Annotated in this window: 106 protein-coding genes and 2 tRNA genes (1 of these 108 running past the window's edge); 43 read left to right on the top strand and 65 right to left on the bottom strand. The window is 51.4% G+C overall.

Translation table 11 applies throughout. The features are described 5' to 3' along the window. From FQ015_RS08265 to FQ015_RS08245, 5 genes are all read left to right on the top strand, one after another. Positions 1-246: the end of an AAA family ATPase gene (locus FQ015_RS08265; protein WP_039020368.1), read on the top strand. The gene continues 759 nt to the left of window position 1, outside the view; 246 of the gene's 1005 nt are visible here — the last part of the coding sequence; its start codon lies off the left edge, out of view; its stop codon occupies positions 244-246. Between the two features lie 81 nt (positions 247-327). Beyond that, the gene (tyrB, locus tag FQ015_RS08260; RefSeq protein ID WP_160523943.1) at positions 328-1521 is read left to right on the top strand and encodes an aromatic amino acid transaminase; all 1194 of its coding nucleotides are present in this window, start codon (positions 328-330) and stop codon (positions 1519-1521) included. 336 nt (positions 1522-1857) lie between these two features. Further along, positions 1858-2571 carry an acid phosphatase AphA gene (gene aphA / locus FQ015_RS08255; RefSeq protein ID WP_039020370.1) on the top strand — a complete coding sequence of 238 codons (714 nt, stop codon included), beginning with the start codon at positions 1858-1860 and terminating at the stop codon, positions 2569-2571. Positions 2572-2681: 110 nt separating this feature from the next. Next, positions 2682-3098, top strand: a complete 417-nt coding sequence (locus tag FQ015_RS08250; protein ID WP_000270375.1) for a secondary thiamine-phosphate synthase enzyme YjbQ — start codon at positions 2682-2684, stop codon at positions 3096-3098. 3 nt (positions 3099-3101) lie between these two features. Further along, entirely contained in the window at positions 3102-3458 is a 357-nt protein-coding gene (locus FQ015_RS08245) for an MmcQ/YjbR family DNA-binding protein (protein WP_160523942.1), read from the top strand. A 34-nt stretch (positions 3459-3492) separates the two neighbouring features. Here the strand turns inward: FQ015_RS08245 and uvrA are convergent, their stop codons facing one another. Continuing rightward, the gene (gene uvrA / locus FQ015_RS08240; protein WP_000357740.1) at positions 3493-6315 is read right to left on the bottom strand and encodes an excinuclease ABC subunit UvrA; all 2823 of its coding nucleotides are present in this window, start codon (positions 6313-6315) and stop codon (positions 3493-3495) included. A 254-nt stretch (positions 6316-6569) separates the two neighbouring features. Here uvrA and ssb1 point away from each other — a divergent pair, with 254 nt between their 5' ends. Further along, positions 6570-7106 carry a single-stranded DNA-binding protein SSB1 gene (gene ssb1, locus FQ015_RS08235; protein ID WP_000168305.1) on the top strand — a complete coding sequence of 179 codons (537 nt, stop codon included), beginning with the start codon at positions 6570-6572 and terminating at the stop codon, positions 7104-7106. Positions 7107-7205: 99 nt separating this feature from the next. Here the strand turns inward: ssb1 and FQ015_RS08230 are convergent, their stop codons facing one another. After that, positions 7206-7487 (bottom strand): YjcB family protein, encoded by a 282-nt coding sequence (locus FQ015_RS08230; RefSeq protein WP_001295689.1) that lies wholly within the window; start codon positions 7485-7487, stop codon positions 7206-7208. Positions 7488-7916: 429 nt separating this feature from the next. Here FQ015_RS08230 and pdeC point away from each other — a divergent pair, with 429 nt between their 5' ends. Beyond that, on the top strand, positions 7917-9503 hold the full coding sequence (gene pdeC / locus FQ015_RS08225; RefSeq protein ID WP_160523941.1) for a c-di-GMP phosphodiesterase PdeC: 1587 nt from the start codon (positions 7917-7919) through the stop codon (positions 9501-9503). A gap of 2 nt (positions 9504-9505) precedes the next feature. On the opposite strand, the gene soxS is transcribed toward pdeC, so the two are convergent. Further along, positions 9506-9829 carry a superoxide response transcriptional regulator SoxS gene (soxS, locus tag FQ015_RS08220; protein WP_000019358.1) on the bottom strand — a complete coding sequence of 108 codons (324 nt, stop codon included), beginning with the start codon at positions 9827-9829 and terminating at the stop codon, positions 9506-9508. Between the two features lie 85 nt (positions 9830-9914). Between soxS and soxR the strand changes: the two genes are divergently transcribed. From soxR to FQ015_RS08205, 3 genes are all read left to right on the top strand, one after another. Next, complete coding sequence (soxR, locus tag FQ015_RS08215; RefSeq protein WP_000412424.1) at positions 9915-10379, top strand: redox-sensitive transcriptional activator SoxR; 465 nt, start codon at positions 9915-9917, stop codon at positions 10377-10379. A gap of 545 nt (positions 10380-10924) precedes the next feature. Beyond that, on the top strand, positions 10925-12274 hold the full coding sequence (ghxP, locus tag FQ015_RS08210) for a guanine/hypoxanthine transporter GhxP (RefSeq protein ID WP_000106871.1): 1350 nt from the start codon (positions 10925-10927) through the stop codon (positions 12272-12274). Positions 12275-12425: 151 nt separating this feature from the next. Further along, positions 12426-14075, top strand: a complete 1650-nt coding sequence (locus tag FQ015_RS08205) for a Na+/H+ antiporter (RefSeq protein WP_000402207.1) — start codon at positions 12426-12428, stop codon at positions 14073-14075. A 167-nt stretch (positions 14076-14242) separates the two neighbouring features. On the opposite strand, the gene FQ015_RS08200 is transcribed toward FQ015_RS08205, so the two are convergent. The 4 genes from FQ015_RS08200 to acs all read right to left on the bottom strand — a co-directional run bounded on the left by FQ015_RS08200 (position 14243) and on the right by acs (position 19845). Continuing rightward, a complete protein-coding gene (locus tag FQ015_RS08200; protein ID WP_039021425.1) occupies positions 14243-15535 on the bottom strand; it encodes a pentapeptide repeat-containing protein in 1293 nt (430 codons plus the stop codon). A 178-nt stretch (positions 15536-15713) separates the two neighbouring features. Beyond that, complete coding sequence (gene actP, locus FQ015_RS08195) at positions 15714-17363, bottom strand: cation/acetate symporter ActP (RefSeq protein ID WP_039021426.1); 1650 nt, start codon at positions 17361-17363, stop codon at positions 15714-15716. Then, on the bottom strand, positions 17360-17674 hold the full coding sequence (locus FQ015_RS08190; protein ID WP_001014565.1) for a DUF485 domain-containing protein: 315 nt from the start codon (positions 17672-17674) through the stop codon (positions 17360-17362). Before FQ015_RS08190 ends, actP begins: the two co-directional genes overlap by 4 nt. Before the next feature lie 212 nt (positions 17675-17886). Continuing rightward, positions 17887-19845: an acetate--CoA ligase gene (acs, locus tag FQ015_RS08185; protein WP_160523940.1), complete on the bottom strand. Its 1959-nt coding sequence runs from the start codon at positions 19843-19845 to the stop codon at positions 17887-17889. A gap of 392 nt (positions 19846-20237) precedes the next feature. Here acs and nrfA point away from each other — a divergent pair, with 392 nt between their 5' ends. The 8 genes from nrfA (at position 20238) to gltP (ending at position 28267) form a co-directional block, all read left to right on the top strand. After that, positions 20238-21674 carry an ammonia-forming nitrite reductase cytochrome c552 subunit gene (nrfA, locus tag FQ015_RS08180; RefSeq protein WP_039021428.1) on the top strand — a complete coding sequence of 479 codons (1437 nt, stop codon included), beginning with the start codon at positions 20238-20240 and terminating at the stop codon, positions 21672-21674. A 44-nt stretch (positions 21675-21718) separates the two neighbouring features. Continuing rightward, entirely contained in the window at positions 21719-22285 is a 567-nt protein-coding gene (gene nrfB / locus FQ015_RS08175) for a cytochrome c nitrite reductase pentaheme subunit (RefSeq protein ID WP_001296647.1), read from the top strand. Continuing rightward, a complete protein-coding gene (gene nrfC / locus FQ015_RS08170) occupies positions 22282-22953 on the top strand; it encodes a cytochrome c nitrite reductase Fe-S protein (protein ID WP_000220281.1) in 672 nt (223 codons plus the stop codon). Before nrfB ends, nrfC begins: the two co-directional genes overlap by 4 nt. Further along, entirely contained in the window at positions 22950-23906 is a 957-nt protein-coding gene (nrfD, locus tag FQ015_RS08165; RefSeq protein WP_000195167.1) for a cytochrome c nitrite reductase subunit NrfD, read from the top strand. Before nrfC ends, nrfD begins: the two co-directional genes overlap by 4 nt. Positions 23907-23925: 19 nt before the next feature. Continuing rightward, positions 23926-25644 (top strand): heme lyase CcmF/NrfE family subunit, encoded by a 1719-nt coding sequence (locus FQ015_RS08160; protein WP_072039632.1) that lies wholly within the window; start codon positions 23926-23928, stop codon positions 25642-25644. Then, on the top strand, positions 25637-26020 hold the full coding sequence (gene nrfF, locus FQ015_RS08155; protein ID WP_032185694.1) for a heme lyase NrfEFG subunit NrfF: 384 nt from the start codon (positions 25637-25639) through the stop codon (positions 26018-26020). The genes FQ015_RS08160 and nrfF overlap by 8 nt, the downstream gene beginning before the upstream one ends. Next, positions 26017-26613, top strand: a complete 597-nt coding sequence (nrfG, locus tag FQ015_RS08150) for a heme lyase NrfEFG subunit NrfG (RefSeq protein ID WP_039021430.1) — start codon at positions 26017-26019, stop codon at positions 26611-26613. Before nrfF ends, nrfG begins: the two co-directional genes overlap by 4 nt. 340 nt (positions 26614-26953) lie before the next feature. After that, positions 26954-28267: a glutamate/aspartate:proton symporter GltP gene (gene gltP, locus FQ015_RS08145; protein ID WP_000789589.1), complete on the top strand. Its 1314-nt coding sequence runs from the start codon at positions 26954-26956 to the stop codon at positions 28265-28267. Between the two features lie 78 nt (positions 28268-28345). Here the strand turns inward: gltP and yjcO are convergent, their stop codons facing one another. The 7 genes from yjcO to yjcS form a co-directional block, all read right to left on the bottom strand. After that, on the bottom strand, positions 28346-29035 hold the full coding sequence (gene yjcO, locus FQ015_RS08140) for a Sel1 family TPR-like repeat protein YjcO (protein WP_000719893.1): 690 nt from the start codon (positions 29033-29035) through the stop codon (positions 28346-28348). 93 nt (positions 29036-29128) lie between these two features. Continuing rightward, positions 29129-31276: a formate dehydrogenase subunit alpha gene (gene fdhF / locus FQ015_RS08135; RefSeq protein ID WP_077627041.1), complete on the bottom strand. Its 2148-nt coding sequence runs from the start codon at positions 31274-31276 to the stop codon at positions 29129-29131. 197 nt (positions 31277-31473) lie between these two features. Continuing rightward, positions 31474-32940: a multidrug efflux transporter outer membrane subunit MdtP gene (gene mdtP / locus FQ015_RS08130; protein WP_160523939.1), complete on the bottom strand. Its 1467-nt coding sequence runs from the start codon at positions 32938-32940 to the stop codon at positions 31474-31476. Continuing rightward, the gene (gene mdtO / locus FQ015_RS08125) at positions 32937-34988 is read right to left on the bottom strand and encodes a multidrug efflux transporter permease subunit MdtO (protein ID WP_039021432.1); all 2052 of its coding nucleotides are present in this window, start codon (positions 34986-34988) and stop codon (positions 32937-32939) included. The genes mdtP and mdtO overlap by 4 nt, the downstream gene beginning before the upstream one ends. Further along, positions 34988-36019 (bottom strand): multidrug efflux transporter periplasmic adaptor subunit MdtN, encoded by a 1032-nt coding sequence (gene mdtN, locus FQ015_RS08120; RefSeq protein WP_160523938.1) that lies wholly within the window; start codon positions 36017-36019, stop codon positions 34988-34990. Before mdtN ends, mdtO begins: the two co-directional genes overlap by 1 nt. A gap of 18 nt (positions 36020-36037) precedes the next feature. Continuing rightward, positions 36038-36313, bottom strand: a complete 276-nt coding sequence (locus FQ015_RS08115; protein WP_001305715.1) for a YtcA family lipoprotein — start codon at positions 36311-36313, stop codon at positions 36038-36040. A gap of 208 nt (positions 36314-36521) precedes the next feature. Beyond that, on the bottom strand, positions 36522-38507 hold the full coding sequence (yjcS, locus tag FQ015_RS08110) for an alkyl sulfatase YjcS (RefSeq protein ID WP_105279073.1): 1986 nt from the start codon (positions 38505-38507) through the stop codon (positions 36522-36524). Positions 38508-38759: 252 nt separating this feature from the next. Here yjcS and FQ015_RS08105 point away from each other — a divergent pair, with 252 nt between their 5' ends. Both FQ015_RS08105 and yjdP read left to right on the top strand, forming a co-directional pair. Continuing rightward, the gene (locus FQ015_RS08105; RefSeq protein WP_001183291.1) at positions 38760-39077 is read left to right on the top strand and encodes an RpiB/LacA/LacB family sugar-phosphate isomerase; all 318 of its coding nucleotides are present in this window, start codon (positions 38760-38762) and stop codon (positions 39075-39077) included. A 68-nt stretch (positions 39078-39145) separates the two neighbouring features. Beyond that, a complete protein-coding gene (gene yjdP / locus FQ015_RS08100; protein ID WP_000819739.1) occupies positions 39146-39475 on the top strand; it encodes a DDRRRQL repeat protein YjdP in 330 nt (109 codons plus the stop codon). Positions 39476-39509: 34 nt separating this feature from the next. Here the strand turns inward: yjdP and phnP are convergent, their stop codons facing one another. The 16 genes from phnP to FQ015_RS08020 form a co-directional block, all read right to left on the bottom strand. Beyond that, on the bottom strand, positions 39510-40268 hold the full coding sequence (phnP, locus tag FQ015_RS08095; RefSeq protein ID WP_032304310.1) for a phosphonate metabolism protein PhnP: 759 nt from the start codon (positions 40266-40268) through the stop codon (positions 39510-39512). 1 nt (position 40269) lies between these two features. Further along, entirely contained in the window at positions 40270-40704 is a 435-nt protein-coding gene (gene phnO, locus FQ015_RS08090; protein ID WP_001110490.1) for an aminoalkylphosphonate N-acetyltransferase, read from the bottom strand. Next, positions 40691-41248, bottom strand: a complete 558-nt coding sequence (gene phnN, locus FQ015_RS08085; protein ID WP_039021436.1) for a ribose 1,5-bisphosphokinase — start codon at positions 41246-41248, stop codon at positions 40691-40693. The genes phnO and phnN overlap by 14 nt, the downstream gene beginning before the upstream one ends. Next, the gene (gene phnM, locus FQ015_RS08080; protein WP_039021437.1) at positions 41248-42384 is read right to left on the bottom strand and encodes an alpha-D-ribose 1-methylphosphonate 5-triphosphate diphosphatase; all 1137 of its coding nucleotides are present in this window, start codon (positions 42382-42384) and stop codon (positions 41248-41250) included. The genes phnN and phnM overlap by 1 nt, the downstream gene beginning before the upstream one ends. Continuing rightward, positions 42381-43061, bottom strand: coding sequence for a phosphonate C-P lyase system protein PhnL (gene phnL / locus FQ015_RS08075; protein WP_039021438.1), 681 nt, complete (start codon positions 43059-43061; stop codon positions 42381-42383). The genes phnM and phnL overlap by 4 nt, the downstream gene beginning before the upstream one ends. Before the next feature lie 177 nt (positions 43062-43238). Beyond that, positions 43239-43997, bottom strand: coding sequence for a phosphonate C-P lyase system protein PhnK (phnK, locus tag FQ015_RS08070; RefSeq protein ID WP_001075518.1), 759 nt, complete (start codon positions 43995-43997; stop codon positions 43239-43241). Next, positions 43994-44839, bottom strand: a complete 846-nt coding sequence (phnJ, locus tag FQ015_RS08065) for an alpha-D-ribose 1-methylphosphonate 5-phosphate C-P-lyase PhnJ (RefSeq protein ID WP_000002284.1) — start codon at positions 44837-44839, stop codon at positions 43994-43996. Before phnJ ends, phnK begins: the two co-directional genes overlap by 4 nt. Beyond that, positions 44832-45896 (bottom strand): alpha-D-ribose 1-methylphosphonate 5-triphosphate synthase subunit PhnI, encoded by a 1065-nt coding sequence (phnI, locus tag FQ015_RS08060; protein ID WP_160523937.1) that lies wholly within the window; start codon positions 45894-45896, stop codon positions 44832-44834. The genes phnJ and phnI overlap by 8 nt, the downstream gene beginning before the upstream one ends. Further along, positions 45896-46480: a phosphonate C-P lyase system protein PhnH gene (phnH, locus tag FQ015_RS08055; RefSeq protein WP_039021440.1), complete on the bottom strand. Its 585-nt coding sequence runs from the start codon at positions 46478-46480 to the stop codon at positions 45896-45898. The genes phnI and phnH overlap by 1 nt, the downstream gene beginning before the upstream one ends. After that, the gene (gene phnG, locus FQ015_RS08050) at positions 46477-46929 is read right to left on the bottom strand and encodes a phosphonate C-P lyase system protein PhnG (protein ID WP_000542765.1); all 453 of its coding nucleotides are present in this window, start codon (positions 46927-46929) and stop codon (positions 46477-46479) included. The genes phnH and phnG overlap by 4 nt, the downstream gene beginning before the upstream one ends. After that, positions 46930-47655: a phosphonate metabolism transcriptional regulator PhnF gene (phnF, locus tag FQ015_RS08045; protein WP_160523936.1), complete on the bottom strand. Its 726-nt coding sequence runs from the start codon at positions 47653-47655 to the stop codon at positions 46930-46932. It abuts the gene before it with no gap. 20 nt (positions 47656-47675) lie between these two features. Then, a complete protein-coding gene (gene phnE / locus FQ015_RS08040) occupies positions 47676-48455 on the bottom strand; it encodes a phosphonate ABC transporter, permease protein PhnE (protein ID WP_001193496.1) in 780 nt (259 codons plus the stop codon). A 125-nt stretch (positions 48456-48580) separates the two neighbouring features. Beyond that, complete coding sequence (gene phnD, locus FQ015_RS08035; RefSeq protein WP_000991995.1) at positions 48581-49597, bottom strand: phosphonate ABC transporter substrate-binding protein; 1017 nt, start codon at positions 49595-49597, stop codon at positions 48581-48583. 24 nt (positions 49598-49621) lie between these two features. Beyond that, a complete protein-coding gene (gene phnC, locus FQ015_RS08030) occupies positions 49622-50410 on the bottom strand; it encodes a phosphonate ABC transporter ATP-binding protein (RefSeq protein ID WP_001193403.1) in 789 nt (262 codons plus the stop codon). A gap of 132 nt (positions 50411-50542) precedes the next feature. After that, positions 50543-50986 carry a VOC family metalloprotein YjdN gene (yjdN, locus tag FQ015_RS08025; RefSeq protein ID WP_001131334.1) on the bottom strand — a complete coding sequence of 148 codons (444 nt, stop codon included), beginning with the start codon at positions 50984-50986 and terminating at the stop codon, positions 50543-50545. 239 nt (positions 50987-51225) lie between these two features. After that, positions 51226-51561 (bottom strand): zinc ribbon domain-containing protein YjdM, encoded by a 336-nt coding sequence (locus FQ015_RS08020; protein ID WP_001300891.1) that lies wholly within the window; start codon positions 51559-51561, stop codon positions 51226-51228. A gap of 401 nt (positions 51562-51962) precedes the next feature. On the opposite strand from FQ015_RS08020, the gene crfC reads away from it, so the two are divergent. The 4 genes from crfC to pmrR all read left to right on the top strand — a co-directional run bounded on the left by crfC (position 51963) and on the right by pmrR (position 57033). Further along, the gene (crfC, locus tag FQ015_RS08015; protein ID WP_160523935.1) at positions 51963-54191 is read left to right on the top strand and encodes a clamp-binding protein CrfC; all 2229 of its coding nucleotides are present in this window, start codon (positions 51963-51965) and stop codon (positions 54189-54191) included. Then, positions 54188-55066 (top strand): diguanylate cyclase regulator RdcB family protein, encoded by an 879-nt coding sequence (locus FQ015_RS08010; protein ID WP_039021445.1) that lies wholly within the window; start codon positions 54188-54190, stop codon positions 55064-55066. Before crfC ends, FQ015_RS08010 begins: the two co-directional genes overlap by 4 nt. A gap of 263 nt (positions 55067-55329) precedes the next feature. Continuing rightward, entirely contained in the window at positions 55330-56832 is a 1503-nt protein-coding gene (proP, locus tag FQ015_RS08005; protein ID WP_001298520.1) for a glycine betaine/L-proline transporter ProP, read from the top strand. Between the two features lie 111 nt (positions 56833-56943). Continuing rightward, complete coding sequence (gene pmrR / locus FQ015_RS08000; RefSeq protein ID WP_000797657.1) at positions 56944-57033, top strand: LpxT activity modulator PmrR; 90 nt, start codon at positions 56944-56946, stop codon at positions 57031-57033. Here the strand turns inward: pmrR and pmrB are convergent. From pmrB to melR, 7 genes are all read right to left on the bottom strand, one after another. Next, positions 57009-58109, bottom strand: a complete 1101-nt coding sequence (gene pmrB, locus FQ015_RS07995) for a two-component system sensor histidine kinase PmrB (protein WP_160523934.1) — start codon at positions 58107-58109, stop codon at positions 57009-57011. The genes pmrR and pmrB overlap by 25 nt on opposite strands. Then, positions 58110-58778, bottom strand: coding sequence for a two-component system response regulator BasR (basR, locus tag FQ015_RS07990; RefSeq protein ID WP_032185719.1), 669 nt, complete (start codon positions 58776-58778; stop codon positions 58110-58112). Further along, a complete protein-coding gene (eptA, locus tag FQ015_RS07985) occupies positions 58775-60418 on the bottom strand; it encodes a phosphoethanolamine transferase EptA (protein ID WP_039021446.1) in 1644 nt (547 codons plus the stop codon). Before eptA ends, basR begins: the two co-directional genes overlap by 4 nt. A 103-nt stretch (positions 60419-60521) precedes the next feature. Then, positions 60522-61859: an arginine/agmatine antiporter gene (adiC, locus tag FQ015_RS07980; RefSeq protein WP_000093154.1), complete on the bottom strand. Its 1338-nt coding sequence runs from the start codon at positions 61857-61859 to the stop codon at positions 60522-60524. A 136-nt stretch (positions 61860-61995) separates the two neighbouring features. Then, positions 61996-62757: a DNA-binding transcriptional activator AdiY gene (gene adiY / locus FQ015_RS07975; protein WP_001217059.1), complete on the bottom strand. Its 762-nt coding sequence runs from the start codon at positions 62755-62757 to the stop codon at positions 61996-61998. Between the two features lie 323 nt (positions 62758-63080). After that, positions 63081-65348 (bottom strand): arginine decarboxylase, encoded by a 2268-nt coding sequence (gene adiA / locus FQ015_RS07970; protein WP_160523952.1) that lies wholly within the window; start codon positions 65346-65348, stop codon positions 63081-63083. A gap of 198 nt (positions 65349-65546) precedes the next feature. Further along, a complete protein-coding gene (melR, locus tag FQ015_RS07965) occupies positions 65547-66479 on the bottom strand; it encodes a transcriptional regulator MelR (RefSeq protein WP_255756424.1) in 933 nt (310 codons plus the stop codon). Between the two features lie 258 nt (positions 66480-66737). Here melR and melA point away from each other — a divergent pair, with 258 nt between their 5' ends. Continuing rightward, on the top strand, positions 66738-68093 hold the full coding sequence (gene melA, locus FQ015_RS07960) for an alpha-galactosidase (protein ID WP_000986622.1): 1356 nt from the start codon (positions 66738-66740) through the stop codon (positions 68091-68093). Here melA and FQ015_RS07955 read toward each other — a convergent pair. The 5 genes from FQ015_RS07955 to FQ015_RS07935 form a co-directional block, all read right to left on the bottom strand. After that, the gene (locus FQ015_RS07955; RefSeq protein WP_000198767.1) at positions 68090-68740 is read right to left on the bottom strand and encodes a DUF2238 domain-containing protein; all 651 of its coding nucleotides are present in this window, start codon (positions 68738-68740) and stop codon (positions 68090-68092) included. The genes melA and FQ015_RS07955 overlap by 4 nt on opposite strands. 122 nt (positions 68741-68862) lie before the next feature. Then, positions 68863-70509: a class I fumarate hydratase gene (fumB, locus tag FQ015_RS07950; RefSeq protein ID WP_000066710.1), complete on the bottom strand. Its 1647-nt coding sequence runs from the start codon at positions 70507-70509 to the stop codon at positions 68863-68865. A 77-nt stretch (positions 70510-70586) separates the two neighbouring features. Beyond that, positions 70587-71927, bottom strand: coding sequence for an anaerobic C4-dicarboxylate transporter DcuB (gene dcuB, locus FQ015_RS07945; protein ID WP_000899522.1), 1341 nt, complete (start codon positions 71925-71927; stop codon positions 70587-70589). A gap of 567 nt (positions 71928-72494) precedes the next feature. Next, positions 72495-73214: a two-component system response regulator DcuR gene (gene dcuR / locus FQ015_RS07940; RefSeq protein ID WP_000611290.1), complete on the bottom strand. Its 720-nt coding sequence runs from the start codon at positions 73212-73214 to the stop codon at positions 72495-72497. Continuing rightward, on the bottom strand, positions 73211-74842 hold the full coding sequence (locus FQ015_RS07935; RefSeq protein WP_001216477.1) for a sensor histidine kinase: 1632 nt from the start codon (positions 74840-74842) through the stop codon (positions 73211-73213). Before FQ015_RS07935 ends, dcuR begins: the two co-directional genes overlap by 4 nt. Before the next feature lie 180 nt (positions 74843-75022). Here FQ015_RS07935 and yjdI point away from each other — a divergent pair, with 180 nt between their 5' ends. From yjdI to ghoT, 4 genes are all read left to right on the top strand, one after another. Next, complete coding sequence (yjdI, locus tag FQ015_RS07930) at positions 75023-75253, top strand: 4Fe-4S mono-cluster protein YjdI (protein ID WP_032304336.1); 231 nt, start codon at positions 75023-75025, stop codon at positions 75251-75253. 11 nt (positions 75254-75264) lie between these two features. Further along, a complete protein-coding gene (locus FQ015_RS07925; RefSeq protein ID WP_000405647.1) occupies positions 75265-75537 on the top strand; it encodes a GNAT family N-acetyltransferase in 273 nt (90 codons plus the stop codon). Between the two features lie 228 nt (positions 75538-75765). Next, a complete protein-coding gene (gene ghoS / locus FQ015_RS07920) occupies positions 75766-76062 on the top strand; it encodes a type V toxin-antitoxin system endoribonuclease antitoxin GhoS (RefSeq protein ID WP_000398619.1) in 297 nt (98 codons plus the stop codon). Positions 76063-76089: 27 nt separating this feature from the next. After that, positions 76090-76263, top strand: coding sequence for a type V toxin-antitoxin system toxin GhoT (gene ghoT, locus FQ015_RS07915; protein ID WP_001173343.1), 174 nt, complete (start codon positions 76090-76092; stop codon positions 76261-76263). A gap of 118 nt (positions 76264-76381) precedes the next feature. Here the strand turns inward: ghoT and lysS are convergent, their stop codons facing one another. From lysS to aspA, 11 genes are all read right to left on the bottom strand, one after another. Beyond that, a complete protein-coding gene (lysS, locus tag FQ015_RS07910) occupies positions 76382-77899 on the bottom strand; it encodes a lysine--tRNA ligase (protein ID WP_160523933.1) in 1518 nt (505 codons plus the stop codon). A 236-nt stretch (positions 77900-78135) separates the two neighbouring features. Next, a complete protein-coding gene (dtpC, locus tag FQ015_RS07905; protein ID WP_105271929.1) occupies positions 78136-79593 on the bottom strand; it encodes a dipeptide/tripeptide permease DtpC in 1458 nt (485 codons plus the stop codon). Positions 79594-79651: 58 nt separating this feature from the next. Continuing rightward, the gene (cadA, locus tag FQ015_RS07900; RefSeq protein ID WP_001355092.1) at positions 79652-81799 is read right to left on the bottom strand and encodes a lysine decarboxylase CadA; all 2148 of its coding nucleotides are present in this window, start codon (positions 81797-81799) and stop codon (positions 79652-79654) included. Between the two features lie 79 nt (positions 81800-81878). Beyond that, positions 81879-83213 (bottom strand): cadaverine/lysine antiporter, encoded by a 1335-nt coding sequence (gene cadB, locus FQ015_RS07895; protein ID WP_000092915.1) that lies wholly within the window; start codon positions 83211-83213, stop codon positions 81879-81881. A 364-nt stretch (positions 83214-83577) separates the two neighbouring features. Then, positions 83578-85116, bottom strand: a complete 1539-nt coding sequence (gene cadC / locus FQ015_RS07890) for a lysine decarboxylation/transport transcriptional activator CadC (protein WP_160523932.1) — start codon at positions 85114-85116, stop codon at positions 83578-83580. Positions 85117-85747: 631 nt separating this feature from the next. Then, positions 85748-85823, bottom strand: a tRNA-Phe gene (locus tag FQ015_RS07885). A 106-nt stretch (positions 85824-85929) separates the two neighbouring features. Next, on the bottom strand, positions 85930-86505 hold the full coding sequence (locus FQ015_RS07880; protein ID WP_001317578.1) for a transcriptional regulator: 576 nt from the start codon (positions 86503-86505) through the stop codon (positions 85930-85932). 36 nt (positions 86506-86541) lie between these two features. Next, on the bottom strand, positions 86542-88239 hold the full coding sequence (gene dsbD / locus FQ015_RS07875) for a protein-disulfide reductase DsbD (protein WP_000068958.1): 1698 nt from the start codon (positions 88237-88239) through the stop codon (positions 86542-86544). Then, a complete protein-coding gene (cutA, locus tag FQ015_RS07870) occupies positions 88215-88553 on the bottom strand; it encodes a divalent cation tolerance protein CutA (RefSeq protein ID WP_032304347.1) in 339 nt (112 codons plus the stop codon). Before cutA ends, dsbD begins: the two co-directional genes overlap by 25 nt. Before the next feature lie 114 nt (positions 88554-88667). Then, positions 88668-89969 carry an anaerobic C4-dicarboxylate transporter DcuA gene (gene dcuA / locus FQ015_RS07865; RefSeq protein ID WP_000961957.1) on the bottom strand — a complete coding sequence of 434 codons (1302 nt, stop codon included), beginning with the start codon at positions 89967-89969 and terminating at the stop codon, positions 88668-88670. Positions 89970-90086: 117 nt separating this feature from the next. After that, a complete protein-coding gene (gene aspA, locus FQ015_RS07860; protein ID WP_000069437.1) occupies positions 90087-91523 on the bottom strand; it encodes an aspartate ammonia-lyase in 1437 nt (478 codons plus the stop codon). A gap of 336 nt (positions 91524-91859) precedes the next feature. Here aspA and FQ015_RS07855 point away from each other — a divergent pair, with 336 nt between their 5' ends. Then, entirely contained in the window at positions 91860-92336 is a 477-nt protein-coding gene (locus FQ015_RS07855; protein WP_001267445.1) for an FxsA family protein, read from the top strand. A gap of 15 nt (positions 92337-92351) precedes the next feature. On the opposite strand, the gene yjeH is transcribed toward FQ015_RS07855, so the two are convergent. Beyond that, entirely contained in the window at positions 92352-93608 is a 1257-nt protein-coding gene (yjeH, locus tag FQ015_RS07850) for an L-methionine/branched-chain amino acid transporter (RefSeq protein WP_032185731.1), read from the bottom strand. A 275-nt stretch (positions 93609-93883) separates the two neighbouring features. Between yjeH and FQ015_RS07845 the strand changes: the two genes are divergently transcribed. From FQ015_RS07845 to FQ015_RS07835, 3 genes are all read left to right on the top strand, one after another. Then, positions 93884-94177: a co-chaperone GroES gene (locus FQ015_RS07845; RefSeq protein ID WP_001026276.1), complete on the top strand. Its 294-nt coding sequence runs from the start codon at positions 93884-93886 to the stop codon at positions 94175-94177. Between the two features lie 43 nt (positions 94178-94220). Continuing rightward, positions 94221-95867, top strand: a complete 1647-nt coding sequence (gene groL, locus FQ015_RS07840; protein ID WP_000729117.1) for a chaperonin GroEL — start codon at positions 94221-94223, stop codon at positions 95865-95867. A 137-nt stretch (positions 95868-96004) separates the two neighbouring features. After that, positions 96005-96358, top strand: a complete 354-nt coding sequence (locus FQ015_RS07835; RefSeq protein ID WP_000558209.1) for a DUF4156 domain-containing protein — start codon at positions 96005-96007, stop codon at positions 96356-96358. 49 nt (positions 96359-96407) lie between these two features. On the opposite strand, the gene FQ015_RS07830 is transcribed toward FQ015_RS07835, so the two are convergent. After that, positions 96408-97277 carry a YjeJ family protein gene (locus tag FQ015_RS07830; RefSeq protein ID WP_039021647.1) on the bottom strand — a complete coding sequence of 290 codons (870 nt, stop codon included), beginning with the start codon at positions 97275-97277 and terminating at the stop codon, positions 96408-96410. Between the two features lie 234 nt (positions 97278-97511). After that, entirely contained in the window at positions 97512-98540 is a 1029-nt protein-coding gene (gene epmB, locus FQ015_RS07825) for an EF-P beta-lysylation protein EpmB (RefSeq protein WP_000940518.1), read from the bottom strand. 41 nt (positions 98541-98581) lie between these two features. Between epmB and efp the strand changes: the two genes are divergently transcribed. The 4 genes from efp (at position 98582) to sugE (ending at position 100074) form a co-directional block, all read left to right on the top strand. Beyond that, entirely contained in the window at positions 98582-99148 is a 567-nt protein-coding gene (gene efp, locus FQ015_RS07820; RefSeq protein WP_000257278.1) for an elongation factor P, read from the top strand. 51 nt (positions 99149-99199) lie between these two features. Then, positions 99200-99325: a lipoprotein antitoxin entericidin A gene (gene ecnA, locus FQ015_RS07815; protein WP_000977757.1), complete on the top strand. Its 126-nt coding sequence runs from the start codon at positions 99200-99202 to the stop codon at positions 99323-99325. Between the two features lie 110 nt (positions 99326-99435). Further along, positions 99436-99582, top strand: coding sequence for a lipoprotein toxin entericidin B (gene ecnB, locus FQ015_RS07810; protein ID WP_000239596.1), 147 nt, complete (start codon positions 99436-99438; stop codon positions 99580-99582). A gap of 174 nt (positions 99583-99756) precedes the next feature. Next, the gene (sugE, locus tag FQ015_RS07805) at positions 99757-100074 is read left to right on the top strand and encodes a quaternary ammonium compound efflux SMR transporter SugE (RefSeq protein WP_039021648.1); all 318 of its coding nucleotides are present in this window, start codon (positions 99757-99759) and stop codon (positions 100072-100074) included. Here sugE and blc read toward each other — a convergent pair. The 6 genes from blc to frdA form a co-directional block, all read right to left on the bottom strand. Further along, positions 100071-100604, bottom strand: coding sequence for a lipocalin Blc (gene blc / locus FQ015_RS07800; protein ID WP_001238369.1), 534 nt, complete (start codon positions 100602-100604; stop codon positions 100071-100073). The genes sugE and blc overlap by 4 nt on opposite strands. Before the next feature lie 88 nt (positions 100605-100692). Continuing rightward, positions 100693-101826: a BlaEC family class C beta-lactamase gene (locus FQ015_RS07795; RefSeq protein ID WP_039021649.1), complete on the bottom strand. Its 1134-nt coding sequence runs from the start codon at positions 101824-101826 to the stop codon at positions 100693-100695. Positions 101827-101888: 62 nt separating this feature from the next. Next, a complete protein-coding gene (gene frdD, locus FQ015_RS07790) occupies positions 101889-102248 on the bottom strand; it encodes a fumarate reductase subunit FrdD (protein WP_000609663.1) in 360 nt (119 codons plus the stop codon). A gap of 10 nt (positions 102249-102258) precedes the next feature. Further along, positions 102259-102654 carry a fumarate reductase subunit FrdC gene (gene frdC, locus FQ015_RS07785; protein ID WP_000208757.1) on the bottom strand — a complete coding sequence of 132 codons (396 nt, stop codon included), beginning with the start codon at positions 102652-102654 and terminating at the stop codon, positions 102259-102261. A gap of 10 nt (positions 102655-102664) precedes the next feature. Further along, positions 102665-103399: a fumarate reductase iron-sulfur protein gene (gene frdB, locus FQ015_RS07780; protein ID WP_000829498.1), complete on the bottom strand. Its 735-nt coding sequence runs from the start codon at positions 103397-103399 to the stop codon at positions 102665-102667. Continuing rightward, the gene (gene frdA / locus FQ015_RS07775) at positions 103392-105200 is read right to left on the bottom strand and encodes a fumarate reductase (quinol) flavoprotein subunit (RefSeq protein WP_001192973.1); all 1809 of its coding nucleotides are present in this window, start codon (positions 105198-105200) and stop codon (positions 103392-103394) included. The genes frdB and frdA overlap by 8 nt, the downstream gene beginning before the upstream one ends. Positions 105201-105524: 324 nt before the next feature. On the opposite strand from frdA, the gene epmA reads away from it, so the two are divergent. From epmA to FQ015_RS07755, 4 genes are all read left to right on the top strand, one after another. Then, positions 105525-106502, top strand: a complete 978-nt coding sequence (gene epmA / locus FQ015_RS07770; RefSeq protein ID WP_000004771.1) for an elongation factor P--(R)-beta-lysine ligase — start codon at positions 105525-105527, stop codon at positions 106500-106502. Between the two features lie 218 nt (positions 106503-106720). Beyond that, on the top strand, positions 106721-108223 hold the full coding sequence (yjeM, locus tag FQ015_RS07765) for a glutamate/gamma-aminobutyrate family transporter YjeM (protein WP_039021163.1): 1503 nt from the start codon (positions 106721-106723) through the stop codon (positions 108221-108223). 62 nt (positions 108224-108285) lie between these two features. Next, positions 108286-108603 carry a protein YjeN gene (gene yjeN, locus FQ015_RS07760; protein WP_039021164.1) on the top strand — a complete coding sequence of 106 codons (318 nt, stop codon included), beginning with the start codon at positions 108286-108288 and terminating at the stop codon, positions 108601-108603. Beyond that, positions 108600-108914 (top strand): YjeO family protein, encoded by a 315-nt coding sequence (locus FQ015_RS07755; RefSeq protein ID WP_039021165.1) that lies wholly within the window; start codon positions 108600-108602, stop codon positions 108912-108914. The genes yjeN and FQ015_RS07755 overlap by 4 nt, the downstream gene beginning before the upstream one ends. Before the next feature lie 30 nt (positions 108915-108944). Here the strand turns inward: FQ015_RS07755 and mscM are convergent, their stop codons facing one another. From mscM to rsgA, 3 genes are all read right to left on the bottom strand, one after another. Continuing rightward, positions 108945-112268, bottom strand: coding sequence for a miniconductance mechanosensitive channel MscM (mscM, locus tag FQ015_RS07750; protein WP_001236835.1), 3324 nt, complete (start codon positions 112266-112268; stop codon positions 108945-108947). Positions 112269-112289: 21 nt separating this feature from the next. Next, entirely contained in the window at positions 112290-113258 is a 969-nt protein-coding gene (gene asd, locus FQ015_RS07745) for an archaetidylserine decarboxylase (protein WP_032185738.1), read from the bottom strand. Positions 113259-113354: 96 nt separating this feature from the next. Beyond that, positions 113355-114407 carry a small ribosomal subunit biogenesis GTPase RsgA gene (gene rsgA, locus FQ015_RS07740; protein ID WP_000041977.1) on the bottom strand — a complete coding sequence of 351 codons (1053 nt, stop codon included), beginning with the start codon at positions 114405-114407 and terminating at the stop codon, positions 113355-113357. A gap of 94 nt (positions 114408-114501) precedes the next feature. On the opposite strand from rsgA, the gene orn reads away from it, so the two are divergent. Continuing rightward, the gene (gene orn, locus FQ015_RS07735; RefSeq protein WP_001295188.1) at positions 114502-115047 is read left to right on the top strand and encodes an oligoribonuclease; all 546 of its coding nucleotides are present in this window, start codon (positions 114502-114504) and stop codon (positions 115045-115047) included. A 210-nt stretch (positions 115048-115257) separates the two neighbouring features. Beyond that, positions 115258-115333, top strand: a tRNA-Gly gene (locus FQ015_RS07730). Positions 115334-115343: the final 10 nt, after the last annotated feature.

Raw genomic sequence — 115343 nt, 5'->3', positions numbered from 1 at the left:
CTTGATCAAAATGGTCATGCCCCGAAGGAACTTCACCAGCTGGCGGAGCGGGAATACTCTCTGGTGGTGCTTTGCGGCGCGGAATTTCCCTTTGTGCAGGATGGCACCCGGCAAGGAGAGGCGTTTCGCGCGCGGCAGCAGGCGTGGTACGAACAGGAATTATCGCGCAGGAACATTCCTTATCTTTCGGTTTCGGGTTCGCTGCAAGAGCGACTGGGGCAAATTCTACATCAACTTCCCGACTGACTTTGAACATCCACTCGATCTTCGCCTTCTTCCGGTTTATTGTGGTTTAACCACCTGCCCGTAAACCTGGAGAACCATCGCGTGTTTCAAAAAGTTGACGCCTACGCTGGCGACCCGATTCTTACGCTTATGGAGCGTTTCAAAGAAGACCCTCGCAGCGACAAAGTGAATTTAAGTATCGGTCTGTACTACAACGAAGACGGAATTATTCCCCAACTGAAAGCCGTGGCGGATGCGGAAGTGCGCCTGAATGCGCAGCCTCATGGCGCTTCGCTTTATTTACCGATGGAAGGGCTTAATAGCTATCGCCATGCCATTGCGCCGCTGCTGTTTGGTGCGGACCATCCGGTACTGCAACAACAGCGCGTAGCAACCATTCAAACCCTTGGCGGCTCAGGGGCATTGAAAGTGGGCGCAGATTTCCTGAAACGCTACTTCCCGGAATCAGGCGTCTGGGTCAGCGATCCTACCTGGGAAAACCACGTAGCAATATTCGCCGGGGCTGGATTCGAAGTGAGTACTTACCCCTGGTATGACGAAGCGACTAACGGCGTGCGCTTTAATGACCTGTTGGCGACGCTAAAAACATTACCTGCCCGCAGTATTGTGTTGCTGCACCCATGTTGCCACAACCCAACGGGTGCCGATCTCACTAATGACCAGTGGGATGCGGTGATTGAAATTCTCAAAGCCCGCGAGCTTATCCCATTTCTTGATATTGCCTATCAAGGATTTGGTGCCGGTATGGAAGAGGATGCCTACGCCATTCGCGCCATTGCCAGCGCTGGATTACCCGCTCTGGTGAGCAATTCGTTCTCGAAAATTTTCTCCCTTTACGGCGAGCGCGTCGGCGGACTTTCTGTGCTGTGTGAAGATGCCGAAGCCGCAGGCCGCGTACTGGGGCAATTGAAAGCAACAGTTCGCCGCAACTACTCCAGCCCGCCGAATTTTGGTGCGCAGGTGGTGGCTGCGGTGCTGAATGACGAGGCATTGAAAGCCAGCTGGCTGGCGGAAGTAGAAGAGATGCGTACTCGCATTCTGGCGATGCGTCAGGAACTGGTGAAGGTATTGAGCACAGAAATGCCAGAACGCAATTTCGATTATCTGCTTAATCAGCGCGGTATGTTCAGTTATACCGGTTTAAGTGCTGCTCAGGTTGACCGACTACGTGAAGAGTTTGGGGTCTATCTCATCGCCAGCGGTCGCATGTGTGTTGCCGGGTTAAATACGGCAAATGTACAACGTGTGGCAAAGGCGTTTGCTGCGGTGATGTAATGTCGTTGGCAGGCGGATAAACAGCCGCCTGCTCAATCATCAATAAGTGGGTATACGTATTTTTTCGGCTAATCGTACAAAGGAATGGGTTCTGATAAGCGATATTTCCTACTGAGAAAATAGAAGTTTTTATATCCGAATATTTTTACACGATAGAGAGCCATTAAGTTATTAAATACAACTAACATAGTCTGATCGCATGTGATCCTGCTCCCTTTCTTAACAAAAGCCGTAGATAACCCTTTTATTCCCTGGCAGCTGGCGTTATGGTCAGATGGTTTTTGCAACAAATCTCATAATAAAACGTTTCAATAGACTGACTATTTAGGGAAAAATATGCGCAAGATCACACAGGCTTTGAGTGCCGTTTGCTTATTGTTCGCTCTAAACAGTTCCGCTGTTGCCCTGGCCTCATCTCCTTCACCGCTTAACCCTGGTACTAACGTTGCCAGGCTTGCTGAACAGGCACCAATTCATTGGGTTTCGGTCGCACAAATTGAAAATAGCCTCGCAGGGCGTCCGCCAATGGCGGTGGGGTTTGATATCGATGACACGGTACTTTTTTCCAGTCCGGGCTTCTGGCGCGGCAAAAAAACCTTCTCGCCAGAAAGCGAAGATTATCTGAAAAATCCTGTGTTCTGGGAAAAAATGAACAATGGCTGGGATGAATTCAGCATTCCAAAAGAGGTCGCTCGCCAGCTGATTGATATGCATGTACGCCGCGGTGACGCGATCTTCTTTGTGACTGGTCGTAGCCCGACGAAAACAGAAACGGTGTCAAAAACGTTGGCGGATAATTTTCACATTCCTGCCACCAACATGAATCCAGTAATTTTTGCGGGCGATAAACCAGGGCAAAATACAAAATCGCAATGGCTGCAGGATAAAAATATCCGAATTTTTTATGGCGATTCCGATAACGATATTACCGCCGCACGCGATGTCGGCGCTCGTGGTATCCGCATTCTGCGCGCCTCCAACTCTACCTACAAACCCTTGCCACAAGCGGGTGCGTTTGGTGAAGAGGTGATCGTCAATTCAGAATACTGACAGAGCGGGAGAGCGTGACACTCTCCCGAATGCTGTTTTTTTAATCACACCTTTATCCTTTCGCTGTCTTGCTGCAAACTGATTAAGAGAGTTTTATCAAGGAGCAGCACATGTGGTATCAAAAGACGCTCACGCTTAGCGCCAAATCTCGTGGGTTTCATCTGGTAACGGATGAAATTCTGAATCAGCTGGCTGATATGCCGCGCGTTAACATCGGTTTACTGCATCTGTTGCTGCAACATACCTCCGCCTCTCTGACACTTAATGAGAACTGCGATCCCACCGTACGCCACGACATGGAGCGTTTTTTCCTCCGCACAGTTCCCGATAACGGAAATTATGAGCATGACTATGAGGGAGCCGACGATATGCCTTCTCATATCAAATCCTCAATGCTGGGAACATCGCTTGTATTGCCGGTGCATAAAGGGCGTATTCAGACCGGCACCTGGCAAGGCATCTGGCTGGGGGAACATCGCATCCACGGCGGATCGCGTCGCATCATCGCGACACTACAAGGGGAGTAAAAAATGACCATTTCGGAGTTGCTACAATATTGCATGGCAAAACCAGGCGCAGAACAGAGCGTGCATAACGACTGGAAAGCGACGCAGATCAAAGTGGAAGATGTGCTTTTTGCGATGGTAAAAGAGGTTGAAGATCGTCCGGCAGTTTCGCTGAAAACCAGCCCGGAGCTGGCTGAGCTTTTGCGACAGCAGCACAGCGATGTGCGTCCAAGCCGCCATCTGAATAAAGCGCACTGGAGCACCGTGTATCTCGACGGTTCGCTGCCAGATTCGCAAATCTATTATCTGGTGGATGCGTCTTATCAGCAGGCGGTGAATTTACTGCCGGAAGAAAAACGTAAATTGCTGGTGCAACTCTGAAAGGAAAAGGCCGCTCAGAAAGCGGCCTTTGCGATTACAGCATCGGCTTAAGGAAGCGTGCCGTGTGTGATGCTTCGCACTCCGCGACGGTTTCTGGTGTACCGGAGACGAGGATCTCGCCGCCGCCACTGCCGCCTTCCGGCCCCAGGTCGACAATCCAGTCAGCGGTTTTGATCACGTCGAGATTGTGCTCAATCACCACGATGGTATTGCCCTGATCGCGCAGTTTATGCAGTACGTCGAGCAGTTGCTGAATATCGGCGAAGTGCAGACCGGTGGTCGGCTCATCAAGAATATACAGCGTCTGCCCGGTGCCGCGTTTTGACAGCTCACGCGCCAGCTTCACGCGCTGGGCTTCACCACCAGAAAGTGTGGTTGCGGACTGCCCCAGGCGAATGTACGTCAGACCAACGTCCATCAACGTTTGCAGCTTACGCGCCAGTGCAGGTACGGCATCAAAGAACTCACGCGCCTCTTCGATGGTCATATCCAGCACTTCGTGGATGGTTTTGCCTTTGTACTTAATCTCCAGCGTTTCACGGTTATAGCGTTTACCTTTGCACTGGTCGCACGGTACGTAAATGTCCGGCAGGAAGTGCATCTCCACTTTGATCACGCCATCGCCCTGACAGGCTTCGCAGCGTCCGCCGCGAACGTTAAAGCTGAATCGTCCTGGTGTATAACCGCGCGCACGGGATTCCGGTACGCCCGCAAACAGTTCGCGCACAGGCGTAAACACGCCGGTATAGGTCGCCGGGTTAGAACGCGGAGTACGACCAATTGGGCTTTGGTCGATATCGATCACTTTATCGAAATGCTCCAGCCCCTGAATATCGCGATAAGGTGCCGGTTCGGCGATGGTCGCACCATTCAACTGGCGTTGGGCAATCGGGAACAGTGTGTCGTTAATCAGCGTCGATTTACCGGAACCTGAAACCCCTGTGATGCAGGTAAACAGACCGACTGGCAGCGTCAGCGTCACGTCTTTCAGGTTATTACCACGTGCGCCTGTCAGCTTCAGCACTTTTTCCGGATTCGCCGGAACGCGTTTCTTCGGCACTTCAATCTTGCGTTTGCCGCTCATGTACTGCCCGGTTAACGACTCAGGCACCGCCATAATCGCTTCCAGGGGACCTTCCGCGACTACTTCACCGCCGTGTACACCTGCGCCCGGGCCAATGTCGATCACATGGTCAGCGGCGCGAATCGCGTCTTCGTCGTGCTCCACCACAATCACGGTATTACCGAGATCGCGCAGATGGATAAGCGTACCCAGCAGGCGCTCGTTATCGCGCTGGTGCAGGCCGATAGACGGCTCATCGAGCACGTACATAACGCCAACCAGGCCCGCACCAATCTGGCTCGCCAGACGGATACGCTGGGCTTCACCGCCAGAAAGCGTTTCTGCCGAGCGGGAAAGTGTCAGGTAATTCAGGCCGACGTTAACGAGGAATTTCAGGCGATCGCCAATCTCCTTAAGAATTTTTTCCGCAATCTTCGCTCGTTGACCTGCGAGTTTGAGATTGTTGAAGAATTCCATCGCATGACCGATGCTCATGTCGGAGATAGCAGGCAGCGGCGTATTCTCGACATACACATGGCGCGCTTCCCGACGCAGACGCGTTCCTTCGCAGCTGGCGCACGGGCGATTGCTGATAAACTTGGCTAATTCTTCGCGTACCGCACTGGATTCCGTCTCTTTATAACGGCGCTCCATATTGTGCAGCACGCCTTCGAACGGATGACGACGAATGGAGGTATCGCCACGATCGTTCATGTATTTGAATTCAATGTTTTCTTTGCCAGAACCGTACAACACCACTTTATGCACATTCGCGCTCAGGCTGCCCCACGGCGCTTCGACGTCGAACTTATAGTGATCTGCCAGCGATTTCAGCATCTGGAAGTAATAGAAGTTGCGGCGATCCCAGCCTCGGATCGCACCACCTGCCAGCGACAGTTCCGGATTCTGGATCACGCGGTCAGGATCGAAATATTGCTGTACGCCAAGGCCGTCACAGGTCGGGCAGGCACCCGCCGGGTTGTTAAACGAAAACAGGCGTGGTTCCAGTTCACGCATACTGTAGCCGCAAATTGGGCAGGCGAAGTTGGCGGAAAATAGCAGCTCTTCCGCTTTTGGATCGTCCATATCGGCAACTACCGCGGTACCACCGGAAAGCTCCAGCGCGGTTTCAAACGACTCTGCCAGACGTTGGGTGAGATCGTCACGCACCTTGAAGCGATCAACCACCACTTCAATGGTATGTTTCTTTTGCAGTTCCAGTTTCGGCGGATCGGAAAGATCGCAGACTTCGCCATCAATACGAGCACGGATGTAACCTTGGCTTGCCAGATTTTCCAGCGTTTTGGTGTGTTCGCCTTTGCGCTCTTTAATGATTGGCGCGAGCAGCATCAGGCGTTTACCTTCCGGCTGCGACAGCACGTTATCCACCATCTGGCTGACGGTTTGCGCCGCCAGCGGTACATCGTGGTCCGGGCAGCGCGGCTCACCGACGCGGGCGAACAACAAACGCAAATAGTCGTGGATTTCGGTGATTGTCCCCACCGTAGAACGCGGGTTATGAGACGTCGATTTCTGCTCAATCGAGATGGCAGGAGAAAGCCCCTCAATATGATCGACGTCCGGCTTTTCCATCAGTGACAGAAACTGCCGCGCGTAGGCGGAAAGGGATTCAACGTAACGGCGCTGCCCTTCGGCATATAAGGTGTCGAAAGCGAGCGAGGATTTGCCAGAACCCGAAAGCCCGGTCACGACAATGAGCTTGTCGCGGGGGATAACGAGGTTGATGTTTTTGAGATTATGGGTGCGGGCGCCCCGAACTTCGATCTTATCCATTCACCTTTCCCGGATTAAACGCTTTTTTGCCCGGTGGCATGGTGCTACCGGCGATCACAAACGGTTAATTATGACACAAATTGACCTGAATGAATATACAGTATTGGAATGCATTACCCGGAGTGTTGTGTAACAATGTCTGGCCAGGTTTGTTTCCCGGAACCGAGGTCACAACATAGTAAAAGCGCTATTGGTAATGCTACAATCGCGCGTTTACACTTATTCAGAACGATTTTTTTTCAGGAGACACGAACATGGCCAGCAGAGGCGTAAACAAGGTTATTCTCGTTGGTAATCTGGGTCAGGACCCGGAAGTACGCTACATGCCAAATGGTGGCGCAGTTGCCAACATTACGCTGGCTACTTCCGAATCCTGGCGTGATAAAGCGACCGGCGAGATGAAAGAGCAGACTGAATGGCACCGCGTTGTGCTGTTCGGCAAACTGGCAGAAGTAGCCAGCGAATATCTGCGTAAAGGTTCTCAGGTTTATATCGAAGGTCAGCTGCGTACCCGCAAATGGACCGATCAATCCGGTCAGGATCGCTACACCACTGAAGTTGTGGTAAACGTTGGCGGCACCATGCAGATGCTGGGTGGTCGTCAGGGTGGTGGCGCTCCTGCAGGTGGCAATATCGGTGGTGGTCAGCCGCAGGGCGGTTGGGGTCAGCCTCAGCAGCCGCAGGGCGGCAATCAGTTCAGCGGCGGCGCGCAGTCTCGCCCGCAGCAGTCTGCTCCGGCAGCACCGTCTAATGAGCCGCCGATGGACTTTGATGACGATATTCCGTTCTGATTTGTCATTAAAACAATAGGTTATATTGTTTTAAGGTGGATGATTAAAGCATCTGCCAGCCATAAAAAAAGAAGCCTCCGTTATGGAGGCTTCTACATATCAAGTCAAAATCATTGGCCATTGTGGCGGTGTCTGATTCATCTCTTCTATCATCACCGACTCGATGTTGTGCCAGATGGCGGTGATGTCCGCCATTGTGATGCCAAGCAACCCCATTGCGAACCAACAGGCGGAAACCACGCCCAGACCGCTGCTGATCACTGCAAGCCCGACATAATCAGACCGACGAAAACGGATGTTGAGCGTGCTGGCCAGAAACATCATTACGGCACTAAGAAGTTGCCAGCGAAGAAGAACCACGCCAGTGGTGAGGGTAGCCATCAAACAATTCCTCTGAAAAGAGCCGATACCCTGGACAGCGCGGCGTTGTTCACGGGAGGCGTGATACAATCTGGCTATCGCGGGGCTTGCAGAACACAAAAAAGAAACACTCTGTTTGTTTCATTAATTTTGTGAACTATATCACAATTGATTGTTTGTTAGCCAGATTAGGCCGTGACTTTTATTGCCGTACAGATTATGTGTTTTTTCAGCGGCATTAAGGGCATATCTTCCCGCCGCCTCTGCATTCCTGTAGGAAATTAATTTTGAATATCAATGAATTATTTTTATTCAGGTGACGATTAAAAAGGTATCAATTTCAAATCAGGCAAAAGTGCTATTTATACCGTAAGATTTATCTAAAGACGTCGATAACCAGGGTTCTCGCCTTGCAATGACCGGGTATAAACAGGCAGGAAATTGATAGCAATGAGTCATCATGCACGACACCAATTACTGGCGTTGCCGGGCATTATCTTTTTAGTTCTCTTTCCCATCATTCTGTCGCTATGGATTGCCTTCCTTTGGGCAAAATCAGAAGTGAATAGTCAGCTCCAAACTTTTGCTCAGCTGGCGCTGGATAAATCCGAGCTGGTCATTCGCCAGGCAGATTTAGTGAGCGATGCAGCAGAACGCTATCAGGGGCAAGTTTGCACTCCGGCCCATCAAAAGCGAATGTTGAATATTATTCGTGGCTATCTTTATATTAATGAATTGATCTATGCCCGTGATAACCATTTTTTATGCTCATCGCTGATAGCGCCTGTAAACGGTTATACGATTGCACCGGCCGATTATAAGCGTGAACCTAACGTTTCTATCTATTATTACCGCGATACGCCTTTTTTCTCTGGCTATAAAATGACCTATATGCAGCGGGGAAATTATGTGGCGGTCATCAACCCTCTATTCTGGAGTGAAGTGATGTCTGATGATCCGACATTGCAATGGGGTGTGTATGATACGGTAACGAAAACCTTTTTCTCGTTAAGCAACGAGGCCTCGGCAGCAACGTTTTCTCCGCTGATTCATTTGAATGATTTAACCGTACAAAGAAATGGCTATTTATATGCGACAGTTTATTCGACAAAACGCCCAATTGCAGCCATTGTTGCGACTTCATATCAACGTCTTATAGCGCATTTTTATAATCATCTTATTTTTGCGTTACCCGCCGGCATTTTAGGGAGTCTTGTTCTGTTATTACTCTGGCTACGTATTCGACAAAACTATTTGTCTCCCAAACGCAAATTGCAACGCGCCCTCGAAAAACATCAACTTTGCCTTTATTACCAGCCAATAATCGATATCAAAACAGAAAAATGTATCGGCGCTGAAGCATTGTTACGTTGGCCTGGTGAGCAGGGGCAAGTAATGAATCCGGCAGAGTTTATTCCGCTGGCAGAAAAGGAGGGAATGATCGGACAGGTAACTGATTATGTTATTGATAATGTCTTCCTCGATCTGGGCGCGTACCTGGCAACACATGCCGATCGCTATGTTTCTATTAATCTGTCGGCCTCCGATTTTCATACGTCACGGTTGATAGCGCGAACCAATCAGAAAACAGAGCAATACGCGGTGCGTCCACAGCAAATTAAATTTGAAGTGACTGAACATGCATTTCTTGATGTCGACAAAATGACGCCGATTATTCTGGCTTTCCGCCAGGCCGGTTACGAAGTGGCAATTGATGATTTTGGTATTGGCTACTCTAACTTGCATAACCTTAAATCATTGAATGTCGATATTTTGAAAATCGATAAATCGTTTGTTGAGACGCTGACCACCCATAAAACCAGTCATTTGATTGCGGAACACATCATCGAGCTGGCGCACAGCCTGGGGCTGAAAACGATTGCAGAAGGGGTAGAAACTGAGGATCAGGTTAACTGGTTGCGTAAACGCGGCGTGCGCTATTGCCAGGGATGGTTCTTTGCTAAGGCGATGCCACCGCAGGTGTTCATGCAATGGATGGAGCAATCACCCGCGCGGGAGTTAACGCGCGGGCAATAAAACTACAGGCGGTGGCGATAATCGCTGGGAGTGCGATCAAACTGCCGACGGAAAACGCGGGAGAAGGTCTGCTGCGAGACATAACCCAGGTCCATTGCGATATCAAAAATCGGACGCTCGGTGGTGCGCAACTCAACGGCGGCCAGTAACAGGCGGCGTTGGCGAATGTAATCACCAAGTGTCTGATGCGTCACCGTGCGGAACATCCGCTGTAAGTACCACTTTGAATAGCCTGATTTTTTTGCGACGACATCAATGTTAAGCGGCTGGTCAATATGCTCGTCAATCCATGCGATAAGATCCTGAATAATTTTCTGATGGGACATAAATCTGCCTCTTTTCAGTGTTCAGTTCGTTAATTCATCTGTTGGGGAGTATAATTCCTCAAGTTAACTTGAGGTAAAGCGATTTATGGAAAAGAAATTACCCCGCATTAAAGCGCTGCTAACCCCCGGCGAAGTGGCAAAACGCAGCGGTGTGGCGGTATCGGCGCTGCATTTCTATGAAAGCAAAGGGTTGATTAGCAGTATCCGTAATAGTGGCAATCAGCGGCGATATAAACGTGATGTGTTGCGATATGTCGCAATCATCAAAATTGCTCAGCGTATTGGCATTCCGCTGGCGACCATTCGTGAAGCGTTTGGCGTGTTGCCCGAAGGGCATACATTAAGTGCGAAAGAGTGGAAACAGCTTTCGTCCCAATGGCGAGAAGAGTTGGATCGGCGCATTCATACCTTAGTGGCGCTGCGTGACGAACTGGACGGATGTATTGGTTGTGGCTGTCTTTCGCGCAGTGATTGCCCATTGCGTAACCCGGGCGACCGCTTAGGAGAAGAAGGCACAGGTGCACGCTTGCTGGAAGATGAACAAAACTAAAGCGCCACAAGGGCGCTTTAGTTTGTTTTCCGGTCTTTGTCTTTCTCTCTATCCCGCTGGTACACAGGAGGGTTTCCCCCGACGTCAACACACCTCATTCGAGCACGTGGTGGAGGTTCCGGTTGGTGTTGATGCTTTAATTGTATGTCACCGGCGTTTCTTCGCCAGTGTAAAAGTATACTTTTTAGCCGCAATATTTTTGTCATCTCAGACGATTTTTTATCGCAATCCTGAACGGTATGCGGCTCGATAACGCTGCAATCTTGCGCATCGACGATAACGTTTGCGCATCAATTGCCTGGTTTTTCATCGTCAAGACAATAAAAGAGAAAAAAGCAGCAAACTTCGGTTGAAAAAGCCGCTATGATCGCCGGATAATCGTTTGCTTTTTTTACCACCCGTTTTGTATGCGCGGAGCTAAACGTTTGCTTTTTTGCGACGCACCAATTTGTCGCAAACCTGGAGCAGGAAGATAACGTTTCGCTGGCAGGGGATTGTCCGCCACGCATCTTGACGAAAATTAAACTCTCAGGGGATGTTTTCTTATGTCTACGCCATCAGCGCGTACCGGCGGTTCACTCGACGCCTGGTTTAAAATTTCACAACGTGGAAGCACTGTCCGTCAGGAAGTGGTTGCCGGGTTAACAACATTTCTGGCGATGGTCTACTCGGTTATCGTCGTTCCAGGCATGTTGGGTAAAGCAGGCTTCCCGCCTGCGGCAGTTTTCGTTGCGACCTGTCTGGTTGCCGGACTCGGTTCTATCGTGATGGGTCTGTGGGCTAATCTGCCGTTGGCGATTGGTTGCGCCATCTCCCTGACGGCGTTTACCGCATTCAGTCTGGTGCTGGGGCAACATATTAGCGTACCTGTCGCGCTGGGTGCCGTGTTCCTGATGGGTGTGCTGTTTACGATAATTTCTGCCACGGGTATTCGTAGCTGGATTTTGCGCAACTTGCCGCACGGTGTGGCGCACGGCACGGGGATCGGTATCGGTCTGTTCCTGCTGCTCATTGCCGCTAATGGTGTCGGTCTGGTGATTAAAAACCCGCTTGATGGTCTGCCTGTTGCGCTGGGTGATTTCGCGACCTTCCCGGTGATAATGTCACTGGTAGGTCTGGCTGTGATCATCGGCCTGGAAAAACTGAAAGTCCCCGGTGGCATTCTGCTGACCATTATCGGTATCTCAATTGTCGGTTTGATCTTCGATCCTAACGTCCATTTCTCCGGCGTTTTCGCCATGCCTTCATTGAGCGATGAAAACGGCAATTCACTGATTGGCAGCCTGGACATTATGGGCGCGCTGAACCCTGTGGTTCTGCCGAGCGTGCTGGCACTGGTGATGACTGCTGTTTTCGATGCCACCGGAACCATCCGGGCCGTCGCGGGCCAGGCAAACCTGCTGGATAAAGACGGGCAAATTATCGACGGCGGGAAAGCACTGACCACCGACTCCATGAGCAGTGTTTTCTCTGGTCTGGTGGGGGCAGCACCGGCAGCGGTATACATCGAGTCTGCGGCGGGTACAGCGGCGGGCGGAAAAACCGGTCTGACGGCTATCACCGTTGGCGTGTTGTTCCTGCTGATTCTGTTCCTCTCTCCACTCTCTTACCTCGTTCCGGGTTACGCAACGGCTCCGGCGCTGATGTACGTTGGCCTGCTGATGCTGAGCAATGTGGCGAAAATTGACTTTGCTGATTTTGTTGATGCGATGGCGGGTCTGGTAACAGCAGTATTCATCGTACTGACCTGTAACATCGTAACGGGTATTATGATCGGCTTTGCGACTCTGGTGATTGGTCGTCTGGTTTCCGGAGAATGGCGCAAGTTGAACATCGGTACGGTCGTCATTGCCGTGGCGCTGGTGACCTTCTATGCGGGCGGCTGGGCTATCTAAGCTTTAATAAGATTCTGAAAACGGGTGGCAATGGCTGCCCGTTTTTATTTTCTCAGCACATTGTGTGAGCTTTTGCGATATTCTGAAAAAATGAGAATTCAGGCATAACGCCTTTCTCAGATCATAAAAAAACATCGCAAACAGGGAACGCATGGAAATCTTCTTCACCATACTGATAATGACCCTCGTGGTCTCGCTGTCCGGGGTGGTCACTCGTGTCATGCCCTTTCAGATCCCGCTTCCGCTTATGCAAATCGCCATCGGTGCGCTACTGGCGTGGCCGACGTTTGGTTTGCATGTGGAGTTTGATCCTGAACTCTTTTTAGTCTTGTTTATCCCGCCGTTGCTGTTCGCAGATGGCTGGAAAACGCCGACCCGTGAATTTCTCGAACATGGTCGGGAGATTTTCGGCCTCGCGCTGGCGCTGGTGGTGGTCACCGTGGTTGGCATTGGCTTCCTTATTTACTGGGTGGTGCCGGGCATTCCGCTGATTCCCGCCTTTGCGCTGGCGGCGGTGCTTTCTCCGACCGATGCTGTGGCGCTTTCCGGTATTGTTGGCGAAGGGCGCATCCCGAAAAAAATCATGGGTATTTTGCAGGGCGAAGCGTTGATGAATGACGCCTCCGGCCTGGTGTCATTAAAGTTTGCTGTGGCAGTGGCGATGGGGACGATGATCTTCACCGTCGGCGGTGCAACGGTGGAATTTATGAAAGTGGCAATAGGCGGTATTCTCGCCGGTTTTGTGGTGAGCTGGCTGTATGGTCGTTCGCTGCGATTCCTCAGCCGCTGGGGCGGTGATGAACCCGCGACGCAGATTGTACTGCTGTTCCTGCTGCCATTCGCTTCTTATCTGATTGCCGAACATATTGGCGTTTCCGGTATTCTTGCTGCGGTTGCAGCCGGGATGACCATCACCCGCTCCGGTGTAATGCGCCGTGCGCCGCTGGCGATGCGCCTGCGCGCAAACAGCACCTGGGCGATGCTGGAATTTGTCTTCAACGGCATGGTATTCCTGCTGTTAGGTCTGCAGCTGCCGGGTATTCTGGAGACGTCGCTGATGGCGGCAGAAATCGACCCTAACGTCGAAATCTGGATGCTGTTTACCGATATCATTCTGATTTATGCGGCGCTGATGCTGGTCCGTTTTGGCTGGCTGTGGACGATGAAAAAGTTCAGCAACCGCTTCCTGAAGAAGAAGCCGATGGAGTTTGGTTCGTGGACCACACGAGAAATCCTGATTGCGTCTTTTGCCGGGGTGCGTGGGGCGATCACACTAGCCGGTGTGCTCTCTATCCCGCTGCTCTTGCCGGATGGCAACGTCTTCCCGGCGCGCTATGAGTTGGTGTTCCTGGCGGCTGGCGTCATTCTCTTTTCGCTGTTTGTCGGCGTGGTGATGTTGCCCATTCTGCTGCAACACATTGAAGTCGCAGACCATTCGCAGCAGTTGAAAGAGGAGCGTATTGCGCGAGCGGCAACGGCAGAAGTGGCGATTGTGGCAATCCAGAAAATGGAGGAGCGTCTGGCGGCGGATACCGAAGAGAATATCGATAACCAGCTGCTCACGGAGGTCAGTTCTCGCGTCATTGGTAACCTGCGTCGTCGCGCCGATGGACGTAACGACGTTGAAAGTTCCGTGCAGGAAGAGAACCTTGAGCGTCGCTTCCGTCTGGCGGCATTGCGTTCTGAACGTGCTGAACTGTACCACCTGCGCGCCACGCGGGAGATCAGTAACGAAACGCTGCAAAAATTATTGCACGATCTCGATTTGCTTGAAGCGTTGTTGATTGAGGAAAATCAGTAAGCCGAAAGCGACGTAACCAGGCCCGAGGTAATCTGAAAAAGGTGCAATCTTTTGCACCTTTTTCAGATTACCTCGGGCTAACATTCATGATTCTAAAATAAATAAGTCAGAAGTCCGTGAGTATCTCTCTTTTAAAGTCAATTCATTGGCTATTCTTCGGCTTAATCTCAATCTGTGTATTGCATAGTATCTTCAGTGGTATTCATAGACACTTCCTGAATATTATGCTCAGTTTGTGACATGCCAGTATGAGTGGCACAATCCTCTTCAAAGAGTTGCTGTAGTGTTATCAGGATATCACTATTAATGGGAATATTATCCTCCCCACGGAGAATGGATATGCCCATTCCCTGGACGATAGCCTCATCGAAATTAACCCGATAGAAACGGGTATTAAACATCCAGGCTTTTGTTAAAATAGAACAGTTGAAATGGCAATTGCTTAAATTGGCATTATTAAAATTAGCATTAGCCATATTAGAATCGGTACATATAACCATTTCGAGGAACGTATTTGTCAGCCGCGTAAAAAAGAGTTTGCTATTAATTAAGTTTATATTCTGGAGGGTTGCTTTGTTCAGGTTGACGCGAGAAAGATTAGCATGTTCAAAGTTAATTAAATCGAGTTTAGAGAAACTAAGGTCGGCTCTAAATAAATTAACATATGGCGCTATTACTTTATAAAGATTCACCTCAGCCATGTACGCCATATAAAAATTTGAATAGTCAAGGAAGGTATTTTTAATTTTAGCTCTAATCATTGTTGCATTGAAGAATTCAACATGCATAGCGGAGCATGCATTTAGAGTTCCGTCAGTCATTTTTATCTGAGCGAAATTTGAGTCATCGAGAATACAATTATCAAAAATTATTTTTTCCATTATGGCAAAATTAAAATTCGTTTGATACATATTACAGCCCTGGAAAATAGCATTTTGTAGTCTGCAACCTGCAAAATCCGAATTGGATAAATCTTCATCTTTAATCCTGATACCTTTCAGGCTAAGGTGTGAAAAATCGTAACCACCATTTACTGTCTGTGGGATTTCGATAGTATTATTATGGACAGTGACATTATTTATAAAATACACTACCTTAATTGACACTTCCTTATCTTTATTAAGGTAAACTCTTCTCGTAATTCTATCGTCATATTTATTACTTGCATATAAAGCTATATCTATAAAATATTTATGAATTTTCCTGTCAGTTTCTTTAGTGATTTTTCCTGATGGTAAAGTATCATAAGTTCTTTTCATTTTCTGAATCAAGCCTATCACTTTTTCATGATCATCCATTTTGAAAAGAGAGAGGGCTTTATTGTCAATTAACGTGTCTTTATGATGTTTGCTATAATTATCTGATTTTGTTTTCTTTGTATGTGATGGACTTGTGACAGGGTGGTTATCGTTAATCAGGCAAAGAGGGAAAAACATATTATTTAAACCATTATAGCGCATAAAATATCCTTATAATTAACAAGAAAGAAAAGGCATATTCTCTGCATTATCATTTTCTACGACTGTCAAAAATCGCTCATTTTTTTAATGAGTTTATTTGTTTAATATTATGGGAAAAGATGATGCATATTGGAGAGGAAGAGTATTCCCCGATCAAGCGACCGGGGAAGGGTAGAGATTAATGCGCGCGGCCTTGCTCAACACCAAAGCCGGTCTGGGAGCGGATAAACTGCGCACGGAACAGTTCACGCTCGCGCGCACCTTCCGCTGAATTATCCGTTGCCGAGAAGAACCAGATGCCGAGGAATGCCACACTGATAGAGAACAGCGCCGGGTATTCGTACGGGAAGATGGCTTTTTCGTGACCGAGGATCTGTACCCAAATGGTAGGGCCGAGAATCATCAGTACCACTGCGGTAATCAGCCCCAGCCAGCCTCCCATCATCGCGCCACGGGTGGTCAGTTTCGACCAGTACATGGAAAGCAGAATGATCGGGAAGTTACAGCTCGCCGCGATGGCAAACGCCAGGCCCACCATAAATGCGATGTTCTGATTCTCAAACAGCACGCCGAGGATAATGGCAATCACGCCGAGGATCAGCACGGTGATTTTCGATACCCGTAGCTCTTCACGTTCGGTCGCACCTTTTTTGAAGACGTTAGCGTACAGGTCATGCGAAACCGCAGAAGCACCCGCCAGCGTCAGTCCCGCAACCACCGCAAGAATGGTGGCGAAAGCAACCGCTGAAATAAAGCCGAGGAACAGGTTGCCGCCCACAGCATTGGCCAGGTGAACTGCCGCCATGTTGTTACCACCAATCAGATGGCCCGCCGCGTCTTTATATTCCGGATTCGCACCGACCAGCATGATCGCACCAAAGCCGATAATAAAGGTCAGGATATAGAAGTAGCCCATAAATCCGGTGGCGTAGAACACGCTCTTACGCGCTTCGCGGGCATCGCTGACCGTAAAGAAGCGCATCAGAATGTGCGGCAAACCAGCCGTACCAAACATCAGCCCCAGACCCAGAGACAGCGCGGAGATGGGATCTTTCACCAATCCGCCCGGCTTCATGATATCGACACCTTTCGGGTGTACCGCCATCGCTTCGCTGAACAGATTGTTGAAGCTAAAGCCGACGTGTTTCATCACCATAAAGGCCATAAAGCTGGCACCAAACAGTAACAGCACAGCTTTGATAATCTGTACCCAGGTGGTCGCCAGCATACCGCCGAACAGGACGTACATCATCATCAGCACGCCGACCAGCACTACCGCAATGTGATAGTTAAGGCCAAACAGCAGTTCGATGAGTTTACCTGCGCCTACCATCTGAGCGATAAGGTAAAGCGCCACCACCACCAGAGAACCACAGGCCGAAAGAATACGGATAGGCCCCTGTTTCAGGCGGTACGAGGCTACATCGGCAAAGGTGTAGCGACCGAGGTTACGCAGACGTTCGGCAATCAGGAACAGAATGATCGGCCAGCCCACCAGGAAGCCCAGCGAGTAAATTAAACCATCATAGCCGGAGGTAAACACCAGCGCGGAGATACCCAAAAATGAGGCGGCAGACATATAGTCCCCGGCAATCGCCAGCCCGTTCTGGAAACCGGTGATATTGCCGCCTGCGGTGTAGTAGTCATTACGCGAACGTACGCGTTTTGACGCCCAGTAGGTAATGCCGAGCGTAAACACGACGAAAATCAGGAACATAATAATTGCCTGCCAGTTCGTTGGCTGGCGCTCTACGGCCCCGCTAATAGCATCCGCGGCGTTAGCTGCTAAAGGGAGTGTGGCGGCAAGCGCCGTCAGAACTCTTTTCATGATGCTTGTACCTCATGCAGGACTTCATTATTAAGACGGTCGAATTCGCCGTTCGCCCGCCAGATGTAGATACCGGTGAGAACAAAGGAGATCACAATCACTCCAACACCAATCGGAATACCGCGTGTGACGCTGGTGTTCGGATTCAGCGGAGTGCCCAGCCAGCCGGGCGCGAAGGCGATCAGTAAAATAAAGCCGATATAAACTGCCAGCATAATAATCGACAGGATGGTGGCAAACCGTTGCCGTTTTTCGACTAACTCCCTGAAATGCGCATTGTCTTCTATCCGCTGATAAATAGTGCCATTCATCACAGATTCTCCAGAGGTAATGTAGGGATTGTTTTAATTCCTGCGCCCTTATGGGAGCGGGTTAACGCCCAGGTAACCCTTGCCTTATGTAGGCCAGATAAGGCGTTATACGCCGCATCCGGCAATCAATGCCTGATGCGACGCTGTCGCGTCTTATCAGGCCTACAAATCGTTTCAGACTTGTTGCCCGGATCGCATCCGGCAATTGAGAGTTACGAGGGCATCGCGATAGCCTGCTTCTCTTCAAGCAGCTTCTCGACAACGCCAGGATCGGCAAGCGTCGAGGTATCGCCCAGGTTGCTGGTATCGCCCGCCGCAATTTTGCGCAGAATACGGCGCATAATTTTGCCGGAGCGGGTTTTTGGCAGGGAGTCGGTCCAGTGCAGCACGTCTGGCGTTGCCAGCGGGCCAATCTCTTTACGCACCCAGTTGCGGACTTCTGCGTACAGTTCTGGTGACGGTTCCTCCCCGTGATTAAGCGTGACGTAGGCGTAGATCGCCTGACCTTTAATATTGTGCGGAATACCCACGACAGCGGCTTCGGCAATCTTCGGATGTGCCACCAGCGCCGACTCAATCTCAGCTGTTCCCAGACGGTGACCCGAGACGTTCAGCACGTCGTCCACGCGCCCGGTGATCCAGTAATAGCCATCTTCATCGCGACGCGCGCCGTCGCCGCTGAAATACATATTTTTGAAGGTGGAGAAGTAGGTCTGTTCAAAGCGTTCGTGATCGCCAAACAATGTACGCGCCTGACCCGGCCAGGAGTCGGTGATCACCAGGCTGCCTTCGGTAGCCCCTTCCAGCGGGTTACCTTCGTTATCGACCAGCGCCGGTTGCACGCCGAAGAACGGACGTGTTGCCGAACCTGCTTTTAGCTCGGTAGCACCAGGCAGTGGTGTGATCATGAAACCGCCGGTTTCGGTCTGCCACCAGGTGTCGACCACCGGGCATTTCTCGTTGCCGATTTTTTTCCAGTACCACTCCCACGCTTCCGGGTTGATTGGCTCGCCTACGGAACCGAGAATGCGCAGCGACGAACGGTCAGTGCCTTCGATCGCTTTATCGCCTTCTGCCATCAGCGCGCGGATCGCCGTGGGCGCGGTATAGAGAATATTGACCTGATGCTTGTCCACCACCTGGGCCATACGGGCAGGCGTCGGCCAGTTCGGTACGCCTTCAAACATCAGCGTGGTCGCGCCGCATGCCAGCGGGCCGTACAGCAAATAACTGTGCCCGGTAACCCAGCCCACATCGGCGGTGCACCAGTAGATATCGCCCGGATGATAATCAAAGACATATTTAAAAGTCAGCGCCGCGTACACCAGATAACCGCCGGTAGTGTGCAGCACGCCTTTCGGCTTTCCGGTAGAACCGGAAGTGTAGAGAATAAACAGCGGATCTTCAGCGTTCATCTCTTGCGCCTGGTGCTGATCGCTCGCTTGCTCAACCAGGTCGTGCCACCAGAGGTCGCGCCCTTCCTGCCAGTCAATTTTTCCGCCAGTACGCTTCAGTACCACCACATGTTCAATGCTGGTGACGTTCGGGTTTTTCAGCGCGTCATCAACGTTTTTCTTCAGCGGAATACTACGCCCGGCACGCACGCCTTCGTCAGAAGTGATCACCAGCCGTGAGTTAGAATCGATAATGCGTCCGGCAACGGCTTCCGGCGAGAAGCCGCCGAAAATTACCGAATGCACCGCGCCAATGCGGGCGCAGGCCAGCATTGCGACCGCAGCTTCCGGTACCATCGGCATATAAATCGCCACCACGTCACCTTTTTTAATGCCCAGCCCGAGCAGGGTATTGGCGAAGCGGCAGACGTCGCGGTGCAGCTCTTTATAGCTGATATGTTTGCTCTGCCTGGCGTCGTCGCCTTCCCAGATGATGGCGGTGCGATAGCCGTTTTCTTGCAGATGGCGGTCAAGGCAGTTCGCCGCCAGATTCAGCGTGCCGTCCTCGTACCATTTAATGGACACATTACCCGGGGCAAAGGAGGTGTTTTTCACCTTCTGGTAAGGTTTGATCCAGTCGAGAATTTTTCCCTGTTCGCCCCAGAAGGTATCTGGTGCGTTAATAGATTGTTGATACATCGCCTCGTACTGCTGAGGGTTTATCAGGCAACGGTCTGCGATGTTGGCAGGAATGGTGTGTTTGTGAATTTGACTCATGCTTTTGTTCTCCTTGTAGGATGTTAATAATATGTGGCATAAGCGTTAAATGTAGGGGTGTTGGCAGTTTTGTTTAGTATTTGGGCGACAGATCACGCAAAAGTAGAATTGTGCAAATAAACGGCAGGGTAATTTTTGAAGGTCAGCAACAAAAGTTGATTAATTCTTTGAGGAACATGCAGTTATGCATGCTGTTGAAAAAGAGGAAGATACTGACTAACTCTAAAGTGGTATTTTACATGCACTTACAATTGATTAAAGACAACATTCACAGTGTGGTTATTTGTTACACATAGGGGCGAGCAATGTCATGACAGTGTAGGTGCGGTTACTGTCGTGAAAAACAATAAAAACCGCCATTGCAACAATGGCGCAATTCGGATGAAGCCCCTATGACAAGGATAAAAATAAACGCACGCCGTATCTTCAGCTTATTGATTCCTTTTTTCTTTTTCACTTCTGTTCACGCTGAACAAACGGCTGCTCCCGCAAAACCTGTAACTGTGGAAGCGAAGAATGAAACCTTTGCCCCGCAGCATCCCGATCAATATCTCTCCTGGAAAGCCACCTCGGAACAGTCAGAGCGTGTTGACGCCCTGGCGGAAGATCCACGGCTGGTGATCCTGTGGGCGGGGTATCCCTTCTCGCGCGATTACAACAAGCCGCGTGGACATGCCTTTGCTGTGACCGATGTGCGTGAAACCCTGCGTACCGGTGCGCCGAAAAACGCTGAAGATGGTCCGCTACCGATGGCATGCTGGAGTTGTAAAAGCCCGGATGTGGCGCGTCTGATCCAGAAAGACGGCGAAGATGGCTACTTCCACGGTAAATGGGCGCGCGGCGGCCCGGAAATCGTCAACAACTTAGGTTGTGCCGATTGTCATAACACCGCCTCACCAGAGTTCGCCAAAGGCAAACCGGAGTTAACCCTTTCCCGTCCGTATGCGGCTCGCGCGATGGAAGCCATTGGTAAACCTTTTGAGAAAGCCGGACGTTTCGACCAGCAATCGATGGTTTGCGGTCAGTGCCATGTGGAGTATTACTTCGATGGCAAAAACAAAGCCGTTAAATTCCCGTGGGATGACGGCATGAAAGTCGAAAATATGGAGCAGTATTACGACAAAATTGCCTTCTCTGACTGGACTAACTCCCTGTCGAAAACACCAATGCTGAAAGCGCAGCACCCGGAATATGAAACCTGGACAGCGGGCATTCACGGCAAAAACAACGTGACCTGTATCGACTGCCATATGCCAAAAGTGCAGAACGCCGAAGGCAAACTCTACACCGACCATAAAATTGGTAATCCGTTTGATAACTTCGCCCAGACTTGTGCGAACTGCCATACCCAGGACAAAGCTGCCCTGCAAAAAGTGGTCGCGGAACGTAAGCAGTCAATTAACGACCTGAAAATCAAGGTTGAAGATCAACTGGTTCACGCTCACTTCGAAGCGAAAGCGGCGCTGGACGCAGGCGCGACAGAAGCCGAAATGAAGCCGATTCAGGACGATATTCGTCATGCCCAGTGGCGTTGGGATCTGGCGATCGCTTCCCACGGTATTCATATGCACGCGCCGGAAGAAGGTCTGAGGATGCTCGGTACGGCGATGGATAAAGCGGCGGATGCGCGCACCAAACTGGCGCGCCTGCTGGCGACCAAAGGCATCACCCATGAAATCCCGATCCCGGATATCTCAACCAAAGAGAAAGCCCAGCAGGCCATTGGCCTGAACATGGAACAAATCAAGGCTGAGAAGCAGGACTTCATCAAAACGGTGATCCCGCAGTGGGAAGCGCAGGCACGTAAAAACGGTCTGTTAAGCCAATAACCCCGTTCCGCCTCGCAAGGGGCGGAAAACACAATGGAGTGAATATGAGCGTATTACGTTCGTTATTAACTGCCGGGGTGCTGGCGTCGGGCCTGTTGTGGAGCCTGAACGGAATTACCGCTACCCCTGCGGCGCAGGCATCTGGTGATCGCTACGAAGTTACCCAGCAGCGTAACCCGGATGCCGCCTGTCTGGACTGTCATAAACCAGATACCGAAGGTATGCATGGCAAACATGCTTCCGTTATCAACCCGAATAACAAACTGCCGGTCACCTGCACCAACTGTCACGGCCAGCCATCACCGCAACACCGCGAAGGGGTGAAAGATGTGATGCGCTTTAACGAGCCGATGTACAAGGTTGGAGAGCAGAACAGCGTGTGTATGTCCTGCCATCTGCCGGAACAGTTGCAAAAAGCGTTCTGGCCGCACGATGTCCACGTAACCAAAGTGGCGTGCGCTAGCTGCCATTCCCTGCATCCACAGCAAGATACGATGCAGACGTTAAGTGACAAAGGACGGATTAAGATTTGCGTCGATTGCCACAGCGATCAGCGCACCAATCCGAACTTTAACCCGGCGTCTGTTCCGTTGCTTAAGGAGCAGCCATGACCTGGTCTCGTCGCCAGTTTCTCACCGGCGTCGGCGTGCTGGCAGCCGTCAGCGGCACCGCAGGACGCGTGGTGGCGAAAACGTTGAATATCAATGGGGTGCGTTACGGCATGGTGCATGACGAGTCGTTATGCATCGGCTGTACTGCCTGTATGGATGCTTGTCGGGAAGTGAACAAGGTGCCGGAAGGCGTCTCGCGCCTGACAATTATTCGTAGCGAGCCGCAGGGCGAATTTCCTGATGTGAAATATCGCTTCTTTCGTAAGTCTTGCCAGCACTGCGACCATGCACCGTGCGTTGACGTCTGCCCAACGGGTGCGTCTTTTCGCGATGCTGCCAGCGGGATTGTCGATGTTAACCCGGATCTCTGCGTCGGTTGTCAGTACTGCATTGCCGCCTGTCCGTACCGTGTGCGCTTTATCCATCCGGTCACGAAGACGGCGGACAAATGCGATTTCTGCCGTAAGACCAATTTGCAGGCCGGTAAGCTCCCCGCGTGCGTTGAGGCTTGCCCGACGAAGGCGCTGACGTTTGGCAATCTGGACGATCCCAACAGTGAGATTTCGCAACTGCTACGCCAGAAGCCCACTTACCGCTACAAGCTGGCGCTGGGAACCAAACCGAAGCTGTACCGCGTACCGTTTAAATACGGGGAGGTGAGCCAATGACGCAGACTTCCGCATTTCATTTTGAATCGCTGGTGTGGGACTGGCCGATTGCCATCTACCTGTTTTTGATTGGTATTTCTGCCGGTCTGGTGACGCTGGCCGTGCTGTTACGTCGCTTCTACCCGCAGGCGGGCGGTGCAGACAGTACGTTGTTGCGCACCACGCTGATTGTCGGGCCTGGCGCGGTGATCCTCGGTCTGTTGATTCTCGTCTTCCACCTGACAAGACCGTGGACCTTCTGGAAGCTGATGTTCCATTACAGTTTTACCTCGGTGATGTCGATGGGGGTGATGCTGTTTCAGCTCTACATGGTGGTGCTGGTGCTGTGGCTGGCGAAAATCTTTGAACATGATTTGCTTGCCCTGCAACAACGCTGGTTGCCGAAGCTGGGGATCGTACAAAAGGTTCTGAGTCTGCTGACGCCCGTTCACCGCGGACTGGAAACGCTAATGCTGGTGCTGGCGGTGTTGCTGGGGGCTTATACCGGCTTTCTGCTGTCGGCGCTGAAATCATATCCGTTCCTCAATAATCCGATTTTACCGGTGCTGTTCCTCTTCTCCGGCATTTCGTCCGGTGCGGCGGTGGCGTTGATCGCTATGGCGATACGCCAGCGCAGTAATCCGCACTCCACGGAAGCGCACTTTGTACACCGTATGGAGATCCCTGTGGTATGGGGCGAAATCTTCCTGCTGGTGGCGTTTTTTGTTGGACTGGCGCTGGGCGATGACGGCAAAGTGCGTGCGCTGGTGGCAGCATTGGGCGGTGGTTTCTGGACGTGGTGGTTCTGGCTTGGTGTCGCCGGGCTGGGGCTGATTGTGCCAATGTTGCTCAAACCGTGGGTGAATCGTAGTTCCGGCATTCCTGCCGTGCTGGCGGCGTGTGGAGCCAGCCTGGTCGGGGTGTTGATGCTGCGCTTTTTCATTCTCTACGCCGGGCAGTTAACGGTGGCGTAAGCCAGAAAAGAGGTGGTTTCTGGACGTATTCCTTCCTGAAGTCGGTTTTCTGGCGTTGTTGTTAAGTCTTGGGGTCAACGTGTTGACCCCGTTGACAACCTTTGCGGGAGTGCGGTTGCGCTGGCCTGCCATGATGCGACTCACTTGCATCGGCACTCTGGCACAGTTCGCGCTCCTGCTGATCGCTTTTGGCGTACTGTCGTATTGTTTTCTCATCAGCGATTTCTCGGTCATTTATGTCGCCCAACATAGCTACAGCCTGCTGTCGTGGGAACTCAAACTGGCGGCAGTGTGGGGAGGGCATGAAGGTTCGTTGCTACTTTGGGTGCTACTCCTTTCCGCGTGGAGTGCGCTGTTTGCCTGGCATTATCGGCAGCAAACCGATCCGCTATTTCCGCTGACATTAGCCGTTTTATCTCTCATGCTCGCCGCACTGTTGCTGTTTGTGGTGCTGTGGTCCGATCCGTTTGCGCGGATATTTCCGCCAGCAATCGAAGGCCGAGATCTCAATCCGATGCTGCAACATCCCGGTCTTATCTTTCATCCACCGCTGCTTTACCTTGGCTATGGCGGTTTGATGGTAGCGGCGAGCGTGGCGCTGGCGAGTCTACTGCGCGGCGAGTTTGATGGTGTCAGCGCCCGAATTTGCTGGCGTTGGGCACTACCTGGCTGGAGCGCATTAACTGCGGGGATCATCCTTGGTTCCTGGTGGGCCTATTGCGAACTGGGCTGGGGCGGCTGGTGGTTCTGGGATCCGGTGGAAAACGCCTCTTTATTACCCTGGCTTTCTGCCACTGCGCTGCTGCACAGTTTGTCCCTGACACGCCAGCGGGGGATTTTCCGCCACTGGTCGCTGTTACTGGCGATAGTTACTCTGATGCTGTCGCTGCTGGGCACCTTAATTGTCCGTTCTGGCATTCTGGTTTCGGTTCATGCGTTCGCACTGGATAACGTCCGCGCCGTGCCGTTGTTCAGCCTGTTTGCGTTGATTAGCCTTGCGTCTCTGGCTCTGTATGGCTGGCGAGCGCGGGACGGTGGCCCGGCGGTGCGTTTATCGGGGTTATCGCGGGAAATGTTAATCCTCGCTACGCTGTTGCTGTTTTGCGCAGTGCTACTGATCGTGCTGGTGGGAACGCTTTATCCGATGATTTACGGCCTGCTGGGCTGGGGACGCCTCTCCGTTGGTGCGCCATATTTTAACCGCGCAACGTTACCGTTTGGTCTGTTGATGCTGGTGGTGATTGTGCTGGCGACGTTTGTCTCTGGCAAACGCGTGCAGCTTCCGGCGCTGCTGGCTCATGCGGGCGTGCTGTTATTTGCCGCGGGGATCGTGGTTTCAAGCGTCAGCCGTCAGGAGATCAGCCTGAATTTACAGCCGGGTCAGCAGGTGACTCTGGCAGGATACACCTTCCGTTTTGAGCGCCTCGATCTACAAGCCAAAGGTAATTACACCAGCGAAAAAGCGATAGTGGTGCTGTTTGACCATCAGCAACGTATTGGTGAACTGACGCCGGAGCGGCGTTTTTATGAAGCACGTCGTCAGCAAATGATGGAACCGTCAATTCGCTGGAACGGTATCCATGACTGGTATGCGGTCATGGGTGAGAAAACCGGACCAGATCGTTACGCTTTTCGTTTGTATGTACAAAGCGGTGTGCGCTGGATCTGGGGGGGAGGATTGTTGATGATTGCGGGCGCATTGTTAAGCGGATGGCGGGGGAGGAAGCGCGATGAATAAAGGGCTTCTCATGCTACTGCTGTTATTTGCCTGTTTTGCGCACGCTCAGGTTGTAGACACCTGGCAATTCGCCAATCCGCAACAACAGGAACAGGCGTTAACTATTGCCAGCCAGTTACGTTGTCCGCAATGCCAGAATCAGAACTTACTGGAATCCAATGCGCCGGTGGCAGTCAGTATGCGCCATCAGGTTTACAGCATGGTGGCGGAGGGGAAAAGTGAAGTCGAAATCATTGGCTGGATGACCGAACGCTACGGAGATTTTGTTCGCTATAACCCACCGTTAACCGGTCAGACGCTGGTGTTGTGGGCGCTGCCAGTGGTGTTGTTACTGCTGATGGCACTGATCCTCTGGCGAGTGAGAGCAAAGCGATGAAACAGCCTCAAATACCGGTGAAAATGCTGACAACACTCACGATATTGATGGTATTTCTCTGTGTCGGCAGTTATCTGTTAAGCCCAAAATGGCAGGCGGTACGTGCGGAGTATCAGCGTCAGCGCGATCCGCTACATCAGTTTGCCAGCCAGCAAACCCCGGAAGCGCAGCTTCAGGCATTGCAGGATAAAATTCGCGCTAATCCACAAAACAGCGAACAGTGGGCGTTACTGGGCGAGTATTATCTGTGGCAAAACGATTACAGCAATTCGCTGCTGGCGTACCGTCAGGCGTTGCAACTACGTGGCGATAACGCTGAACTGTATGCGGCGCTGGCGACGGTGCTGTATTACCAGGCCAGCCAGCATATGACCGCCCAGACTCGCGCAATGATCGACAAAGCCCTCGCGCTGGACTCTAACGAAATCACCGCTCTGATGCTGCTGGCTTCCGATGCGTTTATGCAGGCGAATTACACGCAAGCCATCGAATTATGGCAAAAAGTGATGGATTTAAACTCACCCCGGGTCAACCGAACACAGCTGGTCGAGTCGATTAATTTGGCGAAACTGTTGCAGCGGAGATCAGATTAATCATCTGGTGATGAAGATTATGTTATTGAGCTGCATAAAAAATAATCGAATGAACATATGCCCAAAATAATCACTAATCAGTATTATTGCAGGTTAAACAAATAAAAATCTTTCCATAACAAATGGTTATTCATTAATCCTGCCATAAACTCGCGTTATTATGCATTAATGCAGCGAAAAGCTCTGTTGTTAAAGGGTTGCGCAACATACCGCGCAAATGATACTGATTATAAGCGTTAAAAAAATCTACAAACCAACGCAACACAATTCATGCCCTGGCAGTATGTCACGTTCTCGCGTTTCTGAACGGGAACGGCGCTCCATTGAGGAAGTTATTCTGATGAAAAATATAAAATTCAGCCTGGCCTGGCAGATTCTGTTTGCTATGGTGCTGGGCATTCTCCTGGGAAGCTACCTGCACTACCATAGCGACAGCCGCGACTGGCTGGTCGTCAATTTGCTCTCTCCGGCGGGTGATATCTTCATCCATCTGATCAAAATGATTGTTGTGCCGATTGTTATTTCCACGCTGGTGGTGGGTATTGCGGGTGTTGGTGATGCCAAACAGCTCGGGCGTATTGGCGCGAAAACCATTATCTATTTCGAGGTGATCACCACTGTCGCCATCATTCTGGGGATCACCCTGGCGAACGTCTTCCAGCCCGGTGCCGGGGTGGATATGTCGCAGCTGGCAACCGTCGATATCTCGAAATATCAGAGCACTACAGAAGCGGTACAGAGCAGTTCCCACGGTATTATGGGCACGATTTTGTCTCTGGTGCCGACGAATATTGTGGCGTCGATGGCGAAAGGCGAAATGTTACCGATCATCTTCTTCTCGGTGCTGTTTGGTCTGGGGCTTTCCTCCCTGCCCGCGACGCATCGTGAACCGCTGGTGACCGTGTTCCGCTCCATCTCTGAAACCATGTTTAAAGTGACTCATATGGTGATGCGTTATGCGCCGGTGGGTGTGTTTGCGCTGATTGCGGTGACGGTGGCTAACTTTGGTTTCTCGTCTCTGTGGCCACTGGCGAAACTGGTGCTGCTGGTGCATTTCGCCATTCTGTTCTTCGCGCTGGTAGTGCTGGGAATTGTGGCGCGCCTGTGCGGGTTAAGCGTCTGGATCCTGATTCGTATTCTGAAAGATGAGCTGATTCTGGCGTACTCCACTGCCAGCTCTGAAAGCGTGCTGCCGCGAATTATTGAGAAGATGGAAGCCTATGGTGCACCGGCGTCGATCACCAGTTTCGTGGTGCCGACCGGTTATTCTTTTAACCTTGACGGTTCAACGCTATATCAAAGTATTGCCGCTATCTTCATCGCGCAGCTGTATGGTATTGACCTGTCCATCTGGCAGGAAATCATTCTGGTGCTGACGCTGATGGTGACCTCGAAAGGGATTGCTGGCGTGCCGGGCGTGTCGTTTGTGGTGTTGCTGGCAACGCTGGGCAGCGTAGGGATCCCGCTGGAAGGTCTGGCGTTTATTGCCGGTGTTGACCGTATCCTCGACATGGCGCGTACTGCGCTGAACGTGGTGGGTAATGCGCTGGCGGTGCTGGTGATTGCCAAGTGGGAACACAAATTTGACCGTAAGAAAGCGCTGGCTTATGAGCGCGAAGTGCTGGGCAAATTTGATAAAACTGCGGATCAATAATTGAGGATTGCCGGGGACATACACCCGGCAATGTGTGGATGCCTGATGCGACGCTTGCCGCGTCTTATCAGGCCTACATTAACCGTTAGTTAATTTTTCAAACTCTTCACACCCGGTATCAAACCCTTCCATACAGCTCAGGTTCAGCCAGTGCAGCGCCTTCTGTTTGTTCTTCTCGATAAAACCTTCTTCACCATTTAAGAACATCATTCCCGCCCAGTACTCGGAATAACCGGTTCGGGAAATCGCAGAGCTGCGTTTGAAATACCAGGTTGCCTTGTCATCGTCGGCCTTAATGCCCACGCCGTTGGCGTAAATCAAACCAAGCAGCATTTGGGCATCGACGGCGGAGTCGTTCTCCAGATCTTCCGAGGCGTTTTCTAACAGCGAAATCGCCTTTGGATAATCCGGTTTACCCGCTTGAGTATTCACCAGAATATGCGCCAGCGTCACTTCACCTTCTTTACTGCCTGCTTGCGCCGCTTTCTCTGCAAGAACTTTTGCTTGTGGATAGTCCAGACTGACCGGATTGGTGATTTTGATCTGCGCCAACAGCGCGCAGGCATCAGCATCACCGCTGTCGGCGGCTTTCTGTGCCCAATATTCGGCTTTGCTCAAATCGCCGGAGCTAAACCAGCTGTCGGCAAGAAAATATTGTGCGCGTCGGTCTCCAGCCTCTGCAGCCTTTAAATACTGACTGCCAGGCTCGGAGCCGTTCGCATGGGCAAAGAATGTCAAAAACAACATCAATGCGATAATTTTTTTCATTTTGATAATACGATTGGGTAGGGAGTGACCAGTATAAAGAGTTCGAATGGATAAAAAAACAGCCTCCGAAATGAGGCTGTAGAAAGGACTGTATTACGCCAGTGCCGCTTCGCGCAGGCGAGTTTTCAACTTGTTGTACTCGTCAATCACGTACTGCTCGGCGGCGCGCTGATCGGCGATCGGCTCGACGCGCACGGCGCAGTATTTGTATTCCGGCGTTTTCGTAATCGGGCTTAAGTTTTCGGTAACCAGCTCGTTACAGGCACCAATCCACCACTGGTAGGTCATGTAAATCGCCCCTTTGTTCGGACGATCGCTGACCTGCGCACGGGTGATAATTTTGCCTTTACGCGAGTGCACCCAAACCAATGCCTCATCTTCAATACCCAGACGTTTGGCGTCTTCGGTATTGATTTGTGCGTAGCCTGGTTCATCAGCCAGCGCCGCAAGTGCCGCACAGTTACCGGTCATCGAACGGCAAGAGTAGTGACCGACTTCACGCACCGTTGACAGTACCATCGGGTACTCATCGGTGAGTTTGTCAATTGGCGCTACCCAGTCGCAGGTGAAGAACTGCGCCAGACCGTTCGGAGTATCAAACTTCTCTTTAAACAGATAAGAAGTCCCCTGATCGGCATCTGAAGTATCGCGACAAGGCCACTGAATGAAGCCCAGTTCGCCCATTTTCTCGTAAGTCGCACCGTAGAAATCCGGGCACAGATGACGCAACTCATCCCAGATCTCCTGGGTGTTGTTGTAGTGCATCGGATAACCCATACGGGTGGCGATTTCACTGATAATCTGCCAGTCCGTTTTCAGATCCCATTTCGGTTCAACTGCTTTGAAGAAACGCTGGAAGCCACGGTCAGCCGCAGTAAACACGCCTTCATGCTCGCCCCACGAGGTGGACGGTAAAATAACGTCCGCCGCCGACGCGGTTTTGGTCATAAAGATGTCCTGAACGATGACCAGTTCCAGATCTTCAAAGGCTTTACGTACTGCCGACAGCTCCGCGTCAGTTTGTAGCGGATCTTCGCCCATAATGTACGCGGCACGCACTTCACCATGCGCTGCGCGGTGTGGCAGCTCGCTGATGCGATAACCGGTATGAGCAGGCAGGCTTTCCACGCCCCAGGCTTTGGCGAATTTCTCGCGGTTAGCCGGATCTTTCACATACTGGTAGCCAGGGTAAGTATCTGGCAGTGCGCCCATATCGCAGGCCCCCTGCACGTTGTTTTGACCACGAACCGGGTTTACACCCGCATGCGGCTTACCGAGGTTACCGGTCAGCATTGCAAGGCTGGTCAGAGAACGTACGGTTTCCACGCCCTGGTAGAACTGGGTAACACCCATGCCCCACAGAATGGCTGCGCTTTCCGCCTGGGCATACATCCGCGCCGCCTGACGAATCTCACTGGCGCTAACGCCGGTGATATCTTCAACCGACTCCGGCGTGTAGCCTTCAACGATTTTACGATACTCTTCAAAGCCTTCTGTACGGGAAGCGACGAACGCTTTGTCGTACAGATTTTCTTCAATAATGACATGGCCCATTGCATTCAACAGCGCGATGTTCGAGCCGTTTTTCAGTGCAATGTGCATGTCAGCAATGCGCGCGGTTTCAATTTTGCGCGGATCGCAGACGATAATTTTCGCCCCGTTACGTTTAGCGTTAATTACGTGGTTCGCCACGATTGGGTGGGAATCCGCCGGGTTGTACCCGAAAACGAACACTAAATCGGTATTATCAATTTCGTTAATAGCATTGCTCATTGCGCCATTACCGACCGATTGGTGCAGACCTGCAACCGATGGGCCGTGTCAGACACGAGCGCAGCAGTCAACGTTATTGGTACCAATAACGGCGCGCGCAAATTTTTGCATTACATAGTTGGTTTCGTTACCCGTACCACGCGAGGAGCCGGTCGTCTGGATGGCATCCGGACCGTACTTCTCTTTGATGGCGCTCAGGCGCTCGGCAACGTAATTCAGTGCCTCATCCCAGGAAACAGGTTCGAGTTTGCCGCCACGCTGGCGACGAATCATGGGGGTTTTCAGGCGCGGGGTCAGGATCTGGGTATCGTTAATGAAGTCCCAGCCATAATAACCCTTCAGACACAGGGTACCCTGGTTGGTTTTCCCCTGCGCTGCCTCCGCCCGGACGATTTTGCCGTTATCGACGACCAGGTTGATTTTGCAACCTGATGCGCAATAGGGGCAAACCGTGACGACTTTTTTCATCGGTCTCGCTCCAGTTAATCAAATCACGCATACGCGCTCTCGACTACAGTATGCATCTTTTATGCCACATTTTATTTGGGGTCATTCCCTGATATTACGGGCACTATTTATTCAAAACTCTGACGAAAAACAGGCTGTCGTCAGTTTTGACGTGACGAAACGAAATACCGCGTGACAGCCATCACGCGGCTGACATTTTATTTTTTCTCGACGACGGGACCTGCCTGATACCCGCCACCCAGCGATTTCATCAACTGAATGCTTTGGATCACCCGGCGGCTGTCCAGCATCAGTAATGACATCTCTTCGGCAAGCACCGGCAACTGGGCTTCGGTGGCCTGTAAGCGACTGGTTAAGCCTCGTTGGTAGGCGGCGTCGGCAGCGCGCTGGGTGAAGCGCGTTGCTTCTACGCGTTCTGCCTGCATCTCCCGCTCGTCGTTGAGCGTTTGCAGACGCGTGCCGTTGACGGCAACGTCGCGCACCGCATTCAGCACTGACTGGTTGTAACGTTCAATCATCATGTTGCTGGCGGCGCGAGTGCCTTCGAGATTGGCATTCAACCGTCCACCGTCAAACAGCGGCAATTTCAGACCTGGGATAAAGTTGAACTGGCGACTGGTTTTTTTGAATAAGGTATCCAGGTGGATAGAATCCAGGCCGAAAAACGCTTTGATATCAAAGCTCGGGTAGAACAGCGCCCGCGCGGAATCCACCTGATCTAATGACGCCTGAACATACCAGCGCATGGCTTGCAGATCCGGGCGTCTGGCGAGCAACTCATAAGAGAGTGTCGCCGGAATACCGGTCTGGACTTGCGGTAATGCCACCGGTTTGATCTCCGGCATATCGCTGGCTCCTGCGCCAATCAATGCACGCAGAGATTCTCGCGTTTCGGTGATTTGCCCTTTGACGGCTGCAATTTGTTTATCGACCGCCAGAATCTGTGCCCGCGCGCCGTGGAAAGGCACTTGCGCTTCCAGGCCGTGCGCCACTTTGCTCTGGTGCGCTTTCACCGCGTAATCAATCACATCGCGAGTTTGTTCTAACAGATCGAGCATCTGGTAGCTGGCCTGCATGCTGTAATAAAGCTGCGCCACGCCCGTTGTGAGTGATAACTCCACTGCTGCGGTTTCTGCCAGCGCGGCATTATGCGCGCCAATGGCGGCAGCAACCGCTGAGCGATGCACACCCCACAAATCAAGATCCAGTCCGGCAAACAAACCGACTGTGGCTTCCGTATAGTACGGCCCGTCCATACCCAGTGCTGGCGCATCCATAGCATAAGGGCTTAAAAAGCCGTTCGCCGAGACACGTTGGCGGTTGAGCATCCCTAACGCTGCGACCTGTAATTGTGAACCGGCATCTAACAAATCGGCCTGCGACTGCGCTTTTTCTTCCCGCAGTTTCGCTTCGGCGAGGGTGTGTGAACCACTTAGCGTCCGTTGGATCAAAGCATCCAACTGCGGGTCATTGAGTTGTTTCCACCACTGCGCCTGCGGCCAACCGGAGCTGGCAAGATGAATATCATCGGCCAGTTTGATTTGTTCCGGTTTGAGCTGTTGATGAGGCGCAGAATCCTTACGCACCAGGGCACAGCCAGACATGAGGGTCGCGCTGCCGAGAATGCTGCATAACAGCAGGCGTGAAAGTTGACGATTGATCATTGCGTGGCTCCTTGTGCCTGTTCCGTGGCGGGCGTTAATGCCGGGGCTGTCCAGTCTGGCAAGCGGGCGAAAAGCTGGCAGACGTGTTGCTCCTGTTTTAATAAGGTCGGCAGAATGGCCTGCGAGGCGGGTGTTTCTTCAAGCGTTATTTGAGGAGAACGACTGAGTGCGGTTGCCAGACCGGCGGCGTATTTCTCCAGAGCGTCGGCAAACTGACCTGCTCTGTCCGGCTGTAGTGCGTTATCCAGTGCCTGCGCCGAGTTCCAGGTTGCATCCCAGGCGTGAAGAATATCGCGGCCCTGACGAATTACCGTTTGCGAACGTTCAATCAGTAACGCGCGTTCTTCGCTGTCCAGTTGACGCTCCAGCGCCACGCGTTGGCACATCTCTTCACAGGCATTAAACGCCGCATGCAGACCTATACGAATTTGCAGATAAGTGCGCAGAGCCGTGACTTCCTGCTGGCGTGGGATCCGCATTACTTTACTCAACATACCCAGCGCGCCAGCCAGTTTTTGCGGCAGTGCGCGCGCTTCACTTTCAGGCCAGACAAAGGTGTAAATCACCGCGGACACCACGGTACCAATGATGATACCCAGGGCGCGATCGCGAATTTCCACCAGGTCGTACACCGGGCCAAAAACGTTTTCGAGCGTGGCGAGTGCGAAGGTGACCACCATCTGTGTGCCGATATAAGAAGAACGTTCAGAGCTGGTGGCAATCCATGCGCCCAACAGGAAAATCGGTGCCAGCACAAACAGCAATTCGACAATATTGTCCAGCCAGGGCATGACCAGTAGCGTGAATAACAGCGCCAGAATTGCGCCGCAAAAAGCCCCGCCAAAACGCAACACCATCTTCTGGTACGACGAACCGACATTGGGGTTAGCGACGATCACGCAGGTCAGCATACAGGTGTGAATGCCTTCCCAGTCCACGCCGCTGTAGAAGGTGTAACAGATCAAACAGGCGAGCAGCGTTTTTACCGCGTAGCGCATATAGTCTGGATTGGTAAAAGCATCGGCGACCATTGATGGCGGTTTGGCGGCGGGCGTTGGCGGCGTATTCGGGTCCATCTGACCCAGTTGCAACAATGTCTGGCAGATATTCTCCAGGTTACATTCCCGTGCCGCCATCGCTTCACTTTCAGTGATCCGCCAGTCGCTTTGCCAGCACTGACCTTCGGCAATGGCTTGCTGCAGTTTGTTGATTTCTGAGGCTAATTTTTGCCGAAGTTCAATGATGGCCTGCGAATCTGCAAAAGAGGTGGGATCGTAGCGATTCAGCGTCGAGTAAATGTAGGTTACCGTTGCCACGCAGCTTTGCCACCATGCGCTCTGAGTTCGCCAGTTGGCATCGTCCGCGAGGCAAAAGGCATTGAGTTTTTGCAGCGCCAGCGCCTCTCTTTCAATCCGCGTTTCGGGTAGCGGGGCGAGGCTGTCCGTCAGGTGGCTAATGGCATCATCAAGCCGATCATTAAGCACCTGATGTATCTGCGTGATAGCGCGGCTGGGAAACCACAGCACGCCGATTAACGTCATCAATAACGTCGGGTAGAGGCCGACAACGATACACCACAGGGTTAAGCGCACGACCACTTCCGGATAGTCGAGCATGGCGGGGAATGTTTGCCCGTAAATAGCGACAATGGCGACGGCGAAAAAAACCAGCCCAAGCCGATGGGTGCGCATCAAAAACATGCAGCCCATCAGGATCGGCCCGGCAATGATCAATCGGATCAACGGTTCGCCATATGACCATTTGTAGATCAAAAACAGGCTGGCGATTTCCAGCATCGTGGCGACCACAAACAAGATCGCGACAAATTTGGTGTAAAACGCGTTCGACTGAATACCGTAAAACAGCACTGCCAGTGATAACGCCACAAAAGGGATCTCAAAAGTCATCGAGATCAGAATCACCAGCAAGCAGCCTACCCAGAGTTGCATAGTCTGCGGCACGCGGCCTGGTCGCCGCTCGCTTAACTCTTCATGAAAGAACGCCAGCAGCCTGACCACCGGTAATGGCAGGGAGTTGAGCGCGCTCATTATTGCGGCTCAAGATTAGCGACTGCCGAAGCGCCGATGCGGAACATTTCCGGGTCAGGTTTTTCAACCATGATTTTGACCGGAAAACGCTGGGCAACGCGGACCCAGTTAATAGAACGAGACACTTTCGGCAGGCCGCCCAGCACCAGGCCGCCGTCATCCGGTAGCACGCCGTAGCCAATCGAATCCACTTTACCTGCGAAGGTTTTGCCGCTGTCGCTCATCAGGCGAATGGTTGCGGGTGTACCTGAGCGAATATTTTTCAGATCAGTTTCGCGGAAGTTGGCGATCACGTACCAGTGACGAGTGTCGATTAGGGTGAAAATAGGGCGCATGGCAGAAGCAAATTGCCCGACGGAGGTTTTGAGGGAAATGACCCGGCCATCAAACGGCGCGCGAACGGTCGCCATTTCCAGATGCAGTTTCGTCAACGCAATATCCGCTTCCACTGCCGCACGTTGCGCCACCAGCGCATCCACGCCGCTGATGGCGCTGGCGGCTGACTGCGCCTGCAACAATACGGCGTTAAGATCGGCTTCTGCGGCGCGCTGCGCCGTTCTTGCACGGTCAACGTCTTCCGCTGAGACGAAACCTTCTTTCAGTAATGGCTCGGTGCGGCGTAATGTATCACTGGCCTGTTTCGCGGCGGCACGGGCTTTTTCTACCGTGGCATTAACCGAGTCGGCACCAAACTGTTGTGCGTCAACGCTACGCTGGGTGAGCATAATTTGCTTATCCAGCGCCGTGAGGGAGGCTTCGGCTTTCGCCAGATTGGCTTCGTACGGGCGCGGGTCGATGCGGAACAGCAAATCGCCCTGTTTCACCGCCTGGTTGTCGGTGACCGCCAGTTCTACAATGCGACCGCTGACTTCCGGCACCACATCAATGGTATCTGCTGACGCGTAGGCGTCATTAGTTGATGGCGCACTGTCTACGCGCCAGATAACGAAAACAAGGGCAACCAGCGCCAACGCAACCACTAACAGAGCAGGGAATTTACTGCGAGGAGCTTTTTTCGGCGTACTTTCCATGAGCGCGTCTCAAATAGATTAGAAAAATGCCAGCCAGAACAGCATGGCGTAGAGAGCAAAAAGGGCGGTATAAATAATTCCGACAAATGCCAGATTGATATTTGCCCGCTGAATAATTCGCCTCGTGATGAGCGTCAAAATAAGGCTGGCAATGGCGCAGAAAAACCAGCTGGGATAATAAGCGCCGATCACCGGGATTGCCGGAGATAATGAGCATCCCGAAACCATGAAGACGGGAATTATCCAGGCTGTTTTTTTGAGTTGCATCGCCATGCGAGAGAGAACTGTTGGCATATTAAATACATCCTGTCTGCTGCGAACAATATCTGTAGTGAATATCAATATCCATTGAAGGCGTCAGTATGGCTATTTTCTCGATGAATAAAAATAGCTTTATTCAGCCACCGCATTCATAACTTATATATTTTATGTATTAATTTGTTGTATGTATTTTTAAAATAAATGCTTTTGGGGGCTTAAGCGCCCCCAAAAGTGAGTGGCATTAATTTGGGGTTACGATATTCACCCACAAATCGAAATTATCCAGACAGGCAATAATTTCTTCCAGTTTCGCGCCATTGCCAATAATTTTGGCTTTCTTCGCTTTTACCAGATCCGCCATTTTGGCTTGTCCGGTCAGCACGGCGTGAAGATCTTCACGGCTGATATAGAAAGAGGCGTTGGCTTCAGGTTGTAGCGTTTTACGATAGTTAAGCACGCTATCGTTCAGCGTCAGGTTGAGGTTATCGCCGTTACTCATATTGAAGTTCAGGCTGATATTCTTACCTGCGGCTTTTTCGCTGTCGAGACGAACGGCCATAAAGTCGAACAGCATTTCGACCGACATCCCGCGAAGGGTGTCCGGAGAACCGGTGGTGCCGTGGCTGAACTTATGCACCCCTTCGCGCAGTTCTTTCGCGCCGGTCAGGTAGAAACCGCGCCAGGTGGCGGACTCGGCCTGATAACCCAACTGCTCAAAGTTATTCGCTTGCAGATTCTTCGCCACCTGGTCACCCGGATTGGCAGCAATCACCTGTTTCAGCAACTCTGCTGACCAGCGGTAATCCCCTTGCTTGTTCGCTTCTTGCGCCAGGTTGATGACACGGGCGGAACCGCCCAGCGCTTTCACGTAACGTTTGCCCATCTCCACCTGACCGTACGGATGTAGGTTAGCTGGATTGCCGTCATAATAGCCGAGATAGAAGTTATATACTGCACGGGCGTTGTGGCTAACAGAACCGTAATAGCCGCGGCTGGCCCAGTTATTGGCAAGCGCAGGTGGCAGCTTAATCATGTCGCCGATTTCATTCATGGTGTAACCCTGGTTCGCCAGGTGCAGGGTCTGGTCGTGAATGTATTTGATAGTATCGCGATATTTACCAATATAATCATTGATATGCTTATTGCCCCAGACCGGCCAGGTGTGCGGCATAAACAGTACTTCCGCGTCGTTACCCCACATATCCAGCGTTTCGTTCAGATACTCTGTCCACTTGCTGGTATCGCGGGTTTTCGCGCCGCGCAGGGTGTAGAAGTTGTGCAGGGTATGCGTGGCGTTTTCGGCGGTACACAGGGCTTTCAGGGCCGGAATATAGAAGTGCATTTCGGCTGGCGCTTCGCTACCCGGAGTCATCAGAAAGTCAAACTCCAGACCGTCGATAACCATCTTCTCGCCAGTTCTGACAATCGTTTTGGTTGGCGCAATAATGCTCGGGTCGCCCGTTGCCAGCGTCACGCCCAGGCCGTTGCCCACGTTGCCTTGCGCGTTGTGCGGCAGTAACAGACCGTAAGAGTAGAGCGCACGGCGGCTCATGATGTTACCCGCCAGCACGTTTTCGCTGATGGCTTCGTCCATAAAGCCTGCCGGAGCGATCACCTGCACTTTGCCAGATTTAACATCCGCTTCAGAGATAATGCCTTTCACGCCGCCATAGTGGTCGGTGTGGCTGTGAGTATAAATAACAGCAACAATCGGTTTTTGTGGACGATGTTGATAATAGAGGTCAAGTGCGGCTTTTGCGGCAGGCGGCGTTACCAGCGGGTCGATAACAATAATGCCTTTCTCGCCCTCAACGAATGTAATGTTAGAGATATCCTGGCCGCGCACCTGATACATTTTATCGGTGACTTTGAACAGGCCAGAAATGCCGTTGATTTGCGACTGACGCCACAGGCTGGGGTTTACGGTTTCCGGTGCAGCGGCATTAATATCAAATTTGTAATCATCCGCGCGGTAGTAAACTTTGCCATTCGCATCGCGCAGAATACCTTCATCCAGCAGCGGGGCGATAAATCCACGCTGGGCATCGTCAAAGTCCTGACGATCGCTAAACGGTAATGATTTTGCGTAATGCTGATTAACCTGCTGGGTATATTGAGTCGCGGCTTTCGCTTCATCTGTTGCGTGAGCGGTATTTACCATCATGCCGCTGGCGGCAGTTAACGCAATAACAATCCTGCTCAAACGGAATAACCGAGAGTTATTCATATAAATCTCCATTTATCATTTATGTCGTAAATATGTAATCCATGCAAAATACGTCATTTAAAGCTGGCGTTATCATAATTGGGAATTTGCGACTTTAATAAGTGGAAGTGTGAGCGGAACGAGCCATTTTATTAGGCATTTGTGCTGAAGAGGGAAAAGTAAGCGAATTCATTATCTCTGTAAATAATATGAGGTGTTTTATATATTTATTATATATATTGTACTTCGGCAAATACTGAGCACAATTAATCAATGCAACCGGTGTTTCTTATTAAAAAACGTACCGGAGCAATGGGCGGTCATGTCGCTGGCACCGCAGGATTCTGCGTTGCTGTGCCAGCCTTTTATTCATGGTCAATGAGTGAGGGGATTGATAAAGAAACCAGGTCGTCAGAGCGCACTGATTATCCGCATTACGCCAGTGAAGTTGCACTGGCTTTTGGTTCGCGAGTGGTTGGCCTCGAACTGGCAAAAATGATTGTGGATGCGTGGCTGGGCGCGCAGTACGAAGGCGGTCGTCATCAACAACGCGTGGAGGCGATTACGGCAATAGAGCAGCGGAAAAATTGAGATTCATCCACTACTTGCATGGATGAGTAATGACTAATGTGGATAGAGTTTCTTTTTGAGGTTGGCTAATGAAACGTTTTCCGCTATTTCTTTTATTCACCCTGCTCACGCTGTCCACCGTTCCGGCCCAGGCCGATATTATCGACGACACCATTGGCAATATTCAGCAGGCGATTAACGATGCTTATAACCCTGACCGTGGGCGAGACTATGAAGATTCGCGCGACGACGGCTGGCAGCGTGAAGTGAACGACGATCGGCGCAGACAATATGACGATCGCCGCCGCCAGTTTGAAGATCGCCGCAGGCAGCTGGACGATCGCCAGCGCCAGCTGGATCAGGAGCGTCGGCAGCTAGAAGATGAAGAGCGGAGAATGGAAGATGAGTATGGGCGGTGATGTTGAGTTTAGAGCAGGCATCGCCCCTCACCCATCACTCCACCCCAATCTCCATCCCATCAAACCCCGCCTCAAACCCTGACGGCAGTACGTTCTCCATCAGCCACACATCAAGCTGATGGCTGATATGTGTCAGAACCACGCGCGGCGAGCGGATAACTTCATTCAGCGCCAGCACGGTGTTTAAATCACAGTGATTGCGTGGCGAATTCGCGCGCGGTGGGTGGCTGCAATCAATCACCATTACCTGTGGCTGATTATTGCGTAAAAATTTCACCGTTTTTTCCGGCAGGCCTGCGGTGTCAGACAGCCACGCCACCCGGCTGTGCGCCGTTTCCAGTAGATAGCCGAAAGTGAGTTTCGAATGGTTGAGCGGCAGCGGCGTGACCTGTAATCCCTGCAAATCAAACATCACAAACGGCTCCACCGTGTGGCTGAAATCAAGCAGGCCCGGATGTTTAAACAGATCGTCGCAGCCCTGTTCATCCGGCGGGCCGTAGACCGGGATCGAATTGCCCACGCCCCAGCGCAGCGGAAACAGCCCCTGCACGTGATCCATATGGTAGTGTGTCAGCAAAAACTGCTGGAACGATCCGGGCGACCAGCGATCGGCGAGATCGTGCAGCCCGGCGTCGATCAGGGTGATCGCGTCGTTAAACTTCACGACGCCGCTGCATGGCTGGCGGCGATACTGCGGTGAGCGCCGCGCTCTGGCGCAGGCCGCGCACTCACAGCCCCATGCGGGAACACCCTGTGCGCCGCCAGTGCCAGTAAGTGTGAGGGTCAGGCTCATGTTACAGCGCCTTGGTGAAGCGGAAGTGGCTCTGCTCGTAGCCTTCGCGCAGATAGAAACGGTGCGCGTCGTGGCGCTTGACGTTGGTGGAAAGCTCGGTCATTTCGGCCCCGGCCTGTCGGGCTTCTTCTTCGGCCCATGCCAGTAATTTACTGCCGACGTTCAGACCGCGCGCCTGCGGCATCACCACCAGTTCCTGAATTTCGCCGATCCAGTTGACATGATGCAGATGAAACTGCAAATGCAGGCCGATCATGCCGACAACTTCGCCATCCAGCAGCGCCAGATGGTAGCGCATGTTCGGGTCGCGCAGATTGGCGTTAAACCCCACGCGAAACGCGTGATGGTCAAACTCCGCCTGTTTTAGCTCACATATCAGCGCGTAAACCGCGTCGGTGTCATACTGCGTGGCCGGGCGAAGCTCACAAGCAGGCATGGTGTTTCTCCTTCGAATGGATCAGCGTCAGCAGCGTGTCGACCGACTGGCGCAGGCTGCCGTCATTGTTGAGCGTATGGCAATCCTGAGGAGTATAGCGGGCGGCGCGCGCCAGGCGGGCGTTAATTTCACTGGCGTTTTCACGGCCACGGTTTTCCAGGCGCTGGCGCAGGATCTCCGGCGAAACCTGTAAACAAACGGGCAGCAGCGCCGATTGATAGCGCGCCCGCGCCTGCGGTAGATGGGCGCGTGAGCCGTTGACCACCACGTCAAATCCAGCGTGCAGCCAGAGGTCAATCTCGACGCCGATGCCATAATACAGGCCGTTGGCGTGCCAGCTTAAGGCCAGAAGGTTCTGCCCCGCGCGGGTAAAAAACTCCTGCTCGCTCAGGGCGATATGGTTTTCACTTCCGGCGCTGGCGGCGCGCGTGATGTAGCGATGCGCTACCAGTAGCTGAGTTTGTTCCCGCTGGCGGAGTTCCGTCAACAGACTGTCTTTTCCGGAGCCAGAGGCCCCCATTAACCAAATCAGTTTTCCCGTCATCAGAACACCCTTTTCCCCTGACGCCAGACGTGGTCGATATGAATGTGGTTGCCCTTGCGATGCGCCAGCACCAGGTCGGCGCGTTTGCCCTCGCCAATCACCCCGCGATCCTGAAGATTAAGCGCCTGCGCCGGATTTTTAGTCACCAGCTTCACCGCCTGCGGCAGCGTAAAGCGGTTGCTCTCGTCATCGGCGACGCGAAATGCCGCATCGAGCAGGCTGGCGGGGTAGTAGTCGGAAGAGAGGATATCCAGCAGACCAAGCTGTGCCAGTTCACTGGCCGCCACGTTGCCGGAGTGCGAACCGCCGCGCACAATATTCGGCGCGCCCATCAATACATTCATGCCATGCTTGCGCGAAGCTTCCGCCGCTTCGAACGTGGTGGGAAATTCGGCGATTACGCTGCCAAGCTGGTGGGATTCGGCAACGTGCGCGTGCGTGGCATCATCGTGGCTGGCGAGGGCAATTTGTCGCGCGCGGCACATTGCGGCGATGGTTTCGCGATTCGGCTGCGACCAGCGTGCGGCAAGCGCCAGCTGTTCCTCTTCGTACTGCTGCATCTGCGCATCGGTGAGCGAGTATTTGCCCTGGTAATATTCGCGATACTTCTCGCGATTGGCGAACTGGCGCTGGCCCGGTGAGTGGTCCATCAGCGACACCAGCGTGACCGGCTCGCGCTGCACCAGTTTTTCAAACAGCGGCAGCGTGGTGTGATGTGGCAGTTCACAGCGCAGGTGCAGACGGTGCTCGGCGCGGTTGACGCCGCGTTTCTGCGTCTCTTCGATGGCGTTGATCATCTTCTCCAGATTCTCCAGCCGATCGCCGCCGTCGCGCACATCACCAATCGCCACGGCATCCAGCACCGTGGTGATGCCGCTCGCCACCATCAGCGCGTCGTGGCTGCTCATCGCTGAGTGGGCAGGCCAGTCCACTTTTGGGCGCGGAGTGAAGAATTTATCGAGATTGTCGGTATGCAGCTCAATCAGCCCCGGCAGCAGCCAGCCGCCTTCGCCGTCCATCGCCTCTGGCAGGCGGCTCTGGCTTTCGGCAAAGGCGCGGATTTCACCGTCCTGCATCTCCAGCGAGCCGTGTACCACTTCGTTTTCCAGCACCAGTTTGACGTTATTGATAATCATGCAGAGGCTCCCATTGGGTGCAGGCGGTCGGCGACGTCATTGCGTACGGCTTCGTCATGGAAGATGCCGACGATGGCTGCGCCACGGGCTTTGGCTTCGCGGATCAGTTCGACTACGGCGGCGCTGTTTTTGGCGTCCAGCGAGGCGGTAGGTTCATCGAGCAGCAGGATGGGGTAGTCGACGATAAAGCCGCGCGCGATGTTGACGCGCTGCTGTTCGCCGCCGGAGAAGGTCGATGGCGCAAGGTGCCACAGGCGTTCCGGCACGTTCAGGCGGGTGAGCAGACGCGCGGCTTTAGCGGCGCAGGTATCACGCGGAACGCCGGTATCGAGCAGCGGCTGCATTACCACTTCCAGCGCCGAAATACGCGGGATGACCCGCAGAAACTGGCTCACCCAGCCGACGGTGGTTTTGCGGATTTCCACCACTTTGCGCGCTGGGGCGGTGACCAGGTCTATCCATTCGTCACCGTGTTTAATCTGGATTTGCCCTTCGTCGGGCAGATAGTTGGCATACAGCGAACGTAGCAGGGTCGATTTCCCGCTGCCGGAATGGCCGTGGAGCACCACGCATTCGCCCGCGTTGACGGTGAGCGAGGCGCGTTGTAATACAGGCAGGCGCACGCCGTTTTGTTGGTGCAGGATGAAGGTTTTACTGACGTTTTGTACGTTAATCATTTTTCGCCTCGTGGTTCGCATATTGGGGAGCGGTGCGCGCATTGCCCCTCACCCTAACCCTCTCCCCGAAGGGGCGAGGGGACCGATTGTGCGCGGTGTTGAATATTGCGCCGGTTTTCTCCCTCTCCCTCCGGGAGAGGGCCGGGGTGAGGGGATCAGTGCGCAAAGTGTTGCAACTCAATTCTGCAAAACCGATGACACCAGCAATTGGGTATACGGATGATGTGGGTCGTCGAGTACGCGGTCGGTTAACCCACTCTCCACCACTTGCCCCTGTTTCATCACCAGCAAACGGTCCGCCAGCAGGCGGGCGACGCCCAGATCGTGGGTGACAATCACCACCGCCAGGTTCAGTTCCACCACCAGGCCGCGCAGCAGGTCGAGCAGGCGTGCCTGCACTGACACATCCAGCCCGCCGGTTGGCTCGTCCATAAACACCAGCTTCGGATGCGTCACCAGGTTGCGGGCAATCTGCAAACGCTGCTGCATGCCGCCGGAAAAAGTGGTCGGCAGATCGTCGATACGGTTGGCGGGAATTTCCACCTCTTCCAGCCACTTCTGCGCGGTAGCGCGAATGTCGCCGTAATGACGCGCCCCGGTCGCCATCAGCCGTTCGCCGATATTGCCGCCTGCTGACACCTGACGGCGCAGGCCGTCGAGCGGATGCTGATGCACCACGCCCCATTCGGTGCGCAGCAGGCGACGGCGGTCGGCCTCGCTCATGCCATAGAGGGAACGGTTTTCATAGTGAATCTCCCCCTGTTGCGGCGTCAGACGGGCGGAGATTGATTTCAGCAGCGTGGTCTTCCCGGAACCGGATTCCCCGACAATGCCCAGCACTTCCCCCGGCCATAAATCAAAAGAGACATCGCTGAAGCCTTTGCCCGGCGCGTAAAGGTGGGTCAGGTTATTGACCGAAAGTAACGGTTGATTCATTGGCTTTTCGCCTCGCTCTGTTGGCGGCAATAATCGGTATCGGAGCAGACAAACATGCGGTTTCCGGCGTCATCCAGCACCACTTCATCGAGATAGCTGTGGGTCGATCCGCAGATGGCGCAGGGCTCATCCCACTGCTGGACGGTGAACGGGTGATCGTCGAAATCGAGGCTTTCCACGCGGGTAAACGGCGGCACCGCATAAATGCGCTTCTCGCGCCCCGCGCCGAACAGTTGCAGGGCGGGCATCATGTCCATTTTCGGGTTATCAAATTTCGGGATCGGCGATGGGTCCATTACGTAGCGTCCGTTCACCTTCACCGGATAGGCGTAGGTGGTGGCGATATGACCGAAGCGGGCGATATCTTCATATAGTTTCACCTGCATCACGCCGTACTCCTCCAGCGCGTGCATGGTGCGGGTCTCCGTTTCGCGCGGCTCGATAAAGCGCAGCGGTTCCGGGATCGGCACCTGGAAGATAATGATCTGATCTTCGGTCAGCGGCGTTTCGGGGATGCGGTGGCGCGTCTGGATAAGCGTCGCATCGTCCGTGCGTTCAGTGGTATTTACCCCGGTCACGCGCTTAAAGAAGTTGCGAATCGACACCGCGTTGGTGGTGTCATCCGCGCCCTGGTCAATCACCTTCAACACGTCGCTTTCGCCAATCACGCTGGCGGTAAGCTGTATGCCGCCGGTTCCCCAGCCGTATGGCATCGGCATCTCGCGCCCGCCAAACGGCACCTGATAGCCGGGGATTGCCACCGCTTTTAAGATGGCGCGGCGGATCATACGTTTGGTCTGCTCGTCGAGGTAGGCAAAGTTGTAGCCGCTCAGATTAGCCATGGTTCTGCTCCTGTTGCAGACGTTTGAGTAGCTCCAGTTCGGCCTGGAAATCGACGTAGTGCGGGAGTTTGAGGTGCGAGACAAAGCCTGCGGCTTCGACGTTGTCGGCATGCGCCAGCACGAACTCTTCATCCTGCGCCGGGCCTGTCGCGTGCTCGCCGTACTCCGGGGCTTGTAGAGCGCGGTCAACCAGCGCCATTGCCATCGCTTTGCGCTCGCTCATGCCGAACACCAGCCCGTAGCCGCGCGTGAAGTGCGGCGGCTCATCCGGCGGGTCGATAAAACCGTTGACCATTTCACACTCGGTCATCAGCAGTTCGCCGATGTTCACCGCAAATCCCAGCTCTTCCGGCACAATAGACACGTCGATATAGCCACTGCGGATTTCGCCTGCGAACGGGTGATTGCGTCCGTAACCACGCTGGGTGGAGTAGGCCAGCGCCAGCAAATAGCCTTCGTCTCCGCGCATGAGCTGCTGCAGGCGGGAGGAGCGTGAGCAGGGGTAAACCGGCGGCGTGCGGGTGATGTCATCCGGCTGTGTGCTGCTATCCTCTTCAAACTTCGCCAGCCCCTGACGCGCCAGCAGGCTGAAAACGTGCGGTGATGGGGCTTGCTCGCTGTCGGCGGTGGTCAGCGTCGGCGCTTCGCCATTCGCCAGCAGGGTGAAATCGAGCAGGCGATGGGTGTAGTCGTAGGTCGGGCCAAGCAGCTGGCCGCCAGGAATGTCTTTATAAACGGCGGAGATACGGCGTTCGAGACGCATCTCGGTGGTGTCGAGCGGCTCGCTTACCGCCAGTTTTGCCAGCGTCGTGCGGTAGGCGCGCAGCAGGAAAATTGCTTCAACGTTATCGCCACTGGCCTGTTTCAGCGCCAGTGCGGCCAGTTCGCAGTCGGCAATGCCGCCTTCGGTCATCACGCGATCCACCGCGAGATTAAGCTGCTGTTCAATCTGGGCGACGCTCAGTTCAGGCAAATCGGTATCGCCCCGGCGTCGGCTCTCTTGCAGGGCGTGGGCGGCGTCGATCGCCTTCTCGCCCCCTTTCACGGCAACGTACATCAGCACACCTCCACATGAGTGGTTCGCGGAATAGCCAGCAGGCGCTCGCCGCAGGTCAGGATCAGGTCGATGCCGAGCGGGAACGGGTGCGGGCGCTCGGTGAGTTCGTGCAGAATGCACTCCGGCAGCTGTGGGGCGATCATCCGTTCTTCGGCAATGCCCGCGCCGGTGAGGCGCAGCATGCGTCCGCCGCTCAGGCTGGTGACCTGTAAAATCAACGTCGCACCGGCTTCCGGCGCAACGGCGGTGCCGGTGGAAAGGGCGTTGAGCTGCTCGCTGGCAATCGCCTCATCCGTCACTGCGAAGGTCGCCTGTTCCGGCTGATTGACCAGCGGGGCGTTGGTATGAAAACGCAGGCTCTGGCTGACGATATCGTTACTTAATGGCTCGGAAAGCCACACCGGCGTGTCGTTATCAGCCAGCGTCAGCAATACGCTGGTAGAGGCAATATTCAGCGGCTGCCAGCCGCGTTTGAGTTGATGCAGGGCGACAATGACGCCCGGCTCGCTCATGGCCTTTAACAGGCGACGAAAACTGTGCTGGGCATCCTGCACGGGAAGCATAAAAGCGGTTTCCAGGGTCATGCGTTGTCTCCGCGAACCATCGTAAAGAAGTCGACCCGACTGGCGTTCACTTCGGCCTGGCGTGCGGCAATGCGTGCCATACGGTCAGCGTCCAGCGGGGCAATAAGGGTTTCTGATAAGTTTTGAAAGTGGCGAGATTGCTGCATCAGCGCGTCAATCAGCGCGCAGCGTTCGGCGTGCTGTTTGTCGCGTCCCAGCACCCAGCTGTAGCCGAGCGTGCCGTCAGTCAGGCGTACAGCGGCGCGGGTGAGCGTGGCATCGCCGGCAAAAAAGCGTTCGCCGGTGCCACCCATTCGCGCCTGAATCTGTACCAGGCCGGTTTCAGCGGCGCGGATCACCTCATAGTCGGCGGTGATGTTCAGCGCCTTCAGGCGGGCTGCCAGTTCAGCCGGTTGGCTGTGCGCCAGCACGGACATCCAGTGCTGGCGGGTCGCGGTATCTGCGTGCATTCAGTGCTCCATGGTGAATTCAATCATGTCGGCGCGCGTCAGGCTGACGGAGTACTCCGCCGGGCTGCTTTCACCGTCACGGTGGTTAAGGGTGCGCACGCACAGCAGCGGCGACATATTCGGAATTTCAAGACGCTGGCACTCTTTGGCCTGGGCGCGGCGGGCGCTGATCCGCGTCTGGCTGCGGCGCAGCGCAATCCCCGTTTGCTCACGCAGAAAATCGTGCAGCGAGCCGCTGTCGAAACGTTGCAGCGTCGGCCAGAGGGTGAGGTCCGCAAAGTAGTGGTCGATTAAACAGAGCGCGACGCCGTTGACCCGGCGCAGGGTGCGCAGGTGGATAACGTTCTCGCCCTCGGTTATCCCCAGCGCGTCAGCGACGTGGGCGGAGGCCGGGCGAAGCACCGACAGCAGTTTTTCGCTGGTGGGATGGCTACCCTGATCCAGCAGGTTCTGGCTAAAACGCGCCTGGGCGTTGAGCGGGTAATCGAACGGGCGCATCAGCACCAGTACGCCGATGCCCTGACGGCGCTGTACCCAGCCTTTTTCCACCAGTTGGTCGATGGCACGGCGCAGGGTGTGGCGATTCACCTCAAAGCGCGCTGCCAGTTGCTGCTCGGCGGGAAGATAGTCGCCGCAGCGGTAGTGTTGACGAAGTTCCTGCTCAAGTTTTGCGGCTATCTCCTGATAGCGTGTTGGGTAGCTGGTCGGATGTGTAGACAAGTGCATAAATATCAATGCCTCGCTTATCAGATAAAGTGCTTACGCAACCGTTGAGAGAGGAAATCCAGCAGGCTGACCGTGACGATAATCAGCACCATCAGGGCGCAGGTTTGCTGGAACTGGAAACCGCGAATCGCTTCCCACAGCGTGACGCCGATCCCGCCCGCGCCGACCATGCCGACGACAGTCGCCGAACGGACGTTGGATTCGAAGCGATAGAGGGAGTAGGAGATTAGCAGCGGCATCACCTGCGGCAGCACGCCATAGAGGATCTCTTCGAGCTTGTTGGCACCGGTGGCGCGAATGCCTTCCACCGGGCCGGGTTCAATTGCTTCTACCGCTTCGGAAAGCAGTTTGGAGAGCACGCCGGTGGTGTGGATAAACAGCGCCAGTACGCCAGCGAACGGACCGAGACCGACGGCGACCACGAACAGCATGGCGAAGACCATCTCGTTAATGGCGCGGCAGGCGTCCATCAGGCGGCGAACGGGCTGGTAAACCCACCACGGCACCAGGTTTTCGGCGCTCATCAGGCCGAAGGGGATGGAGAGAACGACTGCCAGCGCGGTGCCCCAGACGGCGATTTGCAGCGTGACGGCCATTTCGGTGAGGTAATCCTGCCACTGGCTGAAATCGGGCGGGAAGAAGTCGGCGGCGAACGTCGCCATGTTGCCGCCGTCTTTAATCAGCGTGAGCGGGGCCATTTCCGCGCCCTGCCACGAGACGACCAGCACGGCGAGAACAATGGCCCAGCTCAGAAGCGAGAACCAGCTGCGCTTGGGTGGGGCGATGGTGATGGTTTGCATGTTTGGCTCCGTTTAATGTTTTCTCCCTCTCCCTGTGGGAGAGGGCCGGGGTGAGGGCACCAGCGTGCGCATTTCCCCCTCACCCTAACCCTCTCCCTCAAGGGAGAGGGGACCGATCGAGCACATTACTGCACCGCTTTACTCACCGAACTCATCGCGCTTAACGCGTTGTTCAGGCGGTCCAGGTCATCCAGTTGCGCCTGAATGGCGCTGGTTTTTGCCAGCTTGTCCTGCTCATTCAGCCCTTTATTGCCTTTCACGCCCTGCATCTCTTTAAACAGCGCGAGCTGGCGAATCGGCACAAGTTGCAGGTCGCTGGAGGCGCGGAACGGCGCCCAGCCCAGGCGTTCCAGCACCGCTTTCTCTTCCGGCGTTTTGCCGTAGTTCATAAAGAAGTCGTAGATCTTGTCTTTGGTGGTTTCGGAAAGATTTTTGCGCCAGACGATCGGATCGCCTGGGATCAGCGGCGATTTCCAGATCACCTTCAGTTCTTTCAGCTTCTCCGGCGCGGAGGTTTTCAGCTTGTCGAGGTTTTCAGTGTTGTTGGTGGCGACATCCACCTGCTTGTTGGCGACGGCGAGGGCGTTGGTTTCATGCCCGGCGTTCACCGTGCGCTTAAAGTCGCTGGCGGAGATATTGTTTTTGGCAAAGACATAGTAACCGGGGACGAGGAAGCCAGAGGTGGAGTTAGGATCGCCATTGCCGAAGGTGAGATCTTTACGCTTTGCCAGCAGATCGTTCAGGTTGTTGATCGGGCTGTCTTTGTTGACGATCAACACGCTCCAGTAACCCGGCGATCCATCCGCCGCGACCGTCTGGGCGAAGACCTGACCGTTGGCGCGATCCACCGCTTCCATCGCCGATAGATTGCCGTACCAGGCGATATCCACTTTATTGAAGCGCATCCCCTGGATAATGCCCGCGTAGTCCGGGGCAAAGAAGGCGTTGACCTTTACGCCCAGCTTCTTCTCCATATCCTGTAAGAACGGCGTCCATTGCGGTTTCAGGTTTTGCTGTGATTCCGTTGAAATAATGCCGAAATTCAGCGCCTTTTCCTGCTCTTCGGCGTGCGCCGGGCTTAACAGGGTGCTGAGGCTGAACATGCTGGTGAAGGCCAGCGAGGCAATTATCTTAGCGTTCATTCGTTTTCCTCAATGATGGGGATGTCAGGCAGCTTTCGCGTTCTCTTCGACGCGGTTAATGCTGCGGTAGAGATGGTCAAAACGTTCGTTATCAAACTGTTGGCTGCTGCCGTCGTAGAAGACGTGCCCCTGGCGCAGGGCGACGATGCGTTCGCAGTAGCGCAGGGCGTAATCCACCTGATGCAGCGTGACGACCACGGTAATGCCGTCGTTCTGGTTAATGTCGCGCAGGGTGTCCATCACGATGCGCGCCGATTCCGGGTCCAGCGAGGCGATGGGTTCATCGGCCAGAATCACCTTCGCCTGCTGCATCAGCGCACGGGCAATCGCCACACGCTGCTGCTGTCCGCCGGAGAGGGTGGAAACGCGCTGATGGGCAAAGTGCACCATGCCAACGCGGGTCAGCGCCTGTAACGCGCGCTGTTTCTGCTCGCGGGTGAAGTAGCTAAAACAGGTGCGCCAGAATGGCGTGCTGCCGAGCGCGCCAATCAGCACGTTCTCCAGTACGCTCAGGCGATTCACCAGGTTGAATTGTTGGAAGATGTAGCCGGTGTTGGCGCGGCTTTTGCGGATATCGCGGGCCAGGCGGCCTTCGCGCTGGACTGTGCGGCCCAGCAGCTCGATATGGCTACCGGCAGATTTATCGCCGGTAATCAAACCGCTTAAATGACGTAAAAGGGTGGATTTGCCGGAACCGGACGGCCCAAGCAGAGCCACCATTTCACCGTGATGAATGTTCAGATCAACCGCATGCAGCGCCTGATGCTGATTGAAGGTTTTGGCGAGCTTCTCGACACGGATAATCGTTTGCATGATGCAGCCTCCCTAAAAAAGTGGCTCCATCGTGGCGGATTATCGTGACGATTTTGTTAACTAAAAGTGACTAACAGATGAAGAGTTAACGGGAATTCGATGACAGTGCGGGAGGGCGGGCCTCCCGGCGGGTTAGTGCGTTGGTTGTTGTTTAACGACATTAATCATCCACGGCACGCCAAATTTATCGGTGACTTTGCCGAAGCCATGCGCCCAGAAAGTTTCCTGCCAGGCCATTTCGATTTTTCCGTTAGCAGCAAGGTTATCAAACCAGCGTTTTCCTTCTTCGACCTGTTGCGAATCGAGTACCAGTGTAAAACCGGAGTAGCTGGCTTTTCCTGACGGTATGGCATCGCTCATCATGATATCGCTTCCGGCAATACGCACGTTAGCATGGGCGATAGCGGTATCGGGAAATTGCATACCGGAAGGGCAGTTCTCGGCGCTGTCCTGCGCTGATTTCGGCATTTCCCCGAAGCTGATTTTATAAAGCAGTTCCGCGCCCAACGTGCGTTGATAATAGGCAATCGCATCGGAACAGTTACCAGCAAAAGAGAGGTAGGGACTTAACGGCATGATGGTGACCTCAGTTAAGAGAAGCCAGTTAAGTGTAGTTCGAAAATTATACAGATGAGCGGGGGCTGATAAGACTCGGTAAGCGTCGCATTAGGCACCGTTGCCGGATGGTGCGAGAATTTGTAGGCCTGATAAGACGCGCGAGCGTCGCATCAGGCAGTCGGCACCGTAGCCGGATGCGGCGCGAGCGCCTTATCCGGCCTACCGATCATGTGCCAATATTACATTGAGCAATACAATCAGTTCTTTTTCACAAACTCAGATTTCAGTTTCATCGGACCAAAACCGTCGATTTTGCAATCGATGTTGTGGTCGCCTTCAACCAGGCGAATGTTTTTCACTTTGGTACCGATCTTCAGCATCGAAGAGCTACCTTTCACCTTCAGATCTTTAATGATGGTAACGCTGTCGCCATCAGCCAGAAGATTGCCGTTAGCATCTTTAACGATCAGTTCATCGCTTTCCTGTGCAGGTTCTGCGTCGTTCCATTCGTAGGCACATTCCGGGCAGATGTACATGCCGTTATCTTCGTAGGTGTATTCGGAGTTGCATTTTGGGCAGTGTGGTAATGACATGTGGATTTCCTCAAAAGTCAGCAGGGCAAAAGCGCCAAAAAACGGCAGATTGCCGAAAAAGGCCGCAATTATACACAAAATCCCTGAGTTTGTCGGGGGTACTGCTGATTTTAGACGACGATCGTTTTCATTTGAAAGGAAACGCAAAAAGAAAATAATCTTTTTGCCTCCATTTATTATTTAAGATAAGGTTAATGCTCTACTTGTTCTTTTTTTAATTCAAATGATATTTTTATCTTTCTGACGTTTTAAACGTATCGGAAGACGTTATTTATTCTAATAAAAAACAACACTCTAAATATAAAATTATTTCTTGCAGTAATTATAAAAGCCGAAAACAGAACTCAAAAACAATCTGGCTAAATAAAAGTAATAAAATTTGCTTTAAGGAAAAATTTTCTATGTACACACAGACCCTGTATGAGTTAAGTCAGGAGGCTGAACGCCTGTTACAGCTTTCTCGTCAACAGTTGCAGTTACTGGAAAAAATGCCTCTCTCTATACCCGGAGACGATGCGCCACAGCTGACTTTACCCTGGAGTCAGCCTAATATCATCGAGCGTCACGCGATGCTGAATAATGAGTTGCGTAAAATTTCTCGACTGGAAATGGTGCTGGCAATTGTCGGCACCATGAAAGCAGGGAAATCAACCACCATTAATGCCATTGTTGGTACAGAGGTTTTGCCTAATCGCAATCGTCCAATGACTGCGCTGCCGACGCTTATTCGTCATACGCCCGGGCAAAAAGAACCGGTACTGCATTTTTCACATGTCGCGCCAATCGATGGTTTAATTCAACAATTACAACAGCGCCTGCGTGACTGCGATATTAAGCATCTGACCGATGTGCTGGAAATAGATAAAGATATGCGTGCGCTTATGCAGCGGATCGAAAATGGCGTCGCTTTCGAAAAATATTATCTGGGTGCCCAGCCTATTTTTCATTGTCTGAAAAGTTTGAATGATTTGGTGCGACTGGCGAAGGCGCTGGACGTCGATTTTCCTTTTTCTGCTTACGCCGCCATTGAGCATATTCCCGTGATTGAAGTGGAGTTTGTCCATCTGGCGGGGCTGGAGAGTTATCCCGGTCAGTTGACGTTACTGGATACCCCTGGGCCAAATGAAGCCGGGCAACCGCATCTGCAAAAAATGCTTAACCAGCAGCTGGCTCGCGCCTCGGCGGTACTGGCGGTGCTGGATTATACGCAACTGAAATCGATCTCCGATGAAGAGGTCCGTGAGGCGATTTTGGCGGTGGGGCAATCGGTGCCGCTGTATGTGCTGGTCAATAAGTTCGATCAACAGGATCGTAACAGTGACGACGCCGACCAGGTGCGGGCACTGATTTCCGGGACGCTGATGAAAGGCTGTATTACGCCACAGCAGATATTTCCAGTGTCGTCGATGTGGGGCTACCTGGCGAATCGGGCGCGTAATGAGTTAGCCAACAACGGTAAGTTACCCGCGCCAGAGCAACAACGCTGGGTGGAGGATTTTGCCCATGCTGCGCTCGGCAGGCGCTGGCGTCATGCCGACCTGGCGGACCTCGAACATATTCGTCATGCTGCCGATCAGTTGTGGGAAGATTCGCTGTTCGCCCAGCCAATTCAGGCGTTGCTTCATGCCGCTTACGCTAATGCCTCGTTGTATGCTCTGCGATCTGCCGCGCATAAACTGTTGAATTACGCGCAGCAGGCGCGGGAATACCTGGATTTTCGTGCGCACGGGTTAAACGTCGCTTGTGAACAATTGCGGCAAAATATCCACCAGATCGAAGAAAGTTTGCAGCTATTTCAACTCAATCAGGCTCAGGTGAGCGGCGAGATTAAACATGAAATCGAGCTGGCCCTGACCTCCGCCAACCTCTTTCTGCGTCAACAGCAAGATGCGGTGAATGCCCAGTTAGCCGCGTTGTTTCAGGATGATTCGGGGTCATTAAGCGAGATTCGTACCTGCTGTGAGACACTGTTACAGACGGCGCAGAACACCATCAGTCGCGACTTTACGCTGCGTTTTGCCGAGCTTGAATCCACTCTTTGCCGGGTGTTAACCGATGTTATTCGGCCCATTGAGCAACAAGTCAAAATGGAATTGAGCGAGTCAGGGTTTCGTCCTGGGTTTCATTTTCCTGTTTTTCACGGCGCAGTTCCCCACTTCAACACTCGCCAGCTGTTCAGTGAAGTCATCTCCCGCCAGGACGCAATGGACGAGCAGAGCACGCGTTTAGGCGTTGTGCGTGAGACTTTTTCGCGCTGGTTGAATCAGCCCGACTGGGGACGGGGAAATGAGAAATCCCCGGCGGAGGCTATTGATTACAGAGTGTTGCAACGAGCATTAAGCGCAGAAGTCGATCTTTATTGCCAACAAATGGCTAAAGTTCTGGCAGAGCAGGTCGATGAATCTGTTACGGCAGGCATGAATACTTTTTTCGCTGAGTTCGCTTCATGTTTGACGGAATTACAGACGCGTTTACGCGAAAGTCTGGCTCTGCGTCAACAAAATGAATCGGTGGTCAGGCTGATGCAGCAGCAATTGCAGCAGACTGTGATGACTCATGGCTGGATTTACACCGACGCTCAGCTGTTACGCGATGATATTCAAACACTTTTCACGGCAGAACGATATTGACCAAGACGTTGCTGGACGGCCCCGGTCGTGTGCTGGAGTCGATTCATTCCCGCTTTTTAGTGGATCTGGCGCAGGGCGATGATGCCCGCCATCCACAAGCCCATCAGCAGCAGTTTCGTGAACGACTGATGCAGGAACTTCTTGCGCGCGTGCAGCTTCAGGCATGGACGAACGGCGGCATGTTAAATGCGCCGCTTAGCCTGCGTCTGACATTGGTGGAAAAACTGGCGTCGATGCTGGATCCCGGTCATCTGGCGCTGACGCAGATCGCGCAGCATCTGGCGCTGCTGCAAAAAATGGATCACCGCCAGCACTCTGCTTTCCCGGAGCTTCCGCAGCAAATTGCCGCCTTGTATGAGTTGTTTTCAGCCCGTTGTCGCTGGAAGGAAAAGGCGTTAACGCAACGAGGATTACTGGTACAGGCCGGTGATCAGAGTGAGCAAATTTTTACCCGCTGGCGTGCTGGGGCGTATAACGCCTGGTCGTTGCCTGGGCGCTGTTTTATCGTTCTGGAGGAGTTGCGCTGGGGGGCATTTGGCGATGCCTGCCGTCTGGGAAGCCCGCAAGCGGTGGCGTTGTTGCTGGGTGATTTGCGCGAGAAAGCGACACAACATCTGGCAGAGAGTATCAATGCGGCACCGACCACGCGTCACTATTACCATCAGTGGTTTGCCTCTTCGACCGTTCCGACGGGAGGGGAGCATGCTGATTTTTTAAGTTGGCTGGGAAAGTGGACCACGGCAGATAAACAACCCGTTTGCTGGTCAGTGACCCAACGCTGGCAAACTGTCGCGCTGGGGATGCCACGACTCTGTTCAGCGCAGCGTTTGGTGGGGGCAATGGTCGAGGAAATCTTCTCTGTAAATTTGGCGTAAATAATCAGTTACATCAATGAGTCCTAAACGAAATCCATGTGTGAAGTTGATCACAAATTTAAACACTGGTAGGGTAAAAAGGTCATTAACTGCCCAATTCAGGCGTCAACTGGTTTGATTGTACATTCCTTAACCGGAGGGTGTAAGCAAACCCGCTACGCTTGTTACAGAGATTGCATCCTGCAATTCCCGCTCCCCTTTTGCGGCCGTCGCGCTGATTATTCTGGCGTTTGCGGAAATGGGCCAACTCTGCGAGGAAAGCTATGCTGAAAAGGAAAAAAGTAAAACCGATTACCCTTCGTGATGTCACTATTATTGATGACGGTAAACTGCGTAAAGCCATTACCGCAGCATCACTGGGTAATGCAATGGAATGGTTCGATTTTGGTGTTTATGGTTTTGTTGCTTACGCATTAGGTAAAGTTTTTTTCCCGGGGGCTGACCCCAGCGTGCAGATGGTTGCTGCACTTGCCACTTTCTCCGTTCCCTTTCTGATTCGACCGCTTGGCGGACTCTTCTTTGGTATGTTGGGCGATAAATATGGTCGCCAGAAGATCCTCGCTATCACTATTGTGATTATGTCGATCAGTACGTTCTGTATTGGCTTAATACCGTCCTACGACACGATTGGTATTTGGGCACCGATTCTGCTGTTGATCTGTAAGATGGCACAAGGTTTCTCGGTCGGCGGTGAATATACCGGGGCGTCGATATTTGTTGCGGAATACTCCCCTGACCGTAAACGTGGCTTTATGGGCAGCTGGCTGGACTTCGGTTCTATTGCCGGGTTTGTGCTGGGTGCGGGCGTGGTGGTGTTAATTTCGACCATTGTCGGCGAAGCGAACTTCCTCGACTGGGGCTGGCGTATTCCGTTCTTTATTGCTCTGCCGTTAGGGATTATCGGGCTTTACCTGCGCCATGCGCTGGAAGAAACTCCGGCGTTCCAGCAGCATGTTGATAAACTGGAACAGGGCGACCGCGAAGGTTTGCAAGATGGCCCGAAAGTCTCGTTTAAAGAGATTGCCACTAAATACTGGCGCAGCCTGTTGACATGTATTGGTCTGGTAATTGCCACCAACGTGACTTACTACATGTTGCTGACCTATATGCCGAGTTATTTGTCGCATAACCTGCATTACTCCGAAGACCACGGGGTGCTGATTATTATCGCCATTATGATCGGTATGCTGTTTGTCCAGCCGGTGATGGGCTTGCTGAGTGACCGTTTTGGCCGTCGTCCGTTTGTGCTACTTGGTAGTGTTGCACTGTTTGTGTTGGCGATCCCGGCGTTTATTCTGATTAACAGTAACGTCATCGGCCTGATTTTTGCCGGGTTACTGATGCTGGCGGTGATCCTTAACTGCTTTACGGGCGTTATGGCTTCTACCTTGCCAGCGATGTTCCCGACGCATATCCGTTACAGCGCGCTGGCGGCGGCATTTAATATTTCGGTGCTGGTTGCCGGTCTGACGCCAACGTTGGCGGCCTGGCTGGTCGAAAGCTCGCAGAATCTGATGATGCCTGCCTATTACCTGATGGTAGTGGCGGTGGTTGGTTTAATCACCGGCGTAACCATGAAAGAGACGGCGAATCGTCCGTTGAAAGGTGCGACACCGGCGGCGTCAGATATACAGGAAGCGAAGGAAATTCTCGTCGAGCATTACGATAATATCGAGCAGAAAATCGATGATATTGACCACGAGATTGCCGATTTGCAGGCGAAACGTACCCGCCTGGTGCAGCAGCATCCGCGAATTGATGAATAAGCTGAAACGGATGGCCTGATGTGATGCTGTCTTATCAGGCCAATTGAACTCTTAAGGTTCACTTAATCTCTGACGCGCATACTCTCCTCCAGGTTAACGGAGGAGAGTGCAATGAAAAACCGTGTTTATGAAAGTTTAACTACCGTGTTCAGCGTGCTGGTGGTCAGCAGCTTTCTTTATATCTGGTTTGCCACGTACTGATCTTTTTTCAGCCGTATCCAGGCCCGTGTGCCAGAAGTCTCTTGCCGGTTTTGCAGGAAAAACTGCCCGTGATGCAACTGTGTAATGCGGCTGACAATACTTAACCCCAGACCAATCCCGCCATAACGGCTGTCCATACGTACAAACGCTTTACTCAACTCCCCGCATTTACTCTCATCAATACCCGGTCCTTCATCTTCAACGGCCATGACCGCTCCGCCATCTTCTTGCAGCTTAATCATAATGTTGCTGCCTTGCGGGCTGTAACGATGGGCATTTTCTACCAGGTTTCGCAATAACATCCGCAGCAGGGTTGCATCACCCTGAACGGTGATGTCGGCGGCGCTCTCTGGCAATAGCAGGGTTTGCTGGCGCTGGTCGAGCATGGTACTGAGTTCGTCATACGAGGGGAGAATGACATCTTCCAGCAGTTTTACATGTTGATAATTACCGGAAGAAAATGACTGTCCGGCACGTGCCAGTTGTAACAACTGGGAGACGCTATCCATCATCTGATCAAGCCTTGCCACTAACGGTGCTACATCAATGTGATGCGTTTTCGCCAGCAGTTCCAGATGCAAACGCACCCCTGCCAGTGGCGTTCGCAGTTCGTGCGCGACGTCAGCGGTAAACAACCTTTCGTTATCCAGCGTGTTGGTCAGGCGACTGACCAGATCGTTTAACGCTGAAACCACCGCTTCGATTTCGAGGGTGGCGCTGTGAATGGCAATGGGTGTTAAGTTGTCGGCGGTGCGTGCTACCAGCTCTTTTTGCAGCTCCGCCAGCGGGCGGGTGATGCGGCGTACCGCCTGATAGCAGATAAATAGCGTCAGGCTGACCATAAAGACGCCAGGGACAATCAGGCTGGCGACCGCCTCGCGGATCTCACGCATGATGTGGCGATCGTTGTTACGATTGTCGCGTAGCGCCTGCTCAAACAGCTGAATCTGCTCGGTACTTTCATGCCATAGCCAGAAGACGCTGATCAGCTCAAACACCAACAAAATGGCCCCGATGGTCAATATCAGCCGTTGGCGCAGCGATATTGGTCGGCGCAGAAAACGCATCAGATTCAATTAGTTTTCCTCATTCGCGACCAGCATATAGCCAAAGCCGCGCACGGTGCGGATACGGGCTTTGCCCACTTTGTCGCGCAGATTGTGGATATGCACTTCAAGAGTGTTGGTCGAGGGTTCGTTGTCCCAGTTATAGATGTCGTTGTAGAGAATTTCCCGATGCACCGGACTACCTGCTTTAAGCATTAACCGTGATAGCAGAGCATATTCTTTGGGCGTCAGAATCAACTCTTCACCGTCCATCCATACCTGACGGCGACCCATATTCAGCGTCAGATTGCCAACAATCAACTCACTTTCGCCCTGATTATTATGGCGTCGTAGCAGGGCGCGGATACGGGCATGTAACTCTTCCAGCGCAAAAGGCTTTACCAGGTAGTCATCGGCACCGACATCCAGCCCGGCGATTTTGTCGGTAAGGGTATCGCGGGCGGTGAGAATTAACACCGGCAGGGTGTATTTTTTCTGCCGGATTCGGGCGAGAAAATGCAGCCCATCTTCGTCGGGTAAGCCTAAATCCAGTACCACCAGGCTGTAATGACCGGTCTCAAGGCTTTGTTCCGCCATCCGCGCGGTTGTCACGCCATCGCACGCGTAGCCTTCGGTTTGCGCCGCCAGAATCAATCCCTGCAATAACAGCGTATCGTCTTCAACAATCAGAATTTTCATTCACTCACTCTCCTGCAAGTTTGCAGAATATCATCCGCAGCCTGGTAATACTTCGTCTCAACGCCAGTTAATCCCAATAGCGTGGAGAATAAATTGTCTTGTGAATAGTGTTGCGTTTGCGCCTGTTTCTGTAGGCAACTTTGGTCAACCTGATACCGTTTTTGATAATCCTCAGACAGCCACAGCAGCATCGGCACCTGTTTTTGGCTATCTGGGGCGATGGCATAAGGCAAACCGTGCAGATAGATGCCATTTTCACCTAACGATTCACCGTGGTCAGAAAGATAAACCAGGCTGGTGGTAAATTTATCCTGATGTTCTTTCAGTAGATTAATTGCTTTATCAACAATATAGTCGACGTAGACCAGCGTATTGTCGTAAGTGTTTACCAGTTGCTCTTGGGTACAGGTCTGGATCTCGTTGGTGTCGCAGGTAGGGGTAAATTTCCTGAACTGTGGCGGATAGCGATTGTAATAGGTCGGGCCGTGACTGCCGATGGTGTGTAAGACAATTACGCCATCACCTTGCAGGTTATTGATGTACTCTTCCAGCCCGTGGAAAAGCACTTCGTCATAACATTCGCCGTTGATACACTGACCAGGCAGGTTCAGCGCAGTGACGTTCTGGTGAGGCACGCGATCGCAGGCACCTTTGCAGCCACCATCGTTGTCATTCCACAGCACGTTTATGCCCGCCCGCTGAATGATATCCAGCACGCCTTCCTGATGTTGTGCCAGTTCTTCTTTGTAATGCTCACGCGGCATATCCGAGAACATGCATGGTACTGAAACTGCCGTTGCCGTGCCGCAAGACGCAGTATTGGGGAAATAGACCACGTTATCTTTCGCCAGCCGCGGGTTAGTTTCACGCGGGTAGCCGTTGAGGGAGAAGTTCTCCGCCCGCGAGGTTTCGCCGACAATCAAAATGGTCAAATTTTTACGTTTCTCGTTCTGCATTAACGGGTTGCGGTGCGCGTCTTCACCAATTCGCACCAGCGGCAGATTTGCCAGTCGCTGATGGGAGTACCATGACCAGCTGGCAACAATGCTGTTAGAGGGGCTTAAGGACTTCACCAGCTCTTTGTTGTTACGAAACAGCGAGGCGTAGTCTTTATAAAACAGTGCGGCGACCAGCAAAATCAGCAGTACAGAAACCAGAATATTGGCACCACGGAAAAGAACACTGCGCAGACGCGAGGTGGCAGGTTTGATTTTAATCCAGCAGGCAATCAGCGCAGCAAGCACGCCGCTGAATCCCAGCGTAAATAACATTTGCGGTGTCATCAGCGCATAACTTTCTGCTGGGGTGGTATCAATAATATTGGCAATCATCGAGCGGTCGATGACGATGCCGTAAGTCATTATGAAATATTGTGCTGCCGCGCCAACCAGAATAAACAGGCAGGCCAGCGGTCGATTAAGCCATAAGAAAGAGCTTAGTGTCAGGACAATATTAATCACGCTGAAAGCGACGACCGGCATCGACAAGAAAACCAGTACGTTATGCAGCGAGTCCAGCGGCAGCGCCTGCAACACCTGTTTAAAAAAGGCAATATTCAGGCAGATAGAGATATAAAAAGCGGCCAACAATAGCCAGGCGAGTAAATTCAAAGAGGGTCTTTTTAGTAGGCGCTTCAACATCACGGTGTTTCCATCGAACAAAGTGCGCATATGCTCGCAAAGCAAAATTAAGCCAACCTTAAGTTCTTAAGGTTGGCTTTTATGTTTGCGGGATTAAGGGGAATTAATCTTTGCTTATTGGTGCATCTAAGGGATACGGGTTTTTATGCAGCCGGTTGTAATTCAGCGCATACATGGCGGTGATGACCATCAGGGTGACAAATGACCACATAACCTCTTTCGCGCCGGACCCTACTACGGCCCAGATGCAGTAGAGGAAGGCAATGGTAGTAACAGCCAGATATGCCGGGCGTGCTTTACCAAAGTGGCCGTGGCCGAGCAGCAGTAACGCCGCACAGGTGTAAAGATATGGCACCAGTGTAAAGATGACCGACACGGAAGAAACCAGACCGAATTCTTTGGTCGCGTTTGGCGAAATGCTGCTGAGCTGGAAGATGGTCATCAAAATTCCGACGATAATCAGCCCCGCCACTGGCGTACCCGCTTTGTTTACACGAGCAAAAATCGGTGGGAACAGCCCGTCATCGGCAGCGGCTTTCGCCGTTTGACCCGCCAGCAATGTCCAGCCGCCCAGTGAACCTAAGCAACCCGCAGCTGCGCAGAAAGAAACAATGGCCCCGGCGGTGTCACCCAGCGCCATCCGTGCGGCATCACCGAATGGCGAAGCAGAAACGCGCAGTGCGGCATTAGGGATCATCCCCATAATCGCGGTGGTAGAAAGTACATAGCAAACGGCGGCAATCAATACCCCACCAATGGTGGCGATAGGGACGTTGCGTTTCGGGTTTTTCACCACACCTGCGGCAACGGAGGCACTTTCCACACCGATGAACGACCACAGCGTAACGTTAAGGGTACTTTGAATCGCGCCGAAGGTGCCCAGGCCGCTGACGTTCCATGCCGCCATATAGGTTTCACCACGGAACCAGAACCAGCCAAATACGGCAATCCCGACGATGGGGATCAGCGCCAGCACGGTGGCAACGGCCTGCACGCGGGTGATCATTTTCGGACCGACAATGTTCAGCAGGACGAAGATCCACAGCACCACGACGCAGGTGATGGTTAATACCAGTGGATCTTTCAGAATCGGGAAGAAGTAACTTAAATATCCAACGCCAATGACCACCATGGCGATATTGCCGATCCAGCAGGCCAGCCAGTAGAGGACGTTAGTTTGATAACCGAGAAACGGGCCAAAGCAGCGGCGGGCGTAAGCGTAAGAACCACCAGGGCTTGGGTCGAGGAACGACATTTTGGCGTATACCATCGAGAGCCCCAGCGCACCGATAATCGTCACCAACCATCCATAAATGGCAATCCCGCCAGTGGAGGCCAGGTTTGCAGGTAACAGAAAAACACCTGACCCCATAATATTCCCCGACACCATCAGGGTGACGGGGATTAAGCCCACTTTGTGAGCATCAGCATCCGAAGACATAATTAAACTCCTGCGAAGGCGAGCTTCGTGACAATAAATTACGTCATATCATACGCCTGCATTCGATAGTTGAATTATTATCGACCGGGTTATCGCTGATGCCGTTATTAATATAGCTCTTCGTTAAGGTTAAAAATCAGGCGACAGTGCGTTCTCTGTGCTGACTAACATAATGCAGAGGCGTCATACCGTAGAAGTCTTTAAAGACAGAAATAAAGTACGACGTACTGTTGTAGCCACACGACTGTGAGACCTGAGAGATATTTTTACCGTCCATCATTAATTCATTGACGGCATAACGCATGCGGCAGGTGGTGATTATTTGGCTATAACTGGTGTTTTCGCTTTTCAGCTTTTTCTTTAACAGACTTGGGCTAAGACATAAACAACTGGCTACCATACTAAGATTCCAGTCTTTGTGGATATCGCTTTCAATAATTTGATAAACGCTGTCACTTACACAATTACGTAACATATACATCATTAAAGAAAGGAATTTTTTACTGTCGAGAAAACGGGATAGCACAGTGAATAATAATGCACGTGTTCGTTCCTTTTCTGACTCAGTTTCAGCGGGCATCATGCTATGTTGCGCGGCAACGCGAAAGACGTCTGGCGTCAGGCATGGCAGGGTGAGGATGGGCGTAGCGCTACGTTGCCATACTGGTATTTGCGAGAGATCTTTATTCAGAAACCGGAGGTAATCTTTGATGATGTCGTGACTAATATGAGCAACCAAAGTGTTATTAAGAGAGGAGACGTCGATAATATTATTTTCACAATTTAATAACGCCATATGGTTAGCTTTAAGGCTAATAGGTTCTTTCCCATTCACCCTTATCCAGACATCTTTTTCAGTCAATAAAACAATACAAGGTTGGTCGCTGCAAATCCTCATACATGTACTCCTGAGTGCGAATAAAAGACCAGTTCTCGCTAAAGCAAAGCGATACCGGGAAATGGTTATATAATTGTATGATGAATATAAACATGCATAAAAATAACGAGTTTTACTAATATTACAAATTTTTATAGTAATTTCTCATGTACATATTTTTTTACAGGATAAATAACAGGCGAAAAAAAGCGCGGGGTGGGACCGCGCAAAAAGTATGACATTTTTGTTTGCAGCAATTTTTATGAAAACGTTGCCATACTAAAAAGGCCTCAAGCCAGGCGGCGTAATGTTATTTAACAATTACGCCTTCAGCGGAATAGTGGTTACGCTTTCACACACATGACGTGGTAAATACCGTCAATAATTTCAGTCCCTTCAGTTTCGTGTTCAAATCCAGGGAAATGATGGTCCCAGGATTGCAGGGAGCGTAAATAACTTACCTGTGGACTGTTTTTATCGCCGAAGTTTTCACCAGACAGTAGCATCGGGATTCCTGGCGGATACGGGATAACTGAGTTTGCCGCGATGCGTCCAGGCAGATTTTCAATGGATACCAGTTCGACATTGTTATCGACAATTGCGTTGTACGCTTCACGCGGGGTGATTTCCGCCACCGGCAGGCCGGAATAGGCTTCGTTCAACCGTGCGCCAGGGTTATTTTCTTTTAGCCAGGCAAACATGGTGTCACCCAGATCGTGAATCCCCATATTCGCGTAAGTGTCAGGATATTGTTCAACAAGTTCCGGCATGACCTGCGCCAGCGGTGTGTTGGCGTCGTAGTGGCGTTTGAAGGAGCAAAGGGTGTTAACCAGAGTTCCCCATTTCCCACGGGTTACGCCCATAGAGAACAGGAACATAATTTGGAAGTCAGTGGTGCGGGTAGGCACAATGCCGTGGCGACCAAGCCAGGCAGTGACCAGCGCCGCCGGAACACCGGTTTCTTCCAGTTCACCATCTTCACCCATTCCCGGTGCGAGAATGCTGACTTTAATTGGGTCGAGCATACTCCAGTTATCCGGAATATCTTTGAAGCCGTGCCAGCTTTCGCCCGGATGCATTACCCAGCAGTCCTGAACGGTGGTCAGCAGTTTGGTTGGCGCGTCAGCAAAGTCGTAGGTTTTGCCGGTTTGTGGATCGGTGACCACTTCTTTGTTCCACGGTTTGAAGAACCATCTACCGTCATGGGTGAACTCTTTATACAGCCGTGCCATCGCTTGACGGAAATCAACCGCTTCGTCGATCACTTCCTGGGTCAGTGACAGGCCACTGTTGCCGTCCATCATCGACACCGCCACGTCGTTAGATGCACAGATGGCATACAGCGGGGAGGTGGTGGCATGCATCATGTATGCCTGGTTGAAGCGGGAGAAGTTAATCGCCCCACGACCTTCACGCACATGAATGTAAGAGGCCTGTGACAGCGCATTCAGCAGTTTGTGGGTTGAGTGGGTGGCGAAAACGGTAGGACCGTTGTGATCGCCAGGTTCACCGCGCATGGCATAGTGATCGGCATAGATCGGGTTGAAACGTGCATAGCCGTACCAGGCTTCGTCAAAGTGCAGACGATCGGAAGTTTTTTCCAGCAGATCCTGCGCTTCTTTAGCGTTATAACACACGCCGTCATAGGTGCAGTTGGTTACCACGCAGTAAGACGGTTTTTGCCCGGCTTTGTCTTTGGTCAGCGGGCTTTCACTGATTTTCTTCTGCAAGGTTTCAGGTTGCATTTCCTGCGGATAGATTGGCCCGATAATGCCGTAGCGGTTGCGGCTTGGCACCATGTAGACCGGTTTCGCGCCCGTCAGCATCAAGCCTTGTTCGATGGATTTATGGCAGTTACGGTCAACGACCACTACATCGTTATCGGTCATGCAAGCCTGCATGATGGTACGGTTAGAGCCGGAAGTACCGACGACTACCGACCAGGAGCGATCGGCACCAAATACGCGTGCGGCATATTTTTCGCTTTCGCCAAATGCGCCAGTATGGTCAAGCAAAGAACCGAGGGAAGTCCGTTCGATGCCCATGTCGGTGCGGAACAGATTTTCACCATAGTAGTCATGGTAGAAACGTCCGGCGGGTGTTTTGGTAAAGCCAACGCCGCCCTGGTGGCCTGGCGCTGCCCAGGAATATTCATGGATGTTGCTATATTTCATCAGCGCGCTGAACAGTGGCGGCAACAGCTGCTGGCGGTAGCGGGTCATTGCGGCAACGGCGCGTCCGGCGATAAAGTCGGCGGTATCTTCCAGAATCCAGGCGAATTCATCGACAAGCTCCAGCAGATCTCGGTCCATTGCGGCGAGGGCTTTTTCCCGATCGCCCAACAGGAAGACCGGCACGTTTTGTTGGCGCTCATGAAGCTTACCGATCAATTGTCTGACGTTTTGATGTTCGTCCGGATGTTCCATTTGATAGCTGAACATCAGGCAGTCAATGGCTTCGTTTGAAGAGAGAATGGCAAAGCCATCATCAAAGGAGGTGGATTTAATCACGGTAACATTTTGCTGGCTTAAAGCATCTGCCAGACGCTCAACGGCGTTACCGACCCAGGTGTCCTGATGGAGAAACTCGCTTTCAACAATTAATACTTTCATCATTGCTTACCCGGTTATGAAGGAATCTTCGTTGCGGGCAAGTATCTTCCGGCCTTTTCGGGCTGTAAAGCGCATGAAAAACAAACATTTTTTAAATATTCATTTTTATAAACAATATGTTATGTGATTATTTTGATTTATTTTCACTGCTTATTATCGACGGCTAAACTATTTTTTTGGCTGATACTGATATCGTCTTTAGCCGGGAAACGTCTGGCGGCGCTGTTGGCTAAGTTTGCGGTATTGTTGCGGTGACATGCCGACATATTTGCCGAACGTGCTGTAAAAACGGCTACTCGAACGAAAGCCTGCCGTCAGGGCAATATCGAGAATACTTTTATCGGTATCGCTCAGTAACGCACGAACGTGGTTGATGCGCATCGCAGTAATGTACTGTTTCATCGTCAATTGCATGACCCGCTGGAATATCCCCATTGCATAGTTGGCGTTAAGTTTGACGTGCTCAGCCACATCGTTGATGGTCAGCGCCTGATCATAGTTTTCGGCAATAAAGCCCAGCATCTGGCTGACATAAAATTGCGCATGGCGCGAGACGCTGTTTTTGTGTGTGCGCGAGGTTTTATTGACCAGAATCGGTTCCCAGCCAGAGAGGCTAAATCGCTTGAGCATCAGGCCAATTTCATCAATGGCGAGCTGGCGAATTTGCTCGTTCGGACTGTTCAATTCCTGCTGCCAGCGGCGCACTTCAAACGGGCTAAGTTGCTGTGTCGCCAGTGATTTGATCACCATGCCGTGAGTGACGTGGTTAATCAGGTCTTTATCCAGCGGCCAGGAGAGAAACAGATGCATCGGCAGATTAAAAATCGCCATGCTCTGACAGGTTCCGGTATCTGTTAGTTGGTGCGGTGTACAGGCCCAGAACAGCGTGATATGTCCCTGATTGATACTCACTTTTTCATTGTTGATCAGGTATTCCACATCGCCATCGAAAGGCACATTCACTTCGACCTGACCATGCCAGTGGCTGGTGGGCATGATATGCGGTGCGCGAAACTCAATCTCCATCCGCTGGTACTCCGAATACAGCGACAGCGGGCTGCGGGTCTGTTTTTCGTCGCTGCTGCACATAAAAGTATCTGTATTCATGGATGACTCTCTTTCCTGGAATATCAGAATTATGGCAGGAGTGAGGGAGGATGACTGCGAGTGGGAGCACGGTTTTCGCCCTCTTGCCAGAGGGGCGAAGGGATCATCCGAGTACCATGAGGCCGAAAACTCTTCTTTTCAGGTAATTTATTCCCATAAACTCAGATTTACTGATACTTCACGCAGGATCTGAGTTTATGGGAATGCTCAACCTGGAAGCCGGAGGTTTTCTGCAGATTCGCCTGCCATGATGAAGTTATTCAAGCAAGCCAGGAGATCTGCATGATGTCTGCACCCAAAATTACATTTATCGGCGCTGGTTCGACGATTTTCGTTAAAAATATTCTTGGTGATGTGTTCCATCGCGAGGCGCTGAAAACGGCGCATATTGCCCTGATGGACATTGATCCCACCCGCCTGGAAGAGTCGCATATTGTGGTGCGCAAGTTGATGGATTCAGCAGGGGCCAGCGGCAAAATCACCTGCCACACCCAACAGAAAGAAGCCTTACAGGATGCCGATTTTGTCGTGGTGGCATTTCAGATTGGCGGTTATGAACCTTGCACGGTGACTGATTTTGAGGTCTGTAAGCGCCACGGTCTGGAACAAACCATTGCCGATACACTGGGGCCGGGCGGTATTATGCGCGCGCTACGTACCATTCCTCACCTGTGGCAAATTTGCGAGGACATGACGGAAGTCTGCCCCGATGCCACCATGCTCAACTATGTTAACCCAATGGCGATGAATACCTGGGCGATGTATGCCCGTTATCCGCATATCAAACAGGTAGGGCTGTGCCATTCGGTGCAGGGAACGGCGGAAGAGCTGGCGCGTGACCTCAATATCGACCCGGCTACGCTGCGTTACCGTTGTGCGGGTATCAACCATATGGCGTTTTACCTGGAACTGGAGCGCAAAACCGCCGACGGCAGTTACGTGAATCTCTACCCGGAACTGCTGGCGGCTTATGAGGCAGGGCAGGCACCGAAGCCAAATATTCATGGTAATACTCGCTGCCAGAATATTGTGCGTTACGAAATGTTCAAAAAGCTGGGCTACTTCGTCACTGAATCGTCAGAACATTTTGCTGAGTACACACCGTGGTTTATTAAGCCAGGTCGTGAGGATTTGATTGAGCGTTATAAAGTACCGCTGGATGAGTACCCGAAACGCTGCGTCGAGCAGCTGGCGAACTGGCATAAAGAGCTGGAGGAGTATAAGAACGCCTCCCGGATTGATATTAAACCGTCACGGGAATATGCCAGCACAATCATGAACGCTATCTGGACTGGCGAGCCGAGTGTGATTTACGGCAACGTCCGTAACGATGGATTGATTGATAACCTGCCACAAGGATGTTGTGTGGAAGTGGCCTGTTTAGTTGATGCTAATGGCATTCAGCCGACCAAAGTCGGTACGCTACCTTCGCATCTGGCCGCCCTGATGCAAACCAATATCAACGTACAGACGCTGCTGACGGAAGCCATTCTCACAGAAAATCGCGACCGTGTTTACCACGCCGCGATGATGGACCCGCATACTGCCGCCGTGCTGGGCATTGACGAAATATATGCTCTTGTTGACGACCTGATTGCCGCCCACGGCGACTGGCTGCCAGGCTGGTTGCACCGTTAAGAGGTAATCGCTTCCGGCGCTCTGGTGATTAAGCCATAGCGCCGTAGCTGGCGGCAATGAAAGCGAGCAAGGAATATCACCGTCGTTAATGCGCCAAGCAGCGCGCAGAACATATCGGATTGTGTGTCCCATTGGTCGCCCTGGGTACCGAGAAAATCATCCGCTCCCTGACCCATTGCCAGCGCTGCCCACCACTCGATTAATTCATACATCGCGCTTATCGCCAGCGCCACGCAGCAGACCAGGAACGCCACCATTTTACGTCCGCGCACGTACATCCCGCGAACGAGAATTTCTCGTGCCACCAGTGCAGGCACCAGCCCCTGGAAAAAGTGCCCCAGCTTGTCATACGGATTACGACTCAACCCCAGCCATTCCTGCACCTCAAAACCAACGGGGACTTTCGCGTAGGTGTATTGTCCGCCGACCATCAGGATGATGGCGTGAAAGAAAATGAGCGTATAGAGCAGCGGCGTTAACGGATAACGTCTGGCGGTGGCAAGCAGTAGCGGCACGACAATAATCACCGGTGTCACTTCCATCAGCCAGGTGAGTTTGTCATTGGCCGAAATGCCGGTATAAATCAGGATTAACGTTAGCGCCAGTGCGCCGGTGTTAAGAATTAACGGCTTGAGTGTGCGGGTCATGGTGAGTTCGCAAGTCAGGGAAAATACTGACTATTCACCAGCAAGCGTGAAATTACAATCGCAAAAGAGGTGGCCCAGGGGGATCACCTGGCAGCATGCTGCCAGGCGCTGGGCCGAAGAGGTTACTTAGTGCAGTTCGCGCACTGTTTGTTGACGATTTGCTGGAAGAAGTCGTTGCCTTTGTCATCGACCAGGATAAACGCCGGGAAATCTTCTACTTCGATTTTCCAGATAGCTTCCATACCCAGCTCCGGATAAGCGACGCATTCCAGATGCTTGATGCTCTGCTGCGCCAGTACCGCCGCCGGGCCGCCGATACTACCGAGGTAGAAGCCGCCGTGTTTATGACACGCGTCGGTAACCTGCTGACTGCGGTTACCTTTCGCCAGCATGATCATGCTGCCGCCGTGGGATTGCAGCAGATCCACGTAGGAGTCCATACGACCTGCGGTGGTTGGGCCAAGTGAACCTGATGGATAACCGGCAGGCGTTTTCGCCGGACCCGCGTAGTAGATCGGGTGATCTTTGATGTACTGCGGCAGTTCTTTACCGGCGTCAATCAGCTCTTTCAGCTTGGCATGTGCAATATCGCGACCCACGATAATAGTGCCGGTGAGCGACAAGCGGGTGGATACCGGGTATTGCGAAAGCTGGGCGAGGATCTCTTTCATCGGGCGGTTAAGGTCGACTTTCACCGCTTCGCCTTCACCGGCCTGACGCAGTTCTTGTGGAATGTACTGGCCTGGATTGTGTTCCAGTTTTTCGATCCAGATACCTTCGCGGTTGATTTTCGCTTTAATGTTACGGTCAGCGGAGCAGGAGACGCCCATACCTACCGGGCAGGATGCGCCGTGACGTGGCAGACGGATCACGCGGATGTCGTGCGCGAAGTATTTACCGCCAAACTGCGCGCCAAGGCCGAGTTTCTGGGCCTCTTCCAGCAGTTCCTGTTCCAGCTGGACATCGCGGAACGCCTGACCATGTTCGTTCCCTTCGGTCGGCAGTTCATCGTAATAGTGAGCGCTTGCTAACTTGACGGTTTTCAGGTTGGTTTCCGCAGACGTACCGCCAATCACAAACGCGATATGGTACGGCGGGCAGGCTGCAGTACCGAGTGTACGCATTTTCTCGACGAGGAAGTTTTTCAGTTTGCCGGGAGTCAGCAAAGCTTTGGTTTCCTGGTAGAGATACGTTTTATTGGCAGAGCCACCGCCTTTGGCGACGCAGAGGAATTTGTATTCGTCGCCATCTACCGCGTACAGGTCGATTTGCGCAGGCAGGTTCGTGCCGGTGTTGACCTCTTTGTACATGTCCAGCGGCGCGTTTTGTGAGTAACGCAGGTTATCTTCGATATAGGTGTTATAGACACCTTTCGACAGCGCTTCTTCATCGCCGCCACCGGTCCACACGCGCTGACCTTTTTTACCGACGATGATCGCGGTGCCGGTGTCCTGGCAGGTCGGCAGCACGCCTTTGGCGGCGATTTCTGAGTTTCTTAAGAATTGCAGCGCCACGTACTTGTCGTTTTCGCTGGCTTCTGGATCTTGAAGAATAGCCGCGACCTGTTTCTGGTGTGCCGGGCGGAGCATGAAAGAAGCGTCGTGAAAGGCTTGCTGCGCCAGCAAGGTCAGGGCTTCTGGTTCCACTTTCAGGATGGTTTCGCCGTCGAAGTCGGCAACGCTAACGTAATCGGACGTGAGTAGATAGTATTCGGTATTGTCTTTCCCCATCGGGAAAGGTGCCTGGTAGATAAAGGGTTTGTTTGACATAGCTTCCAGCCTATAACTCTGTATTTGTTATTCGAAAATGGCGTGCCGCGCAGTCACGGGCGGCACGCAAAGTGCATTTATAAGAACCCGTACATCGCAGCGAAGATCCAGCCGAAGACGCACGATACGCTCACACCAATCAACCCCGGCAGAATAAAGCTGTGGTTGATGACGAAGCGACCGATGTGGGTGGTGCCGGAACGGTCAAACTGAATCGCTGCCAGGTCGCTCGGATAAGTCGGCAGGATGTAATAACCATAGCAAGCCGGTGCTGAAGCCACGATGTATGCCGGGTCAACGCCGATCGCCAGCGCGACCGGAACAATCGCCGCTAGCGCCGCGGCCTGAGAGTTTACAAACTTGGAAACCAGCAGCAGAACAATGGCATAGGCCCACGGATACTCTTTCACCATTTCACCCAGTACGCCCTGAATTTCAGACATATGCGCACCGAACATGGTTTCCGCCATCCATGCGATACCGTACACCGCCACGATGGCGATCATACCGGAACGGAAGACTTCGTTTTTTGAGATAGACGCGGGATTGGTTTTGGTCAGGATAATAATCAGCGCCCCGGTTAGCAGCATAAACATCTGAATAACCAGTACCATCGACAGCGGTTTGCCACCGAAGGATGGACGCAGGTCCGAATCAGCACCAAGAAGTGCAACTACAGCGATTGCCCCGAGGAAGATCCACATTGCTAGCCAGTTGCTTTTCGGCAGTTTTTTATCCAGCAGCGTCGCGGTATCACCGTAAACATACTCACGGTTTTCCGGTACGGAGATGAATTTCTGGAACTCTTCATCTTTATCCAGATCTTTACCGCGGAACCAGCTGAAGATACCGATCGCCAGGATACCGATTAACGTCGATGGAATGGTGATTGCCAGCAGGTCGAGGAACTCAAGATGGCGACCATCAAAGGTGACATTACCCAGCATCGCAACCAGAGATACAACCGCAACCGACACTGGGCTTGCGATAATCCCCATCTGTGCACCGATAGAACTTGCCGCCATCGGACGTTCCGGACGGATGTTGTTCTTAATAGCAACGTCGTAGATGATCGGCAGAATGGTGTAAACCACATGACCCGTACCGCAAAGAATGGTCAGCGTACAGGTCACAAACGGCGCGACAATGGAGACATATTTCGGGTTACGGCGCAGCAGCTTCTCGGCAATTTGCAGCATGACATCAAGACCGCCCGAAGCTTGCAAGGTCGCCGATGCCGCCACCACCGCAATGATAACCAGCATGACATCAACCGGTGGTTTACCTGGCTGAAGGTGGAAGACAAAGACCAGAATGACCAGGCCGATACCGCCTAATAAACCCAGCGCGATACCACCCTTTCTGGCACCATAAAACAGACATATCAGTATTATGATAAGTTGGATAGTAAATAACATGTGTAAACCCTCGCGATAATCCTATTTAAATTTTTGCTGAATAGATCACAGTCACGTTCTGTTTTGTATGAACTGTTTTCAGAGCTTGACTAAATATCCGTTTGGTCGTTACCGGCTTGAGTAAATACCTCACAGTGAATATTGGCTGATTAAAGCAGCGGCAAATTTATGCACTGTGATAAGCGGTTTTTTCAGAGAGAAATACTCTCTGGCGATGGGTTTATAGTTTGTACTACGCAGATGTTAATGTTTTGTTTGCTGCTATCTTATTGATACTTATCGGTATATTTTTTGTTCTCAGGGTAGGTATCATCAGGTTTATAGATTATTCTTAACTACCCATTTATGGGTAAAAATACACATAATGCGGGCGACATAATAGTTAATTAACTTTTGTTAGCGTTTTGAAATTAAAAACACCGTTCATCCGAAGAGATATTAATTTCAGCGGTGAGAGAGGGGTAATTATATTTGATCTGGCACAAGTTTTACTGATAAACGATGTAACTTGTGCCAGGGGTATTTTGCATTACTGTAATAATTATTACTTACAGATAACCGTGATCGTTATTGGCAATATTGTTTAAGTAGTGAGTAATGTTCTGCCTGAATACGATAACGATAAACCGGACGACCTGTGACGCCATAATGGATACTGGTGAACAAGATGTGGCAGTTGACCAGCCAGATGAGATATTTACGGCAGGAAACACGCGAGATGTTAACCTCATTAGCCAGCTCGTCGGTTGAAAACTCATAGTCCTGATGCGCGTCAATCCACTGGCACAGCGTGCGTAACGTCTGTGGTGTTAAGCCTTTTGGCAAGCGACGAGGATCTTGCTCGTTGGAGCTGCTGCCGTGGATTAGCTGATCAAGCTCGGCCTGGTCATAATACTGATGTTTTTCCAGCGCCATTTTCTTTTGCCGCCAGCCGGTGAGCGCCTCTTCAAAGCGGGTAGCCTGGAAGGGTTTGATCAGGTAATCCACGACTCCGTAATGCAGCGAATCTTTAATGGTTGCGGCATCGGCAGCGGAAGAGATAACAATCACATCACTTTTGCAACGCGCATTATGCAGAACAGGCAGTAAATCGAGCCCGTTCTCTTTTTGCATATAGATATCGAGCAATATCAGGTCGATAGGCGTATCGCTATTGAAGATAATCTCTTTGGCTTTCTCCAGCGTCGAGGCCGTTCCACAGCATTGAAAGCCTGGGATTTGTGCCACGTATCGGCGATTCAGCTCCGCGACCATTGCGTCGTCATCGATAATTAATACATTGATCATCTGTTCGACCTCTCCCCGTCCCAGGGTATCTGGACAAAAAATTGTGTGAAAATCCCGGGTTCCGATTCCACGGCGATGCTGCCGCCGAGATTTTCTACCTGTTGTTTGACAAGTGCTAAACCGACGCCTCGCTCGCTTCCTTTTGTCGAGACACCTTTGTCAAAAATGTGATCGATTTTGTCGGGTGCGATCCCCGGTCCATCATCGTTAACTTCACAGTGCAGCCAGCCGTGACGGTAGTGCAATGTTACGCTAATTTCGCCACCGGGTTCCGGCCCTAATGCTTCCAGCGCGTTTTCTATCAGATTTCCCAACGTGGTAATCAGCGTCGCGACCTGGTCCTCACTGCCGCTGTCTGGCAGCTGGCTTTCACTGTTTAAAATCAGCGTATGGCCTAAATCGGTCGCGCGGTTAATCTTGCTGATTAAAAAACCAGCGATAACCGGAGATTTGATCTTACCCAGCAGAGAGCCAATCTCTTCCTGATAGTTATTGGCTGTTTTGAGAATGTAATCTTCCAACTGCTTATAACTCTTCAGATGCAATAATCCGAGAATCACATGCAATTTATTCATAAATTCGTGGGATCGTTCACGAAGTGCGTCAGCATAGTTGACCAGACCGTCGAGTCGCTGCATCAGTTTACGTACTTCAGTTTTGTCCCTGAAGGTTGAAATGGCACCGATGATAACGCCATTACTGCGCACCGGAACGGTGTTGATCAGTAATAGCCGATCTTTAATCGTAATCTCTTCGTCGCGCCGCGGGGTACCGTCGCGTAACACTTCCGAGACATCTACCACCTGTGACCACGAGTGGCTTAGCGTCGACAGTTTCTCATCGTCCTGCGACTTACGGTAATTCAGCAATTCTTGTGCGGCATCGTTGATCAGCGTGACCTCGCCGCGATCGTCCACGGCAACGACGCCTTCTTTGATAGACTGCAACATGGCCTGGCGTTGCTCAAACAGCGTGGAGATTTCGTAGGGTTCCAGGCCGAAAAGGATTTTTTTCAGTACCTTAACCAGAATGCAGGTGCCAATCAGCCCGACCAGCATGCCAAATAATACCGACCAGATGATGCTCCAGCGACTGTCATTGATCTGTTGGGTCACGCGACTTAACTCAAGGCCGATCGCCACCACGCCAATTTGTTTATGATTTTCATCGTAGATGGGGGTAAATACGCGTAAAGCCTGCGCCAGAAAACCGCGATTGATAGCGACATTTTCTTCGCCATTCAGCGCTTTAAGGATGTCATCACCTTTAAATGGCTGACCAATACGCTGGGCTTCAGGATGCGAGTAGCGAAGACTTTGCATATCGGTAACGACAATAAACAGCAGATCGTTGCGTTTGCGCACGGCTTCCGCGATGGCCTGGATGCCGCTCTCCTGCGGTTTTTTCTGCAAGCCCTGACGGATTTCCGGCGAGTCGGCGAGAGTACGCGCCACTGCCAGTGCCTTGTTGGCTAGCCCGTCTCGCGTCATATCACTGATTTGCGAGAAGTAAATCAGATGCACCACCAATAGCACCGAGAACAGTACCGCGCTGACCATTAAGATCACAGTGGTACTCAATTTCATCGGACGTTTGCGTAACATACGGTAGGGCAATGAATGTCTCATCAGCTTCCTTGTGTGACAAATTTCTTAAGCATTATCTCTGATGAGGCGGGTAATTCAAAGGGAGTAAGAATGATTGGCTATATAGGGGAAGAGACTCTGGCAACGGAAACTGCCAGTGCTGTATGAAGATTCCGGGGCTATGCTTATAGTGAAAACCATACTGATGAGAGAGGGAAGGTCATGGATCAGGCGCTACTGGACGGGGGTTATCGCTGTTATACCGGCGAAAAGATCGATGTCTATTTCAACACTGCAATATGTCAGCATTCTGGCAATTGCGTACGTGGCAACGGCAGGTTATTTAACCTCAAACGTAAGCCGTGGATCATGCCGGATGAAGTTGATGTCACCACTGTAATGAAAGTGATTGATATGTGCCCGAGCGGCGCGCTGAAATACCGTCATAAATAAGCGAGGGTAAAATGGAAATACGCGAAGGCCACAATAAATTTTACATTAATGACGAACAGGGCAAGCAAATCGCTGAAATTGTCTTTGTGCCGACCGGAGAGAATTTAGCGATTATCGAACATACCGATGTCGATGAAAGCCTGAAAGGGCAAGGGATCGGTAAACAGCTGGTTGCGAAAGTCGTGGAAAAAATGCGTCGGGAAAAACGAAAAATTATCCCATTATGCCCATTTGCGAAACACGAATTTGATAAAACGCGTGAGTATGATGATATTCGCAGTTGATGGGAGAGTACAGAGTCACGATATTTTTCATGCTCTCCGCGGTGTGATGCAGGAGAGAATCTGAAGGGTAGGGGGATGCACAAAGAATGGTCAGAGAGAGCGTTTTCTTGTCCCAAGTCATCCCCTTTACTGAGCAAAAAAAAAAGAATATCTCCTATATGAGAATCATCGATCGGGGTTAATAAGTTGTGCGTCCCCAGAGCGTTTAATATTGATAGGAGTCATATTATGGAAGGTAAAAACAAGTTCAATACTTATGTTGTTTCTTTTGATTATCCATCATCTTATTCCTCAGTGTTCTTAAGGTTAAGATCATTGATGTATGATATGAATTTCTCCTCTATCGTGGCTGATGAATATGGGATACCACGACAATTGAATGAAAATTCCTTCGCAATAACGACATCGTTAGCCGCAAGTGAAATCGAAGATTTAATCAGGCTCAAATGCTTAGACTTACCGGATATTGATTTTGACCTCAACATTATGACCGTTGATGACTATTTCCGTCAGTTTTACAAGTAGTCAGGAAGGATAAGAAGAACATAAAAAATGGCACTATTCTCTAAAATATTAATTTTTTATGTGATTGGTGTGAACATATCCTTTGTCATTATCTGGTTTATCTCACATGAGAAAACACATATTCGTTTACTTAGTGCATTCCTGGTCGGAATAACCTGGCCAATGAGCCTGCCTGTGGCATTACTTTTTTCTCTCTTTTAGGAGCTGTAGTTGAGTGGACCCGCTGGTTATCTTGAAACGAAGCGTCTCTCCTCAAAACTGGATTTGTGGAACGACGAACGAAGCAGTCGTCTGACTGCTTCGTTCGTTAAAATGAAATTTATTTCTGTGGGCGCATCGCCGGGAAGAGAATAACGTCGCGAATAGTATGACTGTTAGTAAACAGCATAATCATTCGGTCGATACCAATACCCAGACCCGCGGTTGGCGGCAGACCATATTCCAGCGCAGTCACGTAATCTTCGTCATAGAACATGGCTTCGTCGTCACCTGCAGCTTTAGCGTTAACCTGTTCCTGGAAACGTTCCGCCTGATCTTCTGCGTCGTTTAATTCGCTAAAACCATTACCAATTTCACGACCACCGATGAAGAATTCAAAACGGTCGGTGATTTCCGGGTTAACATCATTACGGCGCGCCAGCGGTGACACTTCTGCCGGATATTCTGTGATAAAGGTTGGCTGAATCAGATGTGCTTCTGCCACTTCATCAAAGATCTCCGTGACAATGCGTCCCAGCCCCCAGCTTTTCTCTACCGTAATTCCGATAGATTCAGCTAATGCTTTAGCAGCATCAAAATTATCCAGGTCCGCCATATCGGTTTCTGGACGATATTTTTTGATTGCTTCGCGCATGGTGAGTTTTTCAAACGGTTTGCCGAAATCAAACACATGCTCGCCATAAGTGACTTGAGTGGTACCCAGTACCTCTTGTGCCAGGGTGCGGAACAGTGACTCCGTCAGTTCAATCAAATCATGGTAATCCGCATATGCCATGTAGAGTTCCATCATTGTGAACTCAGGATTATGGCGAACAGAAATACCTTCATTACGGAAGTTACGGTTGATTTCGAATACCCGTTCAAAACCGCCTACAACCAGACGTTTCAGATACAGCTCCGGCGCGATACGCAGGTACATATCTAAATCCAGAGCGTTATGATGGGTAATAAACGGGCGAGCAGATGCCCCACCTGGAATTACCTGCATCATCGGGGTTTCTACTTCCATAAAGCCGCGCGCGACCATGAACTGACGGATAGCGGCCAGAATTTTTGAACGGACAACAAACGTTTGACGGGATTTATCGTTAGCGATGAGGTCCAGATAACGTTGACGATAACGGACTTCCTGATCCTGCAGACCATGGAATTTATCTGGTAAAGGACGCAGTGCCTTAGTCAGCAGGCGTAACTCAGTACAGTGAATGGAAAGCTCACCCGTTTGCGTCTTAAACAGCGTACCGCGGGCACCGATAATGTCGCCGAGGTCCCATTTTTTAAACTGATCGTTATAAACACCTTCTGGCAGGCTATCTCTTGCAACGTACAGTTGAATACGGCCACCGACATCCTGCAACGTTACAAAGGAGGCTTTCCCCATAATACGACGGGTCATCATTCGGCCAGCAACCGAGACTTCAATGTTTAAGGATTCCAGTTCCTGGTTATCCTTTGCATCAAACTCTTCGTGCAACTGGTCAGAGGTATGGTCGCGGCGAAAATCATTGGGAAACGCCACACCTTGCTGACGTAGTGCCGCCAGTTTTTCGCGGCGATTTCTCAGTTCATCGTTAAAATCAATAGCCTCATTGGCTCCCCGTGTTTCTCGTTCAGACATTTTGGTTCCTCTAAATCCAGCTTTCAATTTAGCGTAGATAAAGAGACAGATCGGTACACTGTATTATCTGCCTCGACTATTAATAACTCAGTTTATCTTATCGAAACTAACGCTTACCTCAAGTTGATATCACTAATAAATAACCATCAAAATGGTTTAAATGACTTATTAATCTCGATTTATTAGTGTGATAAACTGAAAGTTAATTTATTCATAACCAATTGTTTTTACGACAGTTAATCGTTGCTCTCCTGTATCATATTCGTCGGCGTGCTAAACAGAAAACGGACAGCAAAGGCCAATACCACGATGATCGCGACACAAGCCAACGTCCACTCTCCCATCTGAGAAAAGAATCGCTGGTAAGCTGCAATTGCCATACCGCTAATTTGCGACTCTGTCGTCTGCTGTGCCACGACGCCTGCCAGCCAGTTGGCGACCGCGCCTGTTGCCAGCATATAAATACCGGTTAATACGCCAGACATTTTCAGACGCGTGATTTGCGCAATCGCCACCGGGTCAATAAAGAGTTCAGCAAAGCCCATTAGCGCCAGCCCGGATATCATCACGCCCATTGACGCTTGACCGCCAGCCGCTGCATGTCGGGCATCAAATGCCAGCAACATAAAGCCACAAGCCATCAGCAGTAAGCCAAAGGCAAACTTCAGCCAGACGCGCAATGCTGAATTGCCGCGGCTTTCTGGCGACGCCAGCCAGGCCAGAACAACCCCAGCGAGCATCACTGCAATCGCATTCACTGACTGGAATAGCGCAGTCGGCACTTCAATATTGAATGCCTGACGATTCACAAAGCGATCGATAAACAAGCTGATGGTGCTGCCGCCCTGTTGTGCCAGTACCCAGAACAACGTTCCGACAAGCATCAACAATACTATTTGCCAAAGAGCACGACGGTGTTCGGGGTATTTGATCATCATGCGGGCAATGATTTGTGCAGCAATAAGGCAAACGATCGCCAGCAAATATCCGGACCAGTCGTTCTCCAGCAGTAGGGTAAAAAATACTGGGGCTAAACAGAGCATCACCACTAACCAGCTCCATACCGGTAAGGCAAATTTCACGCGAGTGAGCGCTTTTTTATCCATACTACGCGTTGACTGGAAATGACGATGACCGCTTAAGAAAATCAACAAACCGATAAACATGCCGCCACCCGCAAGGGCAAAGCCAACATGCCATCCATACCACTGAGCAGCCAGGCCGCAGGCGATGGGGGCTGCGATAGAACCGATATTGCCCGCAGCATACAGCAGCGAAAAACCGCCATCACGTCGATGATCGTTCTCGTCGTAGAGCTCGCCAAGCAAACAGCTGATGTTTGATTTGAATAAACCGTAGCCACAAATAATGATTGCCAGCGCCAGATACAGGCTAAAGGTTGAATTTGTATCAATGCCCAGCACCACATGGCCAAGGGTCATTAACAGCGCGCCGGCAATCACTGCAGTGCGGTTGCCGAGCAGGCGGTCGGCAAGCCAGCCGCCGAGAATAGGGGTAACGTAAACCAGAGATGCATATGCGCTGAACAGGCTGATGGCATGGTTATCATCAAAACCAAGCTGATGGGTGAGATAGAGAATGAGTAAGGCACGCATGCCGTAAAAACTGAAGTACTCCCAGATTTGGATCGCCACGATATAGTATATCGCGCGCGGCTGTGAGGGTGTTTTCATGTGTTCTCCTTATGAGCAAAAAAGGGAAGTGGCAAGCCACTTCCCTTGTACGAGCTAATTATTTTTTGCTTTCTTCTTTCAATACCTTAACGGTATAGCGGCCATCAGCCTGACGGTATGCACCGTGAATATCGGTTTCAAAGCCCGGATAGTGAGCGCCGATTTCACACAGCATCTGCAGGAACTCCAGAACCGGACGGCTTTCTTCGGTGATCATTTCACCCGGCATTACCAGAGGAACTCCCGGCGGATACGGAAGGATCATATTGGCGTTAATACGACCTACCATTTCGTCGAGGTAAACTTCTTCGGTCATACCGTGCAGCTCTTTCTGGAACGCCGCATACGGAGTCATAACCATTGTCGGCAGAACTTCAAATGCGCGATACATCAGATCCGGCAGATTGTGGTGAACAATCAGTTTGTGGATATTCTGAGCCAGTTCCTGAATACGCATATCTTCATAGAATTCAGGATCTTCACGATACAGAGACGGCAGCATGTTTTTCACACGCAGGTTCAGGTCGAACGCACGTTTGAAGTCAGTCAGAGCACGCAGCAGACTCAATGCTTTGGTCTTATCAATACCGATGCTGAACAGGAACAGCAGGTTATACGGGCCGGTTTTCTCAACAACGATGCCATGTTCGTCGAGGTATTTCGCCACGATGCTGGCCGGAATACCAAAGTCGCTCATGGTGCCGTCTTTTTCCATCCCCGGGGTCAGCAGGGTGACTTTAATCGGGTCAAGATACATGTGCTCATTGTCGATGTTTTTGAAGCCGTGCCAGGAGCTGTCAGAACGCAGCGGCCAGCATTCAGTGGTATCGATATGATCCGGCTGCCATACATCAAAGAACCAGCCATCAGATTCCGTTCTCAGGCGTTTGATCTCTTTACGGAACTTGATCGCACGTTCAATGGAACCGTTGATCAGACGCTTACCAGCATTACCTTTCATCATCGCCGCAGCGGTTTCAGTGGACGCCACGATACCGTAGTGCGGAGAAGTGGTGGTGTGCATCATGTAGGCTTCGTTAAAGGTTTCTTCGTTTACATCACCTTTAACGTGGATCATGGAAGCCTGAGAGAACGCCGCCAGCAGTTTGTGAGTAGACTGGGTTTCGTAAATCACTTTCCCTTCTACACGGCCACCGCTCATACCGCATTTACCTTCGTAAATCGGTGAGAAGTTGGTGTAAGGCACCCACGCGGAGTCAAAGTGGATGGATTTCACATCCAGCGTTTTCTTAATGAAGTCGGTGTTGTACAGCAGGCCATCATAGGTAGAGTTAGTAATTACGGCATGTACCGGCCAGGTCGCGTTTGGTGTTTCTTTTACGCGCTTAGCAATGGTAGCGTGCTGGAATTCACTCTGTGGGATACCACCAAGAATACCGTAAGCGTTACGGGTCGGGCGGAAATAGATTGGCGTAACATCGCTCATCATCATCAGGTGGGTCAGCGATTTGTGGCAGTTACGGTCAATCAGAATGGTGCTGCCTGCCGGAGCAGAGTACATACCAACAATTTTGTTCGCAGTGGAAGTACCGTTGGTCACCATGTAGCTGCGGTCTGCGTTAAAGACGCGAGCGATATACTGTTCTGCTTCTTTGTGTGGACCACTGTGATCCAGCAGAGAACCCAATTCAGATACTGAAATGGAAATATCAGATTTCATGGTGTTCGGACCAAAGAAATCATAGAACAGGCTACCTACCGGGCTTTTCTGGAATGCAGTACCGCCCATGTGACCAGGAGTACAGAAAGTATATTTACCTTCACGAACATATTTAAACAGTGCTTTGGTCAGCGGAGGCAGAATAGTGTTGATATATTCGTCAGTGGTCTGCTTGATCTTGTTAGCAATATCATCAGCAGCACCCAGCGCATATTCAAAGAAGCTAATCTGTAAACGCAGGTCATTCAGGCTGACATCGAGAGTGGAATACGTATTAGCGAACGCGTACAACGGCAGGTTCTCGTTCATTTTGCTAATTTCTTCGCACAGCTCGAGATTATATTTATCCCAGTCAAAAATAACACCGCACAGACGCGCATTGTTTTCGATCAGTTTTAATAAGTCGTCACGGTCATTCGGGTAAACAATCTGGAAGTTCAGACGTTCAAGCGCGCGATGAAGTTCACGGATGGGTTCTTCTTTAAAATAAACCCCCATGTGATTCAATATTGCAATAACGTTCATAGTCATATCTCCAGGTAAAAAAGGCCCCTCCCAACACATGGGACAAAATGAAAGGAGGAGCCTCGGAAAATACTTTTAATTAATGTGCGTTAGACGCTGTGTGGTTATCCATTGAGTGGCTCTGGCGCTCGTGCATTTTGCGAGCGTAGAACATCAAGATAATCAGGCTGACGATGAAGGTACCTGCCAGCTCGAAGGAGCTTGCGCCCATTAGCGCGATGAAGCAGAACACGCAACCCAGTACAGAGCAGATCAGGCTGACAAAGTTGCGGATGTTAACGCCTTCAAAACGAATCAGGTCAACGCAAGAGTAGAAGTACGGCAGCATAGTCAGCAGTACTGCGATACCGGTCAGTTCACCGAACAGGTCAGATGCTTTACCACCGGCAGAGTTCATCAGAGTGATGAGGATCATCAGGGCAGTCATTTTCACTGCAGCCAGCAGCAGACCTTTTTTCGGAATACCGTTGCTGTCGACTTCACCATAAACTTTCGGGAAGTTACCGTCGTTAGCGGCACGCACACCTGCCTGACCTACCAGCATCATCCAGGAGCCCAGAGAAGTCAGGCACGCAAAAGCGGTGAATGCAGAAACCATCGGCGCAGCCCAGTTACCCAGGATAGTAGAAGCACTGATTGCAAACGGAGCACCGGAGCCTGCCATTACAGAAGACGGATACATACCGGAAAGCACCTGAGTCGCAGCGATGTAAACAATACCTGCTAAACCAGTACCCAGCATGGTTGCCAGCGGAACGGTACGTTTCGGGTTTTTAACCATACCAGTACTTACCGCTGCGGATTCAACACCCACGAAGGCCCACAGGCAGAGCAGAATACTTTTAATGATCGCATGACCATCAGTAGTACCTGCGGTATTCCAGTTAGCAGCATAAGTTGCAGCATCAAACCAATGCCAGCCAACAATAGCAGTCATAACTACAGGAATAAGAACCAGCACCAGACCAATAGTGGTTAAACGGCTTACCCAGGTACCGCCGAGCATATTTACAAAGGTAAATACCCAGACGATAGCAATACAAGCGATACCCGCCGGAACAGGATCATTTAATACAGGGAAGAAGGTGGAAAGATAAGATACAGCGGTAATACCAATCGCCAGGTTACCAATCCAGTTAGCATGGTAATAAAGAACACCTGTCTGAAAACCAAATGCAGGAGAAATTTCTCCGGCATAAGCAATTGGGCCACCTTGTTGCGGGTTTTTTGTTGCCAGTCGGGCATATACATAAGCCAACGACATTGCACCAATAATAGAGATAATCCAACCCCAGATAGCAATACCACCGATACTTGCAAGGTTCGCAGGCAATAATGCAATGCCGCTCCCCATCATATTACCGGCAACAACACCGGTACAGGCAAATAGCCCGATCTTCTTGGCAGAACTCATGCTCTTCTCCTAATTTCATTTTTGAATTTGGAGTCCGGGTCATGATGCGTAACTATTTACTGACCAGACCAAACTGGCGACAAGATTACTCAAAAAAAAAGATTAATCCTAAAGATTAGGTGAAATAACACAAAAGTTTCTGTAAGTGAGAACTTGAGGTTTTTTATTAACACATCAGGATCGCAAGTTGATATCATGAAAAGATAAACATTCAATATTTACAATGAATTAAGAGATGTTTTTCGGTTAAATTTCTGTTATAAAAAATATGCGGCAAATAAATTGCCGCAACATATTATACCAACAATAACATACAAAAAATCAACAACAAATATTCCCGAGTATGAATCAACCCGGGAGTCACTTATTCTGAAGCGAGAAATTTGTCGAGATAAGGTACAACATAAGGAACAGAAGTCTGGAATATACCATTTTCAATCCAGTAAAGGGTGTTTGCCCCTGGGCGTAAATTAAAGGCGGTGAGATATGCATCTGCTGCTTCCCGGTTCATCCCCTTCATTTCATAAACCTTGCCAAGCAACACATAATTTAGCCAGGACATTTCAAGATCAATGCCAGTATTTATCGCCTGGTAAGACTCATCTGTTTTACCTTTTACCAGAGCACTGACTGCTTTTATTTGATATATAATGGACAGGTTGTTCAATTCCGGCAGTGTAACAATGTTATCTATTTCTGTATTCAGTGCTGCTAATTGTTTTTCATCTAAAGGATGTTGAGAATGGCGCACGATATCAACTAATGCTTTTTCTGCTCTCGCGTAGGTAAATTCGGGGGATGATTGAACAATCTCACCTAGTAATTCACTGGCACGGTTCAATGATTTATCATCGCCATGCAGTAAATAATCATGAGCCTGATAAAAATTAGTTAATAACGCACCACGATGCGGCAAAATTTGCTGGAGCATCTCCTGCATTCGTTGTGGCCACGGTTGGTTTAACGCTTTTGATAAACTCTCCAGTAAATCATTTTGAATCGCCAGCTGATTACCGTTAGTGATGACATAACGTTTATCCAGCATGGTTGAACCATCTGCATTGTCTACCAATTTTACCGACATAAAGCATTGTTGAGCACGGTATTGGCGCTGATTAACAAACGCAATAGATAATGTTTTACCGGAACTGCTCGGTTCATCAATGTTGTAGTTGATTTTGTCATGCACCATAAAGGTGGAGAAGGTGTTAAGTGATGTCGCCACCAAATCACCCACGCCTATCGCGTAAGAGAGCTGATACGGGGAACTCCAGCTGTTACAACTTTTATTTACCATATTAATGTCAATATCGCGTGGATTGAGCAAAATACGCGATTTGCTCATAGGAAGACGTGTATCAAGACTTGAAAACGCTACCAGTGCTACACAGATACCTAACGACAACAGGAAAAAAAACCATACCCAAAAGGTAGTGAATCGTTTGCTTTTAACTGGGGATTGTTCAGGTGGTGTTGCGGTGTTTTGAATGTTAAGACTTTGGGAGGGAGAATCTGTGTCAGGAACCGCCTCTGGTATAGGGGGAGGCGAAGATAGCATTATTTCCTCTCCCTCTTCTTCGCTGTACCAGATAACCGGCACCATTAATTTATAGCCGCGCTTTGGTACAGTAGCGATATAGACAGGACTATCTTCATCATTATCTTTTAATGACTTACGTAGTTCTGAGATACTCTGCGTCACAACGTGATTGGTGACAATACTTCTCTTCCAGACATTATCGATAAGTTCATCCCTGCTAAGTACTTCGCCACTGTGTTGAGCAAAGAAAACCAGAAGATCGATTAATCTCGGCTCAAGGGTAAGTTGACGCCCATTGCGGCTAATTTGGTTTATGGACGTAGTAACAAGCCATTCGCCAACGCGAACTACAGGTTGTTGCATAATAGAAACTCATTCGAAAAGGGAATGGTTCAATGATAATTGCCATGACCTATTTTTACCATCTATAGATGGGTTTATTTACATATTATTGGTGAATGTAAGACGTTATTTTTACCCGCCATAAACTTCTTGATTACATAGTATTACGAAAGGAGTTTAATGAGCACCAGAAGTAATTTACCTTACCATCATTATTCATCATCTTTGCCAAAGAAAAATGTGCAGAAAATAATCCATGGAAAATTGCCCGGAGCGCTTACTATTTTAATGGATTGTTAGTCTTTGCATGAGCAAGCGGACTGATACATTTCTCTTTGTTCTCATTCAGAAAATCTCATCAGTCGGCGTTCTGCCCGAGGTTGTGCTTTATATATGTCATCGGCAACGATACCGTTAAGCTCTTGATGACATCATTTGATTTTCAACTGCATCACGCAGCCGCACGACATTTCGTGAGAGTCATTCATAGCTTAGGGATAAATTTCCCAGAGCTGGGGTATACCCGCAACATGCTGGCGATGTGGGAAAATTTGGTTGAGATTGTTAGAAATGATTTGAAGGCAGAACGCTTAAATCACATGGCGTCCTGAAACGAAAAACGGACCTCCGTGGAGGTCCGTTTATATGAATTTGGTGCCCGGACTCGGAATCGAACCAAGGACACGGGGATTTTCAATCCCCTGCTCTACCGACTGAGCTATCCGGGCAACGGGGCGCATTAAACCGTAATCTGCACATCTCGTCAACCTAATTTCAGTAAAAGCGATTCAACTGCTTAAGATTGCGGCAAATCGCTTCTTTTCTGTGTTTCTGTCAGGTCAGTGCGCCACCCTGGCGGCAGCGAGCGAAGCGCAGGATATCTTCTGCCAGCCGATGTGCGGTGTCGACATCCGCGTGGCTACGATTCACCAGCATTCGGCTTAAACAGCCTTCCAGCACCAGTTCCATCTGCTTTGCTACCATCGCCGGATCGTCAACTTCCAGCGTGGTTAACAGTTCGTGGGTGAAATCGTAGGCCGCGCTTTTTTGTTGATCGGCCAGTTGATGAATAGGGTGGCCAGGATCGGGATAAAACGTACAGGCAGCGATAAACAGACAGCCCGGATAGCGGTTGTTTTTAACGCACTCCGATAGCGCCTGATAACGCGCCAGCAGCTTTTGTTCGGCGGTTTGCGTTTCGTCCAGCATCAGCTGACGACGCCAGACATCTATCTGTTGGCTAAGATAGCGCAGCGCATCATAGAGGATTGCCTCTTTGTCTGGCCAGAAGCGGCGTAGCTCGTCCAGTGGATAATCCACACGTTCAGCAACCATCTCCAGCGTGGTGTTGGCAATCCCTTGTAATTCTAATAATTTCAGGGCTTCTCCCAGTACATCTTCACGTTGCACGCTATTTTCCTCCGTCTTTCCCACTGCAAGTGTCGTTCACGGTTGGCGATCGCGCAAATGTGCGCTGAAGGTTTCAGCATCCATAAAGCCCGTGACACGCGCTTGCGGATGCTCCTGGCCTTGTCCGTCAAAAAAGAGAATTGTCGGTAGGCCAAGGACATTGAGATGTTTTAACAGCGCCACATCTTGGGCGTCGTTGGCAGTGACGTTGGCTTGAAGTAAGACCGTGTCTGCTAACGCTTTTTGCACCTGAGGGTCGCTGAAGGTGTATTTCTCGAACTCTTTACAGGCGACGCACCAGTCAGCATAGAGATCTAACATCACTGGTTTACCTTTGGCTTCGGCGAGTGCCTGATTTAATTCATCCACCGTTTTGATTTGTGTAAAGTTGAGATGCGTCTGAGTTTGCGCGGTATGCGTCGCACCAAATGCCCAATCCTGAAGTGGGCGCACGCTAACCAATGCTGCTGCCAGCAGAATTATTTGCACTACGCTCATCCAGCCGCGTTTGGCCTGTAGGCTGGTGATAAAGGCCCAGCCAAAGAATGCGACACCAAGCGCCGACCACAAGCGTAATCCCCATATATCACCAATCACTCGCTCCAGCAGGAAGACCGGCAGTGCGAGGATCACAAAACCAAACGCGGTTTTGACTTGTTCCATCCACGGGCCGCTTTTCGGCAGCAAGCGGTTACCAAAGACGGTAATTAGCATCAGCGGCAGGCCCATGCCCAACGCATAGAGATAAAGCGTGCCGCCGCCCAGCCACATGTTCCCGCTTTGGGCGATATACAGCAGAATCGCGCTAAGCGGTGCGGTGGTGCATGGTGAACAGATCAGTCCGGCAATCGCCCCCATAACAAACACACCGCCAGGTGAGCCGCCCTGTTGGCGATTGCTCATCAGCGTGAGGCGCGTTTGCAGCGAAGAGGGGAGTTGCAGGGTAAACAAGCCAAACATTGACATCGCCAGCAAGGTAAAGACGATAGCGAGGCCAATGAGCACGTATGGGTGCTGTAGCGCCGCCTGGAACTGTAACCCTGCGGCGGCAACCACCAGACCCAGCGCCGTATAGGTCAGCGCCATCCCCTGCACATAAATAAAGGTCAGCATCAATGCTCTGGCAGTGGAGAGTCGCTGTTTACCGCCCAGCACGATGCCGGAAATCAGTGGGTACATTGGCAGCACGCATGGCGTAAAGGCGATACCAATACCGATCAATAACGCCCAGAGCGCGGAAAAGGGCAATTGCGCGGTGGGCTGCTCTTGCTGCGGAACAGACACAAGCTGTGACGCTGCGTTGTTGGCGACCACTTCGCTTAACGGAACGGTTTTGGTTTCTGGCGGATAACAGAAACCGGCATCAGCACAGCCCTGGTAGATGACAGTTAACGTCGCTCCCGCACTCGCCTGGTTGATGGTTACGGGAAGCGTCAGCCGATCGCGGTAAATCTCGCTTTTGCCGTAAAACTCATCTTCATGCCAGACGCCTTGCGGCAGCTGCACGTCGGCAATTTTCGCGTGTTCCGGCGTAATGCGGACCTGTTTACGGTAGAGGTAGTAACCGTCTTTGATCTGCCAGGTCAGATTCAGGTCATGTTGGTTTTGCTGAAAATCAAAAGCAAAGGCTTGATCCGCGGGGACAAATTGCGAACGTCCCGGCGCGTCGAATAATCCGGCAAAAACGGAAGTGCTGCAAAGTAGCAGGATCAGCGTAAAGATGCGTTGAGCCATGAGAGGTAATCTGTGTCTCCGTGTGTAACAGGTAAAACCAGAAGTTCCGGGGTTTGATATGGATGATGAGACTTCAGGCATTCCAGCAGTGCCTGCTGGTGAGATACGGTAGTTTTTAAAATCATCTGTACTTCGTATTCTTGCTCCAGCTTACCTTCCCAGTAATAGAGAGAGGTCGCGCCGGGGATCAAGGTCGCGCAGGCTGCCAGTTTTTCCGCCAGCACTTTGGCGGCTAAATCCTGGGCTGTCGCTTCATCCGGTGCGGTACATAGCACCACGACAGACACGGTATTCGAACTTTTTTCATCAAGCATAAACACCTCGCAAGAACAGATGGAACCGCAAGAGAGAGGTCACTATACAACGGACGGGGGAAGGATGTTAGTCGGCGGGAAAGAAAGCGGGGCCTGAAGCCCCGCGATTGGTCATTACAGCATGAAGCTACCCAGCAAGAAGCCGAAGCAAACAGCCAGGGCAACACCCAGAGTACCCGGGATGAAGAACGGATGGTTGAAGACGAATTTACCGATACGGGTAGTACCCGTGTCATCCATCTGTACCGCAGCAACCAGCGTCGGGTAGGTCGGCAGAATGAACAGACCAGACACCGCAGCGAAAGAAGCAACAGCGGTCAGCGGAGAAACGTTCAGTGCCAGAGCCATCGGCATCAGTGCTTTTGCGGTTGCAGCCTGAGAGTACAGCAGAGCAGAAGCAAAGAAGAAGATGACGGCCAGCAGCCACGGATGACCCTGAATCACTTCACCAGCGGTATCTTTGATCCAGTCGATGTTGTTGGAAACGAAAGTATCGCCCAGCCACGCAACACCCAGGATACAAATACAGGCGCTCATACCTGCTTTGAAGGTGCTGGAGTTGAGGATGTTGTCGGTATCGACTTTACAGATAACGGTGGTCAGAGTTGCAACGCTGAGCATGATGATCAGGATTGCGTTGGTGGTGTTCATCAGCGGTTTTTCAACCAGACCCATGCTTGGGCTGTTGATGATTGCATAGATAACAACGCCAACTACGCCCAGCAGGAACAGCCAGACGGACGTTTTTGCACCGGATTTGATTTCAATCTGCTTTTCACCGCGCAGTTCAACCAGGCCCTCTTCCAGACGCTTGCGATAAATCGGATCGTCAGAGAGTTTGGAGTTGAACAGCATAGTGACCAGGAAGGACATCACCAGAACCGCCAGCAGGGTGGACGGGATGACCACGGAGAGCAGATGGAGGTAGCTGATGCCATGACCTTCCATTACGGAAGACATGTAAACCACGGCCGCTGAGATTGGCGATGCGGTGATCGCAATCTGCGCGGATACCACTGCAGTAGACAGCGGACGGCAAGGTTTAACGCCTTGTTCCTTCGCAACTTCAGCGATAACTGGCAGTGTCGCCAGAGAGATGTTGCCAGTACCAGCAAAGATAGTCAGGAAATAGGTCACGATCGGTGCGAGGATCGTGATGTATTTCGGGTTACGGCGCAGCAGTTTTTCTGTCTGATGAACCAGATAGTCCAGACCGCCAGCAACCTGCATGGCAGAAATAGCGGCGATAACCGCCATGATAATGGAAATGACATCGAACGGGATGTTACCAGGTTTTACGCCAATAGCGGCAAGAACCAGTACCCCCAATCCGCCTGCAAAACCAATACCTATTCCCCCCAATCTGGCGCCCAAGAAGATCGCCAGCAAAACTATGATGAGTTCTACAACTAGCATATTAGCCTTCCTTGTTTTTTAACAAGTTGATATTAGGTTGTTATTTTTAAGTTACTGCTCACAAGAAAAAAGGCACGTCATCTGACGTGCCTTCTTTATTTGTACTACCCTGTACGATTACTGTTCGCTTTCATCAGTATAGCGTTTTGCTTTGTAAGCCGGGTGCATCAGATTCTGTACGGAGAAAATATCGTCAAGTTCCGCTTCAGTCAACAGACCGCGTTCCAGAACGACTTCACGTACACTCTTACCGGTTTCGGCACAGATTTTACCCACGATGTCACCGTTGTGGTGACCGATGAACGGGTTCAGGTAAGTAACGATACCGATAGAGTTGTAAACGTAACCTTCGCACACTTCTTTGTTAGCAGTGATGCCGTTAATGCATTTTTCCAGCAGGTTGTAGCAAGCGTTGGTCAGAATGTGAACGGATTCGAACATGGCCTGGCCAATGACCGGCTCCATAACGTTCAACTGCAGCTGACCTGCTTCTGCTGCCATGGTAACAGTGGTGTCGTTACCGATGACTTTGAAGCATACCTGGTTAACCACTTCCGGAACAACCGGGTTTACTTTAGCTGGCATGATGGAAGAGCCCGCCTGCAGTTCCGGCAGGTTGATCTCGTTCAGGCCGGCACGTGGGCCAGAAGAGAGCAAGCGCAGGTCGTTACAGATTTTGGACATCTTCACAGCCAGGCGTTTCAGCGCGCCGTGAACCATAACATAAGCGCCGCAGTCAGAGGTCGCTTCGATCAGGTCTTCAGCCGGTACGCATGGGAAGCCAGTGACTTCAGCCAGTTTTTTCACTGCCAGCGGAGAGTACTCTTTCGGCGTGTTCAGACCAGTACCGATTGCTGTTGCGCCAAGGTTAACTTCCAGCAGCAGCTCAGCGGTACGTTGGATATTTTTCACTTCTTCTTTCAGCAGGATGCTGAAAGCGCGGAATTCCTGACCGAGGGTCATCGGTACTGCGTCCTGCAGCTGGGTACGACCCATTTTCAGGATGTCCTGGAATTCGACAGCTTTACGTTCAAAGCCTTCACGCAGTTGGTTAATCGCATCTACCAGCTTAATCAGGGAAGAGTAAACTGCGATACGGAAACCGGTCGGGTAGGCGTCGTTAGTGGACTGACATTTGTTAACATGGTCGTTCGGGTTCAGGTACTGATATTCACCTTTCTGGTGACCCATCAGTTCCAGACCGATATTGGCCAGCACTTCGTTGGTGTTCATGTTTACGGAAGTACCTGCGCCGCCCTGGTAGACGTCTACCGGGAACTGATCCATGCATTTTCCGTTGTTCAGGACTTCATCACATGCGGCAATGATGGCATTCGCTACACTTTTAGGAATGGTTTGCAGCTCTTTGTTTGCCATAGCTGCGGCTTTTTTAACCATTACCATACCGCGAACAAATTCAGGAATATCACTGATTTTGTTGTTGCTGATATAGAAGTTTTCAATCGCTCTCAGAGTGTGAACACCATAGTAGGCATCAGCTGGAACTTCCCTGGTACCCAACAGATCTTCTTCGATACGAATGTTGTTTGACATGTGAACCTTCTTTTTCAAGCTGCCAATGATTTGCTTTAAACACACAGAATATATGTGGTTTCGAATGTTTTTCGACCGACGATTATCCCCTGCATCGACCGAATACCCGAGATCATATGCTGCTTGAGGATTTCTACCGTAATCTGGATCACTTTAAGTGTCGGTTTTTACCCCTTAATTATTAATTTGTGAAATAGATCACCGCTTTGGGATTACTACCAAAAATAGTTGCGCAAACATCTTGAAATTTTGCTAATGACCACAATATAAGCTGAACGCGATTCGCAACCCATTCAGGTAGCCGGGTTTAACCGGCTGCTATTACAGGAGAAACCTTTGCGCTGGTTACCTTTTATTGCCATTTTTCTTTATGTCTATATTGAGATTTCAATCTTTATTCAAGTTGCCCATGTATTGGGGGTATTGCTGACCCTCGTGCTGGTTATATTCACGTCAGTTATCGGTATGTCACTGGTACGTAACCAGGGCTTTAAGAATTTCGTGCTGATGCAGCAAAAAATGGCGGCAGGTGAAAACCCAGCGGCGGAGATGATTAAAAGTGTTTCGCTGATCATTGCCGGTTTGCTGCTTTTATTACCGGGCTTTTTCACCGACTTCCTCGGTCTTCTGCTTTTATTACCGCCGGTGCAAAAGCATCTGACAGTGAAGTTGATGCCGCATTTGCGCTTTTCTCGCATGCCAGGCGGCGGTTTTAGCGCAGGGACCGGTGGCGGTAATACTTTTGATGGTGAGTATCAGCGAAAGGATGATGACCGCGACCGCCTTGATCATAAAGACGATCGCCAGGATTAATGCCGAAACGCCGGATTATGTGGTTATGCCATTTTCCGGCGTTTTTCGTTTTGGCAGAAACAGCCATAACCCCGCCAGCATGATCAGCGCATAGAGACTTTTCCAGCCGACCATTGCCAGTAACAGAACGCATAACAGCCCGCCAACCACCGCCAGTAGTCGATAACGTCCTTGCAATAATTTACAGCCTGCCAGCATGCATAACAGATAAATCATAATAAAGATGCCATTGGCATAAATAATAAGAGCGTCCAGATTGATCTCTAAAGCATGAATCACCAACGTGCTCACCACGCAGCAGCCGAGCACCGCATTGAGGGCATTATTCGGGATATGACGAGAAGAGAGGCGTGCCAGGTAGTGGTCAGGATTATGTTGCGCCTGCGACCAGACCAGGCGGGCGAAGCTCTGTATATAAATGTTGAGACTGGCAAAGCAGGCCAGATAGCCAATCACGCAGGCAATCCATAACGCTCCTACACCGAACAGTTGCACTACAATTTTTGGAAGCGATGCTGCTGCCGCCATTTGTTCACCATAGGCGTCGAAGTGTAAGACGACTACCGTACAGCCCCAGTAGACTAATCCTGCCAGCAGCAGACCAATCATCAAAGCACGAGGAAAATCACGCTCTGGATTTTTAAATTCCGAGGCAAGATGGGCAAATGCCTCCAGGCCGACAAAGCACCAGAACATCACTGATAACGCAGCAAATAACCCGGTAAGTTCGATATTTCCTGGCGCAGGGAAGGGGATATTCGCAGGTTTGATATCGCCCGCCCACCAGATAGCGACAATCAGCGCGACGATAAGTCCGGCAATAACTGTTTGTAGATTAGCACTGGAACTGGCACCGCGAGTACCGATATACCACACCAGCGCCAGCGTACCGAGTTCTGCCAACAACAGTTGCCAGCTATGCCAGCCAAACATTGCCTGGCCGAACCCGGCGGCAATTTGTAGCGCGGCAGGCAAACCCACGGGAATGACCGATAAAAATAACCAGCCGGTGACTCGCTCAAGCCGCGAACCAAACGCCATACCGACGAAGTGTGCGACGCCGCCTGCACTGGGATAGTGGCGACCCAGAATCGCAAACACAATTGCAATCGGGAACACTAAGATAATCAAAACGGGCCACGCCCACAGGCTGGTATTGCCTGCTACCAGTGCAGCTAACGCAGGAACGGCAAACACGCCAGTGCCTAATAATGACGTCGATAGCAGGCCGATGCCCTGGGCCAGCCCCAGTTCTTGTTTGAGTCCACTCATGGGTTGATGTCCGATTGCGCCCAAATCTTGGGCAACTGCGTAGATTTTCGATGGTAGCACAATCAGATTCGCTTATGACGGCGATGAATAAATTGCGATGAAATGTGAGGTGAATCAGTGTTTTCACCCGATTTTGTGCTGATCAGAATTTTTTTTCATTTTCCCCCTTGAAGGGGCGAAGCCTCACCCCCATTTCTCTGGTCACCAGCCGGGAAACCACGTAAGGTCCGGCGTCACCCATAACAGATACGGACTTTCTCAAAGGAGAGTTATCAATGAATATTCGTCCATTGCATGATCGCGTGATCGTCAAGCGTAAAGAAGTTGAAACTAAATCTGCTGGCGGCATCGTTCTGACCGGCTCTGCAGCGGCTAAATCTACCCGTGGCGAAGTGCTGGCTGTCGGCAATGGCCGTATCCTTGAAAATGGCGAAGTGAAGCCGCTGGACGTGAAAGTTGGCGACATCGTTATTTTCAACGATGGCTACGGTGTGAAATCTGAGAAGATCGACAATGAAGAAGTGTTGATCATGTCCGAAAGCGACATTCTGGCAATTGTTGAAGCGTAATCCGCGCACGACACTGAACATACGAATTTAAGGAATAAAGATAATGGCAGCTAAAGACGTAAAATTCGGTAACGACGCTCGTGTGAAAATGCTGCGCGGCGTAAACGTACTGGCAGATGCAGTGAAAGTTACCCTCGGTCCGAAAGGCCGTAACGTAGTTCTGGATAAATCTTTCGGTGCACCGACCATCACCAAAGATGGTGTTTCCGTTGCTCGTGAAATCGAACTGGAAGACAAGTTCGAAAACATGGGTGCGCAGATGGTGAAAGAAGTTGCCTCTAAAGCGAACGACGCTGCAGGCGACGGTACCACCACCGCAACCGTACTGGCTCAGGCTATCATCACTGAAGGCCTGAAAGCTGTTGCTGCGGGCATGAACCCGATGGACCTGAAACGTGGTATCGACAAAGCCGTTACCGCTGCAGTTGAAGAACTGAAAGCCCTGTCCGTACCGTGCTCTGACTCTAAAGCGATTGCTCAGGTTGGTACCATCTCCGCTAACTCCGACGAAACCGTAGGTAAACTGATCGCTGAAGCGATGGACAAAGTCGGTAAAGAAGGCGTTATCACCGTTGAAGACGGTACTGGTCTGCAGGACGAACTGGACGTGGTTGAAGGTATGCAGTTCGACCGTGGTTACCTGTCTCCTTACTTCATCAACAAGCCGGAAACTGGCGCAGTAGAACTGGAAAGCCCGTTCATCCTGCTGGCTGACAAGAAAATCTCCAACATCCGCGAAATGCTGCCGGTTCTGGAAGCCGTTGCAAAAGCAGGCAAACCGCTGCTGATCATCGCTGAAGATGTTGAAGGCGAAGCGCTGGCAACTCTGGTTGTTAACACCATGCGTGGCATCGTGAAAGTCGCTGCGGTTAAAGCACCGGGCTTCGGCGATCGTCGTAAAGCTATGCTGCAGGATATCGCAACCCTGACTGGCGGTACCGTGATCTCTGAAGAGATTGGTATGGAGCTGGAAAAAGCAACCCTGGAAGACTTGGGTCAGGCTAAACGTGTTGTGATCAACAAAGACACCACCACTATCATCGATGGCGTGGGTGAAGAAGCTGCAATCCAGGGCCGTGTTGCTCAGATCCGTCAGCAGATTGAAGAAGCAACTTCTGACTACGACCGTGAAAAACTGCAGGAGCGCGTAGCGAAACTGGCAGGCGGCGTTGCAGTTATCAAAGTTGGTGCTGCTACCGAAGTTGAAATGAAAGAGAAAAAAGCACGCGTTGAAGACGCCCTGCACGCGACCCGTGCTGCGGTAGAAGAAGGCGTGGTTGCTGGTGGTGGTGTTGCGCTGATCCGCGTAGCGTCTAAACTGGCAGACCTGCGTGGTCAGAACGAAGACCAGAACGTAGGTATCAAAGTTGCACTGCGTGCAATGGAAGCTCCGCTGCGTCAGATCGTCCTGAACTGCGGCGAAGAACCGTCTGTTGTTGCTAACACCGTTAAAGGCGGCGACGGCAACTACGGTTACAACGCAGCAACCGAAGAATACGGCAACATGATCGACATGGGTATCCTGGACCCAACCAAAGTAACCCGCTCTGCTCTGCAGTACGCGGCTTCTGTGGCTGGCCTGATGATCACCACCGAGTGCATGGTTACCGACCTGCCGAAAAACGATGCAGCTGACTTAGGCGCTGCTGGCGGTATGGGCGGCATGGGTGGCATGGGCGGCATGATGTAATTGCCCTGCAACTCGCAGAAATAAACAAACCCCCGGGCAGAAATGTCTGGGGGTTTTTCTTTTAGTCATCTTTCTAGTATAAGATTCAGACACGGACGACGCGAGTGGCGTCCAGCTCATTGATTATGGGGAATAACATGCACGTAAAATACTTAGCAGGGATTGTCGGTGCCGCGCTACTGATGGCGGGTTGTAGCTCCAGCAACGAATTGAGTGCTGCCGGTCAGAGTGTACGCATTGTGGACGAGCAGCCAGGTGCGGAGTGCCAGCTGATTGGTACTGCGACAGGTAAGCAAAGTAACTGGCTTTCCGGGCAACACGGTGAAGAAGGCGGTTCTATGCGCGGCGCAGCAAACGATCTGCGCAACCAGGCAGCGGCAATGGGTGGTAACGTGATTTATGGTATCAGCAGCCCGTCGCAGGGAATGTTGTCCAGTTTTGTCCCGACGGATAGTCAGATTATCGGCCAGGTATATAAGTGCCCGAATTGATGTGATTCAGAGGCTGGATGACTCCAGCCTCGCATTAGCAAAGATGAGATTATTTTGCTTGTGGTGCACTTTTGCTGATGGACTGAACACGTAAGTGATGCAGCGCGCGTAAGCATTGATCCTGGGTTAGCGGTTGGGTGTTATTTGCCGCTACGGTGCGAACATAGACCTGACATGGCACACCCGCGAGTTTTTTCAATCTAGGGCTGAAATCAAGCATCCGGCGAGTGATAGCCTCCACTTCTTTACCCGGTGTTGCTTCACGCGTTTTCACTACTGCGCCGCTAAATTGCTCTTTGCCACTTTCATCTTTAAAGCGATAAAGTACCGCCAGATAATGACTAAACAGATTATGTTTCCATTCTGGTTGGGAATAGGTGTCATATTCCAGATTGCCATTGTCCTGGCAGTCAACGTCGTATAACGGCAGGAAATCTAAGAGTGATGTAATACGTAATGCCAGTTCGCGCATTTCCGCATTATTAATTGCATGAATGATTGCTCGCGCCAGCATTTCAATCTGCAACTCATTGACGACTAACTCACATTTGCTACCGTCATGTAGCGTTAATACGAAGATAAGATTTTCACCCTGATTATCGGTAAGTTCCAGCGTGTTAACTCGACGATTAATATCGGCATTTTTAAGCTCATCAACCAGAATTTCTGGGATATTTTCTGCCATTTTCTTAATGACTTTATCGCGAGCTTGCTCATACTGAAGGCGTGCTGCAGCATCCAGTTTATGCTTTTGATGCAGACGGCTTTCCAGCGCAATCAGCAGGTCTCGCAGTTCCATGACAGACATAAAGAACAACGATTCTTTATTGCGAGGCTCTTTAATTTTCAGCGCCAGTGCAATGAAATTATTACTCTTGCGAATAACACCGGTATTAACTCCCTTGATGCTTATGGCCATGTAGGTTCTCCCTAACCATTTCTCAATTAAATAATTAATTTTAATTTATAAGCCAGATAAATGGGCTTGGTAGTAATAGTTGTTAAAATAACATAAATAGCCGTGCTCACTCTATATAAACAGAAAAGAAAGGTTAATTATTGGTGTTGGTTATATAAAAAGTAATAACAGCAATGTATATGAATAATTAAAGGTTATGCAACGTGCAAAGATTAAACTTCCCTGTTTAATCAGTTACTGCTGGCGTAGCTGGAGATCCAGTGGCGTTTTACTGGGTTCGCCGCCAATCTCGCGCGCCAGTTTCGGCACCATATATCCAGATACCAGCGTCAGCAACTCACGCATAATCTGCCGTGCTTCGTCATCACTCACCATAAAATGCGCCGCGCCCTGTACTTTATCGAGCACATGCAGGTAATACGGCATCACGCCCGCATCGAACAACGCATTACTCAGGTTTGCCAGCGTTTGTGCGTTATCATTCACACCACGTAACAGAACGCTCTGGTTCAGCAAAGTAACGCCTACCCGGCGCAACTTAGCCATCGCCTGGCGGAATGTTTCATCTACCTCATTGGCATGGTTGATGTGATTCACCAGCAAGATTTGCAGCGTAGAATGTGAAAAGCGTTCAACCAGCGCATCTGTGATGCGTGCCGGGATAACAATCGGCAGACGGCTGTGAATCCGCAGACGTTTGATATGCGGGATGGCTTCCAGTTGTGTAAGCAACCAGTCCAGCTCGTGATCTTTCGCCATCAGCGGATCGCCGCCGGAGAAAATCATCTCGTCCAGTTCCGGATGCGCAGCAACATACTCAAGTGCAGTCTGCCAGTTACGCTTGTTGCCCTGATTTTCGGCATACGGGAAATGGCGACGAAAGCAATAGCGGCAATTTACCGCGCAGCCGCCTTTGACCAGCAAAAGCGCCCGGTTGTGGTATTTATGCAACAAACCTGGCACTACGCTGTGCTGTTCTTCCAGCGGGTCGGTGGAGAATCCGGGCGCGACGACAAACTCATCTTGCGAGGTAAGTACCTGACGCAAAAGTGGATCGTCCGGATTGCCTTTCTCCATGCGATCGATAAATGAGCGGGGCACACGCAGGGCAAACAGCTTTTTGGCGCTGCGTCCGGCCAACAGTTTTTCGTCCGCGTCTATATTCAAAAGACGCAGAAGTTCATCAGGATCGGTCACAACATCGGCAAGTTGCGTTAACCAATCTTCTCTGGATGGGGTATTTAGGGTTACAATATGCGCCATTTTGTGGCTTAGCTACCAATTAACAAATTTCAGAGGGCCTTATGGCAACGTACTATAGCAACGATTTTCGTGCTGGTCTTAAAATCATGTTAGACGGCGAACCTTACGCGGTTGAAGCGAGTGAATTCGTAAAACCGGGTAAAGGCCAGGCATTTGCTCGCGTTAAACTGCGTCGTCTGCTGACCGGTACTCGCGTAGAAAAAACCTTCAAATCTACTGATTCCGCTGAAGGCGCTGATGTTGTCGATATGAACCTGACTTACCTGTACAACGACGGTGAGTTCTGGCACTTCATGAACAACGAAACTTTCGAGCAACTGTCTGCTGATGCAAAAGCAATTGGCGACAACGCTAAATGGTTGCTGGATCAGGCAGAGTGTATCGTAACTCTGTGGAATGGTCAGCCGATCTCCGTTACTCCGCCGAACTTTGTTGAACTGGAAATCGTTGATACCGATCCAGGCCTGAAAGGGGATACCGCAGGTACTGGCGGCAAACCGGCTACCCTGTCTACTGGCGCAGTGGTTAAAGTTCCGCTGTTCGTACAGATCGGAGAAGTCATCAAAGTGGATACCCGCTCTGGTGAATACGTCTCTCGCGTGAAGTAATGCGGTTTTGGTGCGGCCTGTTGGCTGCACCATCACTTATTCTGGTCAGAGATGATGAAACGCCTTATCGTTCTTGTTTTGCTTGCCAGCACGCTGCTCACGGGCTGTAACACCGCTCGCGGTTTCGGCGAAGATATCAAACATCTCGGCAACTCAATCTCCCGCGCTGCCAGCTAGTTTTTCTTCTCTTCCGAAAAATCATCAGATTTCCGTCATTTTTGGCGATGTTGTCTATTATTAATTTGCTATAGGCAAACATAAATAACATTACCTAAAAGGAAGACGTTATGGTGAAGAAGACAATTGCAGCGATCTTTTCTGTTCTGGTGCTTTCAACAGTATTAACTGCTTGCAACACCACGCGTGGCGTTGGTGAAGACATTTCTGATGGCGGTAACGCGATTTCTGGCGCAGCAACGAAAGCGCAGCAGTAAGCAATAACGGTACGACAGTTATGTCGTGCCGTTTGTTTTTTTGCGATAGTCACAAAGGTAATAGTTGAAATTCCCCTGCCACCTGGCAAAATATCCGTTCAACCATCAGCTTTGCAGGACGACCTGCAAACGCCTCTTTTCACCGGGGACGGCCCCAATTCTCCGGAGCCTGATATGTCCTGGATTATCTTAGTTATTGCTGGTCTGCTGGAAGTGGTATGGGCCGTTGGCCTGAAATATACCCACGGCTTTAGTCGTTTGACGCCTAGTGTTATTACCGTGACGGCGATGATTGTCAGTATGGCGTTACTTGCCTGGGCAATGAAATCGTTACCGGTGGGGACGGCTTATGCTGTGTGGACGGGGATTGGCGCAGTCGGCGCGGCTATCATCGGCATTGTGCTGCTCGGTGAGTCCGCTAACCCGATGCGCCTGGCGAGCCTGGCGTTAATCGTATTGGGGATTATTGGTCTGAAACTCAGCACTCACTAACTACCGGGCTGCTGTACCCAAATAAACTTACTGACATCAAACCCTTCCCGGGTCGCGACTGCCAGCATCTCCTGTTTCACTTCGTCAGAAATGGTTGGCGTGCGGGAGAGTATCCACAGGTAGTCGCGATCCGGGCCGCAAACCAGCGCATGGCGGTATTCCCGATCAAGTGCAATGACGTTATAACCGCCATAGAAAGGGCCAAAGAATGACACTTTCAGCGCAGCGCGAGTTGGTGCGCCGGTAAAGTACGCTTTCCCTTCACTCTGCTGCCACATTTCTCTGTCAGGATTATAGCCTTTATTAATGACATTCAGGCCGCCATCATCCCGCAGACTGTATGTTGCGGTGACTTTTTCCAGTCCACGTTCAAAGCGGTGATCAAAACGGGCAATCTCATACCAGGTACCGAGATAACGTTTGGCGTCGAAATTATTCACTACTGTCACGCCACGCGGCGGCGTAGGAGAACTGCAGGCAACGACCAGAAATGCAGCTGTCGCTGCGGCAACGAGAGGGAGCAGGCGCATAAATGTTTCCTTACTGGTTTTTTTCTAAGTGTAGATGACAGCAAGGAAAAGCGGAGAAAAGGTCCGAAAATTCGGACCCGATGAAATTTTACTGTAGAGCGTTGAGAATCTGCGAGGCGGCGGCAACTCTCGCTGGATTGGGATAGTTTTTGTTAGCCAGCATCACAATGCCCAGCTCTTTTTCTGGAATAAACGCGACATAGCTACCAAATCCACCGGTCGCCCCCGTTTTATGTACCCATGATGCGCGTACTGCAGGAGTTGGGGGCGTAATCGCTTTTACGGGGCGTGCTGCCAGTGCAATTTTATTATCACTGCCGTTTATGATGGTGTCAGGATTTACCGGCCAGTCCAGCATTTCCCAGCCCAGGCCCTGATACATATCGCCGGTTTGCCAGTAGCGAGATTGTGCCAGTTGTATCCCTTGTTGAAGTGTTTTCTCATTGATATCAAGGGGTTTTAAATTGCTTTGCACCCAGCGGGCCATATCTTCAATGGTCGACTTCACACCATAAGCTTCAGCATCTAACGCCCCTGGCGAAACATGCACTGCCTTACCTTCGCGATATCCCCAGGCGTAATGCTTTTCTTCTGCGGACGGCACATTAATCCACGTATGAGTGAGTTTGAGTGGCTGGAAAACACGAGTTTGCATCGCCTGTTCAAAGCTCAAACCGGATGGTTTCACCGCCAGTGCACCGAACAACCCAATACTGGCGTTGGCATACAGACGTTGTGTTCCTGGAGCCCATGCAGGTTGCCAGTTTTGATAGAAGCGCAGCAAGTCGCTTGAGGATTTAACATCATCCGGCACCTGTAACGGCAGGCCGCCAGCGGTGTAGGTCGCAAGATGTAATAGTGTGATCCCATTCCATTGTTTAGCGGTAAGTTCAGGCCAGTATTTTGTCGCGGGATCGCTTAACTTGATTTCCCCTCGTGCAATAGCGTCGCCACCAAGCACGCCCGTAAATGTTTTGCTGACCGAGCCTAACTCAAACAGCGTTTGCTGCGTGACGGGCTGCTTTTTATCTACGTCCGCATAGCCCCAGGTAAAGTAATAAGGTTTACCCTGATAAATTACCGCCACCGCCATACCGGGGATCTTTTGTTGCTCTATAAGCGGGGTAATTGTGCGATGCACAATATCGTTGATTTGTTGAGGGGCAGCAAATGTGGAGCAAGAGGCGGTAATTAATAAGGCGCAGAGCGTCGTTTTGAACATAGGGTCTGGTTTCCATACAAAACGGCCCGCCATAGGCGGGCCGGATTTACATTGGCGATGCGTTAGATTGTAACGACACCAATCAGTGTGACAACTGTCAGGATAGCAGCCAGACCGTAGAAAACCCATTTGCCCGCAGGTACGTGGATTTTCAGATCGTGCATCGCGTGGTGCATACGGTGTAAACCACACCACAGTGGCAGAACGATCATCAGGAACAGGAATACGCGACCAATGAAGCTTTGCGCGAACGCCAGAACGCGCTCGTAGCTCAGCGCATCACCCGGAAACAGCCCCAGCGGCAGCAGAATACCCACCAGCAGGATCATCACCGGCGCAATGATGGCGCTCCACATACCACCGGCCCCGAAGAGGCCCCAGAATACCGGTTCGTCAGAACGCTTTGGATTTGGATTAATCATCTCAGGCTCCTTACCAGTACAGGGCAACAAACAGGATTACGATGGTGGCAACCACGGTTACCGCCCAGAGACTTTTGATAATTGGCTCTGGTCCCATTTTTTCGTCTTTTACAATGATATTGGCCGCTTTCGGTGCCAGCTCAAACCAGGTTTTGGTGTGCAGCAGGGCTGCCGCCAGAGTGATCAGGTTAATGATCACGATAACCGGGTTTTGTAAAAAGTCGACGAATCCCGCCCAGGCTTCCGGGCCATTTTTCAGGGCAAACAACCCGAAAATCAGTTCAATGCTGAACCACACAGCCGGAACCGCCGTGCCTTCGCGCAGCATGTAAAAGCGATAAAACGGCAATTTTTTCCACCAGGTGGACGTCATTGGCCGTACATACGGTTTACGTTTAGTCGTCATGTTGCACTCCTTAGCGTGGTTTCAGGGTCGCGATAAGAAAGTCTTTCGAACTTTCTACTTTGCCCTGCTGAATGGCCGCAGCCGGATCGACGTGTTTCGGACAGACTTCGGAGCAGTAGCCCACGAAAGTACAGCTCCATACGCCGTTCTGGCTGTTCAACTGCGCCATACGCTCCTTCTTACCGTGGTCGCGGCTATCTTCGTTATAACGATGCGCCAGCGTAATGGCAGCCGGACCGATGAACTCGGGGTTCAGGCCAAACTGCGGGCACGCGGCATAGCACAGACCACAGTTGATGCAACCGGAGAACTGGTGATACTTCGCCATCTGCGCCGGGGTCTGGATGTTAGTACCCTGATCCGCGGTGCGGGAGTTGCCGATGATGTACGGTTTGATCGCTTCCAGACTTTCGATGAAGTGGGTCATATCGACCACCAGATCGCGTTCAATCGGGAAGTTAGCTAACGCTTCAACCTTCATACCGTCGGTGTAATCACGCAAGAAGGTTTTACATGCCAGTTTTGGCACGTTGTTAACCATCATGCCGCAGGAACCACAAATCGCCATACGGCAGGACCAGCGGTAGCTCAGGTCCGGTGCCAGGTTGTCTTTGATGTAGCCCAGCGCATCCAGTAATGAGGTAGTTGCGTCATAAGGCACTTCATAGAATGCGCTATGCGGTGCGGTATCGACTTCCGGGTTATAGCGCACCACCTCAATTTTCAGGTTTTTCATCTCAGCCATTCGCCTTCTCCTTCTTATTGGCTGCTTCCGCCTTATCGGCTGCATCCGCTTCGCCACCGTAAACGCGTTTAGCTGGCGGCAGCGTAGTAATCTTCACGTCGCTGTACTCCAGGCGAGTAGTGCCATCAGCATCGCGGAAGGCGAGGGTGTGTTTGAGGAAGTTGACGTCGTCACGCTCGGTGCAACCTTCGTCCAGACGCTGGTGCGCGCCGCGGGACTCTTTACGTGCCATTGCGGAGTGCGCCATACATTCAGCAACGTTCAGACCGTGACCCAGTTCAATGGTGTAGAGCAGGTCGGTGTTGAACACGCTGGAGGTGTCGGTGATGCGCACGCGCTTGAAGCGTTCCTGCAGCTCAGCCAGCTTGTCGATGGTTTTCTGCATCAGTTCCGGCGTACGGTAGATACCGCAACCTTCTTCCATTGCCAGGCCCATTTCGTCGCGGATCTTCGCCCAGTTTTCGCCGCCATCCTGGTTAACCAGATCTTTCAGACGTTGTTCAACGCCAGCTGCCTGCGCTTCAATTGCCGCTTCGTTGCCATTACCGGCAGTTGCTGCACGCTCTGTCGCTTGTTCACCGGCCAGACGGCCGAAGACCACCAGTTCCGCCAGGGAGTTGGAGCCCAGACGGTTTGCACCGTGCAGACCAACAGAGGAACATTCACCCACGGCGAACAGACCTTTAATGCGGGTTTCACAGTTCTGATCGGTTTCGATACCGCCCATGGTGTAGTGCGCGGTCGGACGTACCGGAATCGGTTCTTTAACCGGATCGACGCCAACGTACGCTTTCGCCAGTTCGCAGATGAACGGCAGACGTTCGTGCAGTTTTTTCTCGCCGAGGTGACGCAGGTCGAGGTAAACCACATCGCCACGCGGTGTGGAGATGGTGTTGCCTTTACGCCATTCATGCCAGAAGGCCTGAGAAACTTTGTCGCGTGGACCCAGTTCCATATATTTGTTTTTCGGCTCGCCCAGTGGAGTTTCCGGACCCATGCCGTAATCTTGCAGATAACGGTAGCCATTTTTGTTGACCAGAATACCGCCTTCACCGCGGCAGCCTTCGGTCATCAAGATACCGGAACCTGGCAGACCGGTTGGGTGATACTGAACGAATTCCATGTCACGCAGCGGAACGCCGTGGCTTAGCGCCATACCCATACCGTCACCGGTAACGATGCCGCCGTTGGTGTTGTAACGATAAACGCGACCTGCACCGCCGGTAGCCATAACGACCGCGTTAGCACGGATCTGCACCAGCGTGCCTTCCATCATGTTCATTGCTACCAGGCCGCGAACATGACCATCATCAACCAGAATATCCAGTACGAAGTGCTCGTCAAAACGCTGGATCTGCGGGAATTGCAGAGAGGTCTGGAACAGCGTGTGCAGCATATGGAAGCCGGTTTTATCGGCGGCGAACCAGGTACGCTCGATTTTCATGCCGCCGAAGCGACGTACGTTGACGCTACCATCCGGGCGACGGCTCCATGGGCATCCCCACAGTTCCAGTTGGGTCATTTCGGTTGGGCAGTGGTGGACGAAATAATCCACGACATCCTGCTCACACAACCAGTCGCCACCCGCTACTGTATCGTGAAAGTGATATTCGAAGCTGTCATGATCCTGCGCGACAGCGGCGGAGCCCCCTTCTGCAGCAACGGTATGGCTACGCATAGGGTATACTTTTGAGATTAGTGCGATTTTTGCATTTGGATTTGCCTGCGCGGCAGCAATTGCAGCACGTAATCCCGCGCCACCGGCGCCTACAATGGCAAGATCGGCTTGAAAGGTTTGCACGACATTCCTCCAGATTGTTTTTATCCCACAGCCCCGTACTTCAGGGTAAGTGCCTGAAAGTTACGGTCTGCGAACGCTATTCCACTGCTCCTTTATAGGTACAACAGTATAGTCTGATGGATAAGTCTGAAATTTGACGAGATCGATTTTTTTAGTGCGCAAGAGGGCTAAATTATCACTGAAGATGATTAATTTAATTACTAAACCATCAGATCGTGCTTTTTTTAGTCACCGCCCACCGTTGATTGATACCTGCGTAAAATTTGTCTCGCCGCCGCGTTGCGAGTAGACTTCGTGCCCTTGTCAAAAAATGGAGATTTAACTATGAGCGAAACGGCATCCTGGCAGCCGAGCGCATCCATTCCTAACTTATTAAAACGCGCGGCGATTATGGCGGAGATCCGTCGTTTCTTTGCCGATCGTGGAGTGCTGGAGGTGGAGACGCCTTGTATGAGCCAGGCGACGGTAACCGATATTCATTTGGTCCCGTTTGAGACGCGTTTCGTTGGCCCCGGGCATTCGCAGGGGATGAATCTCTGGTTAATGACCAGCCCGGAATACCATATGAAACGCCTGCTGGTTGCCGGTTGTGGGCCGGTTTTCCAGCTGTGTCGCAGCTTCCGTAATGAAGAGATGGGGCGTTATCACAACCCTGAATTCACTATGCTTGAGTGGTATCGACCGCACTATGATATGTACCGGTTGATGAACGAGGTGGACGATCTCTTGCAACAGGTGCTGGACTGCCCGGCAGCAGAAAGTCTTTCTTATCAACAAGCTTTCTTGCGTTATCTGGAAATTGACCCACTCTCTGCCGACAAAACGCAACTGCGGGAAGTGGCAGCGAAACTGGATTTGAGCAACGTTGCCGATACCGAAGAAGACCGCGACACGCTGCTACAACTGCTGTTTACCTTTGGCGTAGAGCCAAATATTGGCAAAGAAAAACCGACCTTTGTGTACCACTTTCCGGCCAGCCAGGCATCACTGGCGCAAATCAGTACCGAAGATCATCGGGTCGCTGAACGCTTTGAGGTTTATTATAAAGGTATTGAGCTGGCGAATGGTTTCCATGAATTGACGGATGCCCGTGAGCAGCAACAACGTTTTGAACAAGATAACCGTAAGCGCGCGGCGCGCGGTTTGCCGCAGCACCCCATTGACCAGAATCTTATTGAAGCCTTGAAAGTCGGTATGCCTGACTGTTCCGGCGTGGCATTAGGCGTTGATCGTCTGGTGATGTTGGCGCTGGGCGCGGAGACACTGGCTGAAGTCATCGCCTTTAGCGTTGACCGGGCATAATTCTGAAAAATTACTGAATTAACCGCGAAGAATGGCGTGATGAGCGCCATTCTGTAGCATATGTTTTCATTTTTCCGCTAAAGGCCACAATTTAAGACTGGATATTTGATATCATCCAGGTATCAATTCTGTATTGGTTTTTACGCTGCCCGCTCAATGTTGGGCGGTGCAGTTCAGTGGGCGCGTTTTATACACGCGCTGAAATGAAGGATGGTTTCATGCCTCACACGATAAAAAAGATGAGTCTGATAGGACTCATATTGATGATCTTTACTTCCGTATTTGGATTTGCCAATAGCCCATCGGCTTATTACTTAATGGGTTATAGTGCGATTCCCTTTTATATATTTTCTGCATTGTTATTCTTTATTCCATTCGCCTTAATGATGGCTGAAATGGGCGCTGCGTATCGCAAAGAAGAAGGCGGTATCTATTCCTGGATGAATAATAGTGTCGGACCACGTTTTGCCTTCATTGGTACGTTTATGTGGTTTTCCTCTTATATCATCTGGATGGTGAGCACCTCCGCGAAAGTTTGGGTACCGTTCTCAACATTTCTCTACGGTAGCGACATGACCCAGCACTGGCGTATTGCCGGACTGGAACCTACGCAGGTGGTTGGTCTGCTGGCAGTGGCATGGATGATTCTGGTCACCGTCGTTGCTTCAAAAGGGATTAATAAAATTGCCCGCATTACTGCGGTGGGCGGTATTGCAGTAATGTGCCTGAATTTAGTATTACTGTTAGTAAGCATTACTATTTTGTTATTAAATGGTGGGCATTTCGCGCAGGATATTAATTTCCTTGCATCACCGAACCCAGGTTATCAGTCCGGTCTGGCAATGCTATCGTTTGTGGTATTTGCTATTTTTGCCTATGGCGGAATTGAAGCGGTGGGTGGTCTGGTCGATAAAACGGAAAATCCAGAAAAGAACTTTGCCAAAGGTATTGTTTTTGCCGCTATTGTTATTTCAATCGGTTATTCGCTGGCAATATTTTTATGGGGCGTCAGCACAAACTGGCAGCAGGTATTAAGTAATGGTTCCGTTAACCTCGGCAATATTACCTATGTGCTGATGAAGAGCCTCGGAATGACGCTGGGTAACGCACTGCATTTGTCACCTGAAGCGTCATTGTCGCTGGGTGTGTGGTTTGCGCGTATTACCGGACTGTCGATGTTCCTCGCCTATACCGGTGCGTTCTTTACGCTTTGCTATTCACCGCTGAAAGCCATCATCCAGGGGACGCCGAAAGCATTGTGGCCGGAACCGATGACTCGCCTGAATACGATGGGTATGCCTTCTATCGCAATGTGGATGCAGTGCGGGCTGGTTACTGTCTTCATCCTGCTGGTTTCGTTTGGTGGCGGTACCGCATCGGCGTTCTTTAACAAACTGACGCTGATGGCGAACGTGTCTATGACGCTTCCTTACCTGTTCCTCGCGCTGGCTTTCCCGTTCTTTAAAGCACGTCAGGATCTCGACAGACCGTTTGTGATTTTCAAAACACATATGTCGGCAATGATTGCGACAGTGGTTGTCGTACTGGTGGTGACATTTGCGAACGTGTTCACCATCATTCAACCTGTGGTTGAAGCCGGAGACTGGGACAGCACATTGTGGATGATTGGCGGCCCTGTCTTCTTCTCGCTGTTAGCGATGGCGATTTACCAGAACTATTGCAGTCGCAAGGCGAACAAACCTGAGTTAGCTCTCGACTGATCCTATGGAATCCTGCAACTCATCGTCTCTCCGGCGATGAGTTGTCTGGTAAGGAAGACGTTATGGACAACGGTAGTCGGGATCCAGTGATAACCGAAGATGAAATCAGGGCGCTGCAATTTTCTGCCTGGGATGTAGCGGAAATAGAGCAGACTATTCTCTCTTTTGTCGATGACTGTCACACCCGTAAAGTGGCAATGGTGGTCGGTAATACCATTAATACCCTCAAAGATCGCGATGGTTCGCGGTGGGGAAACCTGCCTGATATCTATTGCACTTACCTGATCAGGTGCCTGGTTTTTCGTGGGGAATTAATCGGGTATGGTGATTTGTTCCGCATGCGTTATAGCGAAATTAAACTACCGATTGAAGCATCATGAGTGCTCGTCAGTTTATTTTATGCTGCATATGGTTCTTCGTATCTGTTCTCTGGATTCTGATAATGTCCGCGCTGGACAAAGAGTGGATGATTGATGGACGCGGGATTAATAACGTCTGCGATGTGCTGATGTATCTCGAAGATGACGATACCCGTGATGTCGGTGTGATAATGACGTTACCGCTCTTTTTCCCTTTTCTCTGGTTCGCTTTGTGGCGAAAAAAACGCGGCTGGTTTATGTACGCCACCGCGCTGGCTATTTTCGGCTACTGGTTGTGGCAGTTTTTTCTGCGCTATCAGTTTTGCTTGTGAGCCGGATGGGTTCATCCGGCCACAAAGACCTTACAAACTTCCCGCCTGACGACCTTTGCCCGCAGAAGTTAATGTTCTCCCCGTTTGTTTACCGTTGAGGCTTTCCAGACGCATCTGGAAGGGCGGGAATGGCATATCGATACCGTGGGCATGGAATCCTGCCAGAATCAGCTGGTGAATCTCATGGCGTAGTGGCATGCGGTGACCCATCTCAGCGGCGTAAATACGCAGCTCGAAAATCTGAATCCCCTGTTGTAGATCCACCAGGAAGACTTCCGGTGCTGGGTTATCGATCACCAGCGAGCAGCGACGCGCTGCGGTGAGCAGGATTTCCGTCACTTCTTCACTGTTGGCATCGGCAGGGGCCGGAATCGTCAACACCACGCGCGTGACCGAGTCAGAGAGCGACCAGTTGATAAACTGCTCGGTAATAAACGCCTTGTTCGGCACGATAATTTCTTTGCGGTCCCAGTCGCTGATGGTGGTGGCGCGGGTGTTAATTTTCGTCACACTACCGGTGAGATCGCGGATCGTCACCGTATCGCCAATGCGAATCGGTTTTTCGAACAGGATGATCAGGCCAGAGATAAAGTTGGCGAAAATTTCCTGCAAACCAAAGCCCAGACCAACACCGAGCGCGGCGACCAGCCACTGCAATTTCGACCACTCAATACCAATCATTGAGAAGCCGACCAGCCCGCCAATCAGCATCAGCAGATATTTGGTGATGGTGGTGATGGCGTAACCAGTGCCCGGCGTTAAATCGAGGTGCTGCAAAATCGCCAGTTCCAGCAGCGCGGGCAGGTTGCGCACCAGCTGTGTGGTGATGATAAACACCAGAATGGCAATTAGCACCGCACCGAGGGTAATCGGCTCCAAACTTTCTACGCCCTGTACCGTGGAAGTGACATCCCACAGCGAAATATTTTCGAGGAAGCCGAAAGCGGAATGGATTTCTGACCACAGCACAATGACCGAAAGCAAGGCGATCAACATCAAAATTGAGCGCACCAGCCGCAAGGATTGCGCACTGATGGCATCGAGATCGACTTCGCTTTCATCGACTTCAATTGCCCCTTCCGGGCTACTGTGATGATGCGCTTCCTCTTCGCCACGCGCACGCTGCGCTAACATCTCTGCCCGGCGATGCTTCGCCCGGTCAAACGCCAGCCTGCGCCGCTGGATCAGCATCCAGCGGCGGATAACGTGATAAACCACCAGTAGCAGGAACCAGATGGCAACCGAGGTTTCAAGCCTCGCTAACAGTGCCTGCGCCGTTGCCAGATAACCCACCGCCGACGCCAGGATGGCTACCAACGGTGCGCCAATCATCATGTTCCACAGCATATGGTTGGTAATGTTGTCGCCGCTGCCTTCTTTGTTGAGATACAACGGAATCCCGGCCTTTTTCAGGCTGAGGGTGACTACCGCCAGTGCACCGCAAATGAGGATAAAACAAAGCCGTCCCAGCGAACCGGAGAATTCACGGTCGTCGAGGTTATCGAACATCATCAGCGCCATAATCAGCGGCACAATAAGCCCGATGCTCATCAGGTAGTAACGCATCCCACGGGAAACCCGTTCGCGTGGCCAGCCGAAATGAGCGATAAACAAGCCGTTCGGACGGGCAAAGGTGGCGCAAATCATCACTACCCACAGCAGCGGTACGGTGGCCGTTACGCCATCACCAATTGCGACCGCCAGCGGATAAGGCCACGCCTCGCGCAAGCCGTAACCCAGCGTCATCCACAGCACCGGTAGCGGTGATGCGACGAGAATCGACCAGAAAAGGGTGCGCAACGTCAGCCAGAAGTGATCCTGAGTCACTTTGCCGACTTTCGCCGCCGAACGTTCAAGAAAACGGGTGAAATAGCGGCGCGAGTAAATACTGCAACCGACCAGAATCAACGCGCCAAACAGCGGCAAAATCGTCTCTTTGCTGGTCAGCATCATTACGCTGGCTTTGCCCAACTGACTGAAGGTGTCCAGCGAAATGAGACGACGCAGATCCTGGGCGATCTCCAGCGGCCAGGCGATGGTCATCGGGCGCACGTCAGAAGTCCAGAACAGGTAGCGGTGCGTCGCTTCATTCACTTCTTTCAGCGCATCTTCCAGTTGCCCGTTGGAGACTTTCAGCTTGGTCAGCTCCAGCAGTAACGTGTCGCCACCCTGCAACAATGAGTTCAGCAACTCACGCTGAGTGCGTAGCTGTGCTTCCAGAATACGGTTTTGCTCGGCGGTCAGCGGCTGACCGTCTGCCTGATGGATTTGCCTTAGCAACGGCTGTTTATTAAGCAGATCCTCATAACGTAAGCGTTGCACACGCAACTGTGCCATTTCGGTATCAAGCTGTTGTGGTTTCGGCATTTCCGGTAGCCGTGCCACCTGCGCCCGCAACGCTTCGCCGAGCAGGTTGGACGATCCCAGCCATTGTGATTGTTCACGCAGCGTATTCAACGCCTGCCGGACCTGTAGTGTCTGGCTGGCAGCCTGACGCTGTTGCGAGGCAACGAGATCCATCCGCTGCGCCTGTTGATTCAACGCCGCCGACAGCTCGCGGTTAATTTTGAATTGCGCGACGATATCTTTCGGCAAGTCGGCGCTGTTTTCTGCCAGAAGTTCGGTGCTTTCCAGCGCCCGCTCCGCCTCAAGCTGGCGTTGGCTGTTCAACTGATTACGCAAGGCCTGCAAATACGCATCCAGTTGCTGGCTCTCTTTTTCCGCCAGCTCTGAGCGCAAGCGCGCTAATTCTTGCCTGTTATTGGCAGACAGCTGCGCCAATTCCAGTTCATCAACGAGCGCCTTCAGTCGTGCAGAGTCAGATTGCAAAGCAAAATTTTGCGCCTGATTAAGCGGGGTATTGCCGGTAAGCGTTCCAAGGCGGCGCTCGATTTCATTCAACTGGCGGCGGGCGTCAGTTTGCTGTTGCGGCAGTTGATTCAGCGAATCGGCAATCTCGCGGGCGCGCTCTTGCTCTTGCTGGGCCTGACGGCTCTTATCCAGTAACTGACTGCTGACCTGGAGAATTTCCTGATTCAGCGCGTCGGTAGACATTCCCGGCGATACGCTGCGCGGCTCGTCACGCATGTTGTTTAATTGCGCGCGCAGAGTAGCGGAGAGTTTCGGGTAATTATCAATGACTTCTTGATATTGCTTGATGCGCTCAAGGGAACCTTTTCGTTCCTCAAGCGCATTTAAGGCGGACTGGAGTGCCTCTACGACTTCCGGCTGAGCGGGTTTCGCCGCTTTTGCCTGCTCCAGTTCCTGGGTGATTTGTTTACTATCGGGGGCCGTCGCGGCGTACGCCCCCCAACTGAGGCACCAGGCCATCAGAAAAGTGATAATCAGGCGCACGTCAGCGTTTCCTTTGATGGATTAGACTTGGTCTTTTTTGTCGTCAACCAATGGGCTGGCGTCGTGTTCTGCCTCGATCTCTTCGGCAGGAAGCGGGGCAGGTTCTGCGTCTGGCGCAACAAAGGTTTCGGTAGATACTGCCAGTGGCTGACCAATTTTCGTGACAGACAGGCTTTCCAGTTGCTCAACCAGATTAACTTTACCCGGTGCAAACAGGTTGATAACGGTAGAGCCGAGTTTAAAGCGACCCATTTCCTGGCCTTTCAGCAGCGCCACAGAACCGTCGTTTTCTCCGGCAGGCCAGGTCCAGCGCTTGATGATGCCTTCGCGCGGCGGCGTAATGGTGCCCGCCCAGACAGTTTCAATGCTGCCAACAATCGTCGCCCCGACCAGAATCTGCGCCATCGGGCCAAATTCGGTATCGAACAGGCAGATCACGCGTTCGTTACGGGCAAACAGATTCGGCACGTTCTGAGCGGTGAGATGGTTAACGGAGAAGAGATCGCCCGGCACATAGATCATCTCACGCAGAATACCGTTGCACGGCATGTGTACGCGGTGGTAGTCACGCGGAGAGAGGTAAGTGGTCACAAACGTACCGTTACGGAAAAGATCCGCCATCAGATAGTTCCCTGCCAGCAGAGCTTCGAGGCTGTAGTTGTGGCCTTTAGCTTGCAGGATTTTATCTTCTTCGATTTTACCTAACTGGCTGATAACGCCATCGGCAGGCATGACCAGTACATTAGGATCGGTATCGATTGGGCGTACTTCGTCACGCAGCGGACGGACAAAGAATTCGTTAAAGGTGCGGTAGCTGGCGGTGTCCGGCTTTTGCGCCTCTTTCATGTCGACCTTGTAGTATTTAACGAACAGATCGATAACCAGTTTTGTCAGCCATCCTGCCCGCTTGCTTGCGCCCCAACCCGCCAGGCGAGTAAGCCATAATTTCGGCAGAATGTACTGTAGCGAAAGTTTAAATGAATTTAACAAGGTAGCCTCCAGGCCATTGTTTTGTCGTTCCTGATCCGGCCTACATGCCGGATCCTGAAAAAAAGGGGACGATTCTAACGACGGTTAGCTTAATTGTCAGTCATCCGTATCAGAAAAGTTTTTACGCGTTTTTACCTGCGCCATGCTTTCCAGAATACGGTGATAGTTTTCGAAACGGGTTTCCGCGATTTTCCCTTCCTCAACCGCTTCCCGGATAGCGCAGCCCGGATCGGTATCGTGTTTGCAATCGCGATATTTACACAGACCTAAGTAGTCATGGAATTCGACAAAACCCCGAGTAATTTGTTCCGGTTCCAGATGCCAGAGACCAAACTCACGCACACCTGGGGAATCAATCACATCACCGCCGTGCGGGAAGTGATACAGCCGCGCGGCAGTCGTGGTGTGCTGACCAAGCCCCGAGTTATCCGAGACGTCGTTGGTCAGGATCTCTTTTTGCAGCCCCAGCAACGCGTTCAGAAGACTGGATTTGCCGACGCCAGACTGCCCGGCAAAAATACTGATGCGCCCGGTCAACGCCTCTTCCAGCGGTTTCAGTCCATCCTGAGTATGGCTGGAAACCATCAATACGCGATAACCGATATTGCGGTAGATATCCATCTGCTCGTTGACGAATTCCATGCCTTCGTCGTCCAGCAGGTCTATCTTGTTGAGCACAATAATCGGCTCAATCTGCAAGGTTTCGCAGGCCACCAGGTAACGGTCGATAATATTGAGCGACAGCTCCGGCAAAATGGCGGAGACAATGACAATCTGGTCGATGTTGGCAGCAATGGGTTTCACACCGTCGTAGAAATCCGGGCGCGTCAACACTGAGGTGCGCTCATGCACCGCTTCCACGATCCCTTTGACATTTACGCCTTCCGCCGCCGGTTTTCCCGGACGCCAGACTACGCGATCGCCGGTCACCAGCGAACGGATGGTACGGCGAATATTGCAGCGGTGAACGTCGCCATCGGCGGATTCCACATCAGCGTGCATACCAAAGCGGCTGATGACGATACCTTCATCAGGCTCGCCAAACAGATTGTCGTCGTAGTCGGGCTTCTCCTTAGACGTTTTAAGACGACGCTGGTGATTGGCGTTCACGCGGCGCTGCTGGCCTTTGGAGAGTTTATTTTTACTCAATCGTACAGACTCCTGGTCGCCCCTGATGGGCAAAACATCTATGATACACGCAATTGTGGATCAATATAGTCACTGTGAATGGGTGGAAAATAGCATGAGTGCCAATGAAAACAACCTGATTTGGATCGATCTTGAGATGACCGGTCTGGATCCCGAGCGCGATCGCATTATTGAGATTGCCACGCTGGTGACCGATGCCAACCTGAATATTCTGGCAGAAGGGCCGACCATTGCAGTACATCAGTCCGATGAACAGCTGGCGCTGATGGATGACTGGAACGTGCGCACCCATACCGCCAGCGGGCTGGTGGAGCGCGTGAAAGCGAGCACGATGGGCGATCGGGAAGCTGAACTGGCAACGCTCGAATTTTTAAAACAGTGGGTGCCTGCGGGAAAATCGCCGATTTGCGGTAACAGCATCGGCCAGGATCGTCGCTTCTTGTTTAAATACATGCCGGAGCTGGAAGCCTACTTCCACTACCGTTATCTGGATGTCAGCACACTGAAAGAGCTGGCGCGCCGCTGGAAGCCGGAAATTCTTGATGGTTTTACCAAACAGGGGACGCATCAGGCGATGGATGATATCCGTGAGTCGGTGGCGGAGCTGGCTTACTACCGCGAGCATTTTATCAAGCTGTAAAATTTGTTCTGGTCACGTAACCGCCGGAATCCACTTGCGGCGGCGTGATTTTGACGCTAAATTGAACGTCTTGCTGATAATTTCAGCACTTGAGATAAAAACTCAAAAAAAATTTTTTAGGGGGGTTGCAGAGGGAAAGATTTCTCGTATAATGCGCCTCCCGTAACGACGCAGAAATGCGAAAATTACGAAAGCAAAATTAAGCAGTACGCGGGAATAGCTCAGTTGGTAGAGCACGACCTTGCCAAGGTCGGGGTCGCGAGTTCGAGTCTCGTTTCCCGCTCCAAAATTTGAAA

This window comes from Escherichia sp. HH26CH, from assembly GCF_009820205.1.
Classification (GTDB): Bacteria; Pseudomonadota; Gammaproteobacteria; order Enterobacterales; family Enterobacteriaceae; genus Escherichia; species Escherichia coli_F.
This window is presented reverse-complemented; position numbering and strand designations above follow the sequence as displayed.

Coding starts and splice junctions, on each gene's coding strand:
- aphA (WP_039020370.1), top strand. CDS start 1,858: ATGCGCAAGATCACACAGGCTTTGAGTGCCGTTTGCTTATTGTTCGCT.
- FQ015_RS08250 (WP_000270375.1), top strand. CDS start 2,682: ATGTGGTATCAAAAGACGCTCACGCTTAGCGCCAAATCTCGTGGGTTT.
- FQ015_RS08245 (WP_160523942.1), top strand. CDS start 3,102: ATGACCATTTCGGAGTTGCTACAATATTGCATGGCAAAACCAGGCGCA.
- uvrA (WP_000357740.1), bottom strand. CDS start 6,315: ATGGATAAGATCGAAGTTCGGGGCGCCCGCACCCATAATCTCAAAAAC.
- ssb1 (WP_000168305.1), top strand. CDS start 6,570: ATGGCCAGCAGAGGCGTAAACAAGGTTATTCTCGTTGGTAATCTGGGT.
- FQ015_RS08230 (WP_001295689.1), bottom strand. CDS start 7,487: ATGGCTACCCTCACCACTGGCGTGGTTCTTCTTCGCTGGCAACTTCTT.
- pdeC (WP_160523941.1), top strand. CDS start 7,917: ATGAGTCATCATGCACGACACCAATTACTGGCGTTGCCGGGCATTATC.
- soxS (WP_000019358.1), bottom strand. CDS start 9,829: ATGTCCCATCAGAAAATTATTCAGGATCTTATCGCATGGATTGACGAG.
- soxR (WP_000412424.1), top strand. CDS start 9,915: ATGGAAAAGAAATTACCCCGCATTAAAGCGCTGCTAACCCCCGGCGAA.
- ghxP (WP_000106871.1), top strand. CDS start 10,925: ATGTCTACGCCATCAGCGCGTACCGGCGGTTCACTCGACGCCTGGTTT.
- FQ015_RS08205 (WP_000402207.1), top strand. CDS start 12,426: ATGGAAATCTTCTTCACCATACTGATAATGACCCTCGTGGTCTCGCTG.
- FQ015_RS08200 (WP_039021425.1), bottom strand. CDS start 15,535: ATGCGCTATAATGGTTTAAATAATATGTTTTTCCCTCTTTGCCTGATT.
- actP (WP_039021426.1), bottom strand. CDS start 17,363: ATGAAAAGAGTTCTGACGGCGCTTGCCGCCACACTCCCTTTAGCAGCT.
- FQ015_RS08190 (WP_001014565.1), bottom strand. CDS start 17,674: ATGAATGGCACTATTTATCAGCGGATAGAAGACAATGCGCATTTCAGG.
- acs (WP_160523940.1), bottom strand. CDS start 19,845: ATGAGTCAAATTCACAAACACACCATTCCTGCCAACATCGCAGACCGT.
- nrfA (WP_039021428.1), top strand. CDS start 20,238: ATGACAAGGATAAAAATAAACGCACGCCGTATCTTCAGCTTATTGATT.
- nrfB (WP_001296647.1), top strand. CDS start 21,719: ATGAGCGTATTACGTTCGTTATTAACTGCCGGGGTGCTGGCGTCGGGC.
- nrfC (WP_000220281.1), top strand. CDS start 22,282: ATGACCTGGTCTCGTCGCCAGTTTCTCACCGGCGTCGGCGTGCTGGCA.
- nrfD (WP_000195167.1), top strand. CDS start 22,950: ATGACGCAGACTTCCGCATTTCATTTTGAATCGCTGGTGTGGGACTGG.
- nrfF (WP_032185694.1), top strand. CDS start 25,637: ATGAATAAAGGGCTTCTCATGCTACTGCTGTTATTTGCCTGTTTTGCG.
- nrfG (WP_039021430.1), top strand. CDS start 26,017: ATGAAACAGCCTCAAATACCGGTGAAAATGCTGACAACACTCACGATA.
- gltP (WP_000789589.1), top strand. CDS start 26,954: ATGAAAAATATAAAATTCAGCCTGGCCTGGCAGATTCTGTTTGCTATG.
- yjcO (WP_000719893.1), bottom strand. CDS start 29,035: ATGAAAAAAATTATCGCATTGATGTTGTTTTTGACATTCTTTGCCCAT.
- mdtP (WP_160523939.1), bottom strand. CDS start 32,940: ATGATCAATCGTCAACTTTCACGCCTGCTGTTATGCAGCATTCTCGGC.
- mdtO (WP_039021432.1), bottom strand. CDS start 34,988: ATGAGCGCGCTCAACTCCCTGCCATTACCGGTGGTCAGGCTGCTGGCG.
- mdtN (WP_160523938.1), bottom strand. CDS start 36,019: ATGGAAAGTACGCCGAAAAAAGCTCCTCGCAGTAAATTCCCTGCTCTG.
- FQ015_RS08115 (WP_001305715.1), bottom strand. CDS start 36,313: ATGCCAACAGTTCTCTCTCGCATGGCGATGCAACTCAAAAAAACAGCC.
- yjcS (WP_105279073.1), bottom strand. CDS start 38,507: ATGAATAACTCTCGGTTATTCCGTTTGAGCAGGATTGTTATTGCGTTA.
- FQ015_RS08105 (WP_001183291.1), top strand. CDS start 38,760: ATGCAACCGGTGTTTCTTATTAAAAAACGTACCGGAGCAATGGGCGGT.
- yjdP (WP_000819739.1), top strand. CDS start 39,146: ATGAAACGTTTTCCGCTATTTCTTTTATTCACCCTGCTCACGCTGTCC.
- phnP (WP_032304310.1), bottom strand. CDS start 40,268: ATGAGCCTGACCCTCACACTTACTGGCACTGGCGGCGCACAGGGTGTT.
- phnO (WP_001110490.1), bottom strand. CDS start 40,704: ATGCCTGCTTGTGAGCTTCGCCCGGCCACGCAGTATGACACCGACGCG.
- phnN (WP_039021436.1), bottom strand. CDS start 41,248: ATGACGGGAAAACTGATTTGGTTAATGGGGGCCTCTGGCTCCGGAAAA.
- phnM (WP_039021437.1), bottom strand. CDS start 42,384: ATGATTATCAATAACGTCAAACTGGTGCTGGAAAACGAAGTGGTACAC.
- phnL (WP_039021438.1), bottom strand. CDS start 43,061: ATGATTAACGTACAAAACGTCAGTAAAACCTTCATCCTGCACCAACAA.
- phnK (WP_001075518.1), bottom strand. CDS start 43,997: ATGAATCAACCGTTACTTTCGGTCAATAACCTGACCCACCTTTACGCG.
- phnJ (WP_000002284.1), bottom strand. CDS start 44,839: ATGGCTAATCTGAGCGGCTACAACTTTGCCTACCTCGACGAGCAGACC.
- phnI (WP_160523937.1), bottom strand. CDS start 45,896: ATGTACGTTGCCGTGAAAGGGGGCGAGAAGGCGATCGACGCCGCCCAC.
- phnH (WP_039021440.1), bottom strand. CDS start 46,480: ATGACCCTGGAAACCGCTTTTATGCTTCCCGTGCAGGATGCCCAGCAC.
- phnG (WP_000542765.1), bottom strand. CDS start 46,929: ATGCACGCAGATACCGCGACCCGCCAGCACTGGATGTCCGTGCTGGCG.
- phnF (WP_160523936.1), bottom strand. CDS start 47,655: ATGCACTTGTCTACACATCCGACCAGCTACCCAACACGCTATCAGGAG.
- phnE (WP_001193496.1), bottom strand. CDS start 48,455: ATGCAAACCATCACCATCGCCCCACCCAAGCGCAGCTGGTTCTCGCTT.
- phnD (WP_000991995.1), bottom strand. CDS start 49,597: ATGAACGCTAAGATAATTGCCTCGCTGGCCTTCACCAGCATGTTCAGC.
- phnC (WP_001193403.1), bottom strand. CDS start 50,410: ATGCAAACGATTATCCGTGTCGAGAAGCTCGCCAAAACCTTCAATCAG.
- yjdN (WP_001131334.1), bottom strand. CDS start 50,986: ATGCCGTTAAGTCCCTACCTCTCTTTTGCTGGTAACTGTTCCGATGCG.
- FQ015_RS08020 (WP_001300891.1), bottom strand. CDS start 51,561: ATGTCATTACCACACTGCCCAAAATGCAACTCCGAATACACCTACGAA.
- crfC (WP_160523935.1), top strand. CDS start 51,963: ATGTACACACAGACCCTGTATGAGTTAAGTCAGGAGGCTGAACGCCTG.
- proP (WP_001298520.1), top strand. CDS start 55,330: ATGCTGAAAAGGAAAAAAGTAAAACCGATTACCCTTCGTGATGTCACT.
- pmrR (WP_000797657.1), top strand. CDS start 56,944: ATGAAAAACCGTGTTTATGAAAGTTTAACTACCGTGTTCAGCGTGCTG.
- basR (WP_032185719.1), bottom strand. CDS start 58,778: ATGAAAATTCTGATTGTTGAAGACGATACGCTGTTATTGCAGGGATTG.
- eptA (WP_039021446.1), bottom strand. CDS start 60,418: ATGTTGAAGCGCCTACTAAAAAGACCCTCTTTGAATTTACTCGCCTGG.
- adiC (WP_000093154.1), bottom strand. CDS start 61,859: ATGTCTTCGGATGCTGATGCTCACAAAGTGGGCTTAATCCCCGTCACC.
- adiY (WP_001217059.1), bottom strand. CDS start 62,757: ATGAGGATTTGCAGCGACCAACCTTGTATTGTTTTATTGACTGAAAAA.
- adiA (WP_160523952.1), bottom strand. CDS start 65,348: ATGAAAGTATTAATTGTTGAAAGCGAGTTTCTCCATCAGGACACCTGG.
- melA (WP_000986622.1), top strand. CDS start 66,738: ATGATGTCTGCACCCAAAATTACATTTATCGGCGCTGGTTCGACGATT.
- FQ015_RS07955 (WP_000198767.1), bottom strand. CDS start 68,740: ATGACCCGCACACTCAAGCCGTTAATTCTTAACACCGGCGCACTGGCG.
- fumB (WP_000066710.1), bottom strand. CDS start 70,509: ATGTCAAACAAACCCTTTATCTACCAGGCACCTTTCCCGATGGGGAAA.
- dcuB (WP_000899522.1), bottom strand. CDS start 71,927: ATGTTATTTACTATCCAACTTATCATAATACTGATATGTCTGTTTTAT.
- dcuR (WP_000611290.1), bottom strand. CDS start 73,214: ATGATCAATGTATTAATTATCGATGACGACGCAATGGTCGCGGAGCTG.
- FQ015_RS07935 (WP_001216477.1), bottom strand. CDS start 74,842: ATGAGACATTCATTGCCCTACCGTATGTTACGCAAACGTCCGATGAAA.
- yjdI (WP_032304336.1), top strand. CDS start 75,023: ATGGATCAGGCGCTACTGGACGGGGGTTATCGCTGTTATACCGGCGAA.
- FQ015_RS07925 (WP_000405647.1), top strand. CDS start 75,265: ATGGAAATACGCGAAGGCCACAATAAATTTTACATTAATGACGAACAG.
- ghoS (WP_000398619.1), top strand. CDS start 75,766: ATGGAAGGTAAAAACAAGTTCAATACTTATGTTGTTTCTTTTGATTAT.
- ghoT (WP_001173343.1), top strand. CDS start 76,090: ATGGCACTATTCTCTAAAATATTAATTTTTTATGTGATTGGTGTGAAC.
- lysS (WP_160523933.1), bottom strand. CDS start 77,899: ATGTCTGAACGAGAAACACGGGGAGCCAATGAGGCTATTGATTTTAAC.
- dtpC (WP_105271929.1), bottom strand. CDS start 79,593: ATGAAAACACCCTCACAGCCGCGCGCGATATACTATATCGTGGCGATC.
- cadA (WP_001355092.1), bottom strand. CDS start 81,799: ATGAACGTTATTGCAATATTGAATCACATGGGGGTTTATTTTAAAGAA.
- cadB (WP_000092915.1), bottom strand. CDS start 83,213: ATGAGTTCTGCCAAGAAGATCGGGCTATTTGCCTGTACCGGTGTTGTT.
- cadC (WP_160523932.1), bottom strand. CDS start 85,116: ATGCAACAACCTGTAGTTCGCGTTGGCGAATGGCTTGTTACTACGTCC.
- dsbD (WP_000068958.1), bottom strand. CDS start 88,239: ATGGCTCAACGCATCTTTACGCTGATCCTGCTACTTTGCAGCACTTCC.
- cutA (WP_032304347.1), bottom strand. CDS start 88,553: ATGCTTGATGAAAAAAGTTCGAATACCGTGTCTGTCGTGGTGCTATGT.
- dcuA (WP_000961957.1), bottom strand. CDS start 89,969: ATGCTAGTTGTAGAACTCATCATAGTTTTGCTGGCGATCTTCTTGGGC.
- aspA (WP_000069437.1), bottom strand. CDS start 91,523: ATGTCAAACAACATTCGTATCGAAGAAGATCTGTTGGGTACCAGGGAA.
- yjeH (WP_032185731.1), bottom strand. CDS start 93,608: ATGAGTGGACTCAAACAAGAACTGGGGCTGGCCCAGGGCATCGGCCTG.
- FQ015_RS07845 (WP_001026276.1), top strand. CDS start 93,884: ATGAATATTCGTCCATTGCATGATCGCGTGATCGTCAAGCGTAAAGAA.
- groL (WP_000729117.1), top strand. CDS start 94,221: ATGGCAGCTAAAGACGTAAAATTCGGTAACGACGCTCGTGTGAAAATG.
- FQ015_RS07835 (WP_000558209.1), top strand. CDS start 96,005: ATGCACGTAAAATACTTAGCAGGGATTGTCGGTGCCGCGCTACTGATG.
- FQ015_RS07830 (WP_039021647.1), bottom strand. CDS start 97,277: ATGGCCATAAGCATCAAGGGAGTTAATACCGGTGTTATTCGCAAGAGT.
- epmB (WP_000940518.1), bottom strand. CDS start 98,540: ATGGCGCATATTGTAACCCTAAATACCCCATCCAGAGAAGATTGGTTA.
- efp (WP_000257278.1), top strand. CDS start 98,582: ATGGCAACGTACTATAGCAACGATTTTCGTGCTGGTCTTAAAATCATG.
- ecnA (WP_000977757.1), top strand. CDS start 99,200: ATGATGAAACGCCTTATCGTTCTTGTTTTGCTTGCCAGCACGCTGCTC.
- ecnB (WP_000239596.1), top strand. CDS start 99,436: ATGGTGAAGAAGACAATTGCAGCGATCTTTTCTGTTCTGGTGCTTTCA.
- sugE (WP_039021648.1), top strand. CDS start 99,757: ATGTCCTGGATTATCTTAGTTATTGCTGGTCTGCTGGAAGTGGTATGG.
- blc (WP_001238369.1), bottom strand. CDS start 100,604: ATGCGCCTGCTCCCTCTCGTTGCCGCAGCGACAGCTGCATTTCTGGTC.
- FQ015_RS07795 (WP_039021649.1), bottom strand. CDS start 101,826: ATGTTCAAAACGACGCTCTGCGCCTTATTAATTACCGCCTCTTGCTCC.
- frdD (WP_000609663.1), bottom strand. CDS start 102,248: ATGATTAATCCAAATCCAAAGCGTTCTGACGAACCGGTATTCTGGGGC.
- frdC (WP_000208757.1), bottom strand. CDS start 102,654: ATGACGACTAAACGTAAACCGTATGTACGGCCAATGACGTCCACCTGG.
- frdB (WP_000829498.1), bottom strand. CDS start 103,399: ATGGCTGAGATGAAAAACCTGAAAATTGAGGTGGTGCGCTATAACCCG.
- epmA (WP_000004771.1), top strand. CDS start 105,525: ATGAGCGAAACGGCATCCTGGCAGCCGAGCGCATCCATTCCTAACTTA.
- yjeM (WP_039021163.1), top strand. CDS start 106,721: ATGCCTCACACGATAAAAAAGATGAGTCTGATAGGACTCATATTGATG.
- yjeN (WP_039021164.1), top strand. CDS start 108,286: ATGGACAACGGTAGTCGGGATCCAGTGATAACCGAAGATGAAATCAGG.
- FQ015_RS07755 (WP_039021165.1), top strand. CDS start 108,600: ATGAGTGCTCGTCAGTTTATTTTATGCTGCATATGGTTCTTCGTATCT.
- orn (WP_001295188.1), top strand. CDS start 114,502: ATGAGTGCCAATGAAAACAACCTGATTTGGATCGATCTTGAGATGACC.